Source organism: Runella sp. CRIBMP (assembly GCF_009905605.1).
Lineage (GTDB): Bacteria > Bacteroidota > Bacteroidia > Cytophagales > Spirosomataceae > Runella.
In genome coordinates this window covers 57,672-143,609 of the sequence record NZ_JAAAKZ010000014.1, presented here as the reverse complement: position 1 = coordinate 143,609, position 85,938 = coordinate 57,672, and the positions used below count along the sequence as shown (strand labels likewise).

67 protein-coding genes and 2 pseudogenes (1 of these 69 cut by a window edge) are annotated in these 85,938 nt (G+C 43.1%); 43 read left to right on the top strand and 26 right to left on the bottom strand.

The window, feature by feature from the left end:
- From GVN20_RS23975 to GVN20_RS23965, 3 genes are all read right to left on the bottom strand, one after another.
- Nucleotides 1-2,972 (bottom strand): SdrD B-like domain-containing protein (locus GVN20_RS23975; protein ID WP_304621489.1); only part of this gene is annotated, 2,972 nt, incomplete at its 3' end.
- Nucleotides 2,973-3,710: 738 nt separating this feature from the next.
- On the bottom strand, nucleotides 3,711-6,146 hold the full coding sequence (locus GVN20_RS23970) for an SdrD B-like domain-containing protein (RefSeq protein WP_166560776.1): 2,436 nt from the start codon (nucleotides 6,144-6,146) through the stop codon (nucleotides 3,711-3,713).
- A 307-nt stretch (nucleotides 6,147-6,453) separates the two neighbouring features.
- The gene (locus GVN20_RS23965) at nucleotides 6,454-7,476 is read right to left on the bottom strand and encodes an AraC family transcriptional regulator (protein WP_166560775.1); all 1,023 of its coding nucleotides are present in this window, start codon (nucleotides 7,474-7,476) and stop codon (nucleotides 6,454-6,456) included.
- Nucleotides 7,477-7,703: 227 nt separating this feature from the next.
- Here GVN20_RS23965 and GVN20_RS23960 point away from each other — a divergent pair, with 227 nt between their 5' ends.
- Entirely contained in the window at nucleotides 7,704-8,264 is a 561-nt protein-coding gene (locus tag GVN20_RS23960; protein WP_166560774.1) for a helix-turn-helix transcriptional regulator, read from the top strand.
- A 72-nt stretch (nucleotides 8,265-8,336) separates the two neighbouring features.
- On the opposite strand, the gene GVN20_RS23955 is transcribed toward GVN20_RS23960, so the two are convergent.
- The 7 genes from GVN20_RS23955 to GVN20_RS23925 all read right to left on the bottom strand — a co-directional run bounded on the left by GVN20_RS23955 (nucleotide 8,337) and on the right by GVN20_RS23925 (nucleotide 18,790).
- Entirely contained in the window at nucleotides 8,337-11,543 is a 3,207-nt protein-coding gene (locus GVN20_RS23955) for an SdrD B-like domain-containing protein (protein WP_166560773.1), read from the bottom strand.
- Between the two features lie 280 nt (nucleotides 11,544-11,823).
- Nucleotides 11,824-13,167: a proprotein convertase P-domain-containing protein gene (locus GVN20_RS23950; protein ID WP_166560772.1), complete on the bottom strand. Its 1,344-nt coding sequence runs from the start codon at nucleotides 13,165-13,167 to the stop codon at nucleotides 11,824-11,826.
- 151 nt (nucleotides 13,168-13,318) lie between these two features.
- Nucleotides 13,319-14,161, bottom strand: coding sequence for a transglutaminase family protein (locus GVN20_RS23945; RefSeq protein ID WP_166560771.1), 843 nt, complete (start codon nucleotides 14,159-14,161; stop codon nucleotides 13,319-13,321).
- A 65-nt stretch (nucleotides 14,162-14,226) separates the two neighbouring features.
- Nucleotides 14,227-14,961: a peptidase gene (locus tag GVN20_RS23940; RefSeq protein ID WP_114463022.1), complete on the bottom strand. Its 735-nt coding sequence runs from the start codon at nucleotides 14,959-14,961 to the stop codon at nucleotides 14,227-14,229.
- Nucleotides 14,962-15,067: 106 nt separating this feature from the next.
- A complete protein-coding gene (locus GVN20_RS23935) occupies nucleotides 15,068-16,030 on the bottom strand; it encodes an alpha-E domain-containing protein (RefSeq protein WP_166560782.1) in 963 nt (320 codons plus the stop codon).
- 218 nt (nucleotides 16,031-16,248) lie between these two features.
- Nucleotides 16,249-17,409: an aldose epimerase family protein gene (locus GVN20_RS23930; RefSeq protein ID WP_166560770.1), complete on the bottom strand. Its 1,161-nt coding sequence runs from the start codon at nucleotides 17,407-17,409 to the stop codon at nucleotides 16,249-16,251.
- Nucleotides 17,410-17,530: 121 nt separating this feature from the next.
- Nucleotides 17,531-18,790: a DEAD/DEAH box helicase gene (locus GVN20_RS23925; RefSeq protein WP_166560769.1), complete on the bottom strand. Its 1,260-nt coding sequence runs from the start codon at nucleotides 18,788-18,790 to the stop codon at nucleotides 17,531-17,533.
- 424 nt (nucleotides 18,791-19,214) lie between these two features.
- On the opposite strand from GVN20_RS23925, the gene GVN20_RS23920 reads away from it, so the two are divergent.
- The 6 genes from GVN20_RS23920 (at nucleotide 19,215) to GVN20_RS23895 (ending at nucleotide 28,753) form a co-directional block, all read left to right on the top strand.
- Nucleotides 19,215-20,258: an AraC family transcriptional regulator gene (locus tag GVN20_RS23920; protein ID WP_166560768.1), complete on the top strand. Its 1,044-nt coding sequence runs from the start codon at nucleotides 19,215-19,217 to the stop codon at nucleotides 20,256-20,258.
- A 195-nt stretch (nucleotides 20,259-20,453) separates the two neighbouring features.
- Nucleotides 20,454-22,694, top strand: coding sequence for a DPP IV N-terminal domain-containing protein (locus tag GVN20_RS23915; RefSeq protein WP_166560781.1), 2,241 nt, complete (start codon nucleotides 20,454-20,456; stop codon nucleotides 22,692-22,694).
- A 135-nt stretch (nucleotides 22,695-22,829) separates the two neighbouring features.
- Nucleotides 22,830-23,564 (top strand): carboxypeptidase-like regulatory domain-containing protein, encoded by a 735-nt coding sequence (locus GVN20_RS23910; RefSeq protein ID WP_166560767.1) that lies wholly within the window; start codon nucleotides 22,830-22,832, stop codon nucleotides 23,562-23,564.
- A 143-nt stretch (nucleotides 23,565-23,707) separates the two neighbouring features.
- Nucleotides 23,708-26,101: a glycoside hydrolase family 127 protein gene (locus tag GVN20_RS23905; RefSeq protein ID WP_166560766.1), complete on the top strand. Its 2,394-nt coding sequence runs from the start codon at nucleotides 23,708-23,710 to the stop codon at nucleotides 26,099-26,101.
- 60 nt (nucleotides 26,102-26,161) lie between these two features.
- The gene (locus GVN20_RS23900) at nucleotides 26,162-28,180 is read left to right on the top strand and encodes a hypothetical protein (protein WP_166560765.1); all 2,019 of its coding nucleotides are present in this window, start codon (nucleotides 26,162-26,164) and stop codon (nucleotides 28,178-28,180) included.
- A gap of 93 nt (nucleotides 28,181-28,273) precedes the next feature.
- Nucleotides 28,274-28,753, top strand: a complete 480-nt coding sequence (locus GVN20_RS23895) for an META domain-containing protein (protein WP_166560764.1) — start codon at nucleotides 28,274-28,276, stop codon at nucleotides 28,751-28,753.
- An 86-nt stretch (nucleotides 28,754-28,839) separates the two neighbouring features.
- Here GVN20_RS23895 and GVN20_RS23890 read toward each other — a convergent pair whose 3' ends face one another.
- The 8 genes from GVN20_RS23890 to GVN20_RS23855 all read right to left on the bottom strand — a co-directional run bounded on the left by GVN20_RS23890 (nucleotide 28,840) and on the right by GVN20_RS23855 (nucleotide 38,799).
- On the bottom strand, nucleotides 28,840-30,342 hold the full coding sequence (locus tag GVN20_RS23890) for a lipopolysaccharide biosynthesis protein (protein ID WP_166560763.1): 1,503 nt from the start codon (nucleotides 30,340-30,342) through the stop codon (nucleotides 28,840-28,842).
- 9 nt (nucleotides 30,343-30,351) lie between these two features.
- Nucleotides 30,352-31,089, bottom strand: coding sequence for a TylF/MycF/NovP-related O-methyltransferase (locus GVN20_RS23885; RefSeq protein WP_166560762.1), 738 nt, complete (start codon nucleotides 31,087-31,089; stop codon nucleotides 30,352-30,354).
- A gap of 69 nt (nucleotides 31,090-31,158) precedes the next feature.
- Nucleotides 31,159-32,055 carry a bifunctional 2-polyprenyl-6-hydroxyphenol methylase/3-demethylubiquinol 3-O-methyltransferase UbiG gene (locus GVN20_RS23880; RefSeq protein ID WP_166560761.1) on the bottom strand — a complete coding sequence of 299 codons (897 nt, stop codon included), beginning with the start codon at nucleotides 32,053-32,055 and terminating at the stop codon, nucleotides 31,159-31,161.
- A gap of 72 nt (nucleotides 32,056-32,127) precedes the next feature.
- Nucleotides 32,128-33,237, bottom strand: coding sequence for a glycosyltransferase (locus GVN20_RS23875; protein ID WP_166560760.1), 1,110 nt, complete (start codon nucleotides 33,235-33,237; stop codon nucleotides 32,128-32,130).
- 2 nt (nucleotides 33,238-33,239) lie between these two features.
- Complete coding sequence (locus GVN20_RS23870; protein ID WP_166560759.1) at nucleotides 33,240-33,971, bottom strand: class I SAM-dependent methyltransferase; 732 nt, start codon at nucleotides 33,969-33,971, stop codon at nucleotides 33,240-33,242.
- Nucleotides 33,972-34,000: 29 nt separating this feature from the next.
- Nucleotides 34,001-35,107: a non-hydrolyzing UDP-N-acetylglucosamine 2-epimerase gene (wecB, locus tag GVN20_RS23865; RefSeq protein WP_166560758.1), complete on the bottom strand. Its 1,107-nt coding sequence runs from the start codon at nucleotides 35,105-35,107 to the stop codon at nucleotides 34,001-34,003.
- Nucleotides 35,104-36,315 (bottom strand): glycosyltransferase family 4 protein, encoded by a 1,212-nt coding sequence (locus GVN20_RS23860; protein WP_166560757.1) that lies wholly within the window; start codon nucleotides 36,313-36,315, stop codon nucleotides 35,104-35,106. Before GVN20_RS23860 ends, wecB begins: the two co-directional genes overlap by 4 nt.
- Nucleotides 36,316-36,399: 84 nt before the next feature.
- Nucleotides 36,400-38,799, bottom strand: a complete 2,400-nt coding sequence (locus GVN20_RS23855) for a penicillin acylase family protein (protein ID WP_166560756.1) — start codon at nucleotides 38,797-38,799, stop codon at nucleotides 36,400-36,402.
- Nucleotides 38,800-38,939: 140 nt separating this feature from the next.
- On the opposite strand from GVN20_RS23855, the gene xerA reads away from it, so the two are divergent.
- The 8 genes from xerA (at nucleotide 38,940) to GVN20_RS23815 (ending at nucleotide 46,313) form a co-directional block, all read left to right on the top strand.
- Complete coding sequence (gene xerA / locus GVN20_RS23850; RefSeq protein WP_166560755.1) at nucleotides 38,940-39,995, top strand: site-specific tyrosine recombinase/integron integrase; 1,056 nt, start codon at nucleotides 38,940-38,942, stop codon at nucleotides 39,993-39,995.
- 196 nt (nucleotides 39,996-40,191) lie between these two features.
- Nucleotides 40,192-40,728 (top strand): hypothetical protein, encoded by a 537-nt coding sequence (locus GVN20_RS23845; RefSeq protein WP_166560754.1) that lies wholly within the window; start codon nucleotides 40,192-40,194, stop codon nucleotides 40,726-40,728.
- Between the two features lie 215 nt (nucleotides 40,729-40,943).
- On the top strand, nucleotides 40,944-41,483 hold the full coding sequence (locus GVN20_RS23840) for a hypothetical protein (RefSeq protein WP_206023360.1): 540 nt from the start codon (nucleotides 40,944-40,946) through the stop codon (nucleotides 41,481-41,483).
- Between the two features lie 161 nt (nucleotides 41,484-41,644).
- The gene (locus tag GVN20_RS23835) at nucleotides 41,645-42,433 is read left to right on the top strand and encodes a PhzF family phenazine biosynthesis protein (RefSeq protein WP_166560753.1); all 789 of its coding nucleotides are present in this window, start codon (nucleotides 41,645-41,647) and stop codon (nucleotides 42,431-42,433) included.
- A gap of 160 nt (nucleotides 42,434-42,593) precedes the next feature.
- Nucleotides 42,594-43,085, top strand: coding sequence for a hypothetical protein (locus GVN20_RS23830; RefSeq protein ID WP_166560752.1), 492 nt, complete (start codon nucleotides 42,594-42,596; stop codon nucleotides 43,083-43,085).
- A 252-nt stretch (nucleotides 43,086-43,337) separates the two neighbouring features.
- Complete coding sequence (locus GVN20_RS23825) at nucleotides 43,338-44,954, top strand: M6 family metalloprotease domain-containing protein (RefSeq protein ID WP_166560751.1); 1,617 nt, start codon at nucleotides 43,338-43,340, stop codon at nucleotides 44,952-44,954.
- Nucleotides 44,955-45,483: 529 nt separating this feature from the next.
- The gene (locus GVN20_RS23820) at nucleotides 45,484-45,882 is read left to right on the top strand and encodes a hypothetical protein (RefSeq protein WP_166560750.1); all 399 of its coding nucleotides are present in this window, start codon (nucleotides 45,484-45,486) and stop codon (nucleotides 45,880-45,882) included.
- Between the two features lie 8 nt (nucleotides 45,883-45,890).
- Nucleotides 45,891-46,313, top strand: coding sequence for a hypothetical protein (locus GVN20_RS23815; RefSeq protein ID WP_166560749.1), 423 nt, complete (start codon nucleotides 45,891-45,893; stop codon nucleotides 46,311-46,313).
- A 418-nt stretch (nucleotides 46,314-46,731) separates the two neighbouring features.
- Here GVN20_RS23815 and GVN20_RS23810 read toward each other — a convergent pair whose 3' ends face one another.
- Nucleotides 46,732-47,055, bottom strand: a complete 324-nt coding sequence (locus GVN20_RS23810; RefSeq protein WP_166560748.1) for a helix-turn-helix domain-containing protein — start codon at nucleotides 47,053-47,055, stop codon at nucleotides 46,732-46,734.
- A gap of 140 nt (nucleotides 47,056-47,195) precedes the next feature.
- Here GVN20_RS23810 and GVN20_RS23805 point away from each other — a divergent pair, with 140 nt between their 5' ends.
- Both GVN20_RS23805 and GVN20_RS23800 read left to right on the top strand, forming a co-directional pair.
- Nucleotides 47,196-48,053, top strand: coding sequence for a CPBP family intramembrane glutamic endopeptidase (locus tag GVN20_RS23805; RefSeq protein WP_166560747.1), 858 nt, complete (start codon nucleotides 47,196-47,198; stop codon nucleotides 48,051-48,053).
- The gene (locus tag GVN20_RS23800) at nucleotides 48,050-48,409 is read left to right on the top strand and encodes a cupin domain-containing protein (protein WP_166560746.1); all 360 of its coding nucleotides are present in this window, start codon (nucleotides 48,050-48,052) and stop codon (nucleotides 48,407-48,409) included. Before GVN20_RS23805 ends, GVN20_RS23800 begins: the two co-directional genes overlap by 4 nt.
- 116 nt (nucleotides 48,410-48,525) lie before the next feature.
- Here GVN20_RS23800 and GVN20_RS29800 read toward each other — a convergent pair.
- The 3 genes and pseudogenes from GVN20_RS29800 to GVN20_RS29610 all read right to left on the bottom strand — a co-directional run.
- Nucleotides 48,526-48,965: pseudogene (locus tag GVN20_RS29800) on the bottom strand (transposase zinc-binding domain-containing protein); the annotation flags it as partial.
- Nucleotides 48,944-49,447, bottom strand: a pseudogene (locus GVN20_RS29795) (tyrosine-type recombinase/integrase). The pseudogenes GVN20_RS29800 and GVN20_RS29795, both read right to left, overlap by 22 nt.
- A 230-nt stretch (nucleotides 49,448-49,677) precedes the next feature.
- Nucleotides 49,678-49,854 carry a hypothetical protein gene (locus GVN20_RS29610; RefSeq protein WP_206023356.1) on the bottom strand — a complete coding sequence of 59 codons (177 nt, stop codon included), beginning with the start codon at nucleotides 49,852-49,854 and terminating at the stop codon, nucleotides 49,678-49,680.
- 292 nt (nucleotides 49,855-50,146) lie between these two features.
- Here GVN20_RS29610 and GVN20_RS23780 point away from each other — a divergent pair, with 292 nt between their 5' ends.
- From GVN20_RS23780 to GVN20_RS23745, 8 genes are all read left to right on the top strand, one after another.
- Nucleotides 50,147-50,614 carry a DinB family protein gene (locus GVN20_RS23780; protein ID WP_166560743.1) on the top strand — a complete coding sequence of 156 codons (468 nt, stop codon included), beginning with the start codon at nucleotides 50,147-50,149 and terminating at the stop codon, nucleotides 50,612-50,614.
- A gap of 178 nt (nucleotides 50,615-50,792) precedes the next feature.
- Nucleotides 50,793-51,611 (top strand): helix-turn-helix domain-containing protein, encoded by an 819-nt coding sequence (locus tag GVN20_RS23775; RefSeq protein ID WP_166560742.1) that lies wholly within the window; start codon nucleotides 50,793-50,795, stop codon nucleotides 51,609-51,611.
- 85 nt (nucleotides 51,612-51,696) lie between these two features.
- On the top strand, nucleotides 51,697-52,071 hold the full coding sequence (locus GVN20_RS23770) for a VOC family protein (protein ID WP_166560741.1): 375 nt from the start codon (nucleotides 51,697-51,699) through the stop codon (nucleotides 52,069-52,071).
- A 9-nt stretch (nucleotides 52,072-52,080) separates the two neighbouring features.
- Entirely contained in the window at nucleotides 52,081-52,434 is a 354-nt protein-coding gene (locus GVN20_RS23765; protein ID WP_166560740.1) for a TfoX/Sxy family protein, read from the top strand.
- Nucleotides 52,435-52,736: 302 nt separating this feature from the next.
- Nucleotides 52,737-53,216 carry a DUF2975 domain-containing protein gene (locus GVN20_RS23760; protein WP_166560739.1) on the top strand — a complete coding sequence of 160 codons (480 nt, stop codon included), beginning with the start codon at nucleotides 52,737-52,739 and terminating at the stop codon, nucleotides 53,214-53,216.
- 3 nt (nucleotides 53,217-53,219) lie between these two features.
- Complete coding sequence (locus GVN20_RS23755; protein WP_166560738.1) at nucleotides 53,220-53,438, top strand: helix-turn-helix transcriptional regulator; 219 nt, start codon at nucleotides 53,220-53,222, stop codon at nucleotides 53,436-53,438.
- Nucleotides 53,439-53,441: 3 nt separating this feature from the next.
- Entirely contained in the window at nucleotides 53,442-54,065 is a 624-nt protein-coding gene (locus GVN20_RS23750) for a hypothetical protein (RefSeq protein ID WP_166560737.1), read from the top strand.
- Between the two features lie 69 nt (nucleotides 54,066-54,134).
- Nucleotides 54,135-55,616: a cryptochrome/photolyase family protein gene (locus tag GVN20_RS23745; protein WP_166560736.1), complete on the top strand. Its 1,482-nt coding sequence runs from the start codon at nucleotides 54,135-54,137 to the stop codon at nucleotides 55,614-55,616.
- A 111-nt stretch (nucleotides 55,617-55,727) separates the two neighbouring features.
- On the opposite strand, the gene GVN20_RS23740 is transcribed toward GVN20_RS23745, so the two are convergent.
- A complete protein-coding gene (locus GVN20_RS23740; protein ID WP_166560735.1) occupies nucleotides 55,728-56,666 on the bottom strand; it encodes a 2-hydroxyacid dehydrogenase in 939 nt (312 codons plus the stop codon).
- Nucleotides 56,667-56,832: 166 nt separating this feature from the next.
- Here GVN20_RS23740 and pdxA point away from each other — a divergent pair, with 166 nt between their 5' ends.
- Nucleotides 56,833-57,918, top strand: a complete 1,086-nt coding sequence (gene pdxA / locus GVN20_RS23735) for a 4-hydroxythreonine-4-phosphate dehydrogenase PdxA (RefSeq protein WP_166560734.1) — start codon at nucleotides 56,833-56,835, stop codon at nucleotides 57,916-57,918.
- Between the two features lie 121 nt (nucleotides 57,919-58,039).
- Nucleotides 58,040-58,927: a YicC/YloC family endoribonuclease gene (locus GVN20_RS23730; RefSeq protein ID WP_166560733.1), complete on the top strand. Its 888-nt coding sequence runs from the start codon at nucleotides 58,040-58,042 to the stop codon at nucleotides 58,925-58,927.
- A 36-nt stretch (nucleotides 58,928-58,963) separates the two neighbouring features.
- Here the strand turns inward: GVN20_RS23730 and GVN20_RS23725 are convergent, their stop codons facing one another.
- The 3 genes from GVN20_RS23725 to GVN20_RS23715 form a co-directional block, all read right to left on the bottom strand.
- Nucleotides 58,964-59,941: a 3-hydroxyacyl-CoA dehydrogenase family protein gene (locus tag GVN20_RS23725; RefSeq protein WP_166560732.1), complete on the bottom strand. Its 978-nt coding sequence runs from the start codon at nucleotides 59,939-59,941 to the stop codon at nucleotides 58,964-58,966.
- Nucleotides 59,942-60,105: 164 nt separating this feature from the next.
- Entirely contained in the window at nucleotides 60,106-65,151 is a 5,046-nt protein-coding gene (locus GVN20_RS23720) for a 3-coathanger stack domain-containing protein (protein WP_166560731.1), read from the bottom strand.
- A gap of 307 nt (nucleotides 65,152-65,458) precedes the next feature.
- Entirely contained in the window at nucleotides 65,459-69,076 is a 3,618-nt protein-coding gene (locus tag GVN20_RS23715) for a PAS domain S-box protein (RefSeq protein ID WP_166560730.1), read from the bottom strand.
- 313 nt (nucleotides 69,077-69,389) lie between these two features.
- Here GVN20_RS23715 and rsmA point away from each other — a divergent pair, with 313 nt between their 5' ends.
- The 16 genes from rsmA to GVN20_RS23635 all read left to right on the top strand — a co-directional run.
- Nucleotides 69,390-70,265 (top strand): 16S rRNA (adenine(1518)-N(6)/adenine(1519)-N(6))-dimethyltransferase RsmA, encoded by an 876-nt coding sequence (gene rsmA, locus GVN20_RS23710; RefSeq protein ID WP_229599173.1) that lies wholly within the window; start codon nucleotides 69,390-69,392, stop codon nucleotides 70,263-70,265.
- Between the two features lie 75 nt (nucleotides 70,266-70,340).
- The gene (gene mgtE, locus GVN20_RS23705) at nucleotides 70,341-71,690 is read left to right on the top strand and encodes a magnesium transporter (RefSeq protein ID WP_166560729.1); all 1,350 of its coding nucleotides are present in this window, start codon (nucleotides 70,341-70,343) and stop codon (nucleotides 71,688-71,690) included.
- A 12-nt stretch (nucleotides 71,691-71,702) separates the two neighbouring features.
- Entirely contained in the window at nucleotides 71,703-72,062 is a 360-nt protein-coding gene (locus GVN20_RS23700) for a DUF4180 domain-containing protein (protein WP_166560728.1), read from the top strand.
- 141 nt (nucleotides 72,063-72,203) lie between these two features.
- On the top strand, nucleotides 72,204-72,719 hold the full coding sequence (locus GVN20_RS23695; RefSeq protein ID WP_166560727.1) for an SgcJ/EcaC family oxidoreductase: 516 nt from the start codon (nucleotides 72,204-72,206) through the stop codon (nucleotides 72,717-72,719).
- Nucleotides 72,720-72,998: 279 nt separating this feature from the next.
- Complete coding sequence (locus GVN20_RS23690) at nucleotides 72,999-73,955, top strand: nitrilase family protein (protein WP_166560726.1); 957 nt, start codon at nucleotides 72,999-73,001, stop codon at nucleotides 73,953-73,955.
- Entirely contained in the window at nucleotides 73,945-74,865 is a 921-nt protein-coding gene (locus tag GVN20_RS23685; protein WP_229599172.1) for an alpha/beta hydrolase, read from the top strand. The genes GVN20_RS23690 and GVN20_RS23685 overlap by 11 nt, the downstream gene beginning before the upstream one ends.
- Before the next feature lie 197 nt (nucleotides 74,866-75,062).
- A complete protein-coding gene (gene nhaA / locus GVN20_RS23680; RefSeq protein ID WP_166560725.1) occupies nucleotides 75,063-76,214 on the top strand; it encodes a Na+/H+ antiporter NhaA in 1,152 nt (383 codons plus the stop codon).
- Between the two features lie 52 nt (nucleotides 76,215-76,266).
- Complete coding sequence (locus GVN20_RS23675; protein ID WP_166560724.1) at nucleotides 76,267-76,956, top strand: response regulator transcription factor; 690 nt, start codon at nucleotides 76,267-76,269, stop codon at nucleotides 76,954-76,956.
- Complete coding sequence (locus GVN20_RS23670) at nucleotides 76,953-78,347, top strand: HAMP domain-containing sensor histidine kinase (protein WP_166560723.1); 1,395 nt, start codon at nucleotides 76,953-76,955, stop codon at nucleotides 78,345-78,347. Before GVN20_RS23675 ends, GVN20_RS23670 begins: the two co-directional genes overlap by 4 nt.
- Nucleotides 78,348-78,651: 304 nt before the next feature.
- Entirely contained in the window at nucleotides 78,652-79,434 is a 783-nt protein-coding gene (locus tag GVN20_RS23665; RefSeq protein WP_166560722.1) for a GIY-YIG nuclease family protein, read from the top strand.
- A 149-nt stretch (nucleotides 79,435-79,583) separates the two neighbouring features.
- The gene (locus GVN20_RS23660; RefSeq protein ID WP_166560721.1) at nucleotides 79,584-81,575 is read left to right on the top strand and encodes an ATP-dependent endonuclease; all 1,992 of its coding nucleotides are present in this window, start codon (nucleotides 79,584-79,586) and stop codon (nucleotides 81,573-81,575) included.
- Nucleotides 81,576-82,020: 445 nt separating this feature from the next.
- Nucleotides 82,021-82,608, top strand: a complete 588-nt coding sequence (locus GVN20_RS23655; protein ID WP_166560720.1) for a Crp/Fnr family transcriptional regulator — start codon at nucleotides 82,021-82,023, stop codon at nucleotides 82,606-82,608.
- Nucleotides 82,609-82,709: 101 nt separating this feature from the next.
- Entirely contained in the window at nucleotides 82,710-83,510 is an 801-nt protein-coding gene (gene ubiG, locus GVN20_RS23650; protein WP_166560719.1) for a bifunctional 2-polyprenyl-6-hydroxyphenol methylase/3-demethylubiquinol 3-O-methyltransferase UbiG, read from the top strand.
- A gap of 175 nt (nucleotides 83,511-83,685) precedes the next feature.
- Nucleotides 83,686-84,543, top strand: coding sequence for a TraB/GumN family protein (locus tag GVN20_RS23645; protein WP_166560718.1), 858 nt, complete (start codon nucleotides 83,686-83,688; stop codon nucleotides 84,541-84,543).
- 272 nt (nucleotides 84,544-84,815) lie between these two features.
- Nucleotides 84,816-85,295, top strand: coding sequence for a hypothetical protein (locus GVN20_RS23640; protein WP_166560717.1), 480 nt, complete (start codon nucleotides 84,816-84,818; stop codon nucleotides 85,293-85,295).
- A gap of 6 nt (nucleotides 85,296-85,301) precedes the next feature.
- Nucleotides 85,302-85,938, top strand: partial view of a SulP family inorganic anion transporter gene (locus tag GVN20_RS23635; RefSeq protein WP_166560716.1) — the 5' end (the start) only. Its footprint extends 806 nt past the window's final position; 637 of the gene's 1,443 nt are visible here — the first part of the coding sequence; it begins with the start codon at nucleotides 85,302-85,304; the stop codon falls past the right edge of the window.

The following is an 85,938-nucleotide window of genomic DNA, read 5'->3' as shown; positions in this document are numbered from 1 at the left end:
TACAGTCCTGAGGCATCAGTGGTGTCGGTTGCTACGACGGTGGTGCCTTGCAACAATTGAACAATCACACCTGCTACTGGCGCTTCGGTGGCATCCTGAACGCCGTCGTTGTCGGCATCTTTCCAGACGTAGTCACCGATACTGCCCTTGGGCGAGTACAATGCTGCATCAACAGTCATGTTGTCTTTGGCAATGCCTGTGCCTAAAGCATCTATCACGATCACTGGCGATAAGCCCGTGGTGGGGTCGATGTCGGAGTCTTTGGTATCATCACCACCCAAATCTTTCTGGGTTGAAATGGTGCAACCTGCGGGTAATGAAGCTGTCAAGATTTTAACTTGGTAGCTGCCACTTGACAAGTTTGAGAACAGATACAAACCGCTGGCGTCGGTAGTGTCGGTCGCTACGACGGTCGTGCCTTGCAACAATTGGACAATCACACCTGCTACTGGCGCTTCGGTGGCATCTTGAACGCCGTCGTTGTCGGCATCTTTCCAGACGTAGTCACCGATACTGCCCTTGGGCGAGTTCAATGCTGCATCCACGGTGAGGTTGTCTTTGGCAATGCCTGTACCTAAAGCATCTATCACAATCACCAGTGATAAGCCCGTGGTGGGGTCGATGTCTGAGTCTTTGGTATCATCGCCTCCCAAATCTTTCTGGGTTGAAATTACACAACCTGCGGGTAGACTCGCTGTCAAGATTTTGACTTGGTAGCTGTCACTTGACAAGTTCGAGAACAGATACAAACCGCTGGCGTCGGTAGTGTCGGTCGCTACAACGGTCGTGCCTTGCAACAATTGGACAATCACCCCTGCTACTGGCGCTTCGGTGGCATCTTGTACGCCGTCGTTGTCGGCATCTTTCCAGACGTAGTCACCGATACTGCCCTTGGGCGAGTACAAGGCCGCATCAACGGTCAAAACATCTTTCTTAGCAGGATTCAATGGATTTACCGTTACGGCATCGCTCATACCTGTACTTGGGTTGAAATCTGAATCTGTGGCTTCTGTACCAGCTGCTGCGTTTTGCATGCTGCTTATCACACAACCTGTGGGTAAGGCCGAGATGATTTTGACTTGATAACTGGCTGAATCTGAGATTGCGAACAAGTATTTTCCGTCTATGCCGGTAGTGTCTTTGATACCTGTCGCTATTCCATTTTTATATAATTCTAATATCACATCTTTTACTCCTGTACCAGTTTCGTTCTGAATACCGTCGTTGTTGGAATCTTTCCAAACGTAATCTCCTAAGCTGCCACATGGTAAAAATACTATTGGGCAACAAAGCGTATCGGGACATAAATCGCCACTTGGTTTGATACCAGAATAGGTATAAGAACCTATAGTTTTGACAACAAGACTACTGCGAGTCGAGTCGGCTATCAATAGCCCATCTTTATACCATTTTATATTGGTAGTGCCTGGCTCTGCTGTAATTGTATAAGATTCTCCAGGGCAAAACATTATTGCAGCGGGTTTGGCCAATACTGTTATGGCAGCAAAGGCCGTGTCTTTGCAAGTTGCGTCAGCGGCATCTGTTACTACTACAGCGTAGTAAATTTTGCCTACTGCAAAAGTGCCATTGGGCGTATAAGTTGCTGCTGTTTGCCCACTTATGGCTGAGCCTAATGTGCTTGTCGTATCGTTTAGAGGACCATACCAAGCGTAGGTTACGCCTGTACTTGGCGTAGCTGTGAATGCTTTGGGCGTGTCGCCTTCGCACAATGATTGGTTATTTACTTTGGCTAGAGGTTTGGTACATGCACAATTTGGTATCGTTATTTTGACCGTATCGCTACATGAAGCCGAGGTTGCCCAAATAAATTGATATACACCTGGCATTAAGCCTGTGACGCCGCTCGTTGCACTGCTCACTGTGGTGATGGTCGCTCCTGGTGGATTGCCAGGGGCTTGTGTCCATGCGCCACCGCTAACTGCTGTAGCAGCTAAGGTCGCAGTTGTGATGGCGATGTTGCCTACGCAAGTTGGTGTTTGGTCGTCACCTGCTACTGGCAGAGGTAATACCGTTACTGTAACACAATTACTCGTATCACTACACGTTTTGGGCGGTGGATTACAGCCACCCATTGATGAGGCTACTACACGGTAATAAGTTGTTTGTGTAGTTTTTGGTGGGTCATAAGTATCATTATTTGCCCCTAAAATATTGCTAAAACCAGTAGTACATGAAGTTGTACTTTTTTGCCATTGATAACTTAATGTACCACTACTAGCTGCTGGTGTTGCTACTGTAAAAGCGGCAGGATCGATGTTGGAGCAGACGGTCTGAGTGCCTGCTATGACAGGGGCTTTTATATCAACAAACGAGATTCGTGCCTCGATAGTAAAATCGCCACACGTACCTCCAACATTTGTAAGTGTAAACTTGCCGCACCCAGTCAAACCTGTTACTGTAAAACTTAAATCACATGGATTAAACGTCATTCCGGCATTACTTGGATCTGCTGCCCATGTGCCGCCACATATTGGGGCATTGCATTTGCCAATAAGTTGAGATAAAAATAATCTATCACCAACTTTTACATTGCAAAGCGTAGTATCAACCGATGTTGAAGCTAAAACAGGACATGCTTCTGTTGCAATCCGTATTGTTTTAGGATTTTGCCCTGGTATATTTGCTGCTGCTGCTCCAGCATAAGAAAGGTCCGAAGGATTGATTTTAGCAATACAATCACCATCAGGCCCTGCAGCAATATAGAGTATATTCAAAGGGGCATAATAAACGATTCCTCTACCTCCTTTAAAGCCTGTTTTTGGTGTTGTTGTTTGCTTTTGAGAAGTACTTGCTATTAAATTACCCGCAGGGTCATATTTCAAAATCCATGTGTATCCTGTAAAATCTGTATCTTGATGATTAAACCAAGGATCTTCGGCCACTACATACATATTCCCAGCATCGTCGGCAGTGATACCCCATAGCCATGCACCCGCAGATGGTATTGCCAAATTGGCTTGAGCTGCTCCCGGCGGAATGTTATTAGCCGATACCAGAGACGTATAATTGGTATGATTAGTAAAATCTGCATCTGTAGGATTGAATCTATAAATTGACTTAGTCCCGCTAGTATTAGTGTAATCAGAAGCTACACCTAGTGTTGCATAAAAAGTTCCGTTTGAGCTAATGAAAAGCCCCCAAGCAAGTTGAGGGGAAACACCATCGAGCGTTACATATCCTTGTAGAGAACCATCACAGAGAGAATAGCGGCTAATGCGATTCGTACCAAATGAATTTATATATAAGTAGCCATCTTTGGAAACAATATTAAACCCACCGTCATTGATAAAACTTGAGCTTACTAGGGTTCCATCACATTTAATTTTTGCTATGGGACCTTCAGGACGTTGCCCAATATATAAATTTCCGTTCAAATCTTGCCCTAAGCCATGTGGGGAACCAAGTCCACCTCCTTGGGGAAACCAAGGCGTGTTGCCTAAACCATTCGGGGCTTCAGTAAGTGTACCACCGGTACCAATTTTTAGTTTATGAACAAACCCCTGAGTATTATAATCTTGAGGATCGTTCAGGTAAATGAAGTCTGTTGTTTTACAAACTTGAGTGAAACCAATTATGAATGTTGAGTGGTAAATAATGAATGTTAAAAACATTACCCATCTAACTTGATAGATTTGGATAGCTTGTAGTAATTTTTTCATTTTTTTATTGATTTTAATATTACCCTCTGATTAGTTTTTCTTAACTGTTGCTCCCAAACAATCGGGTACGCTGCAAGGTACAACCGCATATCCAGCATCGTAGCTATGGTTGTTTTGACCTGCTGTGCCTACCGCAAATGCAATTTTACCATCTAAGCCAGCATCAGAATCAATTAAATCATTCCCCCCCCAATCTTTGGTGGTTAGTGTTTTATTACCTGATGTCATCGGAAATTTGAGAATATAGTTGGTATTGAAAGCTAAACTAACGCCATAGATAGCCGAAGCAGAACTTGTTCCTGTTGCTGAAGAGAAATAATAATTTCCGTTTGTATCAGTAATTGCTGTGCTTAATACTGTTGTACCATCTGATGCACAAAGGGTAACGGCTATTCCGCTAATGGGAGGTTCACCAGCATCTTGCACACCGTCATTGTCAATATCTTCCCACACTCGGTTGCCAATTTCGATAAACGATTCTTGACCAGAAAGTTCAACCTCGCCTAAGCCATTGGATTTTCCAGCAAAAGGAAATTTTTTATATAATTCATACCCGCTCCATTGACTTGGTAGTTCTGTCCCTGTTGTTGTTGACAAACGTTTCAATCCTCCTGAATCCCAAGTTTGGGGGTCCATTGTGGTAATAAATGCTTCGCCCGAACCACGTAATACAATTACCGACCCTTGAGATGTCTCACGGTGTATCCTATAATCTTCTCCTGTAAAGAACTCTCCACCACCTGGTCCTTCATTATTAGTTGTGCCGCCATTATAGGTCTGCCCATTGGCAGAGGTAAAACTTCCATTATTTTCTAAAGTAAAAGTACCTGTACTGCAGTTTTGACCAGCTATTAATATGTCGCCACCTACCATGTAGCTCGTTGTCCAAGGTTGATTACCCAAAAATTTGTAATTTTCATCGCCCCATTGATGTCCACTTCTATCGGTATAATTCATAATCAAATCCCCATTATCGGTAAATTCAATATCTGTTAGCATGGGGGTGGGACGAGTATTCCCTTCCATTGCATCTCCTGCCCGACCACTCCATGGAAGCCAAAAGTCACCTCTTGACAATCCTGATTGGGTATCTCTTACTGGACCTTTTCGATAATTAAGTGGATAAGAAATAAGGGCCGTTGGATTAAATACAGCCGCCCCTGTTGGATTATTTAGCTCATATACATACGCATACATGTCTGTACCGCCATTAATAATATTTTTTCCTCCATTTTCCGCAGAACAAACTCCCCCAATCAATAATTTTCCTCGGTAATATTTTAGTGCAAACGGTCTAAAAACACCATTGGTACAATTTGGGTCTGGTAAATTATAAGCCTCAATTGCAATTACGTTAGTAGGATTAAAGGCATTGTTGAGTGTAAGCCTAAAAACTTTTCGACTATAAAGATTCATAGTAAATAAATACTTACCATCATCGCTAATTTCTAAGCCTCCTAGTCCTACTTTTCCTATTTGGTCGAATGCGGCAGGATCATAATGCCATTGCATAGGATCTGGCAAAAGCCCTCTTTCTACATTTGTGCCAATTACGCCCAAGCCTGATGGAAGGCCAGTAAGAGGGTCATTGCTACCTAAAAAAGTAGCTTGGTCAAATGTCGCATTGAGTTGATAACTTGTTGTATTTCCATAAGCAGGTGCAGAGGCTTCGGCGCGAGTACGAGTAACTGGAGTACCTGCTGTATTAAAGGTGTTGTTATCCATATCAAAAAAAGTAGCTGCGGTAAACGAATTAGCCGTAGGCGTAAGAACATAAATACCACCGCTTCCTAATGTGCCAAGCCCTACGTGTCTCTTTATGAAAGCCGAAGTGAAAATTTTATTGGCTTGTTTACTATATGCCACGCCCCAAATAGCTCCAATGATTTCACCCGTTAACTTTTGGGTAGGTACAGTTGTACCAGTATTTGAATAAGGAAATCCAACAAACCAATCCATGGCCCCCGAAGCACTACCCGAAGGCAAAGGATCGCCATTAACGTAACAGGGAACAAATACATTGGTATTTGTTATGCCGATATTGTAATCGACAGGGTTGTTCAGTGCAAAATTAACGTTGGTGCTATTACCATTTACAAACTGTACAGACGAGCCGTAAGTAGCTCCACTCAAAGCTGAAAAATCCATACCACTTTTTAAACAGTTTCCTGTTAATGGTATCACAAACTCTATTCTAACTGCAGAAGTACCACAGCCTGTAAGCGAATAGTTGGGGGCTGCCGCTGCCGTAGTAAGGGTTGTCCCACAAAGAACTCCTGTTGAAGAATAGGCATTTACGGTTACCCCAGTTACCAAGGGTTCATTGGTGTCTTTTGTGCCATTGGCATTATAGTCTCTAAATACAGTGCCAGATACCTGTGCGTATGCGGAGCCAAGACTGAAAAGAAAACATAGAACAGTTGCTAAATGCTTTACCTTGAAGTGAAAAAAAGTAGAATAATTCATTTCTAACCCGTATTTTGTTCAGAAATGATACACAGCCATTATCAATCCAATCCTATATCACAATATGCACTGAAACTATCCCTAAATAAAATATCCTTATAATAGAACATCTTGTTTCTCTTGCCGAAAAAGGTATATCATTAATTGATATATTTTTTTTGTCGGAAATTTCTTAGAAGTAATAGTGGGAAGGGGTAATTGAAGACGGACGCTGTCTATCAATAAACATGCCGGACTAGTGGGCATAAAAAATCCCCAAAGTCTTCTATGGGGATTTTTATACTTTTGATGGTCGGTTATAGCTACTCTATTTGTTTGAAAAGTCCTGTTTTAATTTGCTTGGTTTTATGCCAGTTATGCTTTCAAAGTATTTTGAAAAATAACTCACGTGTTTAAATCCGGTCATGTAGGCTGCTTCCGAAATATTGAACCCCTCCTTTTCTATCAGCTCTTTGGCATATTTAAAACGGGCTTCTTGATAGTACTGGAAAAACGGCTTGCCATAGTATTCCTTAAAAAGTTCCTGAAATTTTCGGCGATTCAGCCCTGTGATCTTACTTAATTCCTCAAGGCTTAGAGGGGGTGTCCTGAAGTTGGAGGTGAGTTCTTTTTCAGCCAGAATTATCTTCTGCAAGTCAGCTTTTTGCTGTTCAGTCCACAACGAATACTCATGCCCCAGAATAAAACTGATACACATATGGGCCAATTGATTCAGGTTTCGCTGTCGATTTTGGATAGAGCAGGTATCCCTATCAGATAAACCTTTTAAGATATCAATAGTTAAAGCCGAGACAGAATCCGTGACCAGTTGTTCACGAATGCCCTTCCCTCGCACAGCATCTCTTAGATTTTTCCAGTTGTTCTCTTTTAGGGCAGGAAAAAAACTCAAGGCTTTTTGAAGCCACTCATCGCTGATAAATAAGACAATTTTATCAGCGCTGCTACCGGCGGCCTGATGCCAGGTGATATTTCTGTCATCCAGCAAAATCAGCAGATACTTATCTTCATACTCAGATGCATCTCTGTATTTGGAAAACCGGTCAATAATGAACAGGCATCGGTCGTTTTCGGGGCGTATCAAAATTTGGAGCCAATTGGCCTTGTATTGAAACCTCCACGCATTATAAAATCCTTCATGAAAAGTACCTGTAACACTAAATGAATAACAGCCCTCTTCGAAGGGTAGAAATTCGCCTATTCCTTTGCAAAAATCATTGTCAGAAACACAATGTAAAAGTGCATTGTCGTCTTCCAGTATTGTTGCATGAGTGACATCACAGGCCTGATAAAAGTAATCGAGCGGTTGAGTAATAGGCTTTACATTTCTCATAGGGTATATTTTTCCTAATGTCTTATATTAGAGTCACTAGGTAGGTATCAAAAATAAAATAATCGCAATTTAGCTTGCCCGTTAGTTACTTAAATATCATAAAATATACTATTTATGTCAGTGTATATACTAAGAGCAAACTGAATGCAATAAATACCGTTATGGTATAATAATTTCAACTTTTAATATTCTTAATCGTTTTAATAGTTCTTAATCATCTAAAAATTATGCGCTCTCAAACGGATTTTCAATCTTTGAATTCTCTCCCAAGTGCAATTTTATCTGAGACATTCGTTACTATTCATGTCGCAATTGACTATATAAAAGACATCATCCCTTTTCTATTTGCCCAACAAATCCCCTTTTTTATGTCTTCAGCGGGCATTGCGGATAAAACAATACTTGATAAAAAAGAGAATATATCTTTGGAAGAAGAACTAAAATACGAGATTTCGGAAAACCTAAGCCGTATTGAGCAGGTGTTTCAAAAATACATCAATGATAGAATAGGAACAATACCACCAAAATTAGAAGCTATTGCTGAAGAAGCAGGAGTCAGTGCTATTCAATTTCGAACCCTTTTTAAAAAACGCTATAAAAAAACGTTCAATAGCTATTATATAGAGGCAAAAATGGAATATGCCGCACAACTCCTCAAACAAGGATATAAAGCGGTAGATGTATCAAAACAAATTGGTTACGGGGAAAAATCTGTGATCAAATTCAACAAGATGTTTCAGAAGCATTTTGGCATCACGCCAAAAAAATACCAACAACGCCCGAACTGATTTGACCTAATGGAAGCAAAAACACCCCGTCGGCATCGCCGACGGGGTGTTTTTTATTAGAACGCTCTATGATTACTTCTTTTTGATTTTTTTAACGGTAAACGGAACGCACACTTCTTCGGGGCAACAGTTGACACCTGGCTCAATGATGATGGGGCAGCAGCCGTTGGCTGGACAAGTTTGATTCGTCGCCGTGAAGGTATACGTGCCCACTTCGCTCAACAAGACTTCCTTACCCGAAGCTACTGGCGTGGTTGACCCAACTTTGAACCATTGTACATTCGTCAGATTCGACGGTACACTCGCCTGCACTTTCTCCCCAGGACATAACTTGATCGGTACTGTAAAGCACTGACGGTCTATGTCGTCTTCTCCATCAATTCCGTTGCCTGGTGTAGAGTCCACGTCTTTCTCGTTGGTCTTGCTGATCTCGGCCGTGTTGAAATGAACGCCTTCCTGCGTAGCCTTCACCTTGTAGGTCAGCGTGACTGTGTCGCCGTTGGCCCCCGCGTTGGCGGCGATGCCTCCAATGTTCCACTTAATCACGTTACCCACAAGCGTTGCACTGCCACGACTCGCCACAAAACTACCCGCGACAAACTGTACCGTCGTAGCTATCGAATCGGTCACTTCTACCCCCGTTGCGGGCACGTTCAACTGATTGAAAACATTAATGGTGTACGTCAACGTGTCGCCGATTTGAGCAATCTTGGTATTAATCGACTTCTTCAAGGCCAAATCTACTTCTACAATACAGTTTTGGGCGTTGACCGTGGCCCCTACCCGACTCGTGCTGATGGCTAATGGACAACTAGCATCCGTGCTGCGGGCCTGGGCGTAGAAAACGGATCCTCCCGCCGCTACTGTACCTGAGGGTTTGTAGTTTAGCCCTGTGAAGACCGCCACTCCACCCGAAGGGGCCGTAAACCATTCCACCGTGGCTAGGCCAACGACTGTGGCCTTAAGCGTTGGGAAGGTATCACCGATACAGGCTGTCAGGCTAGGCGTAATCAGCACTGGCAACGGAGGAGTACAGTTGCAATTAGGCCCTGTGATCAAAGTATCAAATTTACAAACCGCGCTGAGACTATCGGTGATTTTCAGCGTTGCGCCCGAGGGAATCCCCGTCACAGTATAAGGGTTACTGCCCGTCAATACGCCTTTGTCAACTTTTACCGTACCTACTTTGTTGGTAACATTGAAAGTCAGGCTGTAGGTTTGCACGTCGGGCGAACAAACGGGTGCTGCCGTCAAGGTGACGCTTGATTTGATACAAGGAACCACCAAACCTACATCGACCGTCAGGTTATTTGTGGCCAAAATCTCGACCGGTGTCGTTGGATTAAAGACAGGAGCAAGCGTAATGACTTGGCTTAAGCCCGTTGTCGGGTTGAAGTCGCTGTCTTTCGTATCGTCGCTTGGAATATTCTGTTTAGCGGTGATTTGACACGTATCTGCCAAAGTGGTTTGGTCGATTTCGACAATGTAGTCACCCGCCAACAAGCCCGTGAACAAATACAAGCCGTCAGCTGCCGTGGTTTTGGTTTGCAATACTGCACCCGTTTTCGTACCGCCTGCTGCCGCGTATAAGTTCACTTTAACGCCTGCCACGCCTGTTTCAGCGGGCAAGTCCTGCAAACCGTTGTCGTTGACGTCTTTCCAGATCAGGTCACCGATGCTGCCTACGGGCTTATCGCAGGCGGGGGCTGTGACTTCCACAGAATCTTTACACACCCCGTTGGTCACAATCAATCGCACACCTGCGACAGTCAGCGGTATGTTGGCCACTGAGTCGCCAGTTACGGCAATGGCCGCACCCGTGGCGATATTTTTGGCCGTCACAAACGAACCCGAAGGTGATTTAGTAAACTTGATGGTGTAGGCCGTGCCATTCAAACGACAAGCGGGGAAACCACTGTTGACCGATACCGTGGCGTCGTTTACCAACGCTTTCACCGTTACCGTTGTATCTTTGAAACAATCGTTGTCTGCGTTAAACACTCGTATTGTCCAAGTCGAATCAGCCGCGTGGCTGATGTTGCCTTTGATAAGTATCGGCAACGTACCTACCGCCGTGGCTGTAGCGTAGGCTGGCCCTGTGTAGGTATTGCCCTTACTGATGCCGTATTTGTCACCGTTGGTGGCCGTCAATTCGATTTTGCCTGGTATGGTGCAAGTAGGGTCGGTGGCTACTACAGTGCGCGTCGGTGGTGTACATACAGGCGCACTTCCACAATCCGTTACTGAACAATCAACCGTGTAGACAACCGTTGTCCCTTGGTTGTTGGCATTCACTACATCAAAAGCGTTTCCTGCGGTGTTTTGGTCACAAAATTTCATATTTGTACCATTGTAACCGCCACTACTTGTAATGGTACTCGTGCCGTTTAAGACCACTATTCGTCCATTCGTTCCAGTTACTTGTTTGTTGATTGTCAGGTTACCATCTTCAATGATGAGCGTACCCTCGTTTAATTTACCTGGACCGTTAAAATTCACATTACCCTTCACCTTCATACACCCACTATTGATGTATTCTTTCCCTGGGCCTTTATCGCCAACAATAAACTCACACGCAACTGAGCCAAAGTTACCACAAATTGTTTCGACCAACCCTTCGTTCAAAAAAGCCCCATGATTATAGAAGTAACGGCCAATCGTGATTTTGCCACCTGCGTCATTATAAAAACGAAAGGCTTCTTCATTCTCTAAGTTGGACACCGTAAAAAGGCCGTAATTCTCAAAAGTATTGCCATTGCCAATCTTAAACAAAGACGTGGCAGTAGCAGTCATTATCGACGTCGGAGTGTCGTTATAGAGTTGAAAAGTACCTTGATTGTTGATAGCAGAAGTTGCAGTCCAAGTCATTGTACCACTGTTAGTAATCACGACCCCCGTGCCAAACCCCGTTGAGTTGGTGTTAAGCGTAGCTCCTGGATTATTATTGACCTGCATTGTGCCACCACCATTGATATTATAGCTACCATTCATGTTGAACGTACCATAATTGTTGATGACGAGGTTTCCACTAACGTTAAAGCCAAAAGCCTGCGTCCATGATACACCCGGCGATATACATATCGTATTGACCCCCGACCCGTTGAAATTAATGTTTAATCCAGTGGGTGCATTTCCAGTAATGCAAAGCGTCTCGCCGCCATTTAATGTAAAGTTAGTGCTTCCTGAACCATTATAAGTGTAAGTACAGGTTCCAGGGCATTGGGCATGAAGACCTAAGAAGGTACTAAAAAATAATAATAGAGTAAAAGGTATTTTCATGATTTTAGGCTTTTGCATATTCCATAAAAACACACCAACTATCCTGCCAAAAAAACAAAAAACTGACAATAAATATGCCTATTTAATACCCAAAATCAATATAAAGGAACTTAAAAGCCTAAATATCAGGATTTTATATTCCAATAAGTCCAAAAAGTTTAAGAACAAAAAAAGGTATATATTTTTTCAAAAATATATACCCAATAGGTTTATCCTTGCCTAAACCGTCTCTTTCAATAAGTTATTGATTAGTTATCAGAATCCATGCCAAATAGCAATTTCATGAACTCTGTTTTGAAATGACCACTGGCATTGTAAATAAGTTATTACTGCGTTTTTTTTCTTTATAGATCCTCGAAGGGTCTATTTCTATCTCTAAAAAGTATTGGCCACTTTTCAATCCTTTGGGCAATTGAATGTATTGCCCTTCATACATCATACCGTAGGTATCATAGCCCCCAACGCTAATTCCCTGCTTTTTAGATTTGCAGTCTACGTAGTTACCCATTCCATAGTTGGGGAGGTTCTTTTGTCCAAAATTCACCGAGTCTACTTGGCACAAGCCATCATTATTACAAATTCCTGAATCAAATAAGCAATAACTCACTTTTCGGCTTTTACCAATCACTACTTTTTTCTCGATAAGTCCCTTTTTTTGCTTTTTAATCAATCTAAACTCCACCCATCCATCAACATGAAAGTGATTATGACCAGGCTGGTCGTCGAAATAATTGGTACCCGCTTCGTAGTCATACCATTCGATTTTATCCCCCTTTTTTTTATAAACCCGCTGGTATAATTTTTGCCTTGGAAAAGCCCCATCGGCGCATTTTGAAGCCGAATCCACGAGGGTATTGCCACAATACCATTCTCCTTTGCCAATCGTTTCGAGAGGACCATCGCCGATATTGGCAATTGATGCCGCAAAACGCAATTGACCTGGATAATAGGGGTCATCTTTGGGGTATTCTTTCCATTGTGTCTGCGTAAATGTAGGAAGAATGACAAAATCAGGTAAAAGTTCGCACGATGCGCCCTCATCTCCACATGTACATCCTGCTCCATTTTCGATACTACATGGACCTTTGGTTAAGTTGGGCATAGGATTAGAAGAGAACTCAAGGGTAAAAAAATTTAGACTTCCTCTCAATCCAGTCTTCAAATCTGAAATGAGTAGTTTCCAAGTACCATTGGGGTTGGTATGATTGTTAAGAAACTCAAAACGTCCGTTGGGCGTATATTCTCCCTCAAAAGGCGCTTTACCATCCTGAATGTACCCAGAAAAACCATTGGCCCGAAAGCAGGTTCCGTTATAATTGCCCCCCACATCTCCCCCGTTCCGATTACTCAGCCAAATACTTGCCCCAGCGGGATTAATAAGTTCAATTTTAAGGTCGGATACTCGACCGTGGGTAATGTCAAAGCAAACTTTTGTCAAACCAAAATTAGTATCTATTTGGGGGGGCAATCCCTTGATTTGGACAGCAAACGTATCTGCAAGCTCTTTGCCGTTAAAATCAGCTATACGGCCTCCCTGCGCATAAAAACTCTGTGCAAAAGTGTCATTAACCAAGGTCACCCAAAGAATCAACGTACCAACAATATGTACAATTACAAATCTCATTCGTCGGAAATACTTTAAAGAAAAGCCACGCAGGAATCTTAACGCGTGGCATAGTCACAACAAATCAAGTTCAATAAGATGTTTCAAAACTCATTTGGAAGCGCTCCCAAGAAATATCAAATGTGAATTCTTAGTCGCCCATAACAAAACCTTAAATGCCTTCACCCACCGACACTTCGGCCCGTAGCGTAGATTTGGCTCGACCTCTAAATACGCCCGTGACGGGAGCAATCAGCGCTGGGTCGGCAGAGGCCGCTAAATGTATGTGATTATTAATCACTGCGTTGCCTTCTGTCGGGTCAAATCCCCTCCACCCAGCTCCGGGCAAAAAGACTTCGGCCCAAGCATGCAAATCATGCTCTTGAAGGGCATTGCCGTACAGATAACCACTGACAAAACGCGCCGCAATGCCCAACGCGCGGCAACAAGCCACAAATAGCTGCGCAAAATCGCGGCAAGTGCCTTTGCGGCCAATGAGCGTGTGCTCTGGCAACATCGGAGGGCCCACCTCCCGACGCTCGTACACAAAATTTTGAGAAATATCGCGACACAATGCGGTTAGAAAGGCAACGGTCTTCCAACGTTCGGAAGCCGCCGTTTGACGCGCATATTGCTCCACATACGTAGTTACGCCTTCCCGCACCAGATACGGTTGGAGCAGTTTTTTGAGTGACTCGGGGTATTGAAAAGGAAGTTGCTCGGTTTCAAATGGAAACAGCACAAAGCCAAACAAATTAAAATCTTCGGAGCGTACCGCCATCTCGACCGAAACGTTCAACCAAGAAGTAGCTTCCCGAAAATAGGCTATCCGCTGATGATTTCCTTCGGCGTCGATGTTTTGAACCAACATAGAGGGTGCCGGGTCAATCGTCATCGTATAACTGACGATTTGTTGGTGCGGATACGCTTTGGGATAAAGATAAAACGTATGTGGTTCTAAAATTACCGATTCAGAATACGTGTAAAATAGCCGATGACTGACGTTCAGAATCATAATGTTGAGCCTTTCTTTCTCAATATACTTAAAACACAACGGCAGGGAAAACCCCTGCCGCTACTTTAGACTTTTTCACGTAGTTTTTCAAAAACTGGATCCATCCAATCATTGGGTAAGCGCTGGACCGAGTTTTGGAGCAACATGCTCCATTGCAGCGACAAGTGAGCCAAATCATCTTTCTGAAAACGATGCTCCGTAACGTGAAAACTATCACGTTCGTACATCACCACATCAATCGGATAATCTACGTCGTTGGCACTTACCCGGGTTGAGTCAAAGGAAAGAAATCCAACTTTCAGCGCCTCTGCCAAGGAGGAACCATACTTCAAACTCCTAAAAAGCAGCGGCTTACCATAATTGGAATTACCAATCACAAAAAAAGGAGAGGTTTCACCCACTTCCACCCAATTGCCTTCGGGATAGAGTAAATACAGCATGTGCTCACCATCATCTTCCAATTGCCCACCCACAATCGCGTGTAAATTGAACCTCAACCCAGCCGCATCCAGTGCTTCTTTGTCTTCGTGCGCCACCCGACGCACCTGCTGCCCAAAGGCATTTACGGCCTTGTATAGTTTATTAAAACTATGGTCCTGTTCTTCCAGCACTTCCCGAAAATACGTCACCGCTTTGTCACGTACCGAACGCAACCCCGACGTCATGATAAACATCGAGTGATGCTCCAACTGGTGAACGGAGATTTTTTTATTGGTACTGACCTCGGTGCCCGAAGTGAGCCGAGTGTCGGCAATCGCCACCAAGCCTGATGCGACTTTAATACCAAGACAATACGTCATAATCTTATAAATAAAAGAGTAAATTCAAATGCACTCATTTTGGTAGCAATGGATATTTATACCAAAAATTATTGACTGAATACAGAAAGTGTAATGAAACGCTTACTTACTGTTCAACAGGTTTTATATCAAAATAGGTTTCAAAAATACTTTTGCTTACTTCATTCCCTCTGATTTGGAACTGATCAAGGTATTGGTGTAAGCCCAATTTGAAAATATCTTCCACTTCCGTAAATTCTATTTCTGAACGGAGCTTGCCCATCATTTTTTCGGCCTGATTGCTGAAACGGTTGGTAATTGGTGTTCCTGATATTTCGTACAAAGATAACTCGGCTTGACGAATACAATGCGCCATTGCCCGCGGAAAAAGTTTGTCCAAAATCAAAAACTCCACGATATGCGTTGGGGTAAGCGTCTGGTACTGTTGACGGTACATATTATAGGCACTTACCGATTTAAGCACAGCCGTCCACAAAACCAGCTCCAATGTACTACCCGTAACGTCCGAATCGGGCAATAAAGTAAAGTAAGAAACATCCAAAAAACGTGAAGTTTTATCGGCGCGCTCCATAAAACGCCCCAATCGACCAAAATGCCAAGCCTCGTTGCGCGTGATGGTGGCATCTACTACGCCGTAGTAAAGTTGGGTTCCGTTGCGCACCTGCGTGTAAAAATTCTGCATGTGGTTGAGATCCCATTCTGACTGAGGCTTTACATCTTTAATCCACAGGTAAAGTTCATTTAGGTTTTCCCACATTTCTTTCGAAATACACTCCCTGATGGTCCGACCGTTTTCACGGGCCAATAATAAGCAACTATAAATCGAGTTGGGATTTCGCTTATCAAACGTCATAAAATTAATGACATTCTCGCGGGTAGGTTCGTCGTAGTGTTGATAAAAAAGGTAATTGTCGGCAGTTGCAATCAAAAGAGGCTCCCATTGTTCGTTCACATTGGGCGGTAAATCAAATGCCAAATTAAAATTGACTCCTATGAAGCGTGCATAATTTTCGGCTCGCTCGATGTAGCGATTCATCCAATAAATGGAATCGGCAACGCGGCTTAACATGGCCATATCAGTAAGGTGGGGGTTGGTTTATTGACAATCGCTAAACTAATGCAATAATCCGATATTTGGCAACTTTTGGCTGGAAATGTTAAGGCAGAAGCGATAACGGAAGGGCAAAAAAATGTTGTAATACCCAATAAGGTATTAAAAATCAACTAATTAATACTAAAACAACACGTCGAAGAAACCCAACTTACGGCTTCTTCGACGTGGAATATTTATTTTGTCGAAAACTTATAAACCGTCTTGGTTTTGTAAACTTCTCCAGGGCGCAACACTACGCTCGGGAACGATGCTTGGTTGGGAGAATCAGGAAAATGCTCGGTTTCGAGGCAAAAACCAGAGCGTTTTGTGTAGGTCACGCCGTTTTTACCCGTAATAGATCCATTCAGAAAATTACCAGTATAAAACTGCACGCCCGGCTCGGTAGTAAATGCTTCCAACACCCGGCCCGACGTAGGCTCGTATACCGTGGCGGTCAGGGCAAGCGAATCTGCCCCCTTATTGATTACCCAGCAATGGTCATAGCCACCGCCGAATTTGATTTGCTCATCTTTTGGGTCGTCGATACGCGCACCGATTTCTGTCAGTTGCAGAAAATCAAAGGGTGTACCTTTCACGTCCTGCAATTGTCCCGTTGGAATCAGGGTTTTGTCAACGGGTACAAATTTATCAGCGTTCAATTGTACCTGATGCCCCATTACGTCACGCTTCCCGCCTGTCAGGTTAAAATAGGTATGATTGGTCAGGTTTACGATGGTAGGTTTGTCGGTAGTGGCCTTGTACTCAATCTCAAGCGCGTTATCGTCAGTCAATCGGTAGGTAACTTCGGCCGAGAGAGCTCCCGGAAAACCTTCATCGCCATCGGGGCTGGTGTGGGTCAGTTTCAACGTTTTGGTATCTTCCAAAATCTCGGCTTTCCAGAGTACTTTGTCAAATCCGACTTTGCCACCGTGCAGGCTGTTAGGGCCATTGTTGGCCGCCAAAGTGTAAGTTTTTCCGTCAAGGGTAAATTTTGCGTTGCCGATACGGTTGCCATAACGCCCCACCAATGCCCCAAAAAAAGGACTGGCTTTTAAGTACCCGCTCAGGGAGTCATACCCCAAGACCATATCTTCAAAGACGCCATTTTTGTCGGCGGCAGTCCAGTGGGTAATCAACCCTCCGTAATTTGTAATTTTAACTTCTGTACCTTTTGAATTACGAAGCGTAAAATGGTCGGCCGTTTGGCCATCGGGCAATTGCCCAAAAGTAGTTTTTGTAATCGTGCTCATAGTATCGACAGAGGTGGTTTCGGCTTTCTGATTGGAGCCACCACAGGATAAAAATAAATACGCAATTGTGCAGAATGACAACAGGGAAACAGCAAGTGGACGCATAGAAATCGGATTTAGTAGAACCCTACAAAAAGCATCTGGACTTTTCTTTCCTACTCACAAAAACCTTAAGTTCTTTGGTAAAACAGAAAAGCCCTTGACTCACTTTTTTATGCTTCGGCGTTTACGTTCCGCTTTTGGGGCGTGGAGAGCCCGCAGGACGAGGCTTGTTACTCCGTTGTTTAAAAGGTTTTTTCTTGCGTGGAGGGCTCGAATTTACTTCACTCCCGCCCGAGTGGTAGCTCGGCCCCGCGCCCAAAGCTGCTGGCAACGACATTTTAGGAATTTCTTTCCCAATCATTCGCTCAATGGCCACAAACTTCCGTTGGTCTTTGTCATTGATAAAAGTAATCGCGGTACCCGTCGTTTCGGCCCTTGCGGTGCGTCCAATCCGGTGAATATAATCTTCGGGGTCGTGCGGTACGTTATAGTTTACTACCAAACTGATTCCCTCCACATCAATTCCGCGCGACAGAATATCGGTTCCAATCAAAATCGGCAGGGCTTTATTTTTGAATTCCCGCAAAATCCCTTCTCGTTCTTTTTGGTCTAAATCAGAATGAAATGCTTTGGCAGTCAGCTTATTACGTCGCAGCTCTTCATCCAATTTTTTAACATTCTCTTTAGTGGAAGCAAATATAATTACGCTACCAAACTGTCCTTCTTTGAGGATATTTTTGAGCAATGCTATTTTTTGTTCATCGTAAACCAAATACGCAAGCTGCAAAATTCCTTCGGCGGGTTTGGCCACGGCGATACTGATCTGCTCAGGTTTGTTCAGAATCGTGTTGGCCAACGTTCTGATTTTTGGCGGCATAGTGGCCGAAAACAGCAATGTTTGCCTTTTCTGGGGTAAATAACTGATAATCCGAATAATATCATCGTAGAAACCCATGTCCAACATGCGGTCGGCTTCGTCCAAAATAAGGTGTTGGAGGTTTCCGAAGTTAATTTCACCCATTTGCAACAACGCAATCAAACGCCCGGGCGTAGCAATAATCACCTCACTGCCTTCGGCCAATGCCTTGCGCTGCTGACTCCAAGCCGCCCCGTCTCCTCCTCCATAAATCGCGATGGAACTTACTCCCGTAAAGTACCCCAATCCTTCAATTTGCTGGTCAATCTGAATCGCCAACTCCCGTGTAGGTGCGAGGATGAGCGTATTAAGATGGCGGTTATTGGGCGTGGCATCAATGATTTTATTCAAAACAGGTAACAAATAAGCCGCCGTTTTGCCAGTGCCTGTTTGGGCGCAGGCAATCAAATCTTTATTATTTAAAATGGCCGGAATCGCTTGGGCTTGAATAGGAGTTGGCTGGTTAAACCCCATAGAATGCAGTCCATCTAAAAGTTCTTCGTCAAAATCAAAATCGTCAAAAGTCAAGTGGTGAAGTGTTAGAGGTGAAAGAAAAAGGAAAATAACACTGGGAAATTAATGCCATTCCGAAGTTTACAAACGATTAACCTCTAAACCAAAAAATGATTCCCAAATGGTTGGTACCATAATTATATAACGTATAAAACGTGTACGGGTTGGCGGCGAAGTTAGTGCTTATTCTTTAGTAAGGCTTTGTTTTTCGCGAATCTAACATAATTCTTCCATTTTTTAAAATCGAATTTTAACTAAACCATCACTTTCTTGAGCCACCTCATGTTAATTAAATAAAATAAATATTATCCCAAAGCAAAAGTAAATTTTACATAATATAGGTTTATATTGCTACCAATTTGGGATACAAACACCCTTACTATAATCGTAAACACACCTTTCAGATAGCCCGTTTTATATTTGTTAATTCAACAACGTTATGGAAATTTTCTTAGGACTTAGGCCCTCCCACAACTGGATGGCACAAGTAGCTGAGCAATTTGGCACAGAACCACAATCACCTAATGAGTTTAGTTATGAAAAAGATGATCTATTATTTAAATTAAATTCCCTCATTATTGAACCCGACAAAGTAGCCGTTATTTTAGGCGAAATACGTTGGGCGACTCCCCTCAACACGTTAAAAAAATCAATTGATACCAACGATTATTGGATTTTAAGTTTTATCCTTTCTGAAGCTCCTCACACGTACTCTTTAATCCATAACAACACAAAACACCAAATAAAGGCGCTTAAATCAACGCTTTTTTACAGTTCCAAAATGACCGTAGATACCCTTTGGCCCGCAGGCAAACGTTCTCGGTTTATCACCATCGGATTTCACCGGGATTGGATTTGTGAAAAACTCGGCGTAGATGCAACCACCTCGTCCAACTCGCCTTTTGTGACAATGTTGCAGTCCGAAAACGGCGTTTACTTTCAGGGAATTTCGCTTTTTGAACGAATTGTTTCATTTGATAACCTCTTTAGTGATGCCCGTTCTTTGAACTGGGCACTTTCGGTAGAAGCACAATGCTATGAACTAATCGTTGATTTCATCAGTCAAATCGCCACCATAAAATCTGACCTTTCCAACAACAAATTCAGCCAGTACGACATCAAGCAGGTGATGGAGGTGGAAAATCGTCACTTCATTGCCACCGGAATGCTCCCCTCACTTGAGTTTTTAGCGAGAGAGGCCAACATGAGTTTATCCAAATTCAAAAAATGTTTCCAGCAGATTTACGGCTCAGCTCCCTATGAATACCACCTCAATCTTAAACTAGACATCGCCAAAAAACTGCTTTTACAAAACAAATGGACCGTGGCGGAAATCGCGACCCAATTGGGGTATTCGAGCATTGCGAGCTTCAATAAGGTATTCAAAAAGAAGTACAATATGAGCCCCACTGCGATTGTCCATGAGCATTTAAATCAAATGGTTTATCGGATCAAATCTTCTGATGAGAATCTGTCAGAGTAAGCACCATTCAAGCGTGCATTAAAAATAGGTGGGGATTTCGGTTCAGTAGCACAAAAGTTAAAATAGTATCTTATTTAGGCAAGAAGAGGGGAGATTTACCCAAAAAAGTCGCCTAAATTTGTAATATCTTAACCCTTTTATCCTATGCTTTTGCCGACGCCTCCCCGCCACCCCAAGCTGTCGCTTTTTCTGGCAATGCTTGTTTTTTTAAGCTTTACTTCCCAATCCTCGCGAGCGCAGGGGCGTTTGGAAGATTATCAACGCTCAGAAACCCTCAAAAACCGCCTCAAAGACAAAGTCTACAACGCCCCCGCGTTGGTCAACTGGTCGGCGAGCAGTCAATGGGCATGGTATTCTGTGCAAACCGTTCGCGGAAAAGAATTCATGGCCGTTAACCCCACCAACAAAACCCGTCAAGCGGCCTTTGACCACGCACAATTGGCCCAGAAACTCTCTGAGGCAACCAACAAAAAAACAACCCCCTACGCCCTTCCTTTTGGTACATTTACGTACAGTAAAGATGACAAAGAAATAGAATTTAGCGCCGAGGGATTTGTGTGGAATTACGGCCTCACGTCCAACACATTGCGCAAAAAAGAACCCGTTCGCTCCGAAGAACGGCGATATTGGGGCGCGGGTGCCAACGACCAAAACGACAAACCCGTTTTCTCACCCGACAGCACCCGAACGGCTTACATCAAGAATTACAACGTGTACGTTCGTTTTGAGAAAACCAAAAAAGAGACCCAACTCAGTTTCGACGGCTCCGAAGGCGACTATTATTCGGGCTACGTTCAGTGGTCACCAGATTCCAAAAAACTGATTTCATTTAAAGTTAGGCCCAACCAAAAACACCTGATTTACTTCGTGCGCTCCTCGCCCGAAGACCAACTCCAACCCAAACTCGAAAGCCGCGAATACCTCAAACCCGGTGATGCGTTGCCAGTACGCCGCCCTCAGTTATTTTTGGTCGACGAGCAGAAACAACTCCCCGTTGATGATGCGCTATTTAACCACCAATACGGGTTGTCGCGCTCGGAATGGCGCAAAGACAGCCGCGCATTTACGTTCGAGTACAACCAACGCGGCCATCAAGTGTACAGGGTGTTGGAAATAAATGCCGCAACGGGCACGGTGCGGGCGGTGATTGAGGAGCAAAGCAAAACCTTCATTGATTACAGTGGCAAACGCTATCGTTACGACGCAACGGATGGAAAAGAAATCATCTGGGCCTCTGAGCGCGACGGCTGGAACCACCTTTATCTGTACGATGGTCTGACTGGAAAAGTTAAAAAACAAATCACCAAAGGCGAATGGGTAGTACGCAATGTGGTCAACGTCGACGAAGAAAAAAGGAGTATTACCTTTGCGGCAAGCGGCATGAACCCCCAACAAGACCCGTACTTTGTGCAGTACTATCGCATTAATTTTGACGGCACTGGCCTGACCGCCCTGACTTCTGAGAACGCCAATCATACTGCCTATTTTTCGCCCGACAAAAAATATTTTGTTGATACCTACTCCCGCGTTGATATGCCGCAACTGACCACGCTTCTCTCCGCTACCGACGGCTCAGTCCTCATGGAATTGGAGAAAGCCGATATTTCAGAATGGCAAAAAGCCGGTTGGAAAGCCCCAGAAGTATTTACGGCCAAAGGGCGCGACGGCAAAACCGATATTTGGGGGATTATCGTTCGCCCTACCAATTTTGACCCCACTAAAAAATACCCCGTCATTGAAAATATCTACGCGGGGCCGCACAGTTCGTTTACGCCAAAATCGTTTATGACCTACAACCGTTCGATGTTTGAACTGGCCGAATTGGGCTTCATTGTCGTGCAACTCGACGGCATGGGTACGTCCAACCGTTCCAAAGCTTTTCATGATGTATGTTGGCAAAATCTAAAAGACGCGGGCTTTCCTGACCGGATGTTATGGATGCAAGAAGCCGCCAAAAAATATCCCTCACTCGACCTTAGTCGCGTAGGAATCTACGGCACCTCAGCGGGTGGGCAAAGCTCCACGGGGGGACTTTTATTTTATCCTGATTTTTACAAAGTGGGCGTTTCTTCCTGCGGTTGCCACGACAACCGAATGGATAAAATCTGGTGGAACGAACAATGGATGGGCTACCCCATCGGGCCGCATTATGCCGACTGCTCCAACGTGACCCACGCCGAAAAACTACAAGGAAAATTGTTGCTGATTCTGGGTGAAGTAGACGACAACGTCGACCCCGCATCCACCATGCAGTTGGTGAATGCGCTCATCAAAGCCAACAAAGATTTTGATTTTTTGATGGTACCCAATATGGCCCACTCCACCGGCGGCGAGTACGGTGAGCGCAAGCGGCGCGATTTTTTCGTACGGCATTTGCTAGGAATTGAGCCCCCCGCATGGACCATGCCGATTACGGTGAATGAAGGTACGAAATAAATCAGAAAAGACACTCAACTGAAAAAAGCGGCGGCATCACGTTTCAGCCGTCGCTTTTTCCGTTTCATCAATTTCATGGTTGGTTGTGCGCACGGAGAAGGGCAATTTTGCCCTTAACAAAAACAACAGCCAATCATGAAAACATTGCTCTACGCCGCTCTGGCGCTGCTATCGTCCTGCATTCCTCCCCACGCACATGTACATCCTGATTCGGACAGCCCCCAAAAAGGGATTGTTTCGGGACGCGTCGTTGACACCAACGGTAAACCTTTGGCCAATGCCGATATAGTGGTCAACAACGCCCAATTTTACAACAATAACATCTTGGGGAAAACCGATGCCAACGGGCATTATAGCCTATCGGTCAATGCTGGCTCGTGGTACGTTCGGGGTACGGTGACCGTCCGTTTTGACAACAAAACCTACGTCCTTGATTTATTTCCCGAAACCACGGGGGCCTTTGCGGGCACCGAAGGCGCTATTCGCAACCTGCATTGGAAATTGACGGGAGAAAAACCAAAAGAATTTGGTATGTCGGGGCACTACGGCGGATCATTGGAAGTGTACGGTGCCATCGGAGTATTCTTCGACACCGACAACGTTGAATTTACTTTTAAACCCGTCGGAATGCTCATTGATGGCAATGCCGGTAAAACCCTGACCATAAAAACGGGCGATGAAAATGCGCAAGACATTCCCCTCGGAAAATATACCGTTACGGCCCGTTATTTGCCCACCAATCAATCGATGCTCCTCCGTCAGCGCAATGCCAATCAGTCATACAAAAACTCGGTCACTGCTAGTTTTGACCCTACTTACCTAGGCGCTACGGGCAGTTACCAGCTTAGCTTGGAGGTGAGGCTACCCTAGCCAAATCTGTTATTTTAAAAGAAAAGCAGCACGGCCTCCCTATTTGCCCTTTTTGTGCGGAAGGGAACGAGAATATCATTATTTTTGAACACTGCAAAAACAGTTTTTTTCAGAAAGATAAAATCGGATTCCTAATGTTAAACATGGTCAAATTAAAAACGGCAGTCCTCTTTTGGTTCGTCATTTTCGTTACAAACACCGTCAAAAGCCAACCCAAGGGCGATTATCCGATTCAACCCGTGCCGTTTACGGCCGTAAAAGTCAATGATCAGTTTTGGGCACCACGCATCAAACGCAACCACGACGTCACGATTCCGATTGCCCTAGAGCAGTGCTACAATACAGGACGGGTCAACAATTTTTTATTTGCCGCCAAAATCAAATCGGGCAAGTTTTGCACTGAATACCCTTTTGACGATACTGATATTTACAAAATCTTGGAAGGAGCCAGTTTTTCGTTGCAAACATTCCCCGACAAACATTTGGAAGCCCGCCTTGACACGCTCATTGACTACGTGGGCAAAGCGCAAGAACCCGACGGTTATCTATATACCAATCGAACCATCGACCCACTACATACGCACCCTTGGTCGGGCCTGAAACGCTGGGAAAAAGAGTCTGATTTGAGTCATGAGTTATACAACAGCGGGCATTTGATTGAGGCCGCCGTTGCCCATTTTCAGGCCACAGGCAAAAAAACATTGTTAAACATTGCCATCAAAAACGCGGATTTGCTCTGTCGTGAATTTGGCCCCGGCAAGTTGGACCACGCTCCCGGCCACCAAATCATCGAAATGGCGCTGGTGAAACTCTACCGCACTACAAACCAGAAAAAGTACCTTGATTTGGCCAAATTTTTTCTGGACGTGCGCGGCAAAGGCAAAGAATACAGCCAAGACCATAAAAAGGTGACAGAACAAACCGAGGCCGTTGGGCACGCCGTTCGCGCCACTTATATGTACGCTGGCATGGCCGACGTAGCCGCCATCACGGGCGACAAAGCTTACCTCAACGCCATTGACAAAATCTGGGAAGACATCATCGATGACAAATTTTACCTCACGGGGGGCATCGGCGCGGCGGGTGGCCACGAAGGATTTGGCGCTCCTTACGAATTGCCGAATATGTCGGCCTACAACGAAACCTGTGCCTCCATTGGCAATATTTATTGGAATTACCGCCTTTTTCTGCTCCACGGCGATTCCCGTTTTTATGATGTGCTAGAGCGCACGCTGTACAACGGCATGGTGTCGGGGGTGTCACTCAGCGGCGACCGCTTTTTTTATCCCAATCCGCTCGAATCTTTGGGGCAACATTCACGGAGTGCGTGGTTTGGTTGCGCCTGTTGCCCGAGCAATGTGTGTCGGTTTATCCCGTCTGTTCCAGGTTATGTTTATGCCCAACAAAATGACCGCGTTTTTGCCAATTTGTTCATGAGCAGTAACGCCGAAATCATGCTCAACGGAACCGCAGTCCAAATTACCCAAACGACCAATTATCCGTGGAACGGTACGGTTGATTTCACTCTGAACCCCGCCAAACGTAAAAACTTCGAGATGGCCATTCGGATACCCGGCTGGGCGCAAAACCAACCACTACCGAGCGACTTATATTCTTTTACGAAAAAAGATGATACTCTTTTTACCTTGATGGTCAACGGCAAACCCGCCGAGTACCAACTCGAAAATGGATACGCCGTTATCAAAAGAGAATGGAAAAAAGGGGACGTTATCCAACTGACTTTACCGATGCCCATTAGGCAAGTAGCCGCCAATAAAAAAGTGGTTGCTGACCAAGACAAAATTGCGCTTCAACGCGGCCCGATTGTGTATTGTGCCGAATGGCCCGAGCATTCGGAAGGTCGGGTGCTCAACTTGGTGGTCAACCCCGAAACCGCTTTCACGGCCAGCTATCGTCCTGATTTTCTGGACGGTGTCACGGTGATTAAAGCGGAAGTTGAACAATCCAAACGGACAATAGACCATCAAATCAATGTCTCCAAGGCTACTTTTGAAGCCATTCCTTATTACGCATGGGCCAACCGTGGGCCAGGTGAAATGGCTGTTTGGTTTGGCACAAAACCCTCTGCTTCTCGCCCACTCCCAGCTACTACTATTGCATCCAAAAGTAAGCTGTCGGCCTCGCACGTGACCAAAACCCTCATCGCGCTCAACGACCAAGCCGAGCCCAAAAACTCCAACGACCACGACAATATTTACTACCACTGGTGGCCCATGAAAGATACGCTTCAATGGGTCCAATACACTTTTGACAAACCAGAAACCATTTCATCCACCAACGTTTATTGGTTTGACGACGGCCCGTGGGGTGGGTGTCGCGTGCCCGCTTCGTGGCGGTTACTTTACCAAAACGAATCAGGAGAATGGAAACCCGTTCAACCCAAAGGCCCGTTTGGGATAGCAAAAGACCAATACAATGAGCTTTATTTTGAACCCGTAAAGGCCAAAGCGTTGAAAATGGAAGTGATGCTACCTAAGGAGTATGCGGGAGGGATTATTGAATGGTCTGTAAAGTAATATGCGGGATTTTTTGCACTTTTCCCCATAAAAATATTATTTTGCTGACTTACACAACCTATGATGAATATTCTCGACACCACCAGTACACATACGCGCGACGCGTACGTGACAGATTGGCGTAACACCTATCACCTGCATCTTACTGACTATGAGCGCTCCAGAGTTTCGTTTGTAGCTGGTTTATTACCTGAATTCGCCACTAAATTTGACGTTTTTCAGGTGTTAAACATCCTGCAAAAAAAACTCGGCACCGAGACGATGATGCGAGCGCTCAACCCAAACGAAACAATTTTATCCCCATTGGCCACTCAAAAAGACAGTCAATGGCTCAAAAAATCCAACATGGTCGGCGTCAATGTCCGAACCATTGGTAGCTTTTGGAACGTTGTAGGCTATGCGCTTACCCTGCCCAAGTTCCACGATTCCATTCATCTTCTACCCATTTGGGAGCCGGGCGTGGTGGGAAGTTTGTACGGAAAAGTGAGCTGGAACATCAACCAAGAGTTTTACAGTTGGCCGCTTCAACAGGCCATTCCGTGGTTGGACTCCGTGGAAAAACAACTGAAAGCGGTCGTTAATTTACTGCACGCCCTGGGCAAAACTGTTGGCTTGGACGTAATTCCCCACACCGACCGTTTTTCGGAAATTGCGCTGATTCATCCCCGACTTTTTGAGTGGGTGCGCCGCGATGGCGGCCGACTGACCGACCATTCGGAGCATATTTGGCAACAGGTTGAAGAAGTGATTTGGCAACACCTCCACAACTGCGGCACGGCCGACAGCAGTGGATTGTATTTTGATAAATCCATCCTTTTCGACCCGAGCATTCCCTTGCTTACTGATAAGCGACGGCAGGAAATTATTTTTGGTTTTGACCATCAACAACGATTGCACCGACGCATTGAGTTGATGAAGGATTTGCTTGCCCACGGCTTCGAAACCCTGCCCATGACCATGGCGCCACCCTACCGGGGACTGCATATCAATCCAGAGGTTTTTGTCCTTGACGAGCGCGGAACGCAGTGGTTTCAATACGATTTTGACCATCCTGAGGGTATGTCGAGGGTATTTGGGCCGCTGACACGCTACCGATTTTATCATTCCAAAAATGATAATCGGCATTGGGAACTGGATTTTGAACGCCCCAATATAGACGCTTGGAATTACTTTTCAAGAAAATACCTTGAATGCCAGCAGGAATTCAATTTTGATTTTATGCGCGGCGATATGGCTCACGTACAAATGCGTCCAGAGGGTGTTCCTGCCCATCCCGATGCTTTTTATGACCCGCTGAGTGCCGTTAAAAAATACATTCAACGACGCGGAACGCCCCACTTCGCGTTTTACGCCGAGACCTTTATCGCTCCTCCCAACGTGATGGGCTACGGCGATGAGTTTGACCATTTGGAAGCCATCCACGCCGACGCTACGCTCGGGGATTTGCAGGCGGCGGTCATCGACTCCCCCGAATTCCGGGAGCGTTTTACCTTGTACGACCAATTGCTCCACAGTCGTAATTTTGCCCCTAGTTTTACGATTATCACGGCCGACAAAGACGACCCGCGTTTTGATGAATTTTACCGAACGGGCAACCTCCTTCGCTATTTTGTTGGAATATTCTTAACGGATATGCCAAGTTATTACAGCCTTGGATTTGAGGTGCGAAACCTTCACTTAACGCGGGGGAAAAACGAAGAATATTCCAAACTGTACGTTTTTCAAATTCACGACGATGCCGAAACCGACAAAGTAACTCACGGACCGTTTGAATGGGGTGAAAACATGGCGCAGTTCCGTGAAATCAACGACTTACGTATTTTTGCAGAAACGATTTGGAAACAAATCGCCAACCAACAAATCAAGTGGATTTTGCCGCCCGATACCACAAAAACACTTGTCGCATGGACCCAAGCCATCGCTCCTATGTATATTTTTGTAGCTAATTTTGACAGTCAATCGGGCATATCTTTGGAAAACATCAACCTTAGTGATTATGATTTGGTGTTTCAAACTACTACCGCACCAGAAGGCCAAATTGCACCCGTTAGTGGGCAAGTGTATAAAATCAGGAAGTAGATTCCAACCAAATCAGGCCGATTTGCGTCTTTTTTATGGTTCTGCATTGAAGAACCAGGTAGGACTATAAACAACCAAAAAACGCTTTTAGCCATGATTAAAATCCCCTTTTTTGCCACGCTATTGCTCCTGTGTGTGAGCTGTGCGAAAACGAGCGTTACGATTGAAGATGAATTGCAAGCCGCCAAAAACGTCACCAATGCTCGCGTAAATTTTAACAAACTGTCTGGGAAATGGACATTTACGGAATACCTGAAAGACAAAACGGTACCCGCCGACGGCGAAGCCTCTATCGAATTTACCGCTTCAGAGACCACTGATAAATTGCAAGTGAACGGACGAGCATTCGTAAATCTCTACAATACCCATTTTACGTTTAATGAAGCTAAATCCAGCATTGAGTTCGTCGCGCCCGTCAGTACGACCAAAATGGCTGGCACGCCCGAAATGATGAAAGCCGAGTATAATTTCCTTAATAATCTAAAAAACGTGACCAAATTTTCGGTCGACGGCACTTCGCTTAAACTTTACGTAGGAGAGCCTGTTTCTGAAATTATGTATTTTAAACGCTAAAATACATTTCTATTTTTAGACACTGGCTTGGGGAATTGGTACTCCAAGCCAGTGTTTTTTTATGAATTCAATCTTAAAAATGAAGATTATTTCTTTCTGTATTTGCGCCAAATACCCAACAGCGTTTGATTGGCATCTTCGGAAATTCTTAGTCCCAGAACCCCACCGCCTAGTACCAACAGAATCACGAATGATTTGACCGCAATGCCGACAAATACCATCCCAAGGCTGTCGTTGGGGATGGAAATCACCTGGGTGATTCCGTACGTAACCACCAGTAATGCAACCGCTTTGATGGTAGCAGGGGTGAAAGGCTGAAGGCCAAAACGGGAATAAATAAACCAGAATTTAATGGCGTTGTAGAGCGTGAGCGACACCAACATGGCCAATGCGGCTCCGTTGTACCCATAAATTGGAATCAATAGGGCGTTGGCAATCACGAGCAAAACGGTCTGAAAAATGTAAAATGCAAGGTCGTAACGATAATACTTTGAACCAATCAGAATTTCAGAGTTGAGCCCCGTGGCCATATCAATCACCCTGCCCAGCCCTACAAAAAGCACCACCCATTTCCCCTGCTCATACACCTCCGATTTAGGAATAATTTTGAAAATACTGTCGATATTGCACCAAATCCCTAAAAACAATAACCCACCGATAATCAACAGATTAAGCGAAGATTTTTTGTAAATCTCGTCGATGTGTTCCATATCATTGCGACTCCAAGACTCGTTTAGCAGCGGCGTACTGATAGACGACAGAGCATTTCTTGGAATGGCGATGACAAGGGCAATTTTGGCCGCAATGTCAAAAATTGCGGTGTTGGTCATCCCGTTGGAGTAGGCTGGGAGGAAAAATTTTTCAATGTTGACCGCCAGATTGACACTTACCCCGCCCATTAAGACCCACAAGCCATACTGCCACATTTCGTTAAAAATTGGCTTGCGCAAAAAGCTAAAATCGACTTTCCAGTACAACCTACCCAGCCATTGTAAATAGCCCAACAACGCAAAAACGGCCAACAAATGCACGAGTACCAGCGCCATAATAAGCTGATCGAAAGTAATCCAGTGCATTCCGTAGCCCACCGCCAAGGCCGAGTTTGTTAGCTTAACGCCCAATTCGCGAATGATGGCGGGGACCACAATTCGTAGATGCACCCGCGCGTAGGCTTCCAAAACGGTCATGTAGACCAAACAAATGGTCAGTGGAAGTAAATAATAATAATATTGAACCAACAGTGGAGAACCATCTTGATAAATCCACCGAAATAAATCACGCCCAAAAACATACAACACACTGAAAATCAAGCACCCCGCCAGCGGCGCAACCATCAAAAAAGCAAAAAAACCGTTGTGTTGTTTGGCTTCGTCCTTAAACCTATTGAAAAAACGTACTGCAATCAGCGGAATGCCCAACTGGGTAAACGAAGCGAAAACCAACGGAAAACTCGTAATGGCGCTGTAAAGCCCCATCTGATCTGTCGACAAGAAGGCATTGTACAAGTACAGAACATTGACGGTCCCGATGATTACGCCAAAATACGTGACAATTGAATTTTTAAGACTTTGGCGAATGATAACTCCCATGAATATATGTTATGATTTTATCGCAATACGACCCGTGTAGTCAATTCGATTGAGCAAAATAGGGGTTTTTTGTTCGGCAAAGTATTGATCTACTGCCTTGCGGGCACCTTGCCAATGTCCGTAGTCATCAATGATTAGCACTCCCCCCGTCACGAGTTTGGGAAACAAATGAACCAGTTCGTGGTACGTAGATTCATACCAGTCGGTATCCAAACGCAACAAGGCAATCGAAGACGGTATTGTTTCAGGAATTGTCTGTTCTACTTTACCCTGTACAAAATGTATTTTAGAAAAAGGGTAATTGGTCTGTTTCATGTTGGTTTGGACGTCGTTCAAATCTGCGTCACATTTATCAATACTTTGCCAAGTCTTCTCCGCTAGAGCACCCGTCATACTTACATCATCGTTTGTGGGCTCACTCATGCCTTCAAAAGTGTCGTACAGGTATAAATTTCGTGAAGTATCCTTGCCTTCCAACAATGTAAGGGCACTCATCATAGAGCTTCCCCCTCTCCAAACCCCACATTCCACAATATCGCCGCTGATTTTATTTTTGGAAATATAATTGACCGCTTGATTCAGGGCATAAAGTCGTTGAATGGAAGTCATTGTAAATGGGCGACATTGATTCATCAAACGACCAAAATCTTTGTCATTTTCAATGTCAATGTTGGCAAAACGGTATGTTCCTGCCTTCACAACTTCGTACCCCATTTTTTCAATGAGCGAAAGAATGATTTTTTTCATCTAAATAATTTTGGACAAAAATACTTTACTTATTAAATCTTGGCATTTCTAGTTAAGCGACTTAGCTTTTTATTTTTTTCGGTAAACCGCCACCACCGTGGGGCCTTGCGTAAACACGGGCAAGCGTTTTACCAAAAAACGAGTGGTAAGGTGAAGCAAATTTACCACGGCTGAATCTCCAAATTGTTTTTTGAGCCAAAGCAAATACGCCGTACTTTTATTGACAGATACCGATGGCTGAACGGCCACCTCAATCAATTCTAAATCAAACAATTGTGCAACATAACGCAGAGAATCTGGCGCCCATAACAACATGTGGTGCGGAGGCACATTAAGGGTATGATACGGGTCTTCTTTGAAAATATAACAATCATTGTTGGGAACGCCAATGGCCAAAAGTCCGCCTTTTTTCAAACACGCGATGGAATCTTTCAAAAAATCTCCGACTTCATTGACGTGCTCAAACAACTGAAAAGCGCACACCATATCGTAGGTCCCCGCTTGTTTTTGGGCATGAGCCGTTATCGTTTCATCCACAATATTGAGGTCGTGGGTTTTACCGTATTCCACGGCGTCTGGATTAAAATCCAAACCCGTTGCCTGCGCTTTTTTCTCTTTTAATTTTTCTAAAAAATAGCCCCTCCCGCACCCAATTTCTAGTACTTTTTGTTCAGATAGAATAAGACCATTCACTTTTTCGTGTTCCCATTTCCAAACCGAATAATAGCCCTTATACACCCGTGCCAAATCGGCATAAAATTGCCCATCACCCGCCAAATTGAATGGGTAATAAAAACGAAGCCCAGAGGTCTTGCAACGGTAAATATCCACCGTTTTTAAGCCCTTAAAATAGCCGCTTACATCAACACCAAACTGGGTTTTATACTGGCTGATAATCTGTTTTGGCAAAAGTCGGCTTTCGAGGACAACCTCAGGACTGCCAGTAAGGGGTGAAATAACGGTCATTGAATAGTTGTTTCAAAAAAGTTAAAAACTTCAATATATGTCGAGGGGTAAGGGCTACTACAATTATAAGGCTTATTGAGTATCTCTTTGCAAAATCTGTTGTAGTCTTTCGATTCGCAATTCTATTTCATACTCCTGCCTCATTTTTAAAGCTGCATTTTTCCCCATTTTTTGCGCAAGTTGAACATTATCCAACAAAAGGCACACATAATCAGCCATTTTCAAATAATCTCCTTCTTCCACTAAAAAGCCAGTTATTTCATGATCAACAGCCTCTTTTATCCCAGCATGACGCGTACTTATAATCGGCAGTCCTGCCGCCGAAGCCTCCAAAATCGTATTAGGTGTACCTTCTGAATCCCCATTTTCGGGGTTAGTGATAGAATGCTGGACAAAAATCCTTGCTTTGCGGTGCCATTCTGCCACTTCATCGGGTGATTTTATCCCTGCAAATTCAACGGCATGTTTCATACCCAAGGTTTCCACCAGTGCTTTTGAGGACTCAAGAAGTTCGCCTCCGCCAATCATCACCAGTCGTGCATCAGGATGTTTTTCGAGTACCTTATCAAAAGCCTGCAACGTCAGGTGCGGCGCTTTTTTTCCCGTAAACCGTCCCACCGACAGTACTATTTTTTCAGCCTGCTGTGGATTTGCTCCGTAAAACTTTTCAGTTTCAACGCCATAGGGGTTATTGATAATTTTGGCGGCAGGAGCACCCATTCCCATCAATTGAGCCGCCATATCTTTCGACACTACAATAATTTTTTCCGCAATTTCGAAAAGACGTTGATAGTCTTTTTTGTACTTTTCAATGGTCGGACGATGGGAAGCGTCGAAGCCGTGAAAATGAACCACCAAACGCGTATTTGTCTTCTTACAGGCTTCCATTACACCCAAACCCGTAATTCCATATTCTGCTAGTACAACATCTGGTTTTTCTTTTTGCAAGTACTTTGTCAAAAAATAAGTATAAAAAGGTGGGTAGAATACAGAAAACACGCGTTTAATTCCTATCCGAATCAACTCCCCTGCGGGAATAGAAATGATGTTTTCCCCTTCCTTTGTAATGTAAGGCCGCCAGCCACCCGTCAATGTGATTTCTGGTTTTAGGTACGATAAATGATTGTGAATGAATGTTTCGGAGTAACTATTCCGATTGGGATAAGCAATGCACAATTTCATCGTTATTTCTTCGCCTTGGCCACAACCAAATACGTACATCCGTCGGTGTCGGTGGCTTGTTGAGAACTGATTTTATCGAATAATACGATCAAAAACTGCATCGGAATTGTCAGCAAAGGGCGTAGGAATTTGGGTATTTTGAACAACAATCCATCCTGAAACAACTGCAATCCCATGGCCGCCCGCCCAATGATACCTCGAAAGGCAATCACCTCAAAACCATTGCGCTCCACGATTTTACGCAATCCCGTCGACGTCCAACGCCAATAATCCGTGGGGTCAGGATGGTACATCCAGTACCCGTGCGTGGTGAGCAGCAGCAACCCGTTGGGTTTAAGAATCCGCTGCGCTTCGCGAAGATAGCCTTCAGGGTCGTCTACGTGCTCAAGCACCTGGGTCGAAAGCACCACATCAAGCTGGTTATCAGGGTATTGAATTACGCTATCGTTGCCCACAATAATATCTGCGTGGGGATTCCACGCCAAGTCAATGCCTAGGTAGTCAATATTTTTATCCGAAAAAAGAGAAACGTAAGGCTTGGTTCCGCAGCCATAATCCGCCAGTTTAATCGGGCCTTGGGCGGTTTTTTGCCGAACATATTGATCTCTTCCCCACTCCACCAACTGCCGTAGTTTTTTGAGGTAATACCAACGCGGATGCCCAAACGGGGGCTTAATACGATAATGCTCGTCGGGGTTGTCGGGAAGTGCTTCGGCGCGAATAGGTTGCGACATAAAAGAAATACGATTGTCGAATGTAAAAATTAAGAAAGCGACTTTGCTCTTTTCACTAAAATCTCCGCAATTCGCTCGGCAGCGTGGCCGTCCCAAAGCGGCGGAATAACGCCTTTTTTGGCCCGACCTTCGAGGATCTCGATTACTTTTTCGTGCACAGTCACGGGGTTCAAATCGGCCAACAATTGATTGGTTCCGAGTTCGACCGTCACGGGGCGCTCCGTGCTATCGCGGAAGGTCAAGCAAGGCACCTGCAAATAGGTCGTTTCTTCCTGAATACCGCCCGAGTCGGTGATGACCAAGGCCGCATTTTCCATCAAATTTAAAAACTCCAAATAGCCCTGCGGCTCGGTCAAAATCAGGCCCTCAATCGCGTCTAATTTTGCTTTTAAGCCAAATTTCTCAATGTTATTTTTGGTCCGGGGGTGAATCGGAAACAGTACTTTTTTGTACGGGGTCGTATTTTCAATAATCTGCAAAATACTCGTCAGCCCTTCGGCGGTATCGACATTGGCGGGGCGGTGCATGGTCATAAGCACAAAATCATCTTTGGCTACGCCCAATGAAGGCATAATGTCCAGAAGGCCAGCTTTTTGACGATAATACACCAGCGAGTCAATCATGCAATTGCCCACCATAAATACTTTTTCGTCGGGCACGCCTTCGTGTTTGAGGTTGTCAATACCTGCCTGCTCGGTCACAAACAGATAATCCGAAATACTGTCGGTCAAAATACGGTTGATTTCTTCGGGCATCCGGCGGTCGCCGCTCCGCAATCCCGCTTCAACGTGCGCAATCGGAATGTGCATTTTGGTGGCTACCAACGCACAGGCAATGGTGGAGGTAACATCCCCCACCACCAACACCAAGTCAGGCTGCTCGGCTTCTACCACCTTTTCAAACTCCAACATGATTTTGGCCGTTTGTTGAGTGTGCGAGCCGCCGCCGATTCCCAGAAAATAATCGGGCTTGGGCAATTCGAGTTGGTTAAAAAATACGTCCGACATCTTGGCGTCGTAATGCTGCCCCGTGTGAACGATTTTTGATTCAATCTCGCTTTTTCGCTGAAAAGCACGATGCAGCGGCGCTACTTTCATAAAATTGGGCCGTGCTCCTACAATGTTAAGAATCTTCATTTCTTGGTTACGAATTCAAATACGTTACGATACCCTTCGATAACGGTTTGTATATTTATTTCCTCTTTAATAATCTCCAATGAACGTTGGCCAAAGGCCCGAACCCGCTCGGGATTTGCCAACAACAAGTCCAAAACTCGTGCCAAATCAGCGGCGTTTCCGTTCTTGAAATAATAACCGTTGGTTCCTTCGCGTACCAAGCGTTTTTCGGTGCCGTCGGCCACCGAGCATACCACGGGTTTGGCAAAACACATGGCATCGTTGATAGACAGGCCGCCCATTCCGCCCAGTACATACACCGCTGACTCGTGCAAATATTGCCCCAAATCTACTGAATTGTACACTCCTCCCACAAAACGCACAGCTTCTGCCAGTCCTGCCTCTGCCGCCTGTATTTTCAGTTTTTCTAGCTCTGGCCCAAAACCTACCACCACCAACTCAATGTCGGGATAGGTTGGTTGTAGTTTTTTTACGGCTTCGATAATCAAATCCACACGTTTCCACTGCACCAAGCGCCCCACGTGAATTAGGCGATGGGGATTGGGCTGCAAGATAGAAGGTCGTTTTTGAACTGTTTCAAACGCCGCCAATAGTTCGTCGGTATCGGGGGAGTTAGAAATGACAAATATTTTCTCTGATGGCACACCGTAGCTACCAATGATTTCGTGGGCTTCGTCAATGTAGTTGATGTGAGCATCGGCCAATGGCAAATTCAAACGGCGCAGTAAGGAGGCAATCCAAAAAAGAATATAGCCAATCCAAGTTTTGTTGGAATCCTGAAAATTTTCGGAGAGAAACTGAGGAGAGAAATAAAACTCTTTGACCCGCCCCCAAATGGCGTAGTTGAAGGGAATATCCCGAGCGATGAGCTTGGCCCCCAATCCCCGCAACCGCCTATAAAAGAACGGATTGAGGGTGAGGTAGAGAAAATACGGCCAAGTAGTAATCACCACAATATCAGGACGAAAAGCTTTGAGCGTGGGCAATAAATCCTTAAAAAAAGGTTTGCCATACCAAGCGCGGTATTCTTCCAACTCCACCACCCGAAACAGCGCATTGTCGGTTTCCTCCTTCACGGCCGCCCCCGTTGCTTTCCCTTTTTGGGCGGGTTTTATCATCAAAATCTCGTACCCCGTTCCCGCCACAATCTTGTTCAGGATGAGCTTAAAGTAGTGGGGCAAAGCGGGCATTACAAAACAAACACGCATCTAGTTCTGAATTAGAATAACGCCAACGAGCTAGGTTAAAAAAATCTCATCGGCGTTATTTTGGAGGCGCAAATGTACAAATTTCTAGTTAGGCTTCAGCGTCCAAGTTCGGTCGGCTACTTGCTTAATTTTGTCTTTAGAAAAATAAACGGGGAAATAACCGTCTTTGGCCCATAATTCAAACAAATCGACATAATGCGGATCGTCGGGGTTGGCCGATTGACCGGGGCTGTTGATTCCCAAGGTCTTGTCCCAGTTTTCGGTATCTACCAAAATCCGAAACGAAGCGCCATGCTCCTGATTGAGGTTGTTGCCAGTATTGCCCACCACTTCGCCGTAGCCGCCACGAGGCAAAGGGCCAAGGTTAATTTTAGCGCGTTGCTCCTCACCTACCCACTCGCTGAGCGCATGCGTAAGTTTAATGTGTTTGTTTTTGGCTTGTCCGTACTGCCATTGGTTCATGTCATTGCCCAACCGTGCAGTGAGTACCTGAATCGCTTTCTCTAAACTATTCACCAACAACCCATTACGCGCTTTGATGGGGTCTATACCAAACTCAGGGCGGGGCGTAATGACCCAATCTACGAGCCGCTTGGTGGGCAGCGTTTTAAAATAGGTCTGAATATTTTGGGGGACGGTCAGTTGATAAACGGCCTTTTTTAATTCAGTTTCCCATTGTACATAAATGGCCGCCGCCGTCGAATTGGGCTTTAGTTGATAATCCCACGCCTGCAAAAGCGCTTGAGCTTTCGTCACTTCATTGCTTTCTTTGGCCGCATTGGTATTCAGCGCATTGATTAAGACAGGCAACAACGTGCGGGCCGTTCCAGAGAGATAATCGGTTTGCAAGGTCGCGAAATCCTGCAACGACATACGCTTTCCAGCGTTCAGCACTTCTTCGATGCGATGCGCCCGCACAGGGTTGGACCATGTCCAGCCAATGGCGTTGCGGTTGGGGAAATCAACGGGCGTCATGTTGTTGTTGGCCGTGACCACGTAGCCTTCTGCGGGGTCTTTTTTGTTGGGCAACAGCTGAATGGGTAAATAACCCGCCCACTCGTAGCGGCCATCGCCAGGCACGGGCACAAGCCCCGTCCAGTTTTTGCGAATGGGCGAAATCCCCACTGCCTGCCAGCCGATGTGGCCGTTTTTGTCGGCATAAATCATGTTTTCGCCGGGGATACGGCTAAAACTGCACGCCGTCCGAAACTCTTCCCAAGTACGCGCTTGGTTCATGCGCAAACTCGCCAAATAGGGGGCACAACCCACCTCCAACCAACCAGCCCGCACGGCGTACAATTTGTTTTTGGCCCCCTCTTCAAACACCACCGGCCCGTGGCGGGTGTACTTGAGTGTAATCACCTCAGGCGAGCCGTTGGCTACTTTAATCGTGTCTTTCAGGATTTTAAGATTTTCCCATTTCCCTTGGTATTTGTACTGATTCGGATTTTGAGGATTGGTTTCGTAGACGTACAGGTCTTCGTTGTCGGTTTCAAAAATGGTCAATCCCCAGGCAGCCACTTCATTGTGGCCCACCGAAACGCCCGGCAAGGAGGGCTCGCCCGCCCCCACGACGTTCCAGCCCGGGGCGTGCAAATGTACCCAATACCGCAACGACGGCACTGATTGCGCCCGGTGCGGGTCGTTGGCCAGCATCGGATAGCCGCTTTGGGCGCGGTGGCCGCTGATAATCCAGTTGTTGGAGCCGACATTGGCTTTTTCTTCTTCGTACCAACTGTCAAAATCAAACGCAGGCGTGTGACTCGCTTTTTTATCGTCTTTAACAAATTTCAAAGGCGCACGGAAGGCTTCGTACAATTCGAGTATGGGTTGAAAAAGGTCTTCGCTCTGCACGGTTTTGTCCAAGGTCAAATCGGGTTCGTTGGCGGTTTTGGCGGGGTGAAACCACTGCAAATCACGCAGCTTTTCGGCACCCACCAACTGCACGATTCGGGCATTGTTGAGTTCGTCTTTGACGTTGCTCAGCAATCCTTGATGCCGACTGATGACGATTTCGGGCGTCCAGTAATCGGGCAGCGTGTTTAGGACTTTAAATTCAAACGGAAGTTTTTCGGGCGTTTGGCGCATCTCGCGAATGTAGGCGTTGATTCCCTCCACAAAAGCATTGATAATGAGCGCACTGCGGGGGTGGTAGTGAGCCAGTTCAGCCGTAAGATTGCCCCGAAATTTAAACAATCGACTGCCAATGTCGCGTTTCAATTCTTTTTTTCCGAGGAGTTCGGCCACCGTTCCTGTGGCTTGTCGCCGCCAGATTTCGAGTTGAAACAGGCGGTCGGAAGCGGCCACGTAGCCCTGTGCCATAAACAGGTCGTGGTCGTTTTGGGCGTAAATGTGGGAAATTCCCCAGCGGTCGCGGATGACCTCGACGGGTTGTTGGAGGCCTTTGAGGGCGAGGGTTTGGGCGCAAGAAGCCGTACAACGCACGAACAACCCCACGGCAAGCAGCAGTACAAATGGTTTCAAAGGATACAGTTAGGTTAATGAAACCTAATGTTAGTAAAATTTGGAAGATTTCTCAAGAAAAAGCGACGAAACCGTTTTGGTGAGTGGCTATTTGGGCGGAATGTGTTCTAAATAGCACATTGTCACTAATATATTTAAATATGAGAGGACTTAACCGCGTCACTTTAATTGGAAACCTTGGAAATGTGCCTGAATTTCAGGCCTTAGAAGGCGGCATAAGCGTAGCAAAGTTTTCGCTGGCCACAACTGAAATTTTCAAAGACAAAAATGGACAAAACCACACTCAAACCGAATGGCACAATATCGTTATATGGCGTAGTTTGGCAGATTTAGCAGCCAAATACCTCCAAAAAGGAAGTTTGGTCTATATTGAAGGTAAAATCAAAACACGTAATTATGAAGATAAAGACGGCAGCACGACTATCAAATCCTACGGAGTAGCTTTTGAGGAGTTTATCAATCACTTTCCGCTGGATGCCATTGATGAGATAGACGAAAAGAAAATCATTGAATTCTGTCGCTATTTGGTCCTTGAACGCAAGGTGTCTGCTTCTACCCAAAACACCGCCATCAATGCCATCAAGTTTTATTATGAAAAAGTACTGGGCGGTAAGCGGCGGTTTTATGCCCTCCAACGGCCCCAACGCGACAAAGCCCTGCCAGTGGTGCTCAGCAGCGATGAGGTACAGCGGATATTGAATACGATTCAGAACCTCAAGCACAAAATGATTCTAAGCCTTATTTACGCTTCAGGGTTACGAATTAGCGAAGCGATTCGACTCAAAATCAAAGACATAGACTCCCATCGAATGCAAATACGCATAGAGCAATCAAAGGGCAAAAAAGACCGTTATACGCTGCTATCGCCCAAAGCCTTGGAATTGTTACGAAAGTATTACATACAGTATAAGCCCATTGACTATTTGTTTGAGGGGCAAGACGCGCCCATGTATTCGGCACGATCTATTCAACAGATTCTGAAAGCAGCATGCCAAAGAGCAGGCATCAAAAAAAATGTTACAGTGCATACGCTTCGGCACAGTTTTGCCACGCACCTGCTCGAAAACGGCACCGATTTACGCTACATTCAACTCCTGTTGGGGCATGAAAGCAGCAAGACCACTGAAATTTATACTCACCTCACTACCAAAGGATTTGACCAAATAAAAAGTCCGTTGGATACTTTGGAAATATAAATTGAGGATAGTATGTTTGATAGCAACAATCAATCACTTTGTAAAACTACGTTCCCCTCGCTCAATGCCGATATATACGCAATAACAAAGAGAAAGTAGCGTAAACACAGATGTTGTCTGCTATGTTAGAAAAAACTCTAAATTCCGAAATTTCTTATTACTTATTTGACACTTTTAACAATATTTACGACTTAGAATGAAATCAAAGACTGTAATTATTCCAAGTTTATTTTTGATCTATTTGATTTTTATTACAATTTCAGACTTTTCTTTTGTCGGTTATTGGACAGACATAATATTCTCAGTAGTTCTAGCAATTTATTCTTACCGACTTACATTTAAACCAGGACAAACCAATAGGGTTTTAAAAGTATATTCTAAATCTGTTGCAATAATATGTCTGACTTTGGTCTTTGGGTTTTTAGGACTAAACATAATTAATCCATTTTCTATAGACAAGTTGAAAATGAGAAGTTTTATGTTTCAGACAGTTGAAGGAAGAATTTTCAATGGTTACTTTAAACCTGTTGGAGCATATTCAGGTGGTTTTGGAAATTTTTGGATAACTGAAACACCGAAATATTTCCCAATTATTGAATATGAAGTTTATTGGGACAGAACTGTTCACCACGATTTTAATGATGACAATTTTGATGGAGTTCCAACAAATAACTACGAGGTTGTAAAATCATATATTCTCGATGAAGTTTTGAAAAAAGAGAAACTCAAATAGAAGAAACACAGCAGCCAACATTAGGTTTAGCATTATTGGGGCTTGACGAATACTGCCTCAGCATTTGTTCTTTATTGTGCTTCAGTTCGGGATTGACGTTATAAATTTGGCTTATGAATAAAACATCAGCAATATTGCAATCATTGGGCTTTGGTTATGGGCTGACGGAATGCTAATTCCCCAACAACGCCAAGCCTTTTTCGTTATACACCATTTTGAGAACGACACTAACAATCATATTGATACTAATAGGATTTTTGACTTTCGGACAAGAAAACAAACTTGGCGAAGACGGAAGTCTCATAAATAAAATTGAACCAGATATATTGGACAGTTTATATGTGAAAGCTTTAAACAATAGGATTGATTTGCTTTTGCAGAGTGGATGGCATTACGTTGAAATGAACGAATACGGAAGCAGAATTAAAAACTTAATCGTGCCTGACAGGTATAAATTTCTGACGACAGACGAATTAATTGACTTATCAATAAAAGAGAAACGGACAATTAATGTTTTAAGAATTGTTCACAACATAATATCCAAGGACACGGTTGACATAAATTTTAGTTATATAGGATTTACAGGAAAAAGAAAACTTCATTTCTGCAGAGGAATACGTTTAAAAAAAACAGAAATTACTGTGGGTTGTGGTGGGATAAATGGATACCAGCCTGACATAAGATTTGCTTTCGACAGTCTGATAAATGAATGGAAAATAATAAAAAATCGATTTGTAAAAACAAATGGAGAATAGAAAAACGGTGTATAACAGCCGTTTTGCAAAAGCTGAGGTTTCGTGCTTCTATGACTGTGAAGTGCTAAATTCAAGCTTTGTGCATCTAATGAAGTTTAGTGCTGAAAAACCCCGCCTTCGCAAAGCGGCAAAACGTTAGCAGTAATTTTAAACAGAACATAGTGAAACATAATATATATCAAATTGACGCATTTACAGACACAATTTTTGGAGGAAATCCTGCTTGTGTTGTGCCACTTGACAATTGGTTGTCAGACGAAATCTTGTTGAAAATAGCAAAAGAAAACGCAGTTGCTGAAACTGCTTTTTTTGTTGACAAAGGAGAAAAAATCCATTTACGATGGTTTACGCCTGAAATTGAAATGGATTTGTGCGGTCACGCTACACTTGCAACTGCTCATAGTTTAGCGACAATTCTTGACTATAAGAAAGATAAAATTGTGTTTGAAACTTTAAGTGGCGACTTAATTGTCAAAATTGAAAATGGAAAATATAAAATGAACTTCCCATCAAGAATGCCTGTTGTCGACATCTTACCACCGACAATTTCAAAATCCTTAAATATTCAACCGAAAGAAATTTTAAAATCAAGAGACTATGTTTTGGTGTATGAAAATGAAACAGAAGTTAGAAACATTGAAATTGATAGACAATTATTCGACCAAATAAATATTGACCCAGGAGGTGTAATTGTAACAGCAGTTGGTGATAAATGCGATTTCGTTTCAAGGTTTTTTACACCACAAGCATCAATTCTAGAAGATCCTGTAACAGGTTCTGCACATTGTTCTTTAATTCCATTTTGGTCAAAAAGACTTAATAAAAAAGAACTTTATGCCAAACAAGTTTCTGAACGATTAGGGAAGTTGTATTGTGAAGACAAAGGAGACCGAGTGATTATTAGTGGGCAAGCAAAAACATATTCAATTGGAAAATTTTGGACAGAATAAAACTACTGCCAACAAGGTATTGCCAAAAGCGGGGCTTCAGTACATAATCCAAACTTTTGGTATTTCTATAAACTTTTGTACTTTAACCAAGCATTAGCAATTCTAAACCCCGCCTTCGGCAATACCTGTCCGTTGGCAGTAATTTTAAAAAAAAGACCTCATGTGGACACACAAAAACACTTTTGCTATTGGTGGACTTGAAAACATTGGGTACGCAGACAAAGAAGACTTTTTAATCGTTTTATCAAGTCAGGGACAGGGAATCTTTAACTGCAAAACGGGAGAAAAAATTGCAAGACTGAACAATGATTCAAATTGGTGGGACAAATTCGACCAATCGACAAATTCAATCGTAGGTTTTGACATTTTAGAAAATATTGAAATAAAGACTTATGGACTTTATGGCAGCGACAACTTAGCAAAGACAACACAAGACAATTGGACTTTGATTATATCTGAACCCGAACCAGACGACAGACCATTTGAGAAATATTTAGTCCAAAAAATTTATTTATTATCGCCTGACGGGACAGAAAAGAAATTTATTTGTAAGGATGGTGCTTGTGAATTAAGAGCATTTGGATTTTCCGAGACTGGCGACACTTTCGTTATTGCATTAAGTTGCGACTTGACAATTTATAGCAGGACATAAGCATTGCGAGAAAATAAAAACTACCGCCAACATGGATTTGTGGCAAGTGGGGGCTGACGAAAGTAATTGAACATTCGTAATTTTATGTACTTTTGTTTCGGCGGACGGAAACCTATTGAATATTTGTAAGTAACTCAGCATCAGTATTTTACATCGGCAGACGTTCGGGCGAACGAGTTTCAAAACCCCCACCTGACCACAAGCCCTGTACGTTGGTGGCTACTGTAAATCAACTTAATAAACATCCCAAATATGAAAAAAACAATCTTTTACTTAATTCTAATCAGTTTGCTTTATTCAAGCTGTAAAAAAACGGTCGAAACACCATTACCTACGCCAACACAAATTATATCTTTTTCGCCTACATCAGGAACTACTGGCACCGACATAACGATTGTTGGAGCAAATTTTATAGGTACGACATCCGTGTCCTTTGGCGGAGTGGCAGCTTCTTCATTTACAGTTGTCAATGCCACTACCATCACAGCTAAAGTCGGTATCGGAGCAAGTGGAGAAGTTACAGTATTTGCTCCGACAGGTACTGCCAAACTATCAGGGTTTACCTTTGTGAATCCGCCTCCTACCATTGCATCAATTAGTACCAAAAGTGGAACAACCAACTCAATCATTACCATCACAGGTACTAATTTCACTGGGGCAACAGCTGTAACGTTTGGTGGGGTAGCTGCATCTTCATTCAAAGTTGATAATGCCACCACTATCACGGCGGTCGTGGGTACTGGTAATAGCGGAGACATCGTTGTAACTACTCCGAGTGGAAATGCTACATTGGCGGGGTTCGTATTTAACAGCCCCAACGTAACATCATGCAAGATACAATCTACATTCAACAGTCCTGTTGTGGTCGGATTTACCAATAATCAATATCGAGTTCCTTCAACTGGAACAGTGAAAGTGGGTATTATTTTTGTTGATTTTAACGAGGCTATTGCGACGAAAACTCCAAAAGAAATCTTTGATACTTATATCTCACCAGAAGCAGAAGATTTTTTAAAGACAATGTCTTACAACAAATTAAAGTTAGAGTTAGAACCTACCTTTGAATGGTTCAGGATGAGCAAACCAGGTACTTCTTATTCATTTTCTACTTTTGCAGACCATAAAGCTTATATCCAAGAGGCAATTTCCTTAGCAAATCCAAAAGTTGATTTTTCTAAATATAGCCATGTTTATGTCGTCACTGACCCAAACAATAGTCCCTTGGCAGGTGCGGCCGCATGGAACTCAAACAGTAACGCAAGCGGAATCAATGTGGACGGCAAGTTTGTGAATAACGCTTTCACTTCTGGTAAAGCATTGAAAGATTGGCCAAAAGGATTATTATTTGCTCATGAATTTGGGCATAATTTAGGTCTTGTCGATCTGTATCCTTATAATGGAACACAGCATAGATTTGTAGGTGATTATAGCCTTATGGGTTTGATTAGTGGCATCGCTCCTGAATTTTTAGGTTGGGAACGTTGGACATTGGGTTGGTTGGATGATAATCAAATAGTATGCCAAGGCAATGTGGGTAATGGGTCTGTTACCTTGACCCCTATCGAAACCGCAGGGGGTGTTAAGTTATTGACTATACCGATTGATACCAAATCAACGATTGTGGTGGAAAGTAGAAGAAAGCTGGGCTACGACAAAAATTTGGTAAAAGAAGGCCCTTTGGTTTACTTGGTAGATGCCAGTATAGCCTCTGGAAATGGTGCCGTGAAAGTTTTGCCTATCAATGAAACTGACACCAAAAAACATCAAGCAACAATGAGCGTTGCCCAAACGATAACATATCAGGGCATTACTATAACTTATACAGCCCGTAGTAATGATGGCGATGTAATTACTTTTGAGAAAAAATAACAATGATATGGGGCTTTCAAATTATTTCATGATTGTACGGACAGTTGGATTGCAAAAGTAGCAGCAGCCACCAACATGGTATTTAATAAGGACTGGCTGACGGAAGTAATTCCGCTTTTGGAATGCTATTTGGCTTTTGAAGGTAACTGAACATCCGTTTTTCAAATTCCAATCCTTCTTAAATACCTGTTCGTTGTACAAAATCGAGGTGGGATCATCCTTAGGCCAGTTGTGGAGCAGGTGTGCCGTTTTTGGGCTAACTTCGCGGGGGCGTAAGCCAGAGGCTTTGAAGCAGCGGCGAAGTTAGCCAAAAACCACGAAAAAAGACGTCGCAAATCTGAGATTTGCAAAATATTTTTTCGTTCCGGCTTGGCGAGCTTTAGGCCACTTTTCCTACCACCTCAACTTCGTACAACAGGGGATTACCGAAACCCCCTTTCATTTCGACCTAATGGGTCTCTATTTCAGGGGACTTCGGTAATCCCCAATCTGTTAGCGGCAATGGAAAGAAACATAGAAAACAGAAAATATGAACATACTAATTTTAATAGCCAACATATTGACACTTTTAGCTTTTGTAGTTCACACTTTTATTGGCGATAAAGAACTAAAAGTAAACGAACCGACATACGGAAATGATGAGAATTTTCACAAAAGAGAAAAATGGACCATGGCAAGATGTGGTTGGCATTGGGTTTCGTTTGACTTACTTTTTGCTACAATCGGACTCGGGCTGATTAACTTTACCAACTACTTTGACAACGAAAAACTATTTTTGCAAATACTAACAATATACTTTTTAGGCTATGCAGTGGTTTGGGTTTTGACAATTGCAATTTCAAAACAGTTTCCTAAAAACTATTTTAAACTTGGACAATGGATTTTACTGTTGCTAATTAGCGGACTTATTTACTTTGGAACAAATTAATATAACATATGCTTAAACTTGGTGGGTACATAAATATAGTTATTGCAATTGGACATATAGTTGGACTTTTTTGGGCTGACAAAATGTTTGAAGTAACAGGAATTGGAAAAGAAATGACAGAACTTGCTCAAACGCATTCTACATTGCCGTATTTACTGACAATTTTTGTAACATTCGTATTTTTTATTTTTGGGTTATATGGGTTTTCGGCTGACAATAAGTTTAGACCACTTCCATTTTTGAAACCAGTGATTTTTATGATAGCAGGAATTTATCTACTTCGTGGATTTGGAGAACTCATATTTGACTTGGAAAAACAACAAGCAAACCAGTTTTTGGAAATAACCTATTCACTAATTGCAGTTTTTATTGGACTTCTGTTTTTGATTGGCGGACTAAAAAAATGGAAATTAAAACAGACAAATGAATAAACAACGACCCGCTAAGCATTGTATTGGCCATAGTGGGACTGACAGTTATAAATTCAACATTTGTAATTCTATTAATCATTTGTGCAAATGTTGGGCTGACGTTTTTGAAATGCCCCACCATCGTCAATACGCAAACCGTTGGGCAAAATTGAATAAAAAAAGACGAAGCAGAAGATGGGTTTACAATTCATAAATCTAAAAGATTTTCAGGACATTGAGGCAAGATGATGAAAGAAGAAAAGAATTTTCTAAAGAGAAACATTTGCCTCAATGGCAAAAGATTTTGAAAAAATCTTGAATTGTAAACAAATGAGTCTTGATATATATTGTCTTTTTTATTCAACTTCGCCCAACAGACTGCACACATTTACCCTCCGCTGGTGGTAAGCGTATCCCAACACCCTCAGCATTGTAAGTTTCAATTTGTTGACATTTGCTTTTCACCCCAACTTCTCATTTGACTAATAAACGGAATTAATTCTTTTCCTGTATCCGTAAGTGAATATTCAACCTTCGGTGGAACTTCTAAATAAACCTTTCTAACAATTAGTTCATCGGCTTCCAATTCTTTTAGCGTTTGAGTAAGCATTTTGGGTGTTATACCCACTACTGCTCTTTTTAATTCCCCATATCTCAAAAAACCATCTCTCAATATCCATAAAATTCGGCCCTTGTACTTTCCACCTATTCGTTGGAAAGCATAATCAACTGCACAATGTGCCTTTTTAATATTATTCTTCATTTATTTATAAGTTTAAAATATTGATAATCAACAATAGTATCATTTTAGTATGTAGGCTACTTTATTGTATGTACTTGCTGTAAAGATAATAAGGAGTTTTCTTTGTATAAAATTTTACTTACAATAAATCAAAAGAAACAATGAATGCATCAATTAAAAAAGTCCTGCATTTTCCAATAACAAAAATTATCGTAGGCATTGTCGTTCCTTTTTCGCTATTTGTCGTAATTCAAAACTTTGTTTTGAAACCTTTTTTTTATAGTATTATTCAAGATAAAAATATTGCTAATCCAATTATTCACATTATTTCTTTTATTGTTTTATTAACCTCTTATTACTATTTATTCCGTTTTTATGATAAAAGAGAAATAACAGAGCTATCCCTAAAATACTTTTTTAAAGAAATGTTTGGAGGGTTTTTCTTTGGTTTTTTTGCAATTTCATTCGTTATTTTCATTTTATACGTCTTAGGGTATTATCAAGCATTTAGTATTACAACAGCTCACTACCCCATCAAATTTTTCACGTTTTTAATGTTTGCGGCCATAGTAGAAGACCTGTTTCATAGAGGGTTAATAGTTCGTGTCTGTGAAAATTGGTTAGGAACTCATCTAACCATTGTCATTGCAATGTTAGTTGAGCTTCAACAACACTTTTTCAATCCAAATTTCAACCTATTTAGTCATTTTCTTACTTTAATTTGGGGGTTTACTATGGCAATGATGTTTATCTATACTAAAAGAATATGGCTGCCTTTTTTCTTCCATTTAGGCTGGAATTTTTCACAGCCATTTTATGGCTCAAATCTTTCGGGGCTAAATAATATGGGCAGTATAATTCAATCCAAATTTAATGGCCCTGAACTATTAACAGGTGGTGCAGTTGGAATTGAAGATTCCATTTTTACAGTAACTTTTTTATTGCTTATTGGAATCATATTTTATTATCTGGCAAAAAGAGAGGGTAAAATTGTAAAAGGAAAACTGTTTAAAAGATGAATTTGAAAGATGCGTTTTCAAGTCTTGGTAACTATTTTTCACCAAGGATTATAGGTGAAGTAAATGACCAATATTTTAAAGTCGTAAAAATAAAGGGGCAAGAAGTGCCTTGGCATAATCACGAAAATGAAGATGAATTATTCTATATTGCAAAAGGTACACTTCTAATGGAAATTGAAAATCAGCCAGACCTGATATTGAAAAAAGGCGATTTGTTTGTTGTAAATAAAGGAAAAAAACACAGAGTTTCCTCAAAAAAAGAGTGTCTAATTATGCTTATTGAATCTAAAACCACTGAACATACAGGAAAAATAACTTCAGTAATTACAAAAACAATAGGAGACCAATTCTGTTAAAGCGATTCATCTAATTAAAAATGCCAGCCACCAATAACTAAGGTTTCGTGGTGGCTGAAAGCCCAGCCATGAAACTCCCGAAAGCGTTCAGGATTGAACGAAACCTTCGGTGGCGGCACCGCAATTATGCCCATTTGCAAGCCCTTCTGCTTGCCAAAAGTTTCCAGTACCTGCCAAGCAGCCCCAAACAGCGCATCATACACCGCTTTGGGGTAATGCAGTGCCAATGGATATAACTCATATAGCAATGTAAATACCACGTTAAAATACGGTACAGGCAATAAATCTGCCTCTCGTGACTGTATCTATTCTTCTCGCTTGTAGCCTTGACACTTAGGGCAGTGACGATTGCGGCAAGAATTGTAACTGATAGTAATGTGGCCGCAGGCATCAAACACATCAACCGCGCGGGCGGCCCCCTATGGCCACCCATAACCGAAGTCCTGCCATGCTGTATCACTCGCAAGGTGCACAGTTGCCAACTATTTAACGCTAAATCTGCAATGCCATCGCCCAGCCGACCCAGCACATGGGCTACTTCCCAAACAGGCTGCACTGCGAAAACAACGTGTCAAGTGGTCTAAAAACGGGTTTGGTTTTCAACTGAGCTACAAGCAGGTACAACATCGTGGTCTCGATATTTTCATGTACCAGAAAGTTTTTGACACTGATTATATCCATGCCATCTTCCAGCAGATGGGTGGCGCAAGTGTGGCGCAGGGTATGTACGTGTATGTCCTTCAATATACCCGCTTTTTAACTGGCATCTTTCACAGCCCACTGTACCCCTTTCTGGCTGTAACGAGAAGCGAAATCACCGCCCGCGCGGTCTACAATATTTACTGCGCCAAAAAGGTATTCCATGGGCCTTTCGGCTGAGATATAAATTTTAAGCCCTCGAATGAGATGCTCACTAAGAGGCACATATCTATCTTTTTTGCCTTTACCCTGCACTTCTTTTAGCTGGAGACGGTCAAAGTCTAAATCGGCCAATTTTACACTCCGAACTTCCAAACAGCGCAAACCACATCCATACAACAGAACCAATTAGCACCTTGTGTTTGAGTAAGCTACACGCTTTGAGCAGTGCCCAAACTTCCTGCTTACTCAGTACCACAGACAGTTTATTTGCCGTTTTTATCGCAGGCAAAAGAAGATAACTATAGGGAAGCCCTTCTGTTTTGAGCAAGAAAGGAAGACCATAAACCATATGCTTGAAATAGGTTTGTGAAGGGGTTGGGCTCCGCTTTTGGAGCATAAATAAATATTCACGGTGCGCCGCTGCGATGAACCTGCTCTTCTTTGTCAAGCTCGGTGGGGATTTTGCCATAATGAAGAGATATGGCCGCAATATGTTGTGAATAATTTTTAAAGGTGCTTGGACTGCGACCCAGTATGGAAATACTCCGCTCAAAACGATGGATTAATTCCTCAGAGCCAGGCACTTCTCGGCCGGCACGATTGATAAGATTGTTCTCACGTAGATCATCAGAATTCTTTTTTTGTCATGCTCAATTTTAAGTTTAAATTGGCATTAAAATTAATCCTTTTAAGGCAAGATAGCTACCGAAGGTTTTGTTCAACAAGAGGTTTTCATCAGGCGGGCAGATGTGCAAACTTGGAGCTTTGTGCTTCTAATGAATTTTAGTAATAAATTGGGCATTTGTGCTTTGGAACCCGCCCAAACGCAAAGCCCCGAAACGTTGTGCGTCATTTTGTTAAACACAAAATATCTATATGAATAGTCAAAAAGAATTACTTCGAGAAATGTTATTTCAAAATATGATTACTAACTCATATGCTTTGGACAGAGTGACTAACGAGAACAAAAGATATAAGTTAAATAATGAAACTGCCTCTATCGGATTTATTTATAGGCATATTGGAGAAACTATGAATTTGTTTGGCTACTTTCTTGGTGTTCCGTCCAATATTCAAAATACTACGATGGGACAACAAGACATAGGGCAGGACTATGAAATTGAAACAAGTAAATTATATATTAATATAGGATATAAAATGCTTGAAAATTTAATAGACACTTCAAGAGACGAGGATTGGTCTTTGACGACTGACACACCATTTTTTGGAACAGTTTCCAGAATGCGACTTTTCTCACATATTCTTTTCCATAACTCTCATCACGCAGGACAAATTTCTTTGACTTTATCAAGAGGACGAGCATTTACGACCGAATTAAGTTAAAACAAAAATGAACGTGCAACAAAATGTTTCTGTAATGGTGCCGCGACGAGTTGGTTTAAAGTTTTAACTTTGTTCAACTTTTAGTTTCGTGGGACAGAACGCGGCTTTCGAAAGGCACCACTGCAGAAACACAACCAATAGTCTTCATTGTAAAAAGACAACGTACATAAAATTGACAATGGAGTTAAATCCGAAAACATATGAGCCAAATATCGAACTGACAGAGTTTGTTATACGGTATTGGACATTAGATGGTGAAAAGGAAAATATACCTCTCAAAAACACTATCGTGCCAGACGGAACAATGAAATTGATTTTTCATTATGGCGACACTTATAAATACCATTCTCAAAATGGCGAGATAACAATTTTACCAAAATGCTTTTTAATTGGACAATTGACAAAGCCCTATGTGATTGAGCCCGTTGGTGTAACAGGTAGTTTTGTTGTGCAATTCAAACCAAATGGGTTTTTACCGTTTACATCAATTCCAATGAAGGAAATGGAAAACAAAGCGGTTCCATTGGATATATTATTTGGAGAAGAAGGCAGGAAAATTGGTAATCAAATCTTAAACGCTAACTCTACATCTGAAAGAATCCAAATTATCGAGACCTTTCTTTTAAAAAAATTGGCCGATAAAAAAACAATTGACAATATCGTTAAATCAACTGTTGAAACAATATTTAATACCAATGGACAATTTTCTGTAAATGTATTTTCAAAGAACAATAATATTAACCGAAGACAATTAGCAAGAAAATTTTCTTCCGCTATTGGCTTAAGCCCAAAACAACTCGCAAAGACAATTAGAATTCAGAAAACCTTAAAAGTATTACTGAACGAAGAGATTAATAGTTTAACTGACTTGGCTTATGAAAACGACTATTTTGACCAAGCTCATTTTATTAAAGAATTCAAGGAATTTACGGGATTGACACCAAAGGAATTTTTCGGAGACAGCCTAAAAATGTCGTTGATTTTTGACAAAAAATAGCCTTGTCCCATTTTTACAATTTTGCCGTTTTGGTTGATTCTACCTTTGCATCGCAATAGTGCAAAAACTTAAAAATCATAGCAAAATGGCAAATGTAAATCCAGTTGGTTGGTTTGACCTCAATGTGGCAAACTTAGACCGAGCAAAAAAATTCTACGAAACAGTTTTCAATGTAAAGTTGACAGATGCATCCATTGAATGGGGTAAGCAATCATTCTTTCCTTTTAGCCCTGAAAGCCACGACATATCAGGCGCATTGGTGGAGAAAGCAGATTTTGTTCCAAGTGGTAACAATACAGTTATATACTTTGAGACCGAAGACAATATAGCTGAAGAACAAAGAATTGAAGGAGCAGGCGGAAAAGTGGTACAACCTAAAATGAATATTGGCGAGTTTGGTTTTATCTCTATATTCATTGACACAGAAGGCAATACAGTAGGGCTTCATTCACGTAAATAATTTTCATTTATGGCTTATGACCCATATCTTGCTGACAGAGTTAGAGAATTTCTTGCCGAAATACCAGGCATAGACATTGAAGAAAAAGAAATGTTCAATGTTCTAAACTTTATGGCAAACGGAAAAACTTGTGTTTGTGTAAGTGGTGAAAATTTAATGTTGCGTTTTGACCCAAGCCGACAAGAAGAACTTTCGGAAAAAGTTGGTTATGAGACAATGTTGATGAAAGGTAAAGAATACAAAGGCTACTGCTACATAAATCCAGACGGGTTTAAAGACAGAATGGACTTTGAATTTTTCTTAAACTTATGCCTTGACTATAACAAAGTCGCCAAATCATCAAAGAAACGGAAGACAAAATAAAACAACGAACGGCTAAGAGCGGTTTTGCGTCAGGCGGGGTTCATTGCTTCGTCTGACGCTTTTTGCTATATTTGAACTGTGGTGCTTCGTATCAAGTGTGGTGCAAAAAATCCCGCCCGAACGCAAAGCCTTGAACGTTAGCCTTCATGGTAACAGACAACCCAGCCAATCCTAACTGTCTGACAACTCCGATAAGACAAAAGGCCCTACTTTTTCGCAATTTCCTAAAAACACTAAATTTTTATTGTTTATCAATAAAAATTTATTACGTTTGCAGCATAAAACAATCTCTTAAAATCATCATGAAAAGAATTTCAGCGGTATTTCTTCAGGCTGTCATCGTGCTTATCGGCATTGTGGCACTTGTCATTTTGCTTCGGTTCCCTTCAACTGAGGGAAGAGCCGCAAACTTAGACTTGTTCAGCATTTATTCTGACCCGTTTATCTTGTATGGATACGCAACGTCAATCGCTTTTTTTGTTGCACTGTATAAGGCGTTCAAATTACTCGGATACGTTGGACAAAATAAAGTTTTCTCTTCAAACGCCGTTAAGACATTAAAGAGTATTAAGTATTGTGCTATCGTAGTGGGTGTTTTAATTGTGTTAGCAGGACTATACATAAGGCTATTTCACCATAAAGAAGACGACCCTGCGGGTTTTCTTGCCATTTGCATCGTCGCTACTTTTGTTTCAATCGTATTTACAACTGCTGCGGCAATATTTGAAAAACTCTTGCAAAGTGCCATAGATATGAAATCTGAAAATGACTTAACAATTTAAGCTATGCCCATTATTGTAAATTTAGACGTGATGATGGCAAAGCGAAAAATTTCGTTGAATGAGCTTTCTGAAAGAGTTGATTTGACATTATCTAACCTTTCTATCTTAAAGACAGGGAAGGCAAAAGCAATACGCTTTAGCACCTTGGAGGCAATTTGTAAAGCATTAGACTGCCAACCAAGTGATATTTTGGAATATGTAAATGACGAAACAAACCGCTAAGGTATGACTATAAAGAAAATTCATTATATATCAGGACTGACAATCACGCTTTTTGTAGGGCTTCATTTGTTTAATCATTCTTTAAGCGTTTGGGGCGCTGAAAAGCACATCGAAATGATGAATACTTTACGATTATTTTATCGTAACCTCTTTGTTGAAACGATTTTATTACTTGCCGTATTTACACAAATTGTTTCAGGCCTGAAGCTCTTCAAAACTAACAGAAAAACAGCCGTTTCTTATTTTGAAAAACTTCAAATTTGGACAGGGCTTTACTTGGCCTTTTTTTTCATCATTCATTTAAGCGCCGTTTTGGGTGGGCGGCACGTTCTGCAACTTGACACAAATTTTTATTTTGGAGTAGCGGGCCTGAATGCATTTCCTTTCAACCTCTTTTTTGTTCCGTATTATGGGCTGGCAATTCTTTCCTTTTTTGGACATGTTGCTGCGATTCATAACAAAAAAATGAAAAAATCTGTTTTGGGTTTGACCCCAAACCAACAATCTGCCCTCATCGTGGCTTTGGGTTTCATTTTGACAATATTCATATTTTATGGACTAACGAACCATTTTAACGGCGTAACAATCCCCAAAGAATACGAAGTGCTTATTGGGAAAAGCCTCTAATCGTACGTAGATGGTATCATTGAATGGTGACATAACGTCCGCAGAAACATACTGAAATAAACCTAAAGAATGCAAACTTGTAAGCTCGTTTTTCCACACCAATTATTTCAGTTTAATCCCCTCTTTTCCATTGAAGGTGATATTTATCTGATAGAGGAAATTTTATTTTTTCAGCAGTACAACTTTCATAAGCAAAAAATAGCTTTCCACCGCGCAACCATGAAATATTACGAAAATTACCTACTCCAAAAGGGATTTTCTGTAAAATATGTTCAGGCTAACCAACAGGAAGCAGACGTTAGGCTCTTGCTCAATCATTTGTACAGTCTAGGCGTCAATTCTTTAGTCATTATTGATCCTGTTGATGAGTGGTTATTAAAAAGAATTAGAATCAGTTGCGAAAAGCTAAAGATGAATCTTAAGATACTGGAATCCCCCATGTTTCTGAATACATCTCAAGAATTAGCGCCTTTTTTCAACCCCAATAAAAAGAAATTTTTTCAAACTGAATTTTATAAACAGGAACGAATCAAAAGAAAAATTTTAATCGACTCATCAGAAGGACCAATCGGTGGTCAATGGACTTTTGACGTAGAAAATCGAAAAAAATATCCAAAGGGTAAGTCGGTGATAAAGGTGGAGTTCCCGCCAATAAACAACTATACCCAGGAAGCTCATAGCTATACTCATCAATACTTTCCTGACAATATTGGTAGTCTGAATGATAGCGTAACTTACCCCATTGGATACGAAGCAAGTGCGCAATGGCTAAACCAATTTCTTGAACATCGTATGGCCGAGTTTGGTGAGTACGAAGATGCCATTTTGCGCAAAGAAATGCTGCTCAATCATAGTTTGCTGACACCCATGCTCAACGTCGGTATGCTTACACCTGACCAGATTGTAAATCAGGCCTTAGATTATAGTCGCGACAACAGTGTTCCCATCAATTCGCTTGAAGGGTTCATTCGCCAAATAATTGGTTGGCGGGAGTTCATCAGAGGAGTTTATATTACGAAGGGAAATGAAGAACGAACCAAAAACCATTGGGGCTTCACCAGAAAAATCCCAAAAAGTTTTTATGATGCTAGCACTGGAATTACCCCCGTGGATGACACCATTAAAAAGATACTAAAAACAGGATACTGCCATCATATTGAGCGACTTATGGTACTCGGCAACTTTATGTTACTGTGTGAGTTTGACCCCGACGAGGTATACCGCTGGTTTATGGAGCTATTTATCGACGCCTATGACTGGGTGATGGTTCCCAATGTGTACGGCATGAGTCAATTTGCCGATGGAGGATTAATGGCCACCAAGCCCTACATAAGCGGCAGTAATTATTTGATGAAAATGAGTGACTATCCCAAAGGCGACTGGCAGGCAACTTGGGATGCTTTATTTTGGCGATTTTTAGACAATCACCGTACTTTTTTCCTCAAAAACCCAAGGTTGAGTATGCTGGTTAAGACCTTTGATAAGTGGGAAAAAAGTAAAAAGGAATCAATCCATCAAAACGCAAGTGATTATCTTGCAGGCTTGGCTTAAATACGGTATTCAAGGCCATATTCACGTTAGGTTCCTAGAATTGATTCCGTAACTTTTTGGACACATAATCCCCAAAATAACTGGTCATTTTTTAATCTCAGCACGCCTCAGCTATTTTTCAACCGACAAGCTCGCCGTAATCTGATTCACCAACGCCTCGTTTATTTTCGCGTAACTTTCCTGCGTCCAGCCTGCCACGTGGGGGGTTAGTATCACCCGCGACGAATTACAGAGGTACTCAAACGATTTTTGTTGTTCGGGCGTCAAGGTGCTTAATTTTTCATTTTCAAGCACATCCAAACAAGCCCCCCTAATCTTGCCGCTTTCCAGCCCTTTGACGATGGTTTCCATGTTGACAATTTCGCCCCGCGCGATGTTGAGCAAAAAAAACGGACGCGCTACGTTTGCCACAAAATCATCATTGATCATGAGTCGGGTTTCGGCGGTCAGGGGTACGTGCAGGCTGATGACATCGGCTTGTTCCATAATTTCTTCCAACGACGATTCTTGCGCGTAGTTGTCGCCGTAGTTGACCAAATATTTATCGTAGGCCAACACTCGACAACCAAACCCACTCAATCGTCGGGCGGTGGCACTGCCGTTGAACCCGTAGCCAATGAGGCCCACGGTTTTTCCCATAAGTTCAATTCCGCGATTTCCTTCACGGTCCCAAATTCCCTGCCGCACCTCGCGGTCCGCTTTGACAATATTGGCAAACAATCCCAACAACATCCCGACTACGTGCTCGGCTACGGCGTCGCGGTTTCCTTCGTTGGCCGCAAAAACCTGAACATTCCGTTGTTGAACGGCCTCCAAGTCAATCAAATCCAACCCCGCTCCCGCCCGTGCCACAAAGCGCAATAGAGGAGCATGTTGCAATACTTCTTCATCAATAACAGTTTTGCTCCGAATAATAAGCCCCTGATATTCAGCAATGTGACTCAAAATTTGGGGACGTTTGAAAGTAGGTTCATAACGATACAACAAGCCCGCTTGGTCCAACATCGGAAACAAGGAGGGATGCATCTCGTCAACTATTAAAATCTTCACGACAGTGTCAGTTAGTAATCGGCACAAAAATAGTGCGGTTTATTCGTAAATTGCAGCGTCATTACTAAAACGATTTTATTGATTTTTGGGGTTGACGTGGCAAAAACGGCAAATATTTATCCGCTGAATCCTCCCGTTCCTCTCAAATCTAATTTTTTGATGCATCATGAGCGAATCAAACCTTGATAAACCTGTCATTGGCATAACCATGGGTGACTACAACGGCGTAGGACCTGAAGTCATTCTGAAAGCACTGTATAACAACCAATTAAACCGCATTTGTATCCCTGTCATTTATGGCTCCATGCGCCTTCTGAACCGCTACCGCAACCAGATGGACATGAAGGACTGGAACTTGTTTGGCCTCCAAAAAATTGAGCAGGTAAACCCTAAAGTCACCAACGTCATCACCTGTTGGCCCAATACCGACGAGGATATTCAGCCTGGAAAAGTAACACCCGAAGCGGGTAAGGGGGCTTTTGAAAGCCTCAAACGGGCCATGGAAGACCTGAAAGTGGGTAAATTAGACGCGCTGGTAACGGCCCCTATCAATAAAAACAACATCCAAAACGACGAGTTTAAATTTCCGGGTCATACCGAATACTTAGCCGAAGCCTTCAACATCAAAGAGCCGCTCATGTTTATGGTGAGCGATGTGTTGCGCGTTGGGGTCGTAACGGGTCACGTACCTCTGTCGGAAGTAGCGAGCCAAATTACCAAAGAAAAAATTGTCGTTAAACTTCAAGCCATGCTCAAGTCTCTACGCGGCGATTTTGGCATCCGTAAACCTCGGATTGCGGTGCTCGGGCTAAACCCCCACGCTGGCGAAAACGGGCTTTTGGGTTCGGAAGAAGAAGAAATCATTACCCCCGCGCTAAAAGAACTGCGCAACAAAGGGCAGCTCATTTACGGGCCGTACCCCGCCGATGGTTTTTTTGCCGCCCAAACCTACCGCAAGTTTGATGCGGTTTTGGCGATGTACCATGACCAGGGGCTTTCACCGTTCAAAACGATTGCATTTAGCGAAGGGGTCAATTTTACGGCGGGTTTACCCATCGTTCGCACTTCGCCCGACCACGGCACTGCTTACGACATCGCGGGCAAAAACCAAGCTGACGAAACCTCCATCCGCCAAGCCATTTACACCGCCTGTGACGTAGTAAAGCACCGAAAAGAACAAGCCGAACTCGAAAAAAATGCCTTGAAAAAGAATCCTGTCGTTGAAAAAATGACGTCGCAGGAGGAGAAGTAAGAAGTTACAAAACTTCTTCATGCGTATTCTTCTGCGATTGAAAAATTATAAAAATTTACTTCTTAATTACCGACAGTGCGGGCGGCCACCTACTCGCTCCTGTCTACTCGCTCTTAAAATTATGCTGAAATCAATGACCGGCTATGGAAAAGCCACCTTCGAATCAGAAAGCATTTCGGTTACGGCCGAAGTGAAGTCCCTGAATTCCAAATTTTTAGACATATACTGCCGTATTCCGCGTAATTATTCAGAGCGAGAAATCGAAATTCGAAACCTCATTACCCAAGCCCTCGAACGCGGCAAAGTAGAGTTTAACCTAACAGTTACACCCGTAGGACAGGGCGGCTCGGGCACCATCGTCAACCGTGCGCTGGTGAAAGCCTACTACCGCGATTTGCACCAAACCGCCGAGGATTTAGGGTTTGCGCCCGTTCCCACCGACGTGCTCCGCATGGCGCTCATGATGCCCAATACTTATCTGACCGACGCCACCACCGAAGACCAACAAGTGGCGGATTTGGCGTTGATTCAAAAAACGGTACACGAAGCCCTCAGAAAATGCACTGAATTTAGAATCCAAGAAGGCGTTGCACTCAACAAAGCCTTCAAAGATGCCATTCAGAGAATCACTGACATTCTCATAGAAATTGAGGAATTAGACAAATTTCGTATTCCGGGGGTGCGGGAACGGCTCCGCAAAAACGTCCGTGATTTACTCGGCGATGAATCTTTTGATCAAAATCGCTTTGAGCAAGAGCTCGTGTATTACATCGAAAAATTTGATATTTCTGAGGAAAAAGTTCGTCTCAAAAACCACCTCACGTATTTTATTGAGACCCTCCAAAGCAAAGAGAGCAACGGCAAAAAACTCAATTTTATTTCACAGGAAATCGGCCGTGAGGTCAACACTATCGGCTCCAAAGCCAACGACTCGGCCATCCAGCACTTGGTGGTGCAGATGAAAGATGAATTGGAGAAAATAAAGGAACAAACGGCCAATATTATTTAAGCAATCCGTTGTAAGGAGTGAGTATTTGTGCCCAACTCACTCCTTACTTTTCAACTTCTTTTTGACCACGTCGGCAGGGTATTTGAGCGCTAGTTCACGAATTTCGTAACTAAAGGCTTCGAACGTTTCGCGCCACAACTGAGCTTCTTCGGGCGTATACGAGTAAAATCCGTGGGCATTTGCCACCCCCTTACCACCCGCTTTCACAATGTCGTCAATCAACGCAGGCACTTCGGTACTTGTGCTCAGGGTTGGAAACAAATCTTTGAGTACCGTATGGTAGGCTGGTACGCCCGTCAAATCCATCCAACGAAAAGGCCCGGCCAACGTCATCCAATACCCCCCGTTATTTCGGCAGGCACGGTCTACATCTTCGACCGTGGCGTAGCCATTTTCGACCAGATTAAACGCTTCCCGGTACAGCGCATACATGAGACGATTGGTGATAAAACCCCGAATATCTTTACGTACAAGCGTGGGTTCTTTGCCCCAAGCATGAGAAAGTTCATACAGCCATTCGCCCTTGGTTACGTCGCTGAGGTCTCCACAAATCACCTCCAAAAAGCGCGTCGTATGGGAGGGCTCTGCCCAATGCAACCCCAAAAAACGTTCAGGATGACGTACTTCTTTTTGTAAAATACTAATGGGAATGGCCGACGTATTGCTCGTAATCACGGCATCCGTCGTCACCACAGCCTCTATCTTTTCATACACGGATTTCTTAATATCAAGATTTTCTAGCGTACATTCAATCACCAGTTGACAATCGACAAGCGCACCGTAGTCTTCGGTAATCACCAGTGCTTCAAAAAAATGGTCGGGAGCATGCGTGGTTAGGCCCTCTTCCAACGATTTTTTGAGGTGTTCATGGATACGTGGGTGCGCCGTGGGTACATCCATCGGAAGCGGCGCCACGGCCACCACTCGGTGCCCCGCCAATAACAAACATGTTGTGATGCTGCAGCCCATCAAGCCGAGTCCAACGACTCCGATAGAAAGTTGGGAAGGGTTCATAGTTCTTTTTAATTCCAATAAAATTAAACCTTAAAAATCTTCAATAAAGTGGTTATGTGCTAAAGATAAAAGAGATTGCCGCAAATAAACAATCCCTTTGGCAAAGCATGACGTCAGATTTGTCATGCTTTCACCAAAGGGATGAGGAGGTATTTGACAACAGTTTATTTTTGATTCAAACTTTCTTCCGAACCTACTGCTGCCGGAACTGGAGTTGAACAATCACCGATGACTGCCAGAAAGCTATTACCCGTGGCTGAAAAACCAGGGGATAGTGTCACCGAATTAGTGGCCTGATATACCACCTTCGCACCCGAAATTTGATTAGTCGCCGTAATCTTACCCGCCACCTTCAACACCGTGCCTGAGGTAATAGGCTCCGTCACGGTCAGGCTATTGGGTCCGCTGCTACCCGCACTTTGACTTTCGTAAACGCCCATGTCGGCAATTCCGATTCCAATCGGAAAAGGACGTGCATTACCGTCCAAATCTACATTTGGTGCACCAGCATTGCTGCCCGAGTTGATGGCTGGAGAACAAACCTGCAAATGATAATCACCCAACACACCCATAGGGGCCAGTCCTGTAGGATTGGGGTTGACAAACAACGGATTCAGGCTCAGGTTGCCCGTACCGGTATAGCCTCCCTCCACAATACTGTTGGTGATGTTGCTGCCAGCGGTGGATTGCAGCGGCGTATTGCCCCACAAAATACTGTTCTGAATTGTCGTTGTCGAATTGGAGTTATAAACGCCACCCACGTTATTGCTTCCATCTTTGTTGGAAGCAATCGTGCAATTCATCAACCTAGGTTGGCTTTGGTTGACGTACAGTCCTCCCCCCAACCCTTTGTTGATGGCAAACAATACGTTTTCAAAATACGGTTGGCTTCCACCCAACAAATACACCCCACCACCAAAGGTGGCTTCATTGCCAAAAATAACACTCTGGATGATGTGAAGATGTGAGCTGTCGCGTAGGTGCATCCCGCCACCGCCAGTGGCTCGGTTGTCAGTGATGGTACAATTGATAATAAGTCCTTTACTTTTTTCAATCGCCAAAATACCTCCTCCTGAGGCCTGAATACTAGGGTCGTCCAAGTTATTGGTCTGGTTGCCCGCGAAAAATTCAGCAAAGCCTCTTACGACTCGGAATCCGTCGAGTTGGGTGGTGTCGTTGGTAGACTTAAACAAAACGACGTGGTACGTATTGTCATCTGGAACGCTGGTCCCAATCTCTCCACTGAGGATGGTCAAGTTGGTTTGCCAGTTGCGTTCTGAGAGTAGGGTTTCCGTGCCAACAAATCCACCGAATACTTTCACGCCTGATGGAATGGAGAAAACGTCTTTGCGCAATGTGCCTGGCTTGTAAGTACCCTGCGCCACCCAAACCTGCACCGTGCTTACTGATGCCTTCAAGGCCGCGGCAGCGGTCAGTCCTTGTTGCAAGGAGGCGAAGGCTTTGCTCCAACTACTGCCATCCTGTCCGGGAGCGTTGTTGGCCACGTTGACATAAATCACGCTAGTCAGAGCAGGCAAAACCGTCACTATAAACTCCGTTGACTTGCCACTTTGACAAGTTACACTGAGACGGGTTTGTTCGCAACGAGCATAATAAGCGGTAGTTTGCAAGGGACTGACTGGCATTGAAACGGGAGCATCGTCGGCGGCTTGGTACCAACGAAGCGTAAAACTTGGCCCAGTACATCCAGTTGCCGTCAAGTTTATGGAACTGCCCGCATTAATGGTATCGCCCTCCGCCACTAGGGGCACCGCAGGATGCAAAATGTAAATCTTAACCGTGTCCAATCCTCCTTGACATACATTAGCCCCTGGGTCGTTGCTCATGGCGCCAAAACTGAGGCTATCCAGTAGCTTTCCCGTGGCATTGAGCACAAATTTAGCGAAGGGCTGTGTATCAGGGGTGATAAATGTCCCAAAGGCGACGTTCTTCTGCCAAACCATGTTGGTGGCTACCCCAGAAAGCGTCGCGTTCAACACAATTGTATCCGTATTGCAAATGGCTTGGTCAGGCCCCGCATCGACTATCGACGCTGGGTCGTATTTGATAACAACCGAATCGACAGCGGCTTTGCAGATGCCTGCGGGGTCGTCGGTGGTTAATTTAAGCTTCACACTTCCCGCCGTGATTTCGCCAGGGGTTGGCGTATAGGTGGCATTGAGCGTGGTATTGTTGGGGGTGAAAGTCCCCGCACCGCCGCTCCAGGTCGCCACCGTAGCCGTCCCGCCCTTGCTACCAGCTAAAGTAACCGTCGGGCTGCTTGAACAAACCCTCTGTTCAGGGCCAGCTTCTACCGTAGGACCGTGTATAATGTAAATTTTGACCGTATCCAATCCGCCTTGACACACATTGGCCCCCGGGTCGTTGGTCATAGCGCCAAAACTCAGACTGTCCAGCATTTTTCCCGCCGCATTGAGCACGAACTTAGCGTTAGGCTGTGTATCAGGCCCTATGAACGTGCCAAATGCAGCATTTTTCTGCCAAACCATGTTGGTAGCTACCCCCGAAAGCGTAGCACTCAGATAAATCGTATCCGAATCACAGACAGTTTGGTCAGGCCCCGCATTGACAATGGCCGCGGGGTCGTAAATAATGACTACTGAATCAACTGCCGATTTGCAGATGCCTGCGGGGTCGTTGGTGGTTAATTTAAGCTTCACGCTTCCCGCCGCGATTTCGCCAGGGGTTGGTGTGTAAGTGGCGTTGAGTGTGCCAATGTTGGGGGTAAAGGAACCCGAACCCCCGCTCCATATCGCCGCCGTAGCCGTCCCGCCTATGCTGCCAGCTAAAGTAACGATTGGGCTGCTTGAACAAACCCTCTGTTCAGGCCCTGCCTCAACCGTAGGTCCGGGTTGAATGAAAATTTTAACCGTATCCAAGCCCCCCTGACACACATTGCCACCGGGGTCGTTGCTCATAGCTCCGAAACTCAGGCTATCTAGCATTTTTCCCGCCGCATTGAGCACAAACTTGGCTTGAGGCTGTGTATCGGGTCCTATGAACGTGCCAAATGCCGCATTTTTCTGCCAAACCATGTTGGTAGCTACCCCCGAAAGCGTTGCGTTGAGATAAATCGTATCCGAATCGCAGACGGTTTGGTCGGGTCCCGCATCGACTATTGCCGCAGGGTCAACGGTTATCGTGCCTTTAATGGTATCTGATACACAACCATTTGCATTTTTGAGTTGCAGGTTATACGCCATAGATGGTAAAGTTGCACCACCTGTGAGATTAACCGTAATCGAAGAAGGCGCTGCTGCTAAAGCTACATCGTTGACTGAAGTAATCCCCGGGCCAGAAATTGAATAGCTTATGGGGCTACCAGTAGTAGCCGTGTAAGGAATGGTGAACGATTTTGTTCCCTGACAAATATTAGGAATAGTACCCGTAGTAAGGGTGATAGGGGTTGTACAATTTACCTGAGCAAGCGCGAGGTCGGCCTGCAAAAGTCCGTGGCCTGTACGGAAATCAAAGCCCGTTTGGAAGCCCGCAATGTCGGGGTCGTCCATGTCTATGGTCGAATTTTCCATCACGGTTTTGATTTGATCAGGCGTAAGCGGTGATTGTCCATTGCGCGACTGAATCATCAAGGCCGCCACTGCCGCAGCATGGGGGGCCGCCGCCGAAGTCCCAAAAAAATTACGAAAAGTATCCGGATCTTGGTTGCTATCGTTTCCAAAGAAAGAGTTATTTCCTCCATCGGGGCCCGTAATTTCAGGTTTTGAGTAAAGAATAGGTGCTGATAAACGATTTCCCGCATCATCAAACAGAATGGGCGTACCACCGAGAGAAGAAAACGATTCAATGACGGGTGGGTTGACTCCATACGCTGGAGTACGAAACCAAGGCGCAGCACCAACTGCGATGGCCCCTGCCGCATTAGCGTGCCCCACGAGGGTAGAGGCATTGATGCCCGGTATTGCAGTATTGCCAAAAGTAAGCGGTAACCCGTTGGTAAAAATGACAATGCGCAAATTTTGAGGTGCCGGACCTGCAGTATGCCGAATTGCCAGATTTCTGGTTCCTCCAGAAGTAAGTATTTGTAGCTGCTCTATCGGATCCAAGCCAATATTATTGGTGGGAGTCGACGGGACAGGAGCTGTACCAGCAGCATTATACCAATAAATATCCATATCTGTCTGCGCACCCGCTCCCCCGCTTACCGAAGGAAAAGGCTCATCCCATTGAAGAACGACGGTATAGGTAGCGGCGGCTAACCCCGTTATCTGCAACATGTATACGTCTGGATCTCCAGGAGCTGCAAAGTTATGGGCAGGTACGTTTGACATAGTTATTCCAGGAAATGTAAACGAACCAGCCCGAAAGTTATTGGCATAAGCCGTTCTAGCACTGTTGCCTGCGGCTGAAAAATAACTAACCCCTGCCGCTTTGACGGTATTGACGGCTTGGGCAATGAGACCATTTTGAAAGAACGGCTCGGCAAAGTAAAAAACATCATCAACGATAACCTTGCAGGTCGCATCTTTTAAGGCAATTATGTTGTTGGCAAAACCAGCCTGGCCGCCCACAAAAGCAGTGGCAAATGCTTGGGGGGCCCCAGGTGCCACATCATGGATAATTTCTACCATTGCCCTGCCTTCATCGCTGCCACCGCTGGATAAATCTGCCAATACTGAAACAGGGGTGGTAAAGCCGTTGGGATTACCCGGACCGGGCAATTCACCGTTGGTAACCCCTGCGGCAGCCCCGCCCAAGTTATTGTAACTATCAGAGAGAACACCGACTTTTACCCCAGCACCGTTTACCCCGTAGGTTACGCGCGCCAAATGGCTTTTCATTGCCGTATCTCCCTGAGAGACAACCGCCCCGTGGCTCGGCTTATACTCAGCATTAGCCTTTCTCATTTCCTGAACATTCTCCAGTTCATTTAAGCGGGAAACTGGAACCGAAATGGTGACCGTAAACTTAGTGGTTACTATAATATCGAAATTTTTGGCTCTTAATTCATTTACCAAAACGGCAGAACCAGTTTTAGCAAGTAACCGCACCACTACATTCCCTTTGGCATCGTACATGATTTGATCAAAGACCAACTGATCTCCTTCCGTTTGAATAGGCACAAACCCTGGGAGCAGTCTTTGCAACTCATAACTAAGCTTACTAGCGGGATTTTGGGTAACACCCAACAAACTATATAAGCAGAATAAAAATAGAAGTAACCTTTTCATATTTTGAGGTTTAGAGTTTAACAATCGTGAAGTGAATAAGCTAAAAATTAGCGCTGGAAAGTAGGGATTATATACCTAAAAACAATAATAGCATTTTTTTTATTAAAATATAACTTAAACAAGTTTTTATTGAATCCATTTGAAATAAAAAACACCGCCCATGCTTCATTTCCGAAGTTGGCGGTGTCTATTGGGTCTAATTTATCTACTTTTTTGCCGATAGCGGAGTATCTCCCCCCACAGTCTATATTTTTATTTCTGCGTAAATTTTGCCGTTGGAGGGTGTTCTCACCCCCAACCTATTCCGCTATTTCTGCGTAAATTCTTCCAGTATGGTCTGGTATTCCTTCAAAAACACCTTGAATTCCTGCTCTAGTTTTGGCAAATCCTCGCCTAGCGTGCTCATATCGTTGGTTTTTAATTTCCCTTCGCCAATACGAGCAATCTCGGCCACACGCGCTACCCCGATGGTGCCCGCGCTTCCTTTGAGCGTGTGCAGGTTGCTTTTTACCGTTGCTATGTCATGGTCTGCAAATGCCGCCACGGCTTCATTGACCAACTCGGTAGCCTCGGCCACGAAATCTTCAAAAATAGAACTGACCAACTCCATGCCGCCCAGTTGTCGCAACTGCCCAACAATCTCTAAATCAACGATGGGCAATTGCAGCTCCTGCGCAATCTCTTTTTGTTTTTTCTGCAAAACAACCCCCTCTTGAAAGGTTTTGCCCGCATCAATGATTTCCTTCACTTTTTGAATCAATACCTGCGCCCGAATCGGCTTAGGCACGTAGTCGTCCATCCCCTGACTCAGAAAGCGCTCGCGGTCTTCTTTCATCGAATAGGCCGTCATGGCCACCACCGTAGGGAGCTTGGTACCAAACAATTCGCGTAGGCGCTGGGTGGTTTCGATGCCGTCCATGTCGGGCATCTGTATGTCCATGAATATGGCGTTATAATAAGGCCCCGCCGAGGCAAAATTATCATTCACCAACTGAATGGCCTGCTTGCCGCTTTCGGCCGTATCGACCACGCATCCCGACTTTTTGAGGATTTCGCTCGCTACTTTTCGGTTCACGAAGTTGTCATCTACCAACAAAAGTCGGGGGTGAAAATCGCTAAAGAAATTCTCAAATCTAATCTCCTGGCTGTCGGCTTTTTGCTGGGTGGGGCTAATCATTGTTTCTTTGGTTTCAAACGTAAACCAAAACGTACTGCCCCGATCTACGTTTGACTCCACCCCGATTTCGCCCTTCATCAGGCGGCAAAGCTCCTTTGAAATGGCCAACCCCAACCCCGTTCCGCCAAAAGTTTTACGCGAGGAAGTATCTACCTGACTGAAGGCATTAAACAGCAGATTCAAGTTTTCTGTCGAAATTCCAATGCCCGAATCTTGCACTTCCACCTTGATTTTATGGAATTTACCTTTCGTCCATACCGACGACACCTTGAGTTTTACCGCGCCGTTTTCCGTAAATTTAATGGCGTTTGAGGTCAAATTAGAAAGAATTTGCAGCAAACGCGTTTGGTCGGCAATGATAAACTGCGGCAGGTTTTCGGCAAAATGATAGCTGAGCGTATTGTTCTTATTACGGGCGGTTTGGGCAAACAACGCCGTCAGTTTTTCAAATATTTCTTCCAACGCCACGGGGGCTTCATTGAGCGCCATTTTGCCCGCTTCGATTTTCGACAAATCCAGAATATCATTCAAAATATTGAGCAACGTACCCGACGAGCGGCGCATGGTCAGGATATAATCTTTTTGTTCGGGATTCAGCGGGGTTTCGTTCAGCAAATCAATCATCCCGATGATGCCGTTCATGGGCGTCCTGATTTCGTGGCTCATGTTGGCCAAAAACCGTTCCTTCACTTTCAGTGAGCGTTCGGCTTCTTCTTTGGCTTTGACGAGTTCTTCTTGGTTACGTTTCAATTCGGTGATGTCCCGCGCCAAGGCTGCCACAATAGGCGCTCCGTCTTCATCGCGCAAGAGGAGCATATTAAACATAAACTGTCGAACGGTGCCATCTTTGATGCGCAGCTCGGCCTCAAAATTCCGCAGACTTTTATCCCGACGAAGTCGCACAAGCGCCGCGTGAATGCGACCTTGGTCTACGAAATAGTCGGTAATATTGGTTCCCATCGCCTCCTCAATGGTGTAGCCCGTGCGCTTGAGTACGGAGGGGCTAATCATCGTAATTTTGCCGCTGCGGTCGGTGCGCACGTATATATCCTGAAGATTAACGAAAATCCCTCTGAACTTCTCTTCGCTTTGTTGCATCGACAGTTCGGCCAATTTGCGCGGCGTAATGTCGCGTGCCACACCTGATACTTCTTCTATCACTCCTTCTTTGGGCTGAATCGGGTTTAAGCTGAATTCTAGCCACATATCACCTTCGCCGTTACGGGTTTCTATTTTCATCTCAAATCCCTGCGGATTTCCCTTAAACGCCTGCCGGTATCGTTCTTCCATCTGCCGGCGATTTTCGGTGGTCATCAATTGCCACCCCAAACGCTCGGTGGTGGTGTTGATGGCAGGCGTGGTACGAAGGTGCTGTTGCAAAAACGCCGAATAATTTTTATTGAATGAAGTCAGTTGCAACGCCTTATTTACCGACCAAATCAGGTAGGCACTGCTGTCAAAAATGGCGTTTAGGCGCGCCGTTTGGCGATTCAAATCCGCTTCGTTTTGCTTTCTGGCAATCGCCAACGCCACCTGCCCTGAGATAAACTCCAACATTTCGAGGTTTCGAGGGCGGTATTGATTGGGGTTTGAATACGATTTTACGCCAATGATTCCCGTGACCCGGTCGCCGATGCGCAAAGGGACGCACAGCAACACTTTGGGGATTTTGCCGTACATATAAAGCCCTTGTTTTTCGGCCAGTTCTTCAATGTCTTTTTCGTACAAAAACAAGGGTTTATTGGCTCGAATCGCGTATTCGGTCAGTCCATTACCGATTTTACGTTTGGTAAATCGAACATTTCCTTTGAAATATTCATCCACGTAATACGGAAAATACATAAAGCTTTTGGTGGGATCGTAGAGCGCAATGAAGAAGTTTCGGGCGTCGATTACTTTCCCTAATTCCTCGTGGACCCGGGCGTAAAACTCGTCCAAATCCTGCGTTTTAATCATCCAGTTGGCAATGCTGTAGTACAAACTCTGCGAACGCTCGGCCCGTACCCGGCTCGTAGCATCGTGAAGAATACACCGAAAAGCCGTCGGTTTATCATTTTCGTAGCGGCAGGTCACACTCCCCGTCAGGTATATTTTTTTGCGTTGTTTGCTCCAGAAAATGGTCTCAAAATCAGGCACTTTCTCTCCTTCTTCCACCCGTTTGAGCAGTTGCATGGTTGCGTCTGCGGCATCGGGCCACAGCACGTCTTTGAGCGAAAGTGACACGAGCTCGTCTAACTCATACCCAAGTCGCTCGCGCCACGCCCGATTCACAAACAAAAACCGTCCGTCAAGCGATACCAATTGAATCAAATCGCTAGTGTTGTCAATTAAATCTTGTAACTGGGCATTGGATTTATTGAGCGCATTGGTGACGCGCAACTTGTTGGTCACATCTTCGCCAATCAACGTAAAGTCGGCAACATCTCCTGATTTTTTATTGATAATCAAGGAGTTGACCTGAACTCTTCTTAAATTTTTGTTTTTGGCTACCAGCGGAATTTCCCGAAACTCGGCCAATTGCCCACGTTCGAGCGATTCGTTTAAAAAAGCCTGTATTTCATCCCTTTGTTCAGTTGCGAGCAAATCTTCAAAAAAATTGAACCGTTGCAGGTCCTCCACTCCCCATCCCAACATCCTGATGGTGTACGCATTGGCATAGCGGATGGTCCCGCCGGGCGTGACCGTTAAGCCAAAAAGGTTTAGTTGTTCAAGAAAAGGGTTCGATTCGATAATGATTGGGGTTTCCACAATGCGTTCCGATTTGTGATTTACAATGGGTGATTTTTGATTGCCGATTCCCGGCCACTATTTTTCGTCATCCAACATTAAGGCAGCAAATTATTAAATTCTAACGTTGTTTGTGCTAGGGCAAGGTCGTTTATGAATAAAATCAATCATTTCTTGAAATTATACCAGACTATATCAAGATTCAACCCGCAGGCAAGCCAAGGCAGAGTGGCCACCTTAATACTTTGCGTCTTTGCGTGATTCAATTTAGCCAAAACTAACGTACTTTCGTGGCATAATCGCTTAAACAAGCCAATGGCTTGCCCCCGAAAGCATGAAAGTAAGACCAAAAAAACACTTAGGACAACATTTTTTGCGTGACCTTGACGCCTCAAAACGCATCGCTGATTTGTTGTCAGGACACGGAAAGTACGACACTGTTCTGGAAATTGGCCCCGGAATGGGGGTACTGACGCAGTTTATATTGCCAAAATCAGAATATACTACCTACGTCATCGAAATAGACCGCGAGTCGGTCGCTTACCTGAAAATCAATTTTCCTGCCCTCGAAGGCCGCATCATTGAAGGTGATTTTCTACGCATGAATTTGAAAGAATGGATAGAATCCGTGACCCAAAAAGAAGCGAACGCAATTGACGGAGAATCGCCCAAATTCGCTATTATCGGCAATTACCCTTATAACATTTCGTCCCAAATCTTGTTTAAAGCACTGGAATACAAAGACTTCGTCCCCGAAATTGTCGGTATGTTCCAGAAAGAAGTGGCGATGCGTATTGCCTCGCCACCCGGAAAAAAAGATTACGGAATTTTGAGCGTATTGTTGCAGGCGTACTACGACATTGAATATTCCTTTTCTGTTCCGCCCGAAGCCTTCGAACCGCCTCCAAAGGTGACTTCTGGCGTGATTCGACTGAAACGTAACGCCGTAACGCACTTAGAATGTGACGAAAAAAAGTTTATTCAGGTCGTAAAGGCAGGGTTTAATCAACGACGCAAAACCCTGCGAAACGCCCTCAAACCCTTGGGAATTCAGTTTGATCATCCTTTGTTGGACAAACGAGCCGAACAACTAGGCGTGGCAGAATTTGTATTACTGACAAACTTAGTCACCACTCATAGTCAAACAACCGCTGATAAAAGCCCGCAGCTTGAGGCTGACAATCTATCGTTTGAAGAAGACCTTTTTTAGTCTAATATATCGTCCGGAGTCAACATTCCGTCTGTTTTCCAAACTTACCCCCCACATCCTGACCATTGACGCGCAATGACGTTTGAGTTGACCAAAGAATACCTTGAGGAAATTGAAAAAGCCGTTGAAGCGCACGACGAGAAGTATCTGCGCGCGGCCATGGAGGAATTGTATCCAGCCGATATCAGCAGCATTTTGTACGAACTCGATACCGAACAAGCGCATTATCTGTTTAGCTTGTTGACGACGGAAATTGGGGCGGAGATTCTGGCCAACATCGACGAAGATGACCGCCGCCGCTTTCTTCAGGATTTTTCCTCCGTCGAAATCGCCCGTTACATCGAGGTATTTGACTCCGACGACGCCGTGGATTTACTCAAAGAGCAACCCATTCAAATTCGCGAAGAGGTCATCGGCTTGTTGCAAGACCGCGAGCAAGCGCGTTTTATCATTGACCTTCTCCCCTACGACGAAGACGTGGCGGGGGGATTGATGCAAAAAGAGTTGGTCAAAGCCAACGCCAACTGGACCGTCAACGAGTGCATTGAAGAAATCAGAAAACAAGCCGAAGACGTTGAAAAAGTCTACGCCGTGTACGTGGTCGACGACGAACAAACGCTTTTGGGGCTGATTTCACTCAAAAACTTGGTGCTGGCCCGCAAAAACACCAAAATCAGCAACATTTTCGACGAAGACATTCATTATGTCGAAACCTACCGCCCCGTAGAGGAAGTCACCGAAATCATGCAGCGCTATGACTTGGAAGCCATTCCCGTCGTCAACGTCCAAAAACGCCTGCTGGGGCGAATCACGATTGATGATATCTTGGACGTAGTGACCGAAAAAGCCGAAGAAGACATTCAGGCGATTTCGGGTATTACGGGCGAGGTCGAAGAAGACGACAGCCTTTGGGACCAAGTGAAGGCGCGTTTGCCGTGGCTCATCGTGGGCGTAATCGGCAGCTTGATGGCCGCCACGGTCATTCGCTTTTTTGAAGGAGAATTGACCAAAATCGCCGCGTTGGCCATGTTTATTCCCATCATGGGTTCTACGGGCGGCAACGTAGGCATCCAAACCGCTTCGCTCATCGTACAAGCCCTCGCCGACAAAACGGGTTTGGAAATAAGCTGGAAAGAACGTTTATTAAAAATAGTAGCTATTGCTTCACTCAACGGCCTGATTATCGGCATTTTGGCGGGTGTATACGTGCTTATTTTTAGCGAAACCCAGCTTTTCTGGGTCGTGAGTTTATCATTATTGGCCGTGGTGTTGTTAGCTTCTTTCATGGGAACCATTACGCCACTGATTCTCAACCGCTTTGGCATCAATCCCGCCGTGGCATCGGGTCCCTTTATCACCACTGCCAACGACTTGGTCGGCATTGGAACTTACTTCATGATTGCGCATTTTTTGTTGAAGATATAGACGTATTGAAAGATGGAAATACAAACACACCAGCGCAACGGCGTGAAAATAGCCGAGGTCATTTCAGATACCACCGTGATTGGCAACGCCGAAGAAGGACTCGATTTGTTGGGAAATCTATATTACCAAGATTTTGATAGAATCTTCATTTACCAACAAAATATTACCCCTGATTTCTTTGATTTAAAAACGGGTATAGCGGGCGAAATACTTCAGAAATTCTCTAATTATCGGGTTCGTTTAGCCATCGTGGGCGATTTCAGCGCGTATCAGAGCCAAAGCATCAAAGACTTTATTTTTGAAAGCAACAAGCACGGACACGTCAATTTTGTTGAATCCAAAGCGGAAGCGATTGAGCGATTATCCACGTAAGGTACCTTCTGTTTGTATATATCCAACGCAACGCTCCTCGGCCAAACTGATTTAAAAGCGCGATTTTGGAGTGTAGGCAATAGGGTCATCTCTGCTTTTTTACTAACTTGAACAGTCAAAACCCTAAGCTCAACAAATCCCATGAAACGACGCTTTTTAAAGAAAACAATTGGCTTTCTGGCCATCGTGTTTTGGGCAACGGTTACCCAAGCCCAAAGCCCCGCCGACTCCGTGGCCATTATGAACATAATCAATGAAGAAGTGGTGGCTTGGAACAACGGAGATGCCCAAACTTACGCCAAGCATTTTGCCACCGACGGTACATTTACCAATATTTTAGGGACTTTTTTTGTGGGTCAAAACGAGTTTCAGGCGCGGCATGACCAGATTTTTAAAGGGATATTCAACAAAACGGTGATGAAACAGGAAACGGTTTCCTTCAAATTCGCAAATCCTGACGCCGTTATTGTCGAAACCCTGACGTGGGTTTCTGGATTTTCAAATCAAGGCCCTCCCCGGGGTGCTTACCTTGACGAAAAGGGGCGTTTACGCACCCGACTTTTGCAGGTGATGACACGGCAAGGAAATGCGTGGAAAATCGTGGCGTATCATAATGTAGACGTCAAACAGGGAATACCCGTCCCAGAACCCCGCTGAATGTAAAATTTGACTTAAAAATGGATGAAGTCAGCACCGTCAACATTTTTGTTGTTCTTTATCCTAAATGCAAAAAATAGCCAATCAATACTTGTGCTATGAAGAAAATCAGTATTGGAAGAATTACGGATTTTAAAGATGCAAAAGATATAAGCAGTGGTTATTCGTTCAAAACAAAGGAAATAATCACGTTTGTAAAAACTTACGCAAAAACACATCGCGGTAAACAGTAAATCATCATTTACCAATGCCCGCTTGGCAATCAATTCTCAGCATTCCATGAATAAATTAAAAATAGCCACGGCTCAGTTTGAGCATAAAAGCGGCGACAAATCATATAATTTATCAGTCATTGAAAAGCTATCTCAAAAAGCGGCGGCGGAAGGCGCCAACATCATTGCTTTTCATGAATGCTCGATTACGGGTTATACGTTTGCGCGGCATCTTTCCAAAGAGCAAATGCTTGATTTGGCGGAATTTATTCCTGCCGGGGAAAGCATTTTAAAACTTACCGAAACCGCAAAAGCCCATAACATTGTAATACTGGCGGGGCTTTTTGAAAAAGATGAACATGACCGTCTGTTCAAAGCCTACGTGTGCGTAGACAAAAACGGATTGGTGGCCAAATACCGAAAATTGCACCCGTTCATCAATCCGCATTTAACGCCCGGCGACCAGTATTGCGTGTTCGAAATTCAGGGCTGGAAATGCGGCATTTTGATTTGTTATGACAACAATATCATCGAAAACGTAAGAGCCACAAAGTTGCTGGGGGCCGATATTATTTTCATGCCTCACGTCACGATGTGTACTCCTTCTACCCGGCCAGGCGCAGGTTTTGTGGATCCAAAATTGTGGGAAAATCGCGAGAATGACCCCACTTCGTTGAGGGCCGAATTTGACGGTTTGAAAGGACGTGAGTGGCTCCTAAAATGGCTCCCAGCCCGCGCCTACGACAATGCCATCTACGCCATTTTTTCAAACCCAATCGGCATGGACGACGACCAATTGAAAAACGGCTGTTCGATGATTATTGACCCCTTTGGAGATATTATTGCCGAATGCCGTTCGTTCGACGATAGTTTTGTCTGCGCCACGCTCGTTCCCGAAAAATTGACGCAGGCAGGCGGCCACCGCTACATCAAAGCAAGACGACCCGATTTATACAGAGACATCGTCGGGCAATCTCACCAACCAGAACAAAAGGTAATTTGGCTGAATAAGGATGAGAAATAATGTAAATACTGGACCGTTAAAAACCATCCGTAAGCCTTTTCTTTTCACAACATTTATGAAAGCAGCCTTGTCGATATTCTCGCTAATGTTCTGTATTACACTGTCATTTGCTCAGTCAAGTCCTCCCAAGCCCTTTGTACTTGGTCTGATTGATGAAATAGCATCGGAGCAGCTGGCGGAAAAAAGAATCCTCAACATTTACCTACCCGAGGGTTACAACAAAAACGACACCATCAAATACCCCGTTATTTATCTCCTAGATGGCTCGGCCGACGAAGATTTTATACACGTAGTCGGGTTGGTACAATTCAATACTTTTTCGTGGATCAACCGCATTCCCAAATCCATCGTGGTGGGTATCGCCAATACCGACCGTAGGCGGGATTTTACCTACCCAACGAGCATTGATTCCGACCAAAAGCGCAATAAAACCGCAGGAAAGTCCGAAAGATTCATTGCCTTTCTGGAAAAAGAGTTGCAACCTTACATCGAGCGTACCTATAAAACCACCAACTCAAAAACACTCATTGGGCAATCGCTGGGCGGGCTCTTGGCCACCGAAATTTTGCTCAAAAAAACCACTCTTTTTACCAAATACATCATCATTAGCCCGAGTTTGTGGTGGGACAATGCCTCGTTACTAAAACTACCGTCTCCCCTTTTTGAAGAACCTTTCCCGTCCAAAACGGACGTTTACATCGGAGTAGGAAAAGAAGGGCTTGCCCCAAGCGACATCCCGCACGTGATGGAAGTGGATGCAAACCTGCTGGTAGAAAGGCTCAAAACCACGAAAAGCAAAAACATTACGGTTCATTTTGATTATTTGCCGCAGGAAGACCACGCCACCATTACCCACCAAGCCATTTTTAATGCGTTTCGACTGCTTTATCCTTCGGGGAGTGACAAGTAAATGTATCCTCCAGCCATCTTAGCTTGTTTTGTTGCTCCAATGCGAAGGCAACAAAAACCTATTTTAGGGGTTAAATAAGTATATGGAGTTTTACGTAAAAGTTGTTTTACTTAAAAAACAACTTAGATTTATCCACACATACGGTGGTTTTAGAATCAATTCTAAGCGAACCATTTTGAAAAATCATCCATTCCTCAATGAGAATCACTAAACTATTCAGAGAGTTTACAGAAAGCGAGAAAGCCGGTGGGCTAGTGCTTATTTGTTGTACGATTTTATCGCTCATCCTTGCCAATTCTTCATTTAGCAACGACTATATCCGTTTTTGGCAAATAGATTTTGCAGGACACAGTATTGGCCATTGGATCAATGACGGCCTGATGACTATCTTCTTTTTACTGATTGGATTGGAGTTAGAAAGAGAGATTTACGATGGTGAATTATCTAACATCAAAGACGCATTACTACCCATCTTTGGGGCAATTGGCGGTATGTTTGTTCCCGCTAGTCTTTTTCTACTTTTCAATTTTGGTACACCGACCCAATCGGGCGCTGGAATACCCATGGCAACCGACATCGCCTTTGCATTAGGTGTTTTATCACTTCTCGGCAACCGAGTCCCCGCATCTCTCAAAGTATTTCTGACCGCATTGGCCGTCATCGATGATCTTGGAGCTATTTTAATCATCGCTCTTTTCTACACCAAAACACTGTTATGGGTCAATCTATTCATTGCGTTGGGCATTTTTGCCGTGCTTTTGGTTTTTAATAGGCTAAAAATCAGAAACCTCATCCCGTATCTAGTAGGCGGAGTGATGATGTGGTATTTTATGCTAAATTCTGGGGTTCATGCCACCATTACGGGCGTTTTGCTCGCATTTGCCATCCCCTTCGGCAACGGTGACGAAAAATCAACCTCTTATCTTCTGCAACATTGGCTCCACAAACCCGTAGCATTTATTATTTTACCCATTTTTGCACTCGCCAACACTGCAATTACAATTAGTACCGATATTGGACAAACACTCACCCAAAACTACAACATAGGTATTGGACTTGGGCTCATTACAGGCAAACCCATTGGCATCTTTATCATCTCCTTTTTAGCGGTCAAATTCGGGATTTGTAAGCTTCCCGACGACCTTCATTGGAAATCCGTTTTGGGGGTTGGTTGCTTAGCGGGAATCGGTTTTACGATGTCCATTTTTATTACACTCCTAGCCTTTGAGAACGCAACAATCATCAACAATGCTAAATTTGCAATTCTAATTTCGTCATTAACTGCCGGACTCATTGGATATATAATACTAAAATTTAGCCTGAAAAACGAAATACCGTCCTTAGATTGAAGCACTTGGCTTTATATTAAACACATAGGCCAATTGAGTAAACCGTAAAAGCATGAAAAAAATACTGCTGGTAGAAGATGAAACAAGCGTAGTTGACTTTATAAAAAAAGGATTGACAGAAGGGAATTATGAAGTATCGGTCGCTTTTGACGGAAATACTGCCATCAATATGGCCCTAGAATCTTCTTTCGACCTTTTTATTTTGGACATTATGTTGCCCGACAAAAACGGCCTTGAAGTATGTAAAGAACTGAGAATCAGAAATATCAAATCACCAGTCCTTTTTCTGTCGGCATTGGGCACTTCCGAAAATATCGCCCTCGGACTAAACATCGGGGCCGATGATTACCTCATTAAGCCTTTTAAATTCATTGAGCTACACGCTCGAATTAACGCGCTTTTGCGACGCTCCTCTCAAAAAGAAGAAAATAAAGAAGAAAAATCTAAAAATGTATACCTCATTGGTGACTTAATGGTCAACGATGATGCCAAAACAGTCGCTAAAAACGGCAACGTCGTTTCTTTGACCGCCACCGAATACCGCTTATTATTGGTTTTAATAAAAAATAAGGGAAAAGTTCTTTCAAGAATAGATATATTGGAAAGTGCTTGGGATATTAATTTTAATTTGGGCACCAATGTCGTGGATGTTTATATTAATTATCTACGCAAAAAAATTGACCCCGAAAATGAGTTAATTCATACGGTGGTTGGGATGGGGTATATTCTAAAAGAAAAATGAAAACACAAACTAAAATAGCATTATTATTGGGCATACTTTGTATATCCATCGTTATTTTATTTAGTACCATCATTTACTATTTTTTGAATAACTACTCGTACGTAGATTTTTATAAAAGGCTCGAAACTCGGGTGCGCATTTCGGCCAAATATAACTTCAATAGCGACACGCTTGATGCGGCCTATCTAAAATCAATAAAAAATCAGCACCTCGAAAAACTCGAAAAAGAGAAAGAATATATCATTAAAATAACGCCCCAACTTACACTTGATTCGCTATCTAAAAAACATAAATTACCAAAGACTTTTTTAGAAACACTATTGAAAGAAGGTAGGGCAAAAGAGAAAGATGGAAGCTTTTTTTTTGCAGGCAGTAAAATTCAAAACGACAACAATCAACACCTTGTGATTGTATCAGCCGAAAATTACTACGTCACCCACCACCTCATTTTTTTAAGAAATATGCTCTTTGGGAGCATTGTGTTGTTGGTGTTGATTGTGCTATCGCTTTCGGTCTATTTTTCAAAACACATTTTCAAACCCATTAAAGAAATTACGGACAACGTAAAACAAATCAGCACCGAAAACATCCACCTTCGGCTTGAAAACAACAGCGTCAACAACAACGAAATCAGCGAACTGATTAACACTTTTAACGATCTGCTCAGCCGCATTGAAACGGCCTTTGAAACCCAAAAGAATTTTATCAGCAACGCCTCTCACGAGCTAGGCACTCCCCTGACGACCATCATCGGCGAGGCCGATGTTGCCTTGCTCAAAATCAGAACTCCGCAAGAGTACGAGCAATCCCTGAATAGTATTCTCCAACAGGCCGAACGGCTCGACCAAATCACCAAATCATTGCTTTTTCTGGCCCAAACGGGCTATAAAGGGAAGACCATCGTCTTTGAAATGCTGCGTATCGACGAAATTATCTGGGAAACGAAGGGGCTGATTGACAAGCTTAACCCCGACAATAAAATCTTTGTTGACCTGAATTTGCTGCCCGAAGACCCCAAAAAGCTAAAAGTAAAAGGCAATAAACAACTGCTGCACCTCGCCTTTGCCAATCTCCTCAACAATGCCTGCAAGTACTCAAACAACAGCCCCGTAACGGTCCATATCGCCTCCAGCAATACGCAGGTTGTGATCATTATTGAAGACCTGGGCATCGGTATTCCCGAAGCTGAAATGGCCTACATCTACGACCCTTTTTTCAGGGCATCCAACACCAAACTGTACGAAGGCTACGGCATAGGCCTCCCGCTGACGCGCAACGTGATTAACCTTCACAAGGGCGAGCTTGTGGTTAGTTCGGCCCTGAATGCAGGCACCAAGGTGCAGATAAAACTCCCACTGATTCAGTTCCCCCCCACCACGCCTTACCCCTAAAACGGGCAAATTAGAAATTAGCCCTCCTTTTATGGTTGCGACGCCCTTCCATTGCCTTATTTGGCCTTATAGTATCCCATTCCGAACACTTCAGATACCGTTTGATAACTATTTTATGAGATTGACGTATAAAAGAGGAATGTTTGTCTTTATTGGGGATAAAGGCCTCAAAGTTCTACAATCACTTGAAAGGCTCAAAAAAATCAACGTCGGCCAACATGAAATGGGTGCAATAGGCTTGGCAAACGCCAACAGACTGCACCCATTTGCTCTCAGTTATGCGGCATTTTAAAAATACATAACAATGAATAGACTTCTTAACATAGGATTCATAAATGTTGGTCATTGGACATTTAACAACAACATTTTAAGGTATTATTTAACCTCTCATCAGGCGACAAGAAATATTCTTTACAGTTTTGTATCGAATGGGGTCATTAAATATATTGGAAAGACTACAATGGAACTGACAAGAAGAATGTATGGCTATCAGACTCCAGGACCTTCACAGACAACCAATATAAGAGTAAATGGAAAAATAAAAGAGCTTCTTCAAACAGACCAGCCAGTTGACATTTTTATACTTGTCGACAACGGACTTTTAAAATATGGCGACTTTAAAATTAATCTTGCCGCAGGACTTGAGGACACGTTAATTTATGAAATTAGTCCAGAGTGGAATTTCTCTGGTAAAAACAAACTTGAGGTGGAGAAAGAAAGTGATAGTGAAAATTTAATAATAGTAAATAACCCATTGGAAATTAAAAATCAAATAAACAAAACCTTTGAGGTTAAATTAGGAAAAGCATATTATAATCAAGGATTCTTTAATGTTTCACAAAATCATTCTGAAAATTTTGGTGCTGACAAAGCATTAATAGAAATCCAATTGGGCGACAATTCAAAAAATGTTATTCAAGGTTATATAAACAGAACAGCAAATAAAAATGGGACACCAAGAATAATGGGAGGAATAACATTGTCCAACTGGATTAAAAAGAATTATAAACAAGATGACATTTTAATTGTTAACATCCTAACTAATGTCTCTATCAAACTGAATGAAAAAGGTAAAACGACCGCATAACATGGGTTTGGCAAAAAAGCGGTTCCAGTTATTAATTGAAGCTTTGTTCTTCGTATCAAGTATAGTGCTGACAGAAAGCTTTGTACTTCGTATTCGCCACCTTCGCCAAGCTCTGCACCGTTAGCCACAATTGATACAACCATTACAATATGAAAATAATTGAAAGCGTAGAAATAAGATATTTTAGATCATTTGGAGAAAAAACTGTCAAAATAACTGAATTAAAAGATCTAAATATTTTGTCAGGCTCAAATGATGTTGGAAAATCTAATGTGTTAAAAGTTTTAAATCTATTTTTTAATAATGAAATCAATATCGGTGAACCATTTGATCTAAGAAAGGATTTGTCTTTTTTGCAACGAGAAAGAAGTGAGAAAGAATTACAAATCAAGAAAAGTCAACGAACAAAAGATGACCCTTATGCTTCACAAAGAGATTTATTTGTTAAAGTAAAGGTCTTTTTTAATCGAAATATTCCATCGGATCGTTCGACAACACCAGAAAAATTCTGGGTAGAAAAAACTTGGGATAAAAACGGATTTAATAAACAAACAAGTAACATTCAGGCGGCTTATCTAAAAAAAAACAAAAAAGAACCTACGCAAGCTCAAGCTGCAGCATTACAAGGTCAATTGACACAATTTTTAAACTCGATTAATTTCGATTATGTTCCAGCAGTAAAGGATAGACAATTTTTACAGTATTTATTCAAAAAATTACAAACTGCACTTTTTGAACGAGATAACACATTCCAAAAAACATCTCAGGACATAAATAGTAAAATTGCTGTAACTACATCAGACTTGTTTGATGAATTTAGAGAAAAAACAGGTATTGACGCAAGTTTTTCAATACCAGAATCGCTGATTGATTTTTTCACAACTATAAATGTGTCGACTGAAAAAGGGATTTCATTATACTCAAGGGGTGATGGAATACAAGCTCGATTTATACCTGCTATTCTAAATGAAATTTCTAAAGAAAAAAAGAATGTAATTTGGGGTTTCGAAGAACCTGAAAACTCCTATGAGTATAGAAATGCCGAGATCCTTGCAAATGATTTTTTACAAATCTATTCGAAAAAAAAACAAATTTTCATTACTAGTCATACAAAAGAATTTCTATCATTAATTAAAGGAAATGAGGATAGAGTTTCTCTTCATAGAGTTTATAAAACTGCTGAAAACGGGTCTTTAATAGATACTTATAGAAAGGATAAAGGGTTTGATAAAAAAGCCATTCAAAAATCTTTCTGGGGAGGCATTGAAGAAAAGGAGAAAACACAAGAAGAGCAAGATACTTTGAATAGAATATTTCAAGATATCGGTTTTTTGGAAACAGACCAATATTTGATTGAAAACTTGCAAAACCAACTTAGGACGCAAAGAAAACTTATTGAAGAGTCAGGTTTAGAGATTGAGGAAAGATTAAAAATAATCAATCACCTAAATAAACGTTTACAAGATGCTATTCTTAGCAAAGATTCATTGGAAAAGGAAATAGAAGAATTTAAAAAGCCAATTCTATATGTCGAAGATAAATATGATCAAATTTATAAAATTGCATTTTTAAAATCAAAAGGTGTGGAGTTTGATAAACAAAATTTTGAAATTCAATTTAAACAAATTGCGCCTTTTACCATAAGAAGAAGTGAAGGGGCAGGAAAGCTCTCTGGACGAATGAGAGTTGCAAACAATGATGGATACGAGGATAAAAAAATAATAGGACTTTATGATTTTGATAAAGAAGGACGAGAACAAATTCATCTTTTAAAAAACGACTCCTTTTGGCATGACGAATATTATGGTGATTTGACTAATGGGTTTTATCGAAAAAGGAAAGATCATAAATGCTTTATTGCCATGCTACTCCCTATTCCTCAAGAATTAGAGAGCTTTGCAAGCTTAGAGTGGGAAAATTTCATTAGTTACGTTGAAATCGAAAATCTTTTACCAAGCAAATTTCTAATTGAAAATCATTTCGCAAGTGAACAAACTTTTCCTGGTGGGAAATATCTCAAGATTAAGGATGCTAAAAAAGATAAAATATGGGAATCATTATTTGATTTACCAACGAATAATTTTGAAAATTTTAAGCCCTTATTTAAAACTATTATCACTTTATTTAATTTGCAACAATAATCAACAGTAGCTAACATCGCCTATCCAAAAGTGGCGGTTCAGTGGTTAAATCAAGCTTTGTGCATCTATCAAAGTTTCTGCTTGGTTGACAGTGAAGTACTTCGAAATCCCCCCCTGTTGTTCGTTGTCTTCCGTAGGGAGACTGCGAACGCAAAATAAATAGAGTGTTTGTAACACGGTGAGTGCCAAAGTAGCTTCTCATTTGTAGTTTTAAATTGCCGCTTTTAAGTAACTTTGTTTAATGGAAGCATTATAATAAAATGGCATAGCTTACACAAACTGACAAGAAGAAAGTGCAGACCAGCGACCACTCAAAAACGGAGCAAAACCGAAAAGCCTTACGAAATAGGAAAAAGTAGCAGAAGAAGTCTATGCAAAAATAGACAACGATTATTACAAAGGAGAAGGTGATATTTGATGGCAATAAAATTCAATCTTACACTTTATGGAATTAGACGGACTTTACCAAGATATCAACAATAAGGTAGGAAGTATGACCAAAGCAGAATTTGAAAGCATTCGACCATACTTCAAACGTATGACAACCATGAGAAAGCAGATCTTGGTCGCTGAAGGAGACTTTAACAACAAGCTTTTTTTTGTGGAGAAGGGTCTTGCTTATAACTATAAGACGCTGGATGACGGACAAATCAGAGTCATTACATTTGCGAGGGAAAACGAGTGGATTTCTGATATGGAAAGTTTTATTTCTGGCAATAAAGCTCAATTGACCGTTGAAACATTTGAAGCTAGCTCACTCTGGTTTCTATCAAAAGAAGATTGGGAACTGGCTTGTATTAAGAGTCCAAAAATTTCGGTATACTCACAGCTTCTTTATTCTCAGTGTACCAAGAATCTGTATTCTCAGGTTTCCGAGTTGGTTTCAAAGGATGCTGAGGCGCGATATAGTCAAATATTGACAAATATGCCCGACTTGCTCCAAAGGGTACCACAATATCTCATTGCAGCGTACCTCGGCATTTTGCCATCATCACTTAGCCGCATTAGAAGCAGTAAAAAAGTAATTTATTAGCATAGGCGAATGACTTTCATTTCTTTAAGTAGTTTTTTTGTAAAAAACAAGGGCGAAACCGAATAGCCTTACAAGTAGGAAAAAGCAAAACAAGAAATGAAATGGAAAAAGTAACACAAGAAGTCTATGCAAAAATAGACAACGATTATTACAAAGGGGAAGGTGATATTTGGTGGCAACCAGATTCAATGTTACACCTTCTGAAAACAAGTCTTAACCCTTGCAGAGTTGGCTATTTTAAGAAAGTACTCCACAAACTTGCTATAGACCCGCAGGGCAAAACAGCGTTAGAAGTTGGTTCAGGTGGCGGGATACTTACAGAAGAAGTTGCTAAACTGGGGTTCACTACCACTGGGATTGAGCCTGCCGAACAATCATTAAATACAGCCATCAACCACGCACGCCTTAGTGGTTTAACCATTAAATACGACAAAGGATTTAGCGAAAACCTTCCTTATCCTGACCAATCATTTGATTGTGTAGTATGTTGCGATGTGTTGGAACACGTCATGGATTTGCCCAAAACAATTTCAGAAATTTCCAGGGTATTAAAACCAAACGGTGTATTTTATTATGATACGCTGAATAGAACTTTCTTAAGCAAATTGGTAGCTATTAAAATTTGGCAGGAATGGAAACGTTGGGCGTTTATGCCACCCAATATTCATAATTGGGATATGTTTATTAAGCCCGAAGAACTAAAAACACTTCTTGCCCAAAATAAACTGGATTGGAAAGAACATAAAGGAACATCACCAAGTGTTTCCATTCCTAAGATGTTGGGTTATTTAAGAAAAAGAGTAAAAGGAGAATGGGGCTACGCTGAGCTTGGCAAAAACTTTCAATTGAAAGAAAGCAATGATATGAATATATTTTATCTGGGCTATGCTATCAAGCAATAATTGTTCTTTGCCCTGCCAAAACAAGAAAACCTGCCCATAAACGGCATTTGGCAAAAAAGCGGGTTCAGTGGTTAATTGAACATTCTGCCTCGTATCAAGTTCACTGCTGGCAGACAGTTTAGTGCTTCGAAATCCGCTTATTTGCCAAGCGCCCAAACGTTAGCGGCAAGCTTATATGAAAACTCTACTAGGCATACTTCTACTTTCAAATATTTGTTATTCCCAAAACACAATAATTTGGGAAATTTCTGATACAATTAATAACAAAAAGTCTTTTATTGTAGGTACATTTCATAATATAGGAAACTCATTTGTTGATTCAATTCCAGAAATAAAAACTGCACTGCTAAATTCTGATATGGCTATATTTGAATCCATTGACGAAGAAGCTAAATTAGTATATACTTTGCATAAAAGAAGAAAGCTGAATGAACTTAAAAAATTATTATCTAATCAAGATTTTTCAACACTCAAAAATTTGAGTAAGAATTGGAAAACAAGTCTATCTGTTTTAAAGCCAATTGAAGTACTACTCACTTTGACACGGGAATTTCAAATATTAAAGTGTAAAACAGTAAAACCAATTGACCAATGGGATCATTTTGATAATTATCTTATAGAAATTGCAAAGAAGAACAAAATAAGTATTCAAGGACTTGAGACTGATAGTTTACAACTCAATATTTTAGATGATATAGAGAAATCTTGGAGCAAAGAATTAATTGGCCAAGAAATAAGCTTTTGGATTTCAAAGCTGACTATAGAACAAAATTGGTATGAAGAATGCCAAGAAACCCAAAAATATCAAAGGTTTGAAATTGATTACGAGTTTACAAATGAATGTGAAGACGATATTCTAATTGTAAAACGTAATGAAGAGTGGATGCTAACGCTGACAGATTTATTTTCTAAGAAAAATTGTTTTGTTGCAGTTGGACTCTTACACTTAAAGTATAATTGTGGTCTATTGGAAGCTTTCAAAAGGAAGGGATTTAATGTCAAACCAGTTATAATTGAAAAAGCCAGCCGCTAACATTGACTTGGCAATATAGCTGGCTTGACGAAAATACCATTAAGCTGCTGGAATTTTATTTAAGCCATTGTTGGTGTTTAAGCCAACTACAGCAAGCAAAAGCCGTTTCTGTGCGTAATTTCTTCTACTTACCCTATGCTGCAAGGCGGTGTTTTGCCTTGTCCTACCAGCTTAGCCGGCAAAATAATTTCATTCTTATCAATTTCTAATCTCATTCTTAGAGGCTCTTAATAACGCCAAAATAGTTTTGTGTCCATAACCTAACGCAAGGCATGGCAACAAAAACTATTTTAATCCCTACCGATTTTTGTGTTGCATCGCTCAACACTTTGAAACTCGCTTTGGCATCTTATATCGACCAACCCACCCGGGTGGTGCTTATTTATGCCGAATACCCCGACAATTCAATTACTGAATTACTATTCTATTCGGCAGAAAATAGAATAAAAGCCCTCGTCACCAATGAGTTTAAAGAAGCCCTCGAAATCATTAAAAATCGCTTTGAAGGCAAGCTATTGGATATTTCAATTGAGTTATTGACCATGAACACCAATGGCTATTTGAATAACTACGTAGACGCAAACAAAATTAACGAAATCTACCTTCCTAAAACCTATCAATTAAAACCCGCAAAAAATGGATTTAACCCCTTACCCATCCTAAAAAAAGCCAAGGTTCCCGTCACTGAAATAAACTGGGGCACCGATTACAAGCAATCAGAACAAGAACAATTAATTGCACTTTTTATTTAAAATGAAATGAACAAGAAATTATTTCCGACCACGCCTGCTGGCCGCCTGAAGCTCTTCTTCACCTTGTTTGACTCCCGCTGGGAAGACCTGACAAAAGACAACTGGGCCAAAACCGTTTATCGGGATTTTAGCGCGGGATTGATTGTGGCCATGACGGCCATTCCGATGGCGATGGGCTTTGCGATGGCAATGGGAATGCGCCCCGAGCACGGCATCATTGCGGGCGCGTTGGCCTGCGTGGTAGGACGTACTTTCGGCGGCTCCAAATACCAAGTCTACGGGCCTACCGCCGCGTTCATTCCCGTCATTGCGGGCTTGATTACCAAATATGGCCCCGCAAATGGTGGCGATTTTGAAACGGCCCACGGGTTCTTGATTTTGGTTTCGATGATTTCTGGCGTAATTCTCATCATCATGGGTATTTATGGTTTTGGACGCTACGCCAAGCTCGTCCCCAATTCCATCATTGTGGGCTTTACCATCGGTATCGCGGTGGCTATTGCACTTACCAACGTGGAAGATATTCTGGGCATCGAATCATTTAAGGATTTATTGGGACAAGACGAAGACATCAAAGGCGGCTTGATTCATAACCTGACTACGGCGTTTGGGAACATCGACAAAATCAACGGCTGGTCCATTT

What these genes read in the sequence shown, in the direction of transcription:
- GVN20_RS23875 (WP_166560760.1), bottom strand. Translation starts at nt 33,237, where the DNA reads ATGAAATTGTGCATTGCTTATCCCAATCGGAATAGTTACTCCGAAACA.
- GVN20_RS23645 (WP_166560718.1), top strand. Translation starts at nt 83,686, where the DNA reads ATGAAAACTCTACTAGGCATACTTCTACTTTCAAATATTTGTTATTCC.
- GVN20_RS23820 (WP_166560750.1), top strand. Translation starts at nt 45,484, where the DNA reads ATGAACATACTAATTTTAATAGCCAACATATTGACACTTTTAGCTTTT.
- GVN20_RS23890 (WP_166560763.1), bottom strand. Translation starts at nt 30,342, where the DNA reads ATGGGAGTTATCATTCGCCAAAGTCTTAAAAATTCAATTGTCACGTAT.
- GVN20_RS23675 (WP_166560724.1), top strand. Translation starts at nt 76,267, where the DNA reads ATGAAAAAAATACTGCTGGTAGAAGATGAAACAAGCGTAGTTGACTTT.
- GVN20_RS23905 (WP_166560766.1), top strand. Translation starts at nt 23,708, where the DNA reads ATGGTCAAATTAAAAACGGCAGTCCTCTTTTGGTTCGTCATTTTCGTT.
- GVN20_RS23670 (WP_166560723.1), top strand. Translation starts at nt 76,953, where the DNA reads ATGAAAACACAAACTAAAATAGCATTATTATTGGGCATACTTTGTATA.
- GVN20_RS23955 (WP_166560773.1), bottom strand. Translation starts at nt 11,543, where the DNA reads ATGAAAATACCTTTTACTCTATTATTATTTTTTAGTACCTTCTTAGGT.
- GVN20_RS23755 (WP_166560738.1), top strand. Translation starts at nt 53,220, where the DNA reads ATGCCCATTATTGTAAATTTAGACGTGATGATGGCAAAGCGAAAAATT.
- GVN20_RS23685 (WP_229599172.1), top strand. Translation starts at nt 73,945, where the DNA reads ATGAGAAATAATGTAAATACTGGACCGTTAAAAACCATCCGTAAGCCT.
- GVN20_RS23660 (WP_166560721.1), top strand. Translation starts at nt 79,584, where the DNA reads ATGAAAATAATTGAAAGCGTAGAAATAAGATATTTTAGATCATTTGGA.
- GVN20_RS23800 (WP_166560746.1), top strand. Translation starts at nt 48,050, where the DNA reads ATGAATTTGAAAGATGCGTTTTCAAGTCTTGGTAACTATTTTTCACCA.
- GVN20_RS23655 (WP_166560720.1), top strand. Translation starts at nt 82,021, where the DNA reads ATGGAATTAGACGGACTTTACCAAGATATCAACAATAAGGTAGGAAGT.
- GVN20_RS23725 (WP_166560732.1), bottom strand. Translation starts at nt 59,941, where the DNA reads ATGAACCCTTCCCAACTTTCTATCGGAGTCGTTGGACTCGGCTTGATG.
- ubiG (WP_166560719.1), top strand. Translation starts at nt 82,710, where the DNA reads ATGGAAAAAGTAACACAAGAAGTCTATGCAAAAATAGACAACGATTAT.
- nhaA (WP_166560725.1), top strand. Translation starts at nt 75,063, where the DNA reads ATGAGAATCACTAAACTATTCAGAGAGTTTACAGAAAGCGAGAAAGCC.
- GVN20_RS23845 (WP_166560754.1), top strand. Translation starts at nt 40,192, where the DNA reads ATGAAATCAAAGACTGTAATTATTCCAAGTTTATTTTTGATCTATTTG.
- GVN20_RS23895 (WP_166560764.1), top strand. Translation starts at nt 28,274, where the DNA reads ATGATTAAAATCCCCTTTTTTGCCACGCTATTGCTCCTGTGTGTGAGC.
- GVN20_RS23900 (WP_166560765.1), top strand. Translation starts at nt 26,162, where the DNA reads ATGATGAATATTCTCGACACCACCAGTACACATACGCGCGACGCGTAC.
- GVN20_RS23770 (WP_166560741.1), top strand. Translation starts at nt 51,697, where the DNA reads ATGGCAAATGTAAATCCAGTTGGTTGGTTTGACCTCAATGTGGCAAAC.
- GVN20_RS23640 (WP_166560717.1), top strand. Translation starts at nt 84,816, where the DNA reads ATGGCAACAAAAACTATTTTAATCCCTACCGATTTTTGTGTTGCATCG.
- GVN20_RS23960 (WP_166560774.1), top strand. Translation starts at nt 7,704, where the DNA reads ATGCGCTCTCAAACGGATTTTCAATCTTTGAATTCTCTCCCAAGTGCA.
- GVN20_RS23750 (WP_166560737.1), top strand. Translation starts at nt 53,442, where the DNA reads ATGACTATAAAGAAAATTCATTATATATCAGGACTGACAATCACGCTT.
- pdxA (WP_166560734.1), top strand. Translation starts at nt 56,833, where the DNA reads ATGAGCGAATCAAACCTTGATAAACCTGTCATTGGCATAACCATGGGT.
- rsmA (WP_229599173.1), top strand. Translation starts at nt 69,390, where the DNA reads ATGAAAGTAAGACCAAAAAAACACTTAGGACAACATTTTTTGCGTGAC.
- GVN20_RS23940 (WP_114463022.1), bottom strand. Translation starts at nt 14,961, where the DNA reads ATGACGTATTGTCTTGGTATTAAAGTCGCATCAGGCTTGGTGGCGATT.
- GVN20_RS23730 (WP_166560733.1), top strand. Translation starts at nt 58,040, where the DNA reads ATGCTGAAATCAATGACCGGCTATGGAAAAGCCACCTTCGAATCAGAA.
- GVN20_RS23665 (WP_166560722.1), top strand. Translation starts at nt 78,652, where the DNA reads ATGAATAGACTTCTTAACATAGGATTCATAAATGTTGGTCATTGGACA.
- xerA (WP_166560755.1), top strand. Translation starts at nt 38,940, where the DNA reads ATGAGAGGACTTAACCGCGTCACTTTAATTGGAAACCTTGGAAATGTG.
- GVN20_RS23880 (WP_166560761.1), bottom strand. Translation starts at nt 32,055, where the DNA reads ATGACCGTTATTTCACCCCTTACTGGCAGTCCTGAGGTTGTCCTCGAA.
- GVN20_RS23885 (WP_166560762.1), bottom strand. Translation starts at nt 31,089, where the DNA reads ATGAAAAAAATCATTCTTTCGCTCATTGAAAAAATGGGGTACGAAGTT.
- wecB (WP_166560758.1), bottom strand. Translation starts at nt 35,107, where the DNA reads ATGAAGATTCTTAACATTGTAGGAGCACGGCCCAATTTTATGAAAGTA.
- GVN20_RS23780 (WP_166560743.1), top strand. Translation starts at nt 50,147, where the DNA reads ATGAATAGTCAAAAAGAATTACTTCGAGAAATGTTATTTCAAAATATG.
- GVN20_RS23910 (WP_166560767.1), top strand. Translation starts at nt 22,830, where the DNA reads ATGAAAACATTGCTCTACGCCGCTCTGGCGCTGCTATCGTCCTGCATT.
- GVN20_RS23950 (WP_166560772.1), bottom strand. Translation starts at nt 13,167, where the DNA reads ATGAGATTTGTAATTGTACATATTGTTGGTACGTTGATTCTTTGGGTG.
- GVN20_RS23700 (WP_166560728.1), top strand. Translation starts at nt 71,703, where the DNA reads ATGGAAATACAAACACACCAGCGCAACGGCGTGAAAATAGCCGAGGTC.
- GVN20_RS23765 (WP_166560740.1), top strand. Translation starts at nt 52,081, where the DNA reads ATGGCTTATGACCCATATCTTGCTGACAGAGTTAGAGAATTTCTTGCC.
- GVN20_RS23920 (WP_166560768.1), top strand. Translation starts at nt 19,215, where the DNA reads ATGGAAATTTTCTTAGGACTTAGGCCCTCCCACAACTGGATGGCACAA.
- mgtE (WP_166560729.1), top strand. Translation starts at nt 70,341, where the DNA reads ATGACGTTTGAGTTGACCAAAGAATACCTTGAGGAAATTGAAAAAGCC.
- GVN20_RS23695 (WP_166560727.1), top strand. Translation starts at nt 72,204, where the DNA reads ATGAAACGACGCTTTTTAAAGAAAACAATTGGCTTTCTGGCCATCGTG.
- GVN20_RS23935 (WP_166560782.1), bottom strand. Translation starts at nt 16,030, where the DNA reads ATGTTAAGCCGCGTTGCCGATTCCATTTATTGGATGAATCGCTACATC.
- GVN20_RS23760 (WP_166560739.1), top strand. Translation starts at nt 52,737, where the DNA reads ATGAAAAGAATTTCAGCGGTATTTCTTCAGGCTGTCATCGTGCTTATC.
- GVN20_RS23830 (WP_166560752.1), top strand. Translation starts at nt 42,594, where the DNA reads ATGTGGACACACAAAAACACTTTTGCTATTGGTGGACTTGAAAACATT.
- GVN20_RS23870 (WP_166560759.1), bottom strand. Translation starts at nt 33,971, where the DNA reads ATGTCGCAACCTATTCGCGCCGAAGCACTTCCCGACAACCCCGACGAG.
- GVN20_RS23805 (WP_166560747.1), top strand. Translation starts at nt 47,196, where the DNA reads ATGAATGCATCAATTAAAAAAGTCCTGCATTTTCCAATAACAAAAATT.
- GVN20_RS23915 (WP_166560781.1), top strand. Translation starts at nt 20,454, where the DNA reads ATGCTTGTTTTTTTAAGCTTTACTTCCCAATCCTCGCGAGCGCAGGGG.
- GVN20_RS23945 (WP_166560771.1), bottom strand. Translation starts at nt 14,161, where the DNA reads ATGATTCTGAACGTCAGTCATCGGCTATTTTACACGTATTCTGAATCG.
- GVN20_RS23965 (WP_166560775.1), bottom strand. Translation starts at nt 7,476, where the DNA reads ATGAGAAATGTAAAGCCTATTACTCAACCGCTCGATTACTTTTATCAG.
- GVN20_RS23930 (WP_166560770.1), bottom strand. Translation starts at nt 17,409, where the DNA reads ATGCGTCCACTTGCTGTTTCCCTGTTGTCATTCTGCACAATTGCGTAT.
- GVN20_RS23775 (WP_166560742.1), top strand. Translation starts at nt 50,793, where the DNA reads ATGGAGTTAAATCCGAAAACATATGAGCCAAATATCGAACTGACAGAG.
- GVN20_RS23745 (WP_166560736.1), top strand. Translation starts at nt 54,135, where the DNA reads ATGCAAACTTGTAAGCTCGTTTTTCCACACCAATTATTTCAGTTTAAT.
- GVN20_RS23970 (WP_166560776.1), bottom strand. Translation starts at nt 6,146, where the DNA reads ATGAATTATTCTACTTTTTTTCACTTCAAGGTAAAGCATTTAGCAACT.
- GVN20_RS23720 (WP_166560731.1), bottom strand. Translation starts at nt 65,151, where the DNA reads ATGAAAAGGTTACTTCTATTTTTATTCTGCTTATATAGTTTGTTGGGT.
- GVN20_RS23825 (WP_166560751.1), top strand. Translation starts at nt 43,338, where the DNA reads ATGAAAAAAACAATCTTTTACTTAATTCTAATCAGTTTGCTTTATTCA.
- GVN20_RS23860 (WP_166560757.1), bottom strand. Translation starts at nt 36,315, where the DNA reads ATGCGTGTTTGTTTTGTAATGCCCGCTTTGCCCCACTACTTTAAGCTC.
- GVN20_RS23815 (WP_166560749.1), top strand. Translation starts at nt 45,891, where the DNA reads ATGCTTAAACTTGGTGGGTACATAAATATAGTTATTGCAATTGGACAT.
- GVN20_RS23810 (WP_166560748.1), bottom strand. Translation starts at nt 47,055, where the DNA reads ATGAAGAATAATATTAAAAAGGCACATTGTGCAGTTGATTATGCTTTC.
- GVN20_RS23690 (WP_166560726.1), top strand. Translation starts at nt 72,999, where the DNA reads ATGAATAAATTAAAAATAGCCACGGCTCAGTTTGAGCATAAAAGCGGC.